At 59.0% G+C, this 115,343-nt stretch carries 96 protein-coding genes and 3 pseudogenes (2 of these 99 cut by a window edge); 61 read left to right on the top strand and 38 right to left on the bottom strand.

The features are described from left to right. The 10 genes from NLM32_RS13350 to NLM32_RS13395 form a co-directional block, all read left to right on the top strand. Positions 1–783, top strand: partial view of a DUF3320 domain-containing protein gene (locus tag NLM32_RS13350; protein ID WP_254129428.1) — the end only. Its footprint begins 1,785 nt before the window's first position; only the last 783 of its 2,568 coding nucleotides appear in the window; its start codon lies beyond the left edge, outside the window; the stop codon is at positions 781–783. Positions 784–945: 162 nt separating this feature from the next. Continuing rightward, positions 946–2,697, top strand: a complete 1,752-nt coding sequence (locus NLM32_RS13355; protein ID WP_254129429.1) for a DUF262 domain-containing protein — start codon at positions 946–948, stop codon at positions 2,695–2,697. A 674-nt stretch (positions 2,698–3,371) separates the two neighbouring features. Continuing rightward, positions 3,372–4,415 carry a hypothetical protein gene (locus NLM32_RS13360; RefSeq protein ID WP_254129430.1) on the top strand — a complete coding sequence of 348 codons (1,044 nt, stop codon included), beginning with the start codon at positions 3,372–3,374 and terminating at the stop codon, positions 4,413–4,415. Between the two features lie 15 nt (positions 4,416–4,430). After that, the gene (locus NLM32_RS13365; RefSeq protein ID WP_254129431.1) at positions 4,431–5,243 is read left to right on the top strand and encodes a trypsin-like serine protease; all 813 of its coding nucleotides are present in this window, start codon (positions 4,431–4,433) and stop codon (positions 5,241–5,243) included. Positions 5,244–5,870: 627 nt separating this feature from the next. Continuing rightward, positions 5,871–7,670, top strand: coding sequence for a hypothetical protein (locus NLM32_RS13370; protein WP_254129432.1), 1,800 nt, complete (start codon positions 5,871–5,873; stop codon positions 7,668–7,670). 1,126 nt (positions 7,671–8,796) lie between these two features. Continuing rightward, the gene (locus tag NLM32_RS13375) at positions 8,797–10,188 is read left to right on the top strand and encodes a tetratricopeptide repeat protein (protein ID WP_254129433.1); all 1,392 of its coding nucleotides are present in this window, start codon (positions 8,797–8,799) and stop codon (positions 10,186–10,188) included. Positions 10,189–10,501: 313 nt separating this feature from the next. Further along, positions 10,502–11,221 carry a hypothetical protein gene (locus tag NLM32_RS13380; RefSeq protein WP_254129434.1) on the top strand — a complete coding sequence of 240 codons (720 nt, stop codon included), beginning with the start codon at positions 10,502–10,504 and terminating at the stop codon, positions 11,219–11,221. A gap of 542 nt (positions 11,222–11,763) precedes the next feature. Further along, positions 11,764–12,945, top strand: a complete 1,182-nt coding sequence (locus NLM32_RS13385; RefSeq protein ID WP_254129435.1) for a hypothetical protein — start codon at positions 11,764–11,766, stop codon at positions 12,943–12,945. 1,102 nt (positions 12,946–14,047) lie between these two features. Then, a complete protein-coding gene (locus tag NLM32_RS13390) occupies positions 14,048–14,248 on the top strand; it encodes a hypothetical protein (RefSeq protein WP_254129436.1) in 201 nt (66 codons plus the stop codon). A gap of 16 nt (positions 14,249–14,264) precedes the next feature. Beyond that, entirely contained in the window at positions 14,265–14,684 is a 420-nt protein-coding gene (locus NLM32_RS13395; RefSeq protein WP_254129437.1) for a hypothetical protein, read from the top strand. 644 nt (positions 14,685–15,328) lie between these two features. On the opposite strand, the gene NLM32_RS13400 is transcribed toward NLM32_RS13395, so the two are convergent. Beyond that, positions 15,329–15,583, bottom strand: a complete 255-nt coding sequence (locus NLM32_RS13400) for a hypothetical protein (protein WP_254129438.1) — start codon at positions 15,581–15,583, stop codon at positions 15,329–15,331. A gap of 551 nt (positions 15,584–16,134) precedes the next feature. On the opposite strand from NLM32_RS13400, the gene NLM32_RS13405 reads away from it, so the two are divergent. Then, positions 16,135–16,407, top strand: coding sequence for a hypothetical protein (locus NLM32_RS13405; protein WP_254129439.1), 273 nt, complete (start codon positions 16,135–16,137; stop codon positions 16,405–16,407). Positions 16,408–16,434: 27 nt separating this feature from the next. Here the strand turns inward: NLM32_RS13405 and NLM32_RS13410 are convergent, their stop codons facing one another. The 3 genes from NLM32_RS13410 to NLM32_RS13420 form a co-directional block, all read right to left on the bottom strand. Next, complete coding sequence (locus tag NLM32_RS13410) at positions 16,435–17,937, bottom strand: glycosyl transferase family protein (protein WP_254129440.1); 1,503 nt, start codon at positions 17,935–17,937, stop codon at positions 16,435–16,437. Between the two features lie 3 nt (positions 17,938–17,940). Continuing rightward, positions 17,941–19,128 carry a non-hydrolyzing UDP-N-acetylglucosamine 2-epimerase gene (gene wecB / locus NLM32_RS13415; RefSeq protein WP_254129441.1) on the bottom strand — a complete coding sequence of 396 codons (1,188 nt, stop codon included), beginning with the start codon at positions 19,126–19,128 and terminating at the stop codon, positions 17,941–17,943. Positions 19,129–19,379: 251 nt separating this feature from the next. Then, a complete protein-coding gene (locus NLM32_RS13420) occupies positions 19,380–20,399 on the bottom strand; it encodes an adenylate/guanylate cyclase domain-containing protein (protein ID WP_254129442.1) in 1,020 nt (339 codons plus the stop codon). Positions 20,400–20,990: 591 nt separating this feature from the next. Here NLM32_RS13420 and NLM32_RS13425 point away from each other — a divergent pair. From NLM32_RS13425 to NLM32_RS13440, 4 genes are all read left to right on the top strand, one after another. Then, positions 20,991–22,451 carry an undecaprenyl-phosphate glucose phosphotransferase gene (locus NLM32_RS13425; RefSeq protein ID WP_254129443.1) on the top strand — a complete coding sequence of 487 codons (1,461 nt, stop codon included), beginning with the start codon at positions 20,991–20,993 and terminating at the stop codon, positions 22,449–22,451. Positions 22,452–22,692: 241 nt separating this feature from the next. Continuing rightward, complete coding sequence (locus tag NLM32_RS13430) at positions 22,693–23,022, top strand: H-NS family nucleoid-associated regulatory protein (RefSeq protein ID WP_254129444.1); 330 nt, start codon at positions 22,693–22,695, stop codon at positions 23,020–23,022. A gap of 635 nt (positions 23,023–23,657) precedes the next feature. Beyond that, a complete protein-coding gene (gspD, locus tag NLM32_RS13435) occupies positions 23,658–25,859 on the top strand; it encodes a type II secretion system secretin GspD (RefSeq protein ID WP_254129445.1) in 2,202 nt (733 codons plus the stop codon). Continuing rightward, positions 25,856–26,287 carry a hypothetical protein gene (locus tag NLM32_RS13440; protein WP_254129446.1) on the top strand — a complete coding sequence of 144 codons (432 nt, stop codon included), beginning with the start codon at positions 25,856–25,858 and terminating at the stop codon, positions 26,285–26,287. The genes gspD and NLM32_RS13440 overlap by 4 nt, the downstream gene beginning before the upstream one ends. A gap of 19 nt (positions 26,288–26,306) precedes the next feature. Here NLM32_RS13440 and NLM32_RS13445 read toward each other — a convergent pair whose 3' ends face one another. Then, a complete protein-coding gene (locus NLM32_RS13445; RefSeq protein WP_254129447.1) occupies positions 26,307–27,005 on the bottom strand; it encodes a type II secretion system protein GspK in 699 nt (232 codons plus the stop codon). Between the two features lie 374 nt (positions 27,006–27,379). Here NLM32_RS13445 and NLM32_RS13450 point away from each other — a divergent pair, with 374 nt between their 5' ends. From NLM32_RS13450 to NLM32_RS13490, 9 genes are all read left to right on the top strand, one after another. Beyond that, entirely contained in the window at positions 27,380–29,161 is a 1,782-nt protein-coding gene (locus tag NLM32_RS13450; RefSeq protein WP_254129448.1) for a GspE/PulE family protein, read from the top strand. Positions 29,162–29,172: 11 nt separating this feature from the next. Continuing rightward, positions 29,173–30,420 carry a type II secretion system F family protein gene (locus NLM32_RS13455; protein ID WP_254129449.1) on the top strand — a complete coding sequence of 416 codons (1,248 nt, stop codon included), beginning with the start codon at positions 29,173–29,175 and terminating at the stop codon, positions 30,418–30,420. Next, a complete protein-coding gene (locus tag NLM32_RS13460) occupies positions 30,417–30,854 on the top strand; it encodes a GspH/FimT family pseudopilin (protein ID WP_254129450.1) in 438 nt (145 codons plus the stop codon). The genes NLM32_RS13455 and NLM32_RS13460 overlap by 4 nt, the downstream gene beginning before the upstream one ends. Beyond that, positions 30,854–31,300, top strand: a complete 447-nt coding sequence (locus tag NLM32_RS13465; RefSeq protein WP_254129451.1) for a prepilin-type N-terminal cleavage/methylation domain-containing protein — start codon at positions 30,854–30,856, stop codon at positions 31,298–31,300. Before NLM32_RS13460 ends, NLM32_RS13465 begins: the two co-directional genes overlap by 1 nt. Beyond that, a complete protein-coding gene (locus tag NLM32_RS13470) occupies positions 31,297–31,944 on the top strand; it encodes a prepilin-type N-terminal cleavage/methylation domain-containing protein (RefSeq protein ID WP_256568246.1) in 648 nt (215 codons plus the stop codon). The genes NLM32_RS13465 and NLM32_RS13470 overlap by 4 nt, the downstream gene beginning before the upstream one ends. Before the next feature lie 82 nt (positions 31,945–32,026). Then, positions 32,027–33,142 (top strand): PilN domain-containing protein, encoded by a 1,116-nt coding sequence (locus NLM32_RS13475; RefSeq protein WP_254129453.1) that lies wholly within the window; start codon positions 32,027–32,029, stop codon positions 33,140–33,142. Then, on the top strand, positions 33,139–33,738 hold the full coding sequence (gene gspM / locus NLM32_RS13480; RefSeq protein WP_254129454.1) for a type II secretion system protein GspM: 600 nt from the start codon (positions 33,139–33,141) through the stop codon (positions 33,736–33,738). Before NLM32_RS13475 ends, gspM begins: the two co-directional genes overlap by 4 nt. Then, positions 33,735–34,355, top strand: coding sequence for a hypothetical protein (locus NLM32_RS13485; RefSeq protein ID WP_254129455.1), 621 nt, complete (start codon positions 33,735–33,737; stop codon positions 34,353–34,355). The genes gspM and NLM32_RS13485 overlap by 4 nt, the downstream gene beginning before the upstream one ends. Then, positions 34,352–34,981, top strand: a complete 630-nt coding sequence (locus NLM32_RS13490) for an A24 family peptidase (protein WP_254129456.1) — start codon at positions 34,352–34,354, stop codon at positions 34,979–34,981. Before NLM32_RS13485 ends, NLM32_RS13490 begins: the two co-directional genes overlap by 4 nt. Positions 34,982–35,011: 30 nt before the next feature. Here the strand turns inward: NLM32_RS13490 and NLM32_RS13495 are convergent, their stop codons facing one another. Continuing rightward, positions 35,012–35,449 (bottom strand): VanZ family protein, encoded by a 438-nt coding sequence (locus NLM32_RS13495; protein WP_254129457.1) that lies wholly within the window; start codon positions 35,447–35,449, stop codon positions 35,012–35,014. Between the two features lie 179 nt (positions 35,450–35,628). Between NLM32_RS13495 and NLM32_RS13500 the strand changes: the two genes are divergently transcribed. The 3 genes from NLM32_RS13500 to NLM32_RS13510 all read left to right on the top strand — a co-directional run bounded on the left by NLM32_RS13500 (position 35,629) and on the right by NLM32_RS13510 (position 38,395). Beyond that, complete coding sequence (locus NLM32_RS13500; RefSeq protein WP_254129458.1) at positions 35,629–35,997, top strand: hypothetical protein; 369 nt, start codon at positions 35,629–35,631, stop codon at positions 35,995–35,997. Between the two features lie 660 nt (positions 35,998–36,657). Then, complete coding sequence (gspG, locus tag NLM32_RS13505) at positions 36,658–37,074, top strand: type II secretion system major pseudopilin GspG (protein ID WP_254129459.1); 417 nt, start codon at positions 36,658–36,660, stop codon at positions 37,072–37,074. 1,069 nt (positions 37,075–38,143) lie between these two features. Further along, on the top strand, positions 38,144–38,395 hold the full coding sequence (locus NLM32_RS13510; protein ID WP_254129460.1) for a hypothetical protein: 252 nt from the start codon (positions 38,144–38,146) through the stop codon (positions 38,393–38,395). 15 nt (positions 38,396–38,410) lie between these two features. Here the strand turns inward: NLM32_RS13510 and NLM32_RS13515 are convergent, their stop codons facing one another. The 3 genes and pseudogenes from NLM32_RS13515 to NLM32_RS13525 all read right to left on the bottom strand — a co-directional run bounded on the left by NLM32_RS13515 (position 38,411) and on the right by NLM32_RS13525 (position 43,230). Continuing rightward, entirely contained in the window at positions 38,411–41,515 is a 3,105-nt protein-coding gene (locus NLM32_RS13515) for an efflux RND transporter permease subunit (RefSeq protein ID WP_254129461.1), read from the bottom strand. Between the two features lie 79 nt (positions 41,516–41,594). After that, positions 41,595–42,008: pseudogene (locus tag NLM32_RS13520) on the bottom strand (PEPxxWA-CTERM sorting domain-containing protein); the annotation flags it as partial. 244 nt (positions 42,009–42,252) lie between these two features. Further along, positions 42,253–43,230: a glycosyltransferase family 2 protein gene (locus NLM32_RS13525; RefSeq protein ID WP_254129463.1), complete on the bottom strand. Its 978-nt coding sequence runs from the start codon at positions 43,228–43,230 to the stop codon at positions 42,253–42,255. Between the two features lie 361 nt (positions 43,231–43,591). Here NLM32_RS13525 and NLM32_RS13530 point away from each other — a divergent pair, with 361 nt between their 5' ends. Both NLM32_RS13530 and NLM32_RS13535 read left to right on the top strand, forming a co-directional pair. After that, positions 43,592–44,980: an oligosaccharide flippase family protein gene (locus NLM32_RS13530; RefSeq protein ID WP_254129464.1), complete on the top strand. Its 1,389-nt coding sequence runs from the start codon at positions 43,592–43,594 to the stop codon at positions 44,978–44,980. 46 nt (positions 44,981–45,026) lie between these two features. Then, the gene (locus NLM32_RS13535) at positions 45,027–46,388 is read left to right on the top strand and encodes a glycosyltransferase (protein WP_254129465.1); all 1,362 of its coding nucleotides are present in this window, start codon (positions 45,027–45,029) and stop codon (positions 46,386–46,388) included. 40 nt (positions 46,389–46,428) lie between these two features. Here the strand turns inward: NLM32_RS13535 and NLM32_RS13540 are convergent, their stop codons facing one another. Beyond that, positions 46,429–47,109 (bottom strand): glycosyltransferase family 25 protein, encoded by a 681-nt coding sequence (locus NLM32_RS13540; protein ID WP_254129466.1) that lies wholly within the window; start codon positions 47,107–47,109, stop codon positions 46,429–46,431. Between the two features lie 254 nt (positions 47,110–47,363). Here NLM32_RS13540 and NLM32_RS13545 point away from each other — a divergent pair, with 254 nt between their 5' ends. Then, positions 47,364–48,668, top strand: a complete 1,305-nt coding sequence (locus tag NLM32_RS13545) for a hypothetical protein (protein ID WP_254129467.1) — start codon at positions 47,364–47,366, stop codon at positions 48,666–48,668. 285 nt (positions 48,669–48,953) lie between these two features. After that, on the top strand, positions 48,954–50,924 hold the full coding sequence (locus NLM32_RS13550; protein WP_254129468.1) for a hypothetical protein: 1,971 nt from the start codon (positions 48,954–48,956) through the stop codon (positions 50,922–50,924). A gap of 127 nt (positions 50,925–51,051) precedes the next feature. Here the strand turns inward: NLM32_RS13550 and NLM32_RS13555 are convergent, their stop codons facing one another. From NLM32_RS13555 to NLM32_RS13570, 4 genes are all read right to left on the bottom strand, one after another. Continuing rightward, positions 51,052–51,954 (bottom strand): hypothetical protein, encoded by a 903-nt coding sequence (locus NLM32_RS13555; protein ID WP_254129469.1) that lies wholly within the window; start codon positions 51,952–51,954, stop codon positions 51,052–51,054. Between the two features lie 62 nt (positions 51,955–52,016). Then, positions 52,017–53,225 (bottom strand): glycosyltransferase family 4 protein, encoded by a 1,209-nt coding sequence (locus NLM32_RS13560; RefSeq protein WP_254129470.1) that lies wholly within the window; start codon positions 53,223–53,225, stop codon positions 52,017–52,019. A 103-nt stretch (positions 53,226–53,328) separates the two neighbouring features. Then, a complete protein-coding gene (locus NLM32_RS13565; protein ID WP_254129471.1) occupies positions 53,329–54,324 on the bottom strand; it encodes a glycosyltransferase family 2 protein in 996 nt (331 codons plus the stop codon). Beyond that, complete coding sequence (locus NLM32_RS13570) at positions 54,321–54,848, bottom strand: serine O-acetyltransferase (RefSeq protein WP_254129472.1); 528 nt, start codon at positions 54,846–54,848, stop codon at positions 54,321–54,323. The genes NLM32_RS13565 and NLM32_RS13570 overlap by 4 nt, the downstream gene beginning before the upstream one ends. A 22-nt stretch (positions 54,849–54,870) precedes the next feature. On the opposite strand from NLM32_RS13570, the gene NLM32_RS13575 reads away from it, so the two are divergent. Both NLM32_RS13575 and NLM32_RS13580 read left to right on the top strand, forming a co-directional pair. Further along, the gene (locus tag NLM32_RS13575) at positions 54,871–56,319 is read left to right on the top strand and encodes a WecB/TagA/CpsF family glycosyltransferase (RefSeq protein ID WP_254129473.1); all 1,449 of its coding nucleotides are present in this window, start codon (positions 54,871–54,873) and stop codon (positions 56,317–56,319) included. 62 nt (positions 56,320–56,381) lie between these two features. Then, positions 56,382–58,805, top strand: a complete 2,424-nt coding sequence (locus tag NLM32_RS13580) for a tetratricopeptide repeat protein (RefSeq protein ID WP_254129474.1) — start codon at positions 56,382–56,384, stop codon at positions 58,803–58,805. Between the two features lie 331 nt (positions 58,806–59,136). Here the strand turns inward: NLM32_RS13580 and NLM32_RS13585 are convergent, their stop codons facing one another. The 4 genes from NLM32_RS13585 to NLM32_RS13600 form a co-directional block, all read right to left on the bottom strand. After that, positions 59,137–59,919, bottom strand: a complete 783-nt coding sequence (locus NLM32_RS13585) for a PEP-CTERM sorting domain-containing protein (RefSeq protein WP_254129475.1) — start codon at positions 59,917–59,919, stop codon at positions 59,137–59,139. Positions 59,920–60,134: 215 nt separating this feature from the next. Continuing rightward, positions 60,135–61,373, bottom strand: coding sequence for a hypothetical protein (locus NLM32_RS13590; protein WP_254129476.1), 1,239 nt, complete (start codon positions 61,371–61,373; stop codon positions 60,135–60,137). A 36-nt stretch (positions 61,374–61,409) separates the two neighbouring features. Then, positions 61,410–61,994 carry a polysaccharide biosynthesis/export family protein gene (locus NLM32_RS13595; RefSeq protein ID WP_254129477.1) on the bottom strand — a complete coding sequence of 195 codons (585 nt, stop codon included), beginning with the start codon at positions 61,992–61,994 and terminating at the stop codon, positions 61,410–61,412. A gap of 134 nt (positions 61,995–62,128) precedes the next feature. After that, the gene (locus NLM32_RS13600) at positions 62,129–62,965 is read right to left on the bottom strand and encodes an ExeA family protein (protein ID WP_254129478.1); all 837 of its coding nucleotides are present in this window, start codon (positions 62,963–62,965) and stop codon (positions 62,129–62,131) included. Positions 62,966–63,235: 270 nt separating this feature from the next. Between NLM32_RS13600 and NLM32_RS13605 the strand changes: the two genes are divergently transcribed. Continuing rightward, positions 63,236–64,597: a sugar transporter gene (locus NLM32_RS13605; protein ID WP_254129479.1), complete on the top strand. Its 1,362-nt coding sequence runs from the start codon at positions 63,236–63,238 to the stop codon at positions 64,595–64,597. A 14-nt stretch (positions 64,598–64,611) separates the two neighbouring features. Continuing rightward, a complete protein-coding gene (locus NLM32_RS13610; RefSeq protein WP_254129480.1) occupies positions 64,612–65,421 on the top strand; it encodes a CpsD/CapB family tyrosine-protein kinase in 810 nt (269 codons plus the stop codon). A gap of 41 nt (positions 65,422–65,462) precedes the next feature. Here NLM32_RS13610 and NLM32_RS13615 read toward each other — a convergent pair whose 3' ends face one another. Continuing rightward, on the bottom strand, positions 65,463–66,224 hold the full coding sequence (locus tag NLM32_RS13615; protein WP_254129481.1) for a trypsin-like peptidase domain-containing protein: 762 nt from the start codon (positions 66,222–66,224) through the stop codon (positions 65,463–65,465). Positions 66,225–66,235: 11 nt separating this feature from the next. Further along, entirely contained in the window at positions 66,236–66,934 is a 699-nt protein-coding gene (gene epsI, locus NLM32_RS13620; RefSeq protein ID WP_254129482.1) for an exosortase-associated protein EpsI, V-type, read from the bottom strand. 273 nt (positions 66,935–67,207) lie between these two features. On the opposite strand from epsI, the gene NLM32_RS13625 reads away from it, so the two are divergent. The 4 genes from NLM32_RS13625 to NLM32_RS13640 all read left to right on the top strand — a co-directional run bounded on the left by NLM32_RS13625 (position 67,208) and on the right by NLM32_RS13640 (position 70,121). Continuing rightward, the gene (locus tag NLM32_RS13625; RefSeq protein ID WP_254129483.1) at positions 67,208–68,086 is read left to right on the top strand and encodes a SurA N-terminal domain-containing protein; all 879 of its coding nucleotides are present in this window, start codon (positions 67,208–67,210) and stop codon (positions 68,084–68,086) included. 54 nt (positions 68,087–68,140) lie between these two features. After that, entirely contained in the window at positions 68,141–68,362 is a 222-nt protein-coding gene (locus tag NLM32_RS13630; RefSeq protein ID WP_254129484.1) for an XrtV sorting system accessory protein, read from the top strand. Between the two features lie 71 nt (positions 68,363–68,433). Beyond that, positions 68,434–69,336, top strand: coding sequence for an exosortase (xrt, locus tag NLM32_RS13635; protein ID WP_254129485.1), 903 nt, complete (start codon positions 68,434–68,436; stop codon positions 69,334–69,336). Between the two features lie 89 nt (positions 69,337–69,425). Continuing rightward, positions 69,426–70,121: a metallophosphoesterase family protein gene (locus NLM32_RS13640; protein ID WP_254129486.1), complete on the top strand. Its 696-nt coding sequence runs from the start codon at positions 69,426–69,428 to the stop codon at positions 70,119–70,121. Between the two features lie 70 nt (positions 70,122–70,191). Here the strand turns inward: NLM32_RS13640 and NLM32_RS13645 are convergent, their stop codons facing one another. After that, positions 70,192–71,418: a glycosyltransferase family 4 protein gene (locus tag NLM32_RS13645; protein WP_254129487.1), complete on the bottom strand. Its 1,227-nt coding sequence runs from the start codon at positions 71,416–71,418 to the stop codon at positions 70,192–70,194. A gap of 175 nt (positions 71,419–71,593) precedes the next feature. Here NLM32_RS13645 and NLM32_RS13650 point away from each other — a divergent pair, with 175 nt between their 5' ends. The 5 genes and pseudogenes from NLM32_RS13650 to NLM32_RS13670 all read left to right on the top strand — a co-directional run bounded on the left by NLM32_RS13650 (position 71,594) and on the right by NLM32_RS13670 (position 76,533). Beyond that, a complete protein-coding gene (locus NLM32_RS13650) occupies positions 71,594–72,772 on the top strand; it encodes a glycosyltransferase family 2 protein (RefSeq protein WP_254129488.1) in 1,179 nt (392 codons plus the stop codon). A gap of 402 nt (positions 72,773–73,174) precedes the next feature. Continuing rightward, positions 73,175–73,717: a PEP-CTERM sorting domain-containing protein gene (locus NLM32_RS13655; RefSeq protein WP_254129489.1), complete on the top strand. Its 543-nt coding sequence runs from the start codon at positions 73,175–73,177 to the stop codon at positions 73,715–73,717. 1,250 nt (positions 73,718–74,967) lie between these two features. Continuing rightward, positions 74,968–75,072, top strand: a pseudogene (locus NLM32_RS46350) (PEPxxWA-CTERM sorting domain-containing protein); the annotation flags it as partial. 324 nt (positions 75,073–75,396) lie between these two features. Next, positions 75,397–75,627 (top strand): hypothetical protein, encoded by a 231-nt coding sequence (locus NLM32_RS13665; protein WP_254129491.1) that lies wholly within the window; start codon positions 75,397–75,399, stop codon positions 75,625–75,627. A 210-nt stretch (positions 75,628–75,837) separates the two neighbouring features. Then, a complete protein-coding gene (locus NLM32_RS13670) occupies positions 75,838–76,533 on the top strand; it encodes a hypothetical protein (RefSeq protein ID WP_254129492.1) in 696 nt (231 codons plus the stop codon). Positions 76,534–77,631: 1,098 nt separating this feature from the next. Here the strand turns inward: NLM32_RS13670 and NLM32_RS46355 are convergent. Beyond that, positions 77,632–77,748, bottom strand: a pseudogene (locus NLM32_RS46355) (PEPxxWA-CTERM sorting domain-containing protein); the annotation flags it as partial. Between the two features lie 1,427 nt (positions 77,749–79,175). On the opposite strand from NLM32_RS46355, the gene NLM32_RS13680 reads away from it, so the two are divergent. After that, positions 79,176–79,343: a hypothetical protein gene (locus tag NLM32_RS13680; protein ID WP_254129494.1), complete on the top strand. Its 168-nt coding sequence runs from the start codon at positions 79,176–79,178 to the stop codon at positions 79,341–79,343. Positions 79,344–79,622: 279 nt separating this feature from the next. Here NLM32_RS13680 and NLM32_RS13685 read toward each other — a convergent pair whose 3' ends face one another. Further along, positions 79,623–81,968 (bottom strand): tetratricopeptide repeat protein, encoded by a 2,346-nt coding sequence (locus NLM32_RS13685; RefSeq protein WP_254129495.1) that lies wholly within the window; start codon positions 81,966–81,968, stop codon positions 79,623–79,625. Between the two features lie 424 nt (positions 81,969–82,392). Then, positions 82,393–83,439, bottom strand: a complete 1,047-nt coding sequence (locus tag NLM32_RS13690) for a twin-arginine translocation pathway signal (protein ID WP_254129496.1) — start codon at positions 83,437–83,439, stop codon at positions 82,393–82,395. A 211-nt stretch (positions 83,440–83,650) separates the two neighbouring features. Here NLM32_RS13690 and NLM32_RS46090 point away from each other — a divergent pair, with 211 nt between their 5' ends. Then, complete coding sequence (locus NLM32_RS46090; protein ID WP_254129497.1) at positions 83,651–84,301, top strand: PEPxxWA-CTERM sorting domain-containing protein; 651 nt, start codon at positions 83,651–83,653, stop codon at positions 84,299–84,301. Between the two features lie 103 nt (positions 84,302–84,404). On the opposite strand, the gene NLM32_RS13700 is transcribed toward NLM32_RS46090, so the two are convergent. Genes NLM32_RS13700 through NLM32_RS13710 form a run of 3 tightly spaced genes read right to left on the bottom strand, consistent with a single transcriptional unit; the run spans position 84,405 to position 87,652 of the window. Beyond that, entirely contained in the window at positions 84,405–85,475 is a 1,071-nt protein-coding gene (locus NLM32_RS13700) for a hypothetical protein (protein ID WP_254129498.1), read from the bottom strand. 9 nt (positions 85,476–85,484) lie between these two features. Then, on the bottom strand, positions 85,485–86,864 hold the full coding sequence (locus NLM32_RS13705; RefSeq protein ID WP_254129499.1) for an MBOAT family protein: 1,380 nt from the start codon (positions 86,862–86,864) through the stop codon (positions 85,485–85,487). Positions 86,865–86,875: 11 nt separating this feature from the next. After that, positions 86,876–87,652: an alginate O-acetyltransferase AlgF gene (locus NLM32_RS13710; protein WP_254129500.1), complete on the bottom strand. Its 777-nt coding sequence runs from the start codon at positions 87,650–87,652 to the stop codon at positions 86,876–86,878. A 284-nt stretch (positions 87,653–87,936) separates the two neighbouring features. On the opposite strand from NLM32_RS13710, the gene NLM32_RS13715 reads away from it, so the two are divergent. The 3 genes from NLM32_RS13715 to NLM32_RS13725 all read left to right on the top strand — a co-directional run bounded on the left by NLM32_RS13715 (position 87,937) and on the right by NLM32_RS13725 (position 89,313). Then, on the top strand, positions 87,937–88,221 hold the full coding sequence (locus NLM32_RS13715; protein WP_254129501.1) for a hypothetical protein: 285 nt from the start codon (positions 87,937–87,939) through the stop codon (positions 88,219–88,221). A gap of 82 nt (positions 88,222–88,303) precedes the next feature. After that, positions 88,304–88,987 carry a hypothetical protein gene (locus NLM32_RS13720; RefSeq protein WP_254129502.1) on the top strand — a complete coding sequence of 228 codons (684 nt, stop codon included), beginning with the start codon at positions 88,304–88,306 and terminating at the stop codon, positions 88,985–88,987. 23 nt (positions 88,988–89,010) lie between these two features. Further along, the gene (locus tag NLM32_RS13725; RefSeq protein WP_254129503.1) at positions 89,011–89,313 is read left to right on the top strand and encodes a hypothetical protein; all 303 of its coding nucleotides are present in this window, start codon (positions 89,011–89,013) and stop codon (positions 89,311–89,313) included. A 701-nt stretch (positions 89,314–90,014) separates the two neighbouring features. Here NLM32_RS13725 and NLM32_RS13730 read toward each other — a convergent pair. Then, positions 90,015–90,230 (bottom strand): hypothetical protein, encoded by a 216-nt coding sequence (locus NLM32_RS13730; RefSeq protein ID WP_254129504.1) that lies wholly within the window; start codon positions 90,228–90,230, stop codon positions 90,015–90,017. 178 nt (positions 90,231–90,408) lie between these two features. Here NLM32_RS13730 and NLM32_RS13735 point away from each other — a divergent pair, with 178 nt between their 5' ends. Then, positions 90,409–91,938, top strand: coding sequence for an undecaprenyl-phosphate glucose phosphotransferase (locus NLM32_RS13735; RefSeq protein ID WP_254129505.1), 1,530 nt, complete (start codon positions 90,409–90,411; stop codon positions 91,936–91,938). Between the two features lie 40 nt (positions 91,939–91,978). On the opposite strand, the gene NLM32_RS13740 is transcribed toward NLM32_RS13735, so the two are convergent. The 4 genes from NLM32_RS13740 to NLM32_RS13755 all read right to left on the bottom strand — a co-directional run bounded on the left by NLM32_RS13740 (position 91,979) and on the right by NLM32_RS13755 (position 96,312). Next, on the bottom strand, positions 91,979–92,272 hold the full coding sequence (locus tag NLM32_RS13740) for a hypothetical protein (RefSeq protein ID WP_254129506.1): 294 nt from the start codon (positions 92,270–92,272) through the stop codon (positions 91,979–91,981). A 756-nt stretch (positions 92,273–93,028) separates the two neighbouring features. After that, a complete protein-coding gene (locus tag NLM32_RS13745) occupies positions 93,029–93,685 on the bottom strand; it encodes a hypothetical protein (RefSeq protein ID WP_254129507.1) in 657 nt (218 codons plus the stop codon). Between the two features lie 1,544 nt (positions 93,686–95,229). Further along, positions 95,230–95,472: a PilZ domain-containing protein gene (locus NLM32_RS13750; protein ID WP_254129508.1), complete on the bottom strand. Its 243-nt coding sequence runs from the start codon at positions 95,470–95,472 to the stop codon at positions 95,230–95,232. A 516-nt stretch (positions 95,473–95,988) separates the two neighbouring features. Then, positions 95,989–96,312 carry a hypothetical protein gene (locus NLM32_RS13755; protein ID WP_254129509.1) on the bottom strand — a complete coding sequence of 108 codons (324 nt, stop codon included), beginning with the start codon at positions 96,310–96,312 and terminating at the stop codon, positions 95,989–95,991. A 1,185-nt stretch (positions 96,313–97,497) separates the two neighbouring features. Here NLM32_RS13755 and NLM32_RS13760 point away from each other — a divergent pair. After that, positions 97,498–97,797: a hypothetical protein gene (locus NLM32_RS13760; protein WP_254129510.1), complete on the top strand. Its 300-nt coding sequence runs from the start codon at positions 97,498–97,500 to the stop codon at positions 97,795–97,797. Positions 97,798–98,310: 513 nt separating this feature from the next. On the opposite strand, the gene NLM32_RS13765 is transcribed toward NLM32_RS13760, so the two are convergent. From NLM32_RS13765 to NLM32_RS13780, 4 genes are all read right to left on the bottom strand, one after another. Continuing rightward, positions 98,311–98,637, bottom strand: a complete 327-nt coding sequence (locus NLM32_RS13765) for a hypothetical protein (protein ID WP_254129511.1) — start codon at positions 98,635–98,637, stop codon at positions 98,311–98,313. 256 nt (positions 98,638–98,893) lie between these two features. Continuing rightward, positions 98,894–99,541 carry a helix-turn-helix transcriptional regulator gene (locus tag NLM32_RS13770; protein WP_254129512.1) on the bottom strand — a complete coding sequence of 216 codons (648 nt, stop codon included), beginning with the start codon at positions 99,539–99,541 and terminating at the stop codon, positions 98,894–98,896. 144 nt (positions 99,542–99,685) lie between these two features. Continuing rightward, positions 99,686–100,690, bottom strand: coding sequence for a GlxA family transcriptional regulator (locus NLM32_RS13775; RefSeq protein WP_254129513.1), 1,005 nt, complete (start codon positions 100,688–100,690; stop codon positions 99,686–99,688). Positions 100,691–100,871: 181 nt separating this feature from the next. Beyond that, the gene (locus NLM32_RS13780; protein ID WP_254129514.1) at positions 100,872–101,096 is read right to left on the bottom strand and encodes a hypothetical protein; all 225 of its coding nucleotides are present in this window, start codon (positions 101,094–101,096) and stop codon (positions 100,872–100,874) included. A 251-nt stretch (positions 101,097–101,347) separates the two neighbouring features. On the opposite strand from NLM32_RS13780, the gene NLM32_RS13785 reads away from it, so the two are divergent. The 5 genes from NLM32_RS13785 to NLM32_RS13805 all read left to right on the top strand — a co-directional run bounded on the left by NLM32_RS13785 (position 101,348) and on the right by NLM32_RS13805 (position 105,290). Next, a complete protein-coding gene (locus NLM32_RS13785) occupies positions 101,348–102,334 on the top strand; it encodes an N-carbamoyl-D-amino-acid hydrolase (protein ID WP_254129515.1) in 987 nt (328 codons plus the stop codon). A gap of 181 nt (positions 102,335–102,515) precedes the next feature. Continuing rightward, a complete protein-coding gene (locus tag NLM32_RS13790; RefSeq protein ID WP_254129516.1) occupies positions 102,516–103,136 on the top strand; it encodes a TetR/AcrR family transcriptional regulator in 621 nt (206 codons plus the stop codon). Between the two features lie 67 nt (positions 103,137–103,203). After that, entirely contained in the window at positions 103,204–104,397 is a 1,194-nt protein-coding gene (locus NLM32_RS13795; protein ID WP_254129517.1) for an MFS transporter, read from the top strand. Between the two features lie 138 nt (positions 104,398–104,535). After that, the gene (locus NLM32_RS13800) at positions 104,536–104,955 is read left to right on the top strand and encodes a DUF4118 domain-containing protein (protein ID WP_254129518.1); all 420 of its coding nucleotides are present in this window, start codon (positions 104,536–104,538) and stop codon (positions 104,953–104,955) included. Between the two features lie 137 nt (positions 104,956–105,092). Then, positions 105,093–105,290, top strand: a complete 198-nt coding sequence (locus tag NLM32_RS13805) for a hypothetical protein (RefSeq protein WP_254129519.1) — start codon at positions 105,093–105,095, stop codon at positions 105,288–105,290. A 59-nt stretch (positions 105,291–105,349) separates the two neighbouring features. On the opposite strand, the gene NLM32_RS13810 is transcribed toward NLM32_RS13805, so the two are convergent. Both NLM32_RS13810 and NLM32_RS13815 read right to left on the bottom strand, forming a co-directional pair. Continuing rightward, positions 105,350–107,722 carry a TonB-dependent siderophore receptor gene (locus NLM32_RS13810; protein WP_254129520.1) on the bottom strand — a complete coding sequence of 791 codons (2,373 nt, stop codon included), beginning with the start codon at positions 107,720–107,722 and terminating at the stop codon, positions 105,350–105,352. A 373-nt stretch (positions 107,723–108,095) separates the two neighbouring features. Further along, positions 108,096–109,073 (bottom strand): LysR family transcriptional regulator, encoded by a 978-nt coding sequence (locus NLM32_RS13815; RefSeq protein ID WP_254129521.1) that lies wholly within the window; start codon positions 109,071–109,073, stop codon positions 108,096–108,098. Positions 109,074–109,193: 120 nt separating this feature from the next. Here NLM32_RS13815 and NLM32_RS13820 point away from each other — a divergent pair, with 120 nt between their 5' ends. The 5 genes in view from NLM32_RS13820 to NLM32_RS13840 are tightly spaced (at most 31 nt apart) and all read left to right on the top strand, a layout consistent with a single transcriptional unit that may run on beyond the window. Next, the gene (locus tag NLM32_RS13820; RefSeq protein ID WP_254129522.1) at positions 109,194–110,231 is read left to right on the top strand and encodes a class 1 fructose-bisphosphatase; all 1,038 of its coding nucleotides are present in this window, start codon (positions 109,194–109,196) and stop codon (positions 110,229–110,231) included. Positions 110,232–110,243: 12 nt separating this feature from the next. Next, a complete protein-coding gene (locus NLM32_RS13825) occupies positions 110,244–111,119 on the top strand; it encodes a phosphoribulokinase (RefSeq protein WP_254129523.1) in 876 nt (291 codons plus the stop codon). Positions 111,120–111,132: 13 nt separating this feature from the next. After that, positions 111,133–113,154 carry a transketolase gene (gene tkt / locus NLM32_RS13830; RefSeq protein ID WP_254129524.1) on the top strand — a complete coding sequence of 674 codons (2,022 nt, stop codon included), beginning with the start codon at positions 111,133–111,135 and terminating at the stop codon, positions 113,152–113,154. A gap of 14 nt (positions 113,155–113,168) precedes the next feature. Beyond that, entirely contained in the window at positions 113,169–114,254 is a 1,086-nt protein-coding gene (gene fba / locus NLM32_RS13835; RefSeq protein ID WP_254129525.1) for a class II fructose-bisphosphate aldolase, read from the top strand. Positions 114,255–114,285: 31 nt separating this feature from the next. Then, a protein-coding gene (locus tag NLM32_RS13840; RefSeq protein ID WP_254129526.1) for a form I ribulose bisphosphate carboxylase large subunit crosses the window boundary here: on the top strand, positions 114,286–115,343 show its 5' portion. It continues 403 nt past the right edge of the window; 1,058 of the gene's 1,461 nt are visible here — the first part of the coding sequence; its start codon is at positions 114,286–114,288; the stop codon falls past the right edge of the window.

The raw sequence follows: 115,343 nt of genomic DNA on the forward strand, positions 1-115,343 counted from the left end.
GCCGTCGAGTGTGATGGTGCGACGTATCACAGCGCTCTTTGGGCCAGGGAACGGGACCGTCTACGTCAGGATGTGCTTGAGCACCTCGGTTGGCGGTTTCATCGAATTTGGAGTACCGACTGGTTCTATAATCGCCACTTTGAGATAGAACGACTGCGCACGGCGCTTTCGGACGCGCGAGATAGGTCTGATCAGGGACTGCAAGTTGACGGAGCGAATCAGGCGCGCTCGACAGAACCAATCGAAGTGGAAGCTGAGCCGATTTTAGTTCCCGAGGTCGTTGTTCGACAGATGCCTCCATATCGGCGGGCGGTGTTTCGGGTCAGCAGTTCGCACGAGCCGCATGAGGCACCCGTTTCCACGTTGGCGAATTTGGCTCGAAGGATCGTGGACGCCGAAGGACCGATCCATGTGGAAGAAATCGCTAGGCGCGTGGCCTCTTGCTTCGGCAAGGAAAAGGCGGGATCGCGAATATTGACTGCGACTGAAACAGCTTTGTCGGTCGCCCGAACGGGCAGCGCCGATCTACTTACCGATGGTATATTTTGGTACACGCGAAGTCAGTCGGATGCGCCTCCAGTTCGCGACCGCTCTGCGGAAAGCGGTGCAACTCTTAAGGCTGCATGCATCTCGATTCTTGAAATACAAGCCGCCTGCAAGATAGCCCGTGAAGATAACGGCGGCGGTGAAGACGAAGAGCTTATCAGAACGGTGGCTCGGCTACTTGGTTTCAAGCGGGTGGGGGCGGATTTGCAAGCGCGACTAGCCGAAGGTCTCACTTGAGCGGCGTCACCCCGCTAATAGAGCCGTAATGGCTGTCGTGGGGGGCATAGCAGTGCCCTTGTACTAGCCGAATGCTCCATGTGAGAAGAATCGGATAGATGGTGATTGCATGCAACAAGGATTTCGGGCCAACCCGCACGGGTAAGGCTAGGGGCAAGGTCAATGGCAAAAACACTTGAAGCGCACGACAAGTTAATTCGTGAGATTTTTGAAGGTAGTTATCAATTCGAGATTCCGGACTACCAGCGGCCTTATGCCTGGACAACCGAGCAGACCGAAGAGCTATTCAACGATCTTGTTTTGGCAATGCAGGAAGCCAGAGCCTCTCCTGCCACGAGCCAATATTTCCTAGGCAGCATAGTTCTCATCAAGAGCGACCGCGAACCGAAATCATCGGTTGTTGATGGACAGCAACGTCTCAGTACACTCACCATGTTGTTCGCCGCCTTGCGATCGGCAATGCCTGAAGCGGCTGATGACATCACCGATTTTCTTTACAAGAAGGGGAAAGTGAGTCTCGGGGAAAGGAATGAGTATCGCCTGCTTGCCCGTGAAGAAGACGCTGCATTTTTTCGGATGTTCATACAGGAGCCAGGCGGGATCGAGCAATTGATCGGAAGCACCGAAAAACTCGAGGACAGCCGGCTGCGCTACCGTGAGAACGCGACGTTTCTTATGGAGAAGATCGCGAAGCTGACACTGACAGATCGCGATGGGCTCTGGAGGTTTTTGGCCAACGACTGCTCGTTGGTCGTTATCTCTACTCCCGATCTTGAAGCGGCGTATCGGATCTTTTCAGTTCTGAACAATCGCGGGCTTGACCTTGCTCCTATTGATATCCTCAAGGCGAACATCCTTGGAAATATCAGGAGAATCGCTGGCGAGCCCAAGAGCCGTGCTTATGCAAAAATCTGGAGTCATCTCGAAAGTAAGTTAGGCAGAGATGCCTTCGGCGATTTGTTCGGGTACATTCGAACTGTCTATACAAAGCAGAAGCAGCGGGCGACGCTCGTCAAAGAGTTTCAGGACAGCGTAACAGAATACAAGTCTCCGATCGAACTGATCGACAGCATCATCACTCCGTTTGCCGAAGTGTGGGACTTCATCCGAGAAGCGGATTTTGAGGCCACCGAGCTGGCCGAGCAGATAAACGACTCCTTGTCATGGTTGAACCGAGTTGACTTCAAGGATTGGGTGCCTCCAGCAATTCTATATTTTAAGAAGTTCCGCAACAAGCCGGCGCTGTTGAACGAATTCTTCAAAGCGCTTGAACGACTCACTTACTTTCTTCTCATTACGCGCGTTGGCATTAACGAACGCATCGAGACTTTCGCAACACTTACCCGCGAAATCGAGTCCGTGTCCTTCAAAGGCGATGCTGCTTCGCTTAATACATTGCTTCTAACGCCGACCCAGCAGCAGGAATTTATCGATGCGCTGGATGGCGACATCTATCGGCGCCTGCCGAAGGCGCGAATGGCTTTGGTGCTGCGGCTTGAAGCCCTGTCCAGCGACGGCAGCAAAAAGCAGACTTTCGAACATCTGTCCTTGGAACATGTGCTACCGCAGACGCCGCCGAGCGAGTCAGAATGGATGAAGTGGTTTCCCGACGAGAAGGAGCGTGAATCCTGGACCCACCGACTGGCTAATCTCGTGCCGCTGCACATCCGCAAGAATCCATCAGCCAGCAACTACAATTTCGGGACCAAGAAGGATGTGTATTTTACGGGCAAAGGAAAGGCCTCACCGTTTATCTTAACCAATGAGGCGCGCGCCCAAAACGAGTGGAAACCTGATTTTCTGGTTGAGCGGCAGAAGCGCTTGGTGGGGGTGCTTTGCAAGCACTGGCAACTTTATCTTGGTCCTGCCCAGGCAGAACTCAGTACTGTGCGGGCGGCAAGTACGGAGCGTTAGGCGACCGGTATGCATCCGGAGCAGCATCCGCAGGGGTATTACTTTGCGCTTCCGGTGAATTGGTCGCAAACGGATTGGTAAGGAGATTACACAAACGGAGTCACCACGGTAACTGATAAGGTTTGGTCGCAAACGGAGTCAGTTGAATCACTGATAAGGTTTCTAACAAAACCTTATCAGTGCGGTGCTGGATTCAGCCCAAAGTGGAAAGTGCGCATCATGCATGACTGTTGGATCTACATTCTCCATCATCGGTTCGAATGAGTGACGAATTTGGCGTCCGCGCATCGCAAAGCGTACCAAGCTGCGGCCAGGCGCCGAATAACTGAAATTGTCGCGGTTGCCATCACGTCAATCGACGAAATATGCTCTCACCGTTGTCCTGAATACTTTGTCGCGTGAGCTGCATTGGTACACAAGAATTGTAGAAGTTGGTCTGACGTTGTCTCTTAGATGGACGGATAGCTCTTCAGCTGCCTTGACCGACCTGGCGTCAATGCGCGGCGATTTATCTTGTTAGGCCGGCCGACGACAACGCGGTCCGCTTCCCGGTAGCGCTAGCGGCTTGCTAGAGCTGGGGGTCCTTCTGAAATAGAAATCAAATCGCTTTACATTCGGGACGTTATTTTGTTTGCTATTCGAGGTTGTATTGCTAGTATTATTAGGATGTTGTCGTGGCACGAGTTCTCGTTCGGCCGCTGGTGGTCGTCTTTTGTCTTTGTCTGATTGGGTGTGCGAGCACTCAGCTGAATTTAAACGCATTGGACTTAGCATCGACCGTCAACAGCCTCGTCTCCAAGCAGATAGTCTCCAATCTCGGCAGAACGATCGACAATCAATACGCCATACCATCTCAGGTCGATTTCGCCGCGGGCACGGTTACTACCCAGAACTCTGTTACTCCATCGTTCACGGATCCTTTCAACGCCGCATCGACGACCACGACAGCCGTTGCGAGAACGGTTGCGGCTGCGACATCGACTGTAAGTACCGGTACCTTTGCCGCTACGAGGGCGAGCCAAAGTGCAACGATCTCTGCTTCCGATCAATGGAATCAGAGTTGGACACTTGATCCTATAACTGATGGCGACAAGCTTCGCCGCCTTCGCGCGCTGTACCGCTTTGCCGTTCGTGGCGATCTTCAGGCGCTTCTCTGCGAGTACAATGTTGTCGAAAAAGCGCCGGGTTCAGGCGGCGGCTCTGGAAATCAGGTTGGTAGTGGAAGCGTAACGACGGCTGACGGAACGACATTCAACGTCGTAATAGGAGGCGGGAACGCCGGCCAAGAAGGTGCCGGAGCAAAGAAGTACGTCAAAAAGGGATGTGATGCGCGTGGTCACAAATCGTCGGGAAACAAACAATACGTCAACGCTGATCCTGCGTTTCTGACGAGGCCCAGCTGCGTGATATGTGCTCCGCCGTCCAATCCTAGTGTAAAAGGCAAGGAGCCCTCCGAGGTTCAACTTGAGGTCAATGAACGCTTGGTACCCGGGTGGTTGGGATACGATCATAACATTCCCGACGGTGCACTTTACCTCGGGAGCCCAAATGGGCACACACTTTATACGATGGACGCCGAAGCTTTCTCGGACTTCACTTTATTCGTCTTGGAAGCAACGACTGAGAGTGCCGCGAGTTCGTCTGGCCAATCCGGGGGAAAAACCTCTGGAAAGAAGGCTTTGGTGATCACCGGAAATAGTCTCCTCGCTCCACCCTAAATCGGGAAGAATTTCGTGAGGCAGCGCGCGGCAGTCTTTCTCGGGCTACTCCTCTGTCTCCTGCCCATGCGTGCGATTAGCGAAAGTATTAAGTCGTTCGGCGGCTTTATAGTCGGAGGCACTCCAACTGACGTCGCCCATCACCCCTGGCAAGCCGCGCTCAACGTAAGCCTGGCGAATGGAGACTCAGTGCTGTGTGGCGGCGCGATTATCGACAAGCGGTGGGTTCTCACCGCTGCCCATTGTTTTGGCCGAGATGGCGGGCATGCGCGCGCCCAGGTTAAAACGGGGGTTACGAACTTCAAGACTGAAGGCGCCTGGGTGAACGTGGTTCGGATCGTGCCGCACCCACGTTATAACGATGACGCTGCCGGTTATGCCGTCAAAGATGATATCGCGCTTGTGATGATCGAGACGGACGCAAAGGGAGCGCCTATCGCTCGGCAGAACGGCAATCTGCCCTTTCGGTCAGGCCAGCTCCTCGAGGTCACAGGCTGGGGAACTTTGAGCGATGGCAGCTTGGAGCCATCGATGATTCTCAGGCAAACGCAGGTGCGGTATGTCGATAATGCGACGTGTCAGCAGTCGTACCCCGGAGAGACTATCACAGGCGGAATGGCATGCGCTGGTCTACAAGACGGAGGACGGGGCCCATGTCAGGGTGATAGTGGAGGCCCTTTGGTTTTTAAAACAGGCGAAGCCGTTGGTACGCTGATAGGAATCGTTTCAGCAGGCAAAGGATGTGCGCTGCCAAGATTTTACGGCATCTACACGCGCGTCAGTGAATACAATGATTGGATCGCTCAAACCACCAACCCTTCCCACTAGTCGCGCAATATTCGAGCAGTTGTTGAGCTCCCTATTGGAGCGACGCGTCCGCGTTGGCTTGTCGAGGCCGTTCGGGCTCATTCGTGCTGCAACGAGCTAGGTAATGGTAGCGATCGGCGCCTGATGGCCTGATGGTGAAGGTCGTTGGTGATCGGGCGCCAAACTCAGTCTCGGATGATTGACAATAATCTCCCGTTGTGATTGCATCGCTAGTGTCATCTAACGGTCCGGGGGTACCATGGGTGGCGTTCGGTATGCTGCATTTTCGCTTTTTCTGGAACTATCCGCTGCTACCGCAGTAGTTGCATCAGCGCGGCACAAACTAGCCAAGCCCACCGAACTCAGTTTGTACATCGGCCCAATGGCGGTGCTAGTTGCAGCTATCGCCTCGGCGGTTTCGTTCTCACCTTTGAGGGTAGCGCCGGCTTGGAAGTCGTCGCGCGACCTCTAGCCTTCTTGAAATCGGCTTTGGTATTAACCCAGCCCATCTAAATTCGCCCGGTAATCAAAGGAAAGAGTCCTTTGATTGAACGGCGAAGCTGAAATGGTCACAACCATCCTTTGAAAAGGATAAGAGACGATAGCGGAGACGCGCACATTTAATCGATACGATTAGGTGAGGGGAAAATGACGGAAAGACGCGACTTTCTAGGGATTGCAGCACTTGCGTCAGTAGCGATGCTGGAGGGATCAGAGGCAGCCTCTGCGGCAAACCCACCCGGAACCAAGGACGCAAAAGCTGAGGCGCCGATTAAGAAGGCTCCCGACAAGAACTCCTCTCCTGAGAAAGTCCAAGAACATGGTCCGATCCACGAAGAGTCTTTTGGGGATTACCATCTTTTAGGGAAACCGGACCCGACTGCAAATCTATTCGGCGAGGTTCGTCCAAAAGACTGGAAGTCGACAAAGCAATTACTTGAGACGTCATTACGAGCTACAGCCCCTGGTGGTGACCCTATTCATGATTGGCTGAAAACATTCGACACCGGTTTTGATGGTCGAACGACAGACGTTGTCGTGAAAGCGGCTGGCCAACCCAACGTCTCCAAATACGAACCGCAGTTGTACGAAATCTTGCTTCGGAGCGCGGGAGTATTACTCGATCGATGTTTACGTTATAGAAACGACATGGAGCGCTATGAGATATCCGGTGTGAGTGCCGGCATCGGATATCTCACCTTTCTGAAGCTCAAGCCTCTCCAGCGCAACTTCTTGGCAAAGTCCAATTTGGCAGACCTTGCGCAAATAGCGAAGACTACAAATGCCAGGGCGAGCCAAAAGTACGCTGAGGTGTGGTTCCAGGACTATGAAGTCCAGGCAAAGCAAATCGAGGCAGCTGGCGATGCGACAGAAGCTGGAGCAGCCGAAGTAAAAGATAATTTCTTGACGAGCTTGCTAGAGAAGCAATTCAACATCCAAACTGACGCCCAGCTCGCTCAGTTTACTCGGCTGTTACAGCCTGGGTCGTCATCCAACTTTGCTGAGCGTTACCTTCGATTGCTTTCGATGCTAACGGAGGATCTGGCAGACGTATATTACAAGCTGTACAGCGCGTCTAAGGGCATCCAGCAAGTGTTGGGCTTAAACCAAGTAACCGTGGGGCTGGATACACCGATAGCGGTGGACATTCCGCTCTTCCAAACAGCGGCGGCGGTCAAGACCTGGGTCGATCAAATCGTGCCTTCCCAGGGAAATCAGCGTACTCCTGATATCGTTGATGCACTGGTTCTTTGGAATCGAGCGGTGATCCGAACGCTCGAGACCGCCGCGCAGTATGAAAGTGAGTTCACAGTATCGATCCCCTTGAACCAGCCGTGGCATCCTGGGAACGCGACCATGTTATCCGCTGCGGATATGAACGCGGCCTTCGCTACGGCCACTCCCACAGGCAGTGTGAGCTTTACATTACCCAATACCTGCTTGCCGATTGCGGTCGGACAATCGAATATTCGGGTTGTGGGTCTCGGGCTGTCGGTTGAGCACTCGCAAGACGATGCCTCGCCACTTCAATATACAACGAACTTCCCTCATACACCCTCCAATCCAGCCGTAGCGGTCGGGCAAACCCCCGCTCCGAGCCAGGAGCCGACCCCTCAGCAGATTGGCGCTGCGCAACAGTATGAGTCGATACGGCTCGCTCGGCTTAACGCAACCATAACGACGCCCGCTCAAACCAAGCAGGGTGGGGGAAGCTACTCTCGCCCCAAGGTCTTCTTATCGAACGTTCGGATACAGGGTGGCGGCGGTGGCGATTTAGAGCCCATTCTTTCCTACGACCCAGCGTGCCGCGGTCTCAATCCGTTTGGTGCATGGACCATAGCCTTTGATCCGACTGCGGTAGCATTTTTTCAGGCGAATGCGCCTATCCCGATAAACTGGGTTACGGGCTTGATTTTGCATTTGCGCCTTCGCGGCACATTAAACTGATATTCAGATTCCGGCGGTGAGAGAATAACCAATGTCTGCGGAAACGGAACATCATAGAGCGGTCACCAACTGGGGATTGGCCGCTCTAGGAGATGCTTTCGGCATTGGTAGCGGGTATTTTGCATACGCGGGTTACGCTGCTGCCGGCTTCGAAGTATCGGCACTAACGGCTGAATCGACTCTCATGGTGGCTGGTCTTGTCGCCGGCGGTTTGGCAGCTTCCGCCGCGCTGCCAATAGTGATCATGGCTGGCATTGCAATTGCGACTTACAAAGAAGAAGACTCGCGTCAACTGGCAGACGCCGCGGGACTGATGGGAATTGTTACGTCTCCGTCAACGCAACTATTGATCGCGTTAAGCGCACCTTTCGTGGACTCGACGAATGGACAAAAGGATCCCTTTGTTGTGCAGGAAGTGTTGGGATCTATCTTAGATTTCGGGATGGGCGCTGGGGGTGCGTTCCAGGATTTCTTTAAGGTGGGGGCGCGCACAGCAATTAGCGAGGGGGCCCTCGCTGCAGGCTCTTTTGCAACAACGCTACCGGGAAGCATCGCAGCCTACCGAGAGGCCTTTCCGCAAGCGCCAACAGGAGGTGGATTGAGCCCTTCAGCACCTTCGCCTTTACTGCCGGCAAATTCACTGGGCTCTGGTCCTCTGGGAAGCGGCTGGGACTTGCTCCCGTTTTCTCCGGGTATGGGTGACTTAGGAACTGACTACGGCGGAGGCGCCGGTGGAGAGTTTTCGGGCGGTTATTCGCTGAGCATTACTCCGTATGTCCCTGGTAGCTCGGGAGACGGATACAACTCCGGCACCGGGGGGTGGACGCCTGGAACTGGTACCGGAAGCGCGACCGGGGATCAGACCGGAACGGACGATTCCACGGGAACGGATACTGGCACAGATCCGACGGGGACTGGGACTGGGACCGGGACGGGCACTGGCACTGGCACCGGCACCGGCACGGGCACTGGCACCGGTACTTGGACAGGCACCGGAACAGGCACCGACGACACAGACGATGACGACGACTTCAGAATATCTAGTACGAGGTTTTCGCTCCGCGGACCGGGCTTAGGAACGCGCACTTCCAAACTGGGCTGAGCAGTCTTTCGGCATGGTGGGGTCATGGACGCAGATTTGGCGGGATTGATTGAGCAGGGGCACTCGTTCTTGTTGAACAAAGACTTTGTGTCGGCTGAGGCTTGCTTCAACCGCGCTGTTGCCCTCAACGGCATGTGTTCGATGGCGCACAACAATCTTGGCTGGACATATGAGCATTTGGGCAACAGCCAGAGCGCCATGAATAGCTATCAAAGGGCTTTGGAGCTTGACCCAAACTTGACGCTGGCAAAAGTCAACCTGGCATCTTTGATGACCAAGAGCGGGCAAGAACAAGGCGCATTGCCGCTATGGCATGACTTAGTCGAAGAAGGTCTGTTTGATCGCCAATCTCTGAACGAGGCAATAGATGCAGCCTTGAACGTGGGTGCTATTCACCAAGCCGCGCGATGGGCGCAAATATGTGGAGCAGTCACTCGAGGGGCGCCACTATATGCGCCGGAGGTCAAGCCAATTTGCCGAGATGAGCTTGCGCCAGCAATGCTCAAGCTGGAGACGCTAACGCATGACATCGAGCAAATAGAATACCTCCGTCGGAGCAGCGGCAAGCCGAATATTGATTTTGAATCGATGCTGATCAATTACAAGCTCGTCCGCGATGCCCTTTTGATCTCGGGAGATCGCGGCCGGCGAGCACTTGACGATAAGGAGCAGCGGCTGATCGGCGATACCTATGGCAGAATTTGGCATATCAGGAAAAGCTCCGAGACGATATCCGCGCCGCTCTGGGGCGACTGGAATCCATCCGACGTTGAGAGAGCCTACTCGAATAGCCCGCTGGGGTTATGCGTGGTTGACAACTTCTTGTCTGATGAGGTCCTAACCGAACTGCAAAATTTCTGCCTGGAGTCGACTGTTTGGCTGGCCAATCATTATTCCCACGGACGTCTTGGCGCCTTCTTCAGGGAAGGATTCGTCTCTCCGCTTCTCTTGAAGCTGGCGGACCAGTTCCCCCGTCTTTTCCCGAATTTGATTGGCGATAGACATCGGCTGCTGCAAATATGGGGTTTCAAGTATTCAGCATTTCAACCTAATACAAATCCGCATGCGGATTTCGCTGCGGTAAATCTAAACTTCTGGATTACTCCTGATGACGCCAACCTCGACAGAAAGTCAGGTGGTCTTGTTGTGTACGATCTCGAAGCGCCGCTCAGTTGGAGCCATAACAGCTACAATAAGAACGGACCGGAGATAGCAGCGTTTTTACGACAGAATGGAGCCAGGGCGATCTACATTCCTTATCGGGCCAATCGCGCCGTCTTTTTTAACTCCGATCTGTTTCACGCAACTGCGCCGCTGTCGTTTAGAAACGAATATCGGAGCCGAAGAATCAATATCACTATGCTCTACGGTCGAAGGGCGAACGACACCAAACGGCCTCCTCGCTCCCCGAATTGAAGCCAAGTGGTGGACTTGAGACGATCAAACGTTGTGCGATCCCCGCCCAAGCAATTGAAGGCGGATCTTGCTAGCAAGTGCAGGAATACAGAGTTAGGGGCGCCAACGTATCGACCATGGCCCAATCTACGGTTTCGCAGGTTTCGTGCGTCTCTTTTCGAATAAATCTAAGATCGCTGGCTTCAGCGGGCCAGCGACGGACAATGCCGGCCGACACCAGCTTAGTTTTTGCAACATACTCTTAGTTCGGTTAGCCGGTTAGCCGTCTGCCTTGTAAGTGGAAAACTGAGCGCGCTGCAATTGGAGAACATAGATGGCTAGTATCGATGATTATCCTCAGATCAAGGCGCTTCTTGATCTCGATGGCACGGTTAGCAACGTGGAGACAGTTGAAGTCAATGGCGAGAGTTATGTCCGCGTAACCAAGCACTTTGTTGATCAGGAGGGAGGTCAATTCCTTTTCAAAATTGTTGGAGGAGATGCGCAACAAATTGCGGCAGACAACGTCGTCGACTTCCCGTCGGAACTGATAACGACTCAGGCCGCAAATCACTACGATGGTACGCTAAGCGATAGCGACCATGCGCAGGTCGCCGCGGAGGCGATCAGCCAGGTCGACAAGTATAAGACGGGAGACGGGCCAGATCACGGAAACTTGGCGTGCATGTGGGCTTGTCGCCACGTCGTATATTTTGCGCTCAATGCTTGGATTACAAAGAAGGACGGCACCTCACAATTCTACGACGAGCTTAGAGCCGGGGGCATGAAGCCGGACAAAGCCGATAATCTTCCGGCCGGAGCCATAATAATCTCGCCGACGGCGGGCAAGAGTATTGGTCATGTAGGCATTCTCGGCGCGGGCAAAGGTGACAATCGGCTCGTTTACTCAAATCATAGTCCGTCGAAAAAGGATCCTGTTGCACGATGGAAGCAGAATTACACTGTCAAGAGCTTCACTGACGCTCACAAAGCCATCCATCTTGACACTTACTTTTACCGATTGCCAAGGGTCAGTGCCGCCGTTGAATCTTGAGGGGTTGGCCGCTGCCGATGACGGCGTTTGTTACTCGATCTGTTTCCCGTCAGTGGCGCGAGTTTTCGTGCCGAGCGATAATTAATATAGCGCTTTGTACTCAACGACGCGTGCTCAATGAGATTTCATGAGGATTCGGCGAGCGAACCAACGATGCTAAGCGCGAAACCGATCTGAGGCTTTCGGCCGGGGCGCACTGCAGGATACTTATTTGAGGAGGATGATGGGGTTCGCAAGGGATACGGACTTGGACTAGAATGCCGCGCTCCTCATGGTCTCGTAGTAACCTGATCTCTGGACGAGGATGTTGTTGCCGAGGAGATGCCCAATGCCTCGCTGCGAGCTAGCCCCCCCATCTCGGATGGAGCCAGCGTTTGCAAGCAAGATTGGCGCCATGTCCAATTCGCGTCAGCCTTGTTGTTGCAGATGATGGTGTTGGTAATGTCCGCCGAGTTATGTCTGATTTGAGTTAAATTCGAAGTGACCGATTGGTCGGCGTCCTCGCTGCGAGGCCGAATTCCAAGCATATTTTTGAGGCGTCAATGTCTGTGGCAGAGTCGCATGTCCAGGGTATCGCACGATTTATCGTGGGGTATGGTACCGAAGAGGATGAGAATTGGCGGACTTACCATTTCGATTTTTGCGGCAACATTTCTTACTATGATGATGGCAAGCCGAAAGTCATAAAGCCTGCGGACAATAGCGGCTATTCGCTGGGCATGCTCCAACTCGATTTTGGCCAGACGACGTCCGCCGCGAAGCCGTTCTTAGATGCATTCGACAACTGGCATGCGACGACCCCAGGCAGCCCCGCGCTCATCAGTACGCGTGACCACGCGCTGACTGCCCTGACAAGCATCGGGCCGGTCCTGGCAGACGATCCCTCCAAGGCTCTTTGGCGTCAGGACGTCGAGGCGCTCTCGGCTTTCGTCATTACAGCCGCAGGCAGCGATTGGACAAATAAAAACGTAGACTGTGCGCTGATTGGGAGCGATGCACACCATACATCTCCCTATGGCGAGCCCACGCTCATGGCGTCAGCCCGCCGAGTGGAATCCACCAGAGCGTTCCAGCTCGCGCAACACGCAGGCAATGCGCATTTCATTGACCTTCTCTACGCGCTGTCGATGAAAGGCTACAACCAGGGACCAAAGAGGTGGCGTGAAAGCCTTCTGGTCTTTCTAGAAACGGGACCGTCGGAGGACGACGTTGCAGCCTGGACGGAGTCTGACAGGAGCGACAAATGGCTCGGCGGTCAGGCCCATACTGTCGCCAATGCTAAAGCATGGTCGAGCCTAACCTCGTCGAACGGTGGCACAAAGCCCCAGGCGTGGCTAACGGGGCTTAAGGTCGTTATGGACACTCAGGCCATGGCCAATCCGATTACGACATCAAAGATATCAGCGGAGTATGTTGCGCTTCGGCAGGTGTTCGAGAGCGCGAGCTATTTCCAAGCATTCGCGCAGGCAGTGGCCGCCGGAAAGGACTATATCCCCAGCAGGCTGTTTGATCCGAAGACAGGCGCGATCGCGATAAATTCGACCACAAAACGCATCGTGCCGGGCGTCATGACGAAGGGCCGAGTGGCTTATGTGTGGGATATCATGGGAAACGCCTACCAGATGATCAATGAAGCTTGGTCGCCGGTCGATATTGGTAGGATTACTAGCAAACGAAGCTGGAGTGAGATCATTCGCGCGACATTTAACGATCTCGTGTCATAAGCCAACGCTGTCTAAGTTAGTTAAAGGACTCCGAGTCCTGAGCAGCTGGCGACGTGGTGCTTGGAAGGTGTCAATCCAAGTTTCGAGTCTTCGGCCGGTTGAAACATGCGTTCATAGCGAACTGGAGTCCGTTTGATCACTGATAAGGCTCAGTCCGCAGACTGATAAGCTTTCAAGCAAAATGGAGTCAGATGGCGCACTGATAAGGAAAATGCTGAAACCTTATCAGTCGACAAATTGATAAGGAAAGGATCAGCAAAGCCTCGTCGGTGCGAGCCTAACCTAATGGCCGTTTGCTCTGCTTAGGCTCGCGTTGCAGACCTTGCTAAATCTCCTCGCAGAGGCGGACGAAGAGGGCGCAAACGAGCGCGACGAGGCGAACAAGAACCAGTTGCCGTCCATCGGCACAATGCTTGGAAGCCGATGCCGCTTTGCATTCAAAAGCCGAAATGGAGTTGATCCGGCGAATAGCGATGGTTTGGGGGCGGCGACATGCCGCGAAGGTAACCCCTTACGGTCTCCCGCTTCCCGTCCACCCAACGCCGATACGCCGGTACAAACACGATCTTCGGACCCTTGCCATGGGTTCTAGCCATGGTGGTCTCCTTCTGTGAGCGGGTCGCACAGCCCGCTGGCCACCCCTCCTATACGCGGGGTGCGCGCTGCTTCGCCTTCAGCCGTTTCAGACTTAATACAGAAGGATTGCCGATGGACGGCATACGCTAGGCAACAGCCCCTTAAGGGGATTTCCAAAAGGGGGAAACAAAACTGATTGAGTCGTAATATACGGGTAAGGCTCCGGTTTGTGAAATCCACCATTGCCGACTGAGACGCTAGCAAAAATTGGTAACGGGAAGCCAGTCCATTGTGGGTCACCACCGGCCGTTAGCTACGGCCGGCGCCATGGCTACAATTGGTCTGGAAGCCGACGTGGTCACGCGAGTTCTGCCTGCGTGCGCGGCGATCGCCTCGCATCTCCGTGCTCTGTCGGCGCCCCTGCTTCTTTAGGTTCCGAACCTCCTTCGCAGAATTTAACGTTCTTGAATCGCCAGGCCAACAGAACCAAGCTAGGATGTTGCTTTCCCTTTTGGGGGGCAAATTTATGTTCGACACGACAACTACTGCGCTTTTGCGCGCGGTCCTCGATGAAGTGTGCGAAGGCGTCTCGTACTGCGAGATCGGACGACGCACTCACGTCGCATCGAAGATTCTGGAAGCCGCAACGAAAGGCGAGGTCTCGCCCGATGGTCTCAGGCAGGTCGGCCGCGACGCCCTTTCGCACGCGCCAACGATGTGGCGTTGAACCCGCGGGGCCCGACGTGAATTTCCAGGTGACCGTTCTGAAAATCTTGGTGAGCTATCCGGATGGCTTCGCCGTCATGGAGGACCTCAAACGGGACATGGCCATCCTGGCAACTAGCGGCCGCGATTGGGCGGAACGGACGAAGCGGCTGGCTGCCCGCGTGCCGGATCTCGACATCTTTTCTCAAGGACTGGTCGAGCGCACTAGCGGGGGCTGGAAGGTCACGGCGAAGGGCGCGGCGGTGCTCGAATTCATGGAAGCTCGTCCGGTGGCCCAGTCAATTCGAGCGTCCTTGGTCAACGAAGTCATTGAGGCGGTATCCGAGCCGGCTCCGGTGCCGCCACTGCGGCAGCCCGCTGATCGTGCGAAGCGGCGGCGCGAACGCCGAGAACGTCGTCGGGAGGCGCGCGAACGAGCTCGCGCAACCGCGTCCTGAGTTCAGAGGCTTCCGAAGTCGAGTCCGAAGCTCATGGCCGCGACGAGAGAGATTAGTAGCCCCAGCCCGCAGAAGATCGCAATCGTCTTGAATTCTTCGACTGCTGCACCTGATCTGACTTCGACAAGCGTTCTTGCCCTCTGCGTTCATCGATACAATTCCTTTCGGATCGAGAAGCCGTGACAGCCGTCGCATCCTAATGGATCCGCACATGTTGGAGTGTGAACTGGCTCTCAGAGTCTTCGGACACTTGCTCCGCGGCATCCCTTTCAGCGCACCAAGGATAGTCGCCAAGGTCCGTTGCGCCAAATTGGTCGCGGCCTGAGCCAGCTTCTTGACCGATCCGGAAAACCGACAATCGGCGCCGGTCTATAACTTATAAGGTTTGCCTACAAACCTTATAAGTTCGGTGACAGGCCCAGGATTAAAGTACACGGCTCCTCGCCGAGCTCGCCCTGGCTCTTTTTTTTCGTTCGGTGAGAACTATCCTGAGCGACAGCAGCCTGGCTCGACATCTCACATCTCAAGTTCATCAAAGTCGCAATGCAAAGCCGCTCACCCGATTGTAGATTAGGCGAGGACGACCACGGGCAGGCATGGCATTCCTGGCCAGCAACGCTTCTTCCTCGATGCCTGCAGGCAGCTCAATGCATGTTAGAGCCGGAAACCGCATCCACTGGTTGAGCGATGGTTGTTCTGGTAGGACCCCTGAGAGCCGTCCCTGTCAAATAGCTCATCTGCAGCAGGACGGCGAAGATCAGGGCCGACGACCACGGTTGCGATGAGATCGCAGCGACGACGAGCCAGCCAACGAGAATGACTGGCGGCAGAACGAATACGCGATACCGAAGTCCGAGCGTGAGCCCTATCAATATGGTGTAGGCAGCGAGCATCGTCACGTGGAGACTCCAAACGTCCCCGTGAAGCTACCCTCCGGCTCGTCTATCGCTGGTTTAAGTCAAAGGGCAAAATTTATCTTGTTGGTTGGATTGGCGTGCTTTTTCCCCGTGACGCCCGTTGAGTAGGCCACCCACCAGGCCCGGGTTTCGTTCGGCCTGGGCGCTTAGGCGCCCAGGCGCTGAAGCGCTCGCCTCGAAAGGCCCTCGCGAGCTCTCGTGGAACGCCGCGTTCGTGTGGATGGAGGCTGCGGCCGGCGCATTCAAACGTGGCAATAGCTCTCTGGCTTCGGAACGAAGTCGCGCTTCCCGCGTTCAGAACTGCATCAATGCTACCTTCTCGTAGCAGGAAGTCGGCTTTTGAAGGGAATCCGTTAAGCGGGAGTTATCCATCTCCGATCAAGCGCTGCTTTCGCGGTCGAAAACGCGGGAGTGCGTAAAACTGTAGCAATGGATTTGAGCCGGACGAAATAGGCTCCGAAGTCAAATGCCCTAGTGGAGCCCGCAAAAGGCTTGCGACGGGGGCGTTAATGTCTACTAGCAACTACCGCATTTTGAACGATTTCGCCGTGCCTCCGGGCAGGGATGCCGTGGACGGCCTTGCAGCGATCGCTGCGGCGCTCGACCGGGGCCTGGATGCCGCGCCTCATTCGCGCCGACAGAAATCGCTCGATATCCTCGCCGTTGTCTGCGGCTGGGCCGTGCTTGTTTCGGTCGTGCTGCACCCGGAGTTGCAGCTCGCCGCCGTCGGACTCTGCGCCGGCTTCATGGTCGCGCGCACAGCATTTCGCAGTGCATTCGGCGCGCGAGAGCCGTCTTACCTTTAGGCCAGTTCGAAGAACGTCCCGGCGCAATTAGGAAGCGCCGGTCGTATTCGCAGCCGCATTGGGTGGGATGGGCAGTTGAAGCTCGCCCATCTGGATCGGATAAGAGTGAGACGTCTTGTCCCAGACCAACGGTTTCCCAGACAGGCGATGACTGGTGTAGATGCGAACCGCGCGCCACGTCGCAAAGAAATTGACGAAGTTGCCGACGATGAGCCGCGGCGCCGACATCAGCGCGTGGCGCAAATTGTAGATCATGCCCGTAAAGATCATGCGATTTAACAGGCGCCAGACCAGGAATGAGAAGGTCACCCAAAACAGCGTCCTGGCCCACTCGGACGACAACAGGGTATACGTCAATTCGAGGTTCGGGTCGAAAAACCATCGAAACATTTCGAAAGCAATCAGATTGGCCATCGCAAAATAGGCGAGCATCACCGCGGGGCTCGTGATCACGCCCTTTCGATCCCGCGCCAGGAAGTACTTCGTTCCGAACGCGCCCTTCCAGCCGATTTCCTCGGAGCCTTGAAAGACGATCCCCAACAACCACCGCGCGCGCTGCCGATAGGCGGCCTCCAGCCCGGTGGGAAAGAACTCGCGAGTCGCAATCGGGAGACTCCGATGCAGGATACCGGGGGCGCCGGCATCGATGTCGATGTCGATGGCGTAGCTCGCGGGATAGGCGACGAAAGCCGACTTGAAGCCAAGCTCGGACACGCGGAAAGCGATGTCGTAGTCTTCAGTGAAGGATGCGACGCGGAACGCTTCGCCCTGGTTTTTGTCGACGAGGTGGAGGATAGCCTCTCGGCTGAAGCAGGCGGAAACGCCGGCGCAGGGAATAACGCCTGAAATCCGTTGCCGGACTTCGAGATCCTTGGTGTGCATTTCCGCAAACTCGTCCATGTAGATTCCGCCGATCAGGGACAGAATGGGACGGGAGAACGAATAGACCGGAAGCTGGACGAAGTCGTAGATGTCGACGAGCTTGTTGAAGAGCTTCAGTTCCAGGGGATGGATGAGATCCTCAGAGTCATGCATGACCATGCCGGCAAATTGAACGCCGTGCTCGGCCTCGAACATGAAGATGTCCGACGTGATCTGATTCAGGCAATCCGCCTTGCTAGTTGGACCATCGCGAGGCACCAGAACCATGTGGATGTTCGGATAGAGGCTTTGTGCCTTGCGGATCTCGTCCTGGGTCAGGGGATCGTTGAGATAGACGCCGACGAAGTAGTGGGCCTGGCGATAACGAAGAAGCCGCGAATTGGACGATAGCATCGAGAAGATCACGTCGTGCTCCTTCCAGCACGGGATCATGATCGCAAGCGGCCGCTCCGGCAGCTGCTCGAGGAGCTCGACGTCGGGCAATTCTCTCGACTTGGTCTTTGCCGTACCGAGCAGTCTGCCGCTCCAGTACAGCAGATCCACCACAAGATCGTCGAAGCTGGAAATGGCGATGATGATGCCCGCTGTGAGCATCATGATTTCGATCACATAGAGGTATTGGGCCAAGAAGCCGGTCAGATTTGCCATGGGCTACGATGCATATTGGAAAGGAACGATCATCTCATCCTGCCGTTCTTGAGCGGTTGAGAAATATCGATAGAGAGAGTCGACAATTCTTCGGCTGGCATGTCCGTCGCCGTAGGGAAACACCGGACGAGCCATTTGGTTGTATTTTGCCGGAGATTTGTGGAGGGCGTAGAGCGATTTGAAGACTCCCTCGCGGGAGGTGCCAACGAGCTGGACGACACCCGAGGCGACAGCCTCGGGGCGTTCCGTGAGATCGCGAAGCACGAGGACGGGCTTGGCAAGGGCCGGGGCCTCTTCTTGCAGGCCTCCACTGTCGGTGACGACGCACCATGCATTCTGGATCGCAGCAACCATCTCGCGATATCCGAGCGGTTCGACGAGATGGATCCTCGGATTACCAGAGAGGATCTCGAGGGCGGCGTCGCGTGCATTCGGGTTGGGGTGAACCGGGAAATACACGCCCACGTCCGGCGTGAGGTCGACGAAAGCGCGAACCCCTGTGAGCGCATCCCGCAATTTCGAACCGAAGTTCTCCCTGCGATGCGCCGTCAGCAAGATCATCCGGCGAGAACCGAACTCGGCCGGAGGTGGCGGCTTGGTTGCTGCCACCTCCAGCAGCGAATCGATCACCGTGTTGCCCGACACAACCACCCTGTCCTTCGGCACGTTCTCGTCGATCAGATTCCGGGCCGCAGCCGAGGTCGGAGCGAAGTGCAGGGTGGCAGACACCGCGATGGAGCGTCGATGAAACTCTTCCGGAAACGGCGCATCGAGTTCGGAAGTCCGCAATCCGGCCTCGATGTGGGCGAAGGCTATCTTCCGATAGAAGGCGGCGACCGAGGCTGCATAGGCCGTCGTGGTGTCTCCCTGGGCGAGGACGCAGTCCGGTTTCTCCTCGCCGAAGATGCGGTCAAGCCGATGGATCAGACGGCTGGCGACCTGCGCCGGGCCGGATGAGGCATCGCGATGACCGATCGTGATATCGGGCCTCAGGCCGAACTCGGCCAGGGTCTGGTCAAGCAGGTCACTCTGCTGGCCGCTGGCGACGATCTTCACGCTGGCCCAGCTCGCGCTGCGCAAGCGACGAACCACGGGAGCGACCTTAATGACTTCTGGACGGGTGCCAATGACGATTAAAAAGGTCCGAAACGGAATAGAACGCGAAAATTGAACCTGAGGCGGGTGATGCATGCAAAGACCCCAAAAATCGACGTGCTAGCGCCGCCGAATTTATGCCGCGCAAGGCCGGGTTCGACGTCTCAAGGTTTAATCCAAATAACAGTTTAAACTGAGTGTCTCTGCCAGACAATTGATGATTCGGTATTTTCGTCCCGAGTTCAAAGGATTGACCGGAGAGGGTAAATATTGTCGGTCCGGTCGGGCGAAGAAATGGGACCGGAAGGTCGGCCGGATACACCGGTTAAATGTCTGGTATTTACGAGCTAGCCCTCCGGCCGCTCGCGCCACACGCTCGCCTCGTAACCATCAATGATCTGGTTCGTGTGTGTGAATTCCTGCAACTGTCGCAACGGCTCGATCACCTTCCTCGCGATCAGCACGGTGTTGGGCTCGGCGTGCTTTTGCATGTGGCCGGCGATGTCGATGACTCGGTCAGAGATGGTCTCCAATTGGGTCGAGTCGTCAAAATAGACCAGACCGGCATTGACCCCGCAGCGCACCGAAAAATCGGCTTTCGAAATCTTCACGTCGCTATTGAACGCTTTTAGGCTTTTGACCACGTCCTTTCCCGCTTGGCAGGCATCCTCCACGTGGGCAAAGCAAGCCATCACTCCGTCTGGCGTCCAGGCAGTCTTCAGGACTCCCCGAGCGCGGAATATACGCTCCACCAGTTTTCGATATTCCGCGAAGTCGTACTGAACGGACGCCGGATCTTCGCCCGCCTTCATTGCGGCTGATCCGACGACGTCGATCGCCAGAAAAGCAACTTCGCGGCCGAAGGAATCGAGCTTCTTTTTGGTCTCGGCGAAAACACGCAGAAGCTCTTGCCGGTTGACAACGTTTCCGGACTCGGCGGCCCTCAAGGTGCTTTCCAGCTCATTGTCCAGAGGCGATCCCGGTTTGACACCTTCCACCTTGCGCCAAGCCTGCGCCGACATTCGGAGCGACCGTCGATTGAGCGATTGCTGGCTTTTTTGCGCGAGCGAACCGGCGATGAACGTGATGATCATGGCGAGGCCGATCAAAATCCAGTCCGAGCGGTCAGCGCCCGCGATGTTGGTGGGGACGTAATGGTGCAGGAGCGGAGCCGATTTCTTCAGAACAATGTCGCGCGCGTCGAGCAAGGTCGCCGAAAAGCTCGCGCTTTTGGGATTGTCAAAGAGCAGGAAGACTTTTGGGATGAGCAAGACGAGAACAAGGACGAAAGTCGCAATTCCGAACAATCGCCTCAACGTGAAAAGAAAGCTCACAAGGAACGATTTCGGAGCTTGGCTATGAACCACTTAATCATCTCCAAGGCCATTGAGGGCACAGCGGACGGGGAAAACTCCGAAACTTATAGTCCGCCAGCGACGCGGCACGCAATTCTTGCGAACGACAAACTCGCAAGACCCAGGTGAGGATAATGCTGGTTGTCCTCGGTGTGGCTTGTGAAGTCGATGGCGAAAGGCGGTGCTCGGGCGAGGTGAGATCTTATCTCGGGCCGCAGCCTGAGCCTTTCCACGAAGCCAAGCAAGGGCAACGCAGCGCGGGTCCCAGCAGATAGGAGGGCCTGGATAGCCATCTCGGCTATGCACCCAGACGTCATTCCAGCCACAACGCGATGTTACCTGATGACGCTCCCCCAACAGCGGCGCCGTGACGGGGTCTTTGAATCTTGGATGAATCGGGAGCCGAAGAGAGCTTCCCATTATTCAGGCCGCGAAAGAAAATGACCCCATTTAACGAAAAGATCGTGTCGAAGGGACCTGCCCCGTTGCCTTCGCTCCCTATTAAGGCTATTTTAAACTATATTAACAAAGAGTTATCCCCAAAATATAAGTTCTATGGGGCAATTTCCTGATTATTGGGTCTTGAGGATTGGGTGACGTTCGATGTCGATCGGATCGGATTTCCGAGAAGAGTCGCATAAGGTCGACCAGGCGCATGGCAAGCGGACCCTGTGGTCCCTAGACCTCGTTCCCTATGTGCTTTCCACCTTGGATGCATTGGTGATCATCCTGGCGTGCGTCGGCGGAGGGATAGGGTATCACGTTGTCACCGGCTCCCCGATTCCGAACCTTCTTCCGTGCTGTGCAGTCGGTCTCATGGCCAGCTTCATCTACATTTTGAGGATGAGCGGGATCGGTTACTATGATCTTCCCGACAGCGCCAAGCCGGGGGTCGAGATTACGCAGATCCTGGTCTGCTGGTTCAGTACCGGCATCTTGCTGGCGTTCTTCGCATTCCTGCTCAAAGTCGGCGGCAATTATTCCCGAGGCGCGTTCGTCACGTTCTATTTCATTGCCCCCGTGGGTCTGTTGGCGGCGCGCAGGTTCATGAAAGCGAAGCTGGCTTCAGCGGTGACCAGAGGGGGCATCAGGCGTTTGGACGCAGTCCTCATCGGCGACCAGCGGGAGTTGGCTTCTCTTGGCCCTCGTGATCGTCTCGCCCTCTTCGGCGCGACGGACGTCAAGGAGTTCCGCCTGAGCGGAGATCCTGATCCCGGAGAGCGGCTGGTCGCGGATAAGAATATGTTTGGGGCGGTTGGAGATTTCATTCGCCGCAACAATTGCCGTGAAGTGCTGTTGGTGCTGCCGTGGAGCGACGACGTGCGGATCGACTTCGTGCGGGAAAACCTCAAGAGTCTCCCGGTCTCGGCGCGATTGCTGCCGGACTTGCACATCCGATCGCTGTCAAACTTCGTGTCCTCCGCCCGCCAACGCGTGGTTGCGGTCGAGGTGCAGCGCGCTCCACTCAGCGGGGCGGAGCGCTTTGTCAAGCGGGCCATGGATGTTCTGGTCGCCGGCGTCGCCTTGAGCCTCCTGTTTCCGATCCTGATTCTCACCGGGATCGCCATCAAGCTGGACAGCGAAGGGCCGGTCATTTTCCGCCAGCGTCGAAAGGGCTTCAACGGCAAGGAATTTGTAATGCTGAAATTCCGCACCATGAAGGTGCAGGAGGATGGCCCTGTCGTGGTCCAGGCGGTGCGCCAGGATCCGCGCGTTACGTCAATCGGGCGCTTCCTGCGCGCCGCCAGCATCGATGAGCTGCCGCAGCTCTTCAATGTCCTGAAGGGGGAGATGTCCTTGATCGGCCCCCGACCGCATGCCCTGGCTCACGACAGCTATTTCGAAAAAATCCTGGAAGACTACGCGTTTCGGCACCATGTGAAGCCCGGCCTTACGGGGTGGGCCCAGTGCAATGGTTCGCGGGGTGCGACGCCCACGGTTGAACATGTTGCAGAACGTGTGAGGCTCGATCTCTGGTATGTCAACAATTGGAGCCTGTGGCTCGATATTCAGATTTTGATCAAGACCTTTTTTGAGGTCGCGCGGAAGCGAAACGCCTATTAGGCGAACTCCTTTTTGTCGTTTTCCCGTAGTTCGGCTTACTACCAAATTTCCGCGCTCATGCAGCCTGACAAGTTGCAGAGTTTATATATATTTGACCTGTTCTGACCGTTTCTCCGCCTCCGCCACGCTATCACCAAAATAATTGGCGATTGGAAAAATCGAGAAAGCTGCAACATTGTTGGTAGATCGAATCAGAGGTCTGGGATTGGGCAGCCGGAAACACCTACGTTATGACGAACTGATGAAGAAACCGAACCTCGACGGCCTCTCGTTAGATGAGCTCTGGCAGCTTCATGAGGAGCTCAACCGATTGTTGTCGGTTCGGCTAACTGCCGAAAAACGCGCCCTTGAGACGCGCCTGGCGCAACTTCGCCGGGAGAATGAAGCGGCGAATGCGCCTTCAGAACAGTCGCCGCGCCCGAAGCGTCCATATCCGCGAGTTCGTCCGAAATATCGCAATCCCAATATCCCGCATGAGACTTGGTCTGGTCGCGGCAAACAGCCGAAATGGCTTGCAGCCGCTCTGCGAACCGGCCACTCGATCGAGGATTTCCTCATCTCGAACAGATAGCTTTGTCCAGGCCGCCATGAGGTGCGCCGGCGCATTGAGGCGGAGCGCTGCAACCAAAGCGGGAGTTCCTATGAGATTCGCCCTTAGCCTTTTTGTCTGCATCGCTTGTTCTCCGCTCGGGAGCGCCTGGGCTGGAAACTTCAGCCCGGCAAAGCTGCGGCTGGCTGACGCCGCCGCGGACGCTTGCATGTCCAGTTGCGACAATCAAAACGCGGCATGTAAGCGGGTTTGCCCGACCACCCTCGGCGCGCCCTGCATCGCCTCTTGCGACAGCCAAGCTCAGGTCTGTCGCCAGGGGTGCCAACCCAGGTAATTGCTACCGGCCGTCGAGTTCGGCTGAACCGATTGGATCTCTGCGGACAGGGTCTGTGCGGAGGTGGGCGTCCTCGCGATATCGCTTGTCTGTAACAAGCGCCGCGGAGCACTGCGTCGTATCCGGTGGCTCGGGGGGACGGATGGACGCCCTTGGTAGCTTGCTACCGTCCTGGCGATCCCGGGCTCAGGGAACTTTTACGTTGAGTTAACCATGATGATTTACCCATTTTTTACGCTCGAATTCCCGCGCGTGCGTCTCTCCATTTTCGGAGTCCGTTTTGCCGATGTCTCGTGGCCCTCTCACGGGTTCTGTGGTTTGCTTGCTCGCCAGCCTCGTCGCTGGCTGTGGCGCCCCGGGAATCGTCAGTCCGACCCTGAACGCTCAGGCGAGGCTATCCGGCCAGCCGGTATCCTTCGAGGCGAACGCTCAGGATCTCATGCCGACGGGCGCTATTGCGCTTCCAACCCCCTCGTCCAAGGCGGTCGCCAGCGTCGAGGGGGGCGACGGCCGAATGATCGGCTCGACCGCCGCCAAGTCGAGCTCCGCGGCAGCCAACGGCAATGTAGTCCTCAATCTCGCCAACGTTCCCCTGCAGCAGGCTGCCAAGACGGTCTTGGGCGATCTGATCGGCGTCAACTACGTGGTCGATCCTCGCGTCGATGGGGTTGTTTCGGTCCAGACCAGTAGCCCGGTCTCCAAGGCGGACGCTCTCGAACTCTTCCAGACGGCCATCGCACCTATCGGCGCGGTATTGGTCCAGAACCGCGGCATCTACCGGATCGCTCCGGCCGACCAGGCCGCGACCGGGACTGTAAGCACCGTCCGCGATGCCACCAACAGTGCAGTCACGGGCAGTGGCGTCCGCATCGTACAGCTGAAATACGTCGCCGCCACGGAGGTGGCGCGTGTGCTTGAGCCGATGGTGCCGAAAGGTGCGATCGTTCAGGCCGACGACGCACGCAACATCATCGCGTTGAAGGGCTCACAAGCCGAAATAGACAGCATGCTCGACTCGGTTTCGATATTTGATGTCGATGTGATGAAGGGCATGTCTTTCGCAGTCGTGCCCGTCAAGGCCGCTCAGCCTGAAAAGATGGTCGACGAGCTGAAAGCGGTATTTGCCTCGGACAAGGAAGGCCCCCTAAAGGGGAGGGTGCGGTTCATTGCCAATACGAGGCTTGGTGCGATCCTAGTCGTGACCTCCAATCCGAGCTACCTGCCGCGCGCGCAATCCTGGATCAAGCGGCTTGATGCCCGCGCAAGCGGCACGGAGCCGCAACTGCACGTCTATCAGGTCCAGAACCGGACAGCAGCCGAACTCGCCGGAATCCTTCAGTCCATGTTCTCGCAAGAGATGAAGGTCGTGCGCCCGACGAGCCGAAACGTCTCGCCGAAATCCAAGCAGGTCTCCTTCGCAAGCGACACGACGAAATCTTCAACAGCTGGCTCGGGGGCTTCGGAACCCATGATGCAAGCCGGGTTGGGAAAGACGGCGGATCCGCTGGGAACGTCGCGTTCTGCCAACACCGACTTCGACGGCCAGGCCACCGACATCGCCGACAATGGCTCTGCATCGAACGGCGCTCCCGAGCCGATCATGAAGATCGTTGCCGATGAAACCAAGAACTCGCTGCTGATCATGGCGAATGACCGCGACTACCAGCGTGTATTGCGTGTCGTGCAGGGGCTCGACGTGGTGGCCAGCCAGGTTTTGATCGAGGCCGTCATCGCGGAGGTGTCTCTCAACGACGACCTCCAGTTCGGGCTGCAGTGGCAGTTTGCCAAGAACGGCACCCCGACTGCGACATTCTCCAATGCCCTCAATGGTGCCGTAGCGGCCTCTTTCCCCGGCTTTAACTATGCCGTCAACACGGCAAACATAGCTGCGACCCTTAGCGCGCTGAACGCGCTGACTCACGTCAACATCATCTCGACGCCGTCGCTGATGGTGCTCGACAACAAGACGGCGCGCCTCCAAATCGGCGACCAGGTTCCGATCACGACCCAGACCGCGACGAGCACGGTCACCGCCCAGACGGCGATCGTGAACTCCATCACGATGCAGGATACCGGCGTGATTCTCTCGGTGACGCCGCGGATCAACGAGAGCGGGCGTGTGCAGCTCGACATCGAGCAGGAAGTCAGCAGTGTCGTGAAGACCACGACGTCGAACATCGATTCCCCGACCATTCAGCAGCGACGCGTCAAGACGACAGTTGTCGTGAGTGACGGCGAGGTCCTGGCGCTCGGCGGCATGATCCAGGACAGCGCGAACAAAAGCAGCAACCAGTTGCCGATCCTCGGAGACATCCCCGGCATCGGTGCGGTGTTCGCAAATCGAAAGGACTCGGTTCAAAAGACCGAGCTCGTCATCCTGATCACTCCGAAAGTGGTTCGCGATGGCACGGAAAGCCGGCTGGTCACCGAGGAATACCGGCGCAAAATGAACGTCTATATGCCGCACGCTACGACGCGCCAGCGGGCACCCTTCAATACGGCGCAACGCCTGGTGACGCCGTGACACGTTCCGCTCCCACGGTCTCCTGGTTGGGCATGGTTTGCGCGCTGCCGCTTCTGTTGGCCGGTTGCGTGACCGACCAGCCTTCGGTGATCGATCCACCACCGCCCTACATGCTGCTGCCTGTCGACGAGTCGATGTCCTGCAACGCGATCGCCGGTTCGTTCCGCTTTTCGGTCAAGCGCGCTGCGCGCCTTGAATATTGGCTCGCTGCCGGATCACTGGCGGGCTACGATTCCGACAGATTTCCGCTCGATGCACCCAAGCAGCTGGTGGACGAACGCCGCCGGTTGGATGCGTTGACCGATCTCCAGCGCACAAAGGGATGCACGGTGATCGAGCCTGGTCCGGCCGTCGCAGAGGAGAGAGAGCGGTTGGAAGAGTCGGCGAGAAATTCCAGGCCTCAGGCCGTTCTTCGGTCAAAGGGCTGACCGCCCCCGCCCTTCGGCGCTAGAGCTTGATGCAAGCCTGTGCCGGCTCGCTGGACGGCGGCGGGCTCGCGGAGCCGTCCATGATATCGCCACGGCGCCATTCGCGAATGGCATATGGCCGGGCGGAGGATGCTCCGAATGATACGAGAGCTTCCCGTATGAACCTGGACCCATCGCTGGCGCGAACGTCCGCTCGAATCGTGAAATGTCCGGGCAGCGTCGGGCGCCTGGGCTCCGTCCGGCCCTGATCGAGACCCATCAGCAAACGCAAGGCCGGCGTCATTGCTTCCGGTGCGGGCTCGCCCCGGCCTGAGAGCGTCGTTGTGTAGCGCATGGCCGAACGGAGCAATGCGGGCGACATGCCGTCGACCTGATCCAGCTCGAGGATGGTCGAAAAGCCGGAGCTCCTGACCTCGTTCGCAGCGTTCGTCGGTGCGGTCTGATTGCTGGAGGATACCGCCTGGTTGGCAGTCTCTCTGCGCTGAAGCGGCTTCCGGAAATTGATGACGTTCTGTGCGATCCTGCTTCCGAGCGCCTTGTCTTGCGTGGCTGCTGCGAAAAAACGCTCGAGCGTTGTGAGGCTGGCGGCATTGATGTCAATCTTGCCGACCTCCTCTTCGACCATGATTTCGGCCTGCTCGCCTCCCGGCATCCGGCATTTCTTCGGAAAGCGCGTGTTTGGCGTCGGCGAGAGAATGCTCGCGATGGCAAAATTCACAGCGCTTTCTGCGGCCACCGCCGACGAAAGCACGGAGCTGTCGGCCAAAGCGGCTCGGGCTCGATAGCGAGCGCCGACGATCACGGCTGCGCCGAGCAACGTGAGGAAGCCCAGACCCCAGATCACCGTAATCAAAGCGAAACCGCGGTGCCTGCGGAAGCCCGGTGGAGGCCTATTCGGGACGCCGGGACGATGCCGCATGCGGGGACGTGCAGGCGCAACCGACGTGGATTGTGCTCGCAAGGGTTGGCCTCGTTCGCCGCATCGATTGCGAGTTCGTAAATGAAAATGGCAAATAAAGTATGAAAAGCCTTAATTAACAAAATCGTTCTAGCGTGAAGTCCATATTTTAATGTCAGGACTTCCGAGAGCCGATGCCCGCCGATCTACAGACATTGACACGCGAGGGGCTGCCGGCGGCGGGCGTGGTCAAGGTCCTGACGCCGAAGGAGGACGGATACGCCGACGCGTTCGCCGGGCTCCTGGTGCGCGAGGGCCTCGTCGACCCCGGAGCGGTTGCCAGGGCCAGGCGCGCTTCGGAAGCCGCGTCCGAACGCCTGGACATCGTCATGGTGAAGCTCGGTCTGCTCTCGGAGGCGGATCTCTGCGGCGCGTATGCCGCGTATTGCGGGCTCAAGGTCGTACGATCGTCCGACGTTCCGCCGCAACCGGTGCTGGCTGAGCGGCTGAAGCTGCCTTTCCTCAAAGCCAGCCGCACCTTGCCGATATCGGCGTCCGACGGAGTGCTGCTGCTCGCGACAGTTGATCCGTTCGACGAAGAGGCACACAGGGCGATCGGCTACATGCTTGGCTGGAAGGTCGAGCTCGCGGTGATCGCCCCCGCAGACATCGAACGTGCATTTCGCAAGCTCTATCAAGATACGGGCGTCCCGTCGACCGGCGACGACCAGGGAATGATCGCGGTCGGCGCGACCGACGGCAACGAGATGGACGTCGAGCGCCTGCGCGACATCGCCAACGAAGCGCCGATCATACGCTTGGTGAATCAGATTATCGCAGGTGCGGTCGAGCGCGGAGCGTCCGATATTCACATCGAGCCGGGGCGCGACACGGTTCTGGTCCGGTTCAGGCTTGACGGATTTCTTCAGCAGGAACGCGTCGTGCCCTCAACGCTCAAGGCCGCCCTGACGACACGCGTCAAGATCATGGCCAAGCTGGACATCGCCGAGCGTCGTCTGCCGCAGGACGGGCGAATCAAGACCGCCGTCCGCGGCACGGAGATAGACGTGCGCGTGTCGACTTTACCGACGGCCTTCGGCGAGAGCCTTGTCTTGCGAATTCTCGACCGCACCAGGGTTGAACTCGACTTCTCCAAGCTCGGCCTCGATCAGGACATTCAGGCCGGGCTGCACCGGCTCATGTCGTTGCCGAGCGGCATCATCCTGGTTACGGGCCCGACGGGAAGTGGCAAGACGACGACGCTATATACCGCGCTGAAGGAACTGAATCGTCCGGAATTGAAGCTCTTCACCGTCGAGGATCCGATCGAATATCAGCTCGCTGGCATCAACCAGATCCAGGTTCAGCCCCAGATTGGTCTGGACTTCCCGGCGGCGCTCCGCTCGATCCTGCGTCAAGATCCGGATATTATCATGGTTGGCGAAATTCGTGACCTTGAGACGGCGCGGATCGCCGTCCAGGCGTCGCTGACCGGTCACTTGGTCTTCTCGACGCTTCACACCAACAGCGCCATCGCTGCCATCACACGCCTGATGGACATCGGCATCGAACGCTACCTGCTTGCGTCGACGCTCACCGGTGTGATGGCTCAGCGTCTCGTGCGCAGACTATGTCCGCACTGCGCGCGCCCGGCCGTCTATTGCGCCGAGGCTACCTCGCGGCTGAAATGGCCCGTTCCGGAAGGTCTTGCAATCGATTGGGCGGGGGCGCGTGAGGCCGTTGGCTGTGACGCTTGTTATGGCACCGGCTATCTCGGGCGAACTAGCGTTGCCGAGCTCCTTGTCATCGATGACGACATGCGGGAGGCAGTCGGCAGGCGGAATGATGATCGACGGACGATGGTCGCTCTCGCGCGTCATGCAGGCTTCCACACTCTCTATGAGGCCGGCCTCGTCAAAGTCTCACGGGGTGAGACAACGATTGAGGAAGTGCTCAGGGTTTCGCGATCGAGTTAGGAGAGCATCGCGTGTCCACGTTCCAGTATCGCGCTTATACCAGGCAAGGTGTCGTTACTTCGGGCACGATCGTCGCCGAAGAACTCGACGCGGCCGTCGAGGCGCTCTATGGCTCTGGCCTGACGCCGGTGGAGACGGTGCTTTGCGCCGATCATGATCCGCCGCCGGCCACTCGCCCGATCGAACGAAGTGCTCTTGGCCTGCGCGGGCAGGGGGCCGGCCGCGTCGGACTGAAGGATTTGTCTGCATTCACGACCGAACTTGCGTCACTCGTGAGTTCTGGCGTTCCCGTCGATGCGTCGTTTCGAGTGCTCGCTGGCGCCGGTGCATCACCTAAGCGGATCGCGCTCGCGAACGGATTGCTCAAGGATATTCTGGCCGGTCTGCAACTGTCCGAGGCCATGGGGCGAAGGCCTGAGGTTTTTCCCCCTGACTACGTTGCGATCCTGGCCGGCGGCGAAGCCGGTGGCCAGACTGCGCAGGCGCTCACTTTGCTGGGAGAGATGCTGGCCCGGCGGGTCGAGATCAGAAACAAGATTCGCGGATCTCTGGTCTATCCGGCGATTTTGCTGATGATGTCGTTGATGTCGATCGCCGTGATCGTCTTCGTGCTGATCCCGAATCTCACGCCAGTCTTTTCTGATGCCGGCCTGCCTTTGCCGGGCATCCTGGCAGTGATTGCCGACCTGCCAGACAATTGGCCCAAGCTTCTGCTTTGCAGCGCGCTCGGTACTGTCGTGGGTTGGATTGCCTATCGCAGAGTTTCCAGCGACGAAATGATGATGAGGAAGCTCGACCGCCTCAAATGTCGCCTGCCCATCATCGGGCCTCTTGTTCAGCGACGTGAGGCAAGCCAGTTTGCGCGCTCGGCCGGCAGCCTTCTCGAGGCCCGGGTGCCGCTCATGACCGCGTTACAGACGGCCCGCTCGTTGGTGAGCAATCGATATTTGAGTGCTCGCTACAGCGAGGCGATCGGCCGGGTGCCCGAGGGCCGGGCGCTGAATCAAGTGCTCGAAGGGCTGGGGTTGATTCCTCCTGCGATGATACGCCTCATCGCGGTAGGCGAGGAGACTGGACAGCTCGCAAAGATGCTCGTCCGCGTCGCTTCCAACCTGGAAAGCGAGGTTCAGAGCAAGATTGAGCAACTCGTTGGGCTCCTTACCCCGTTGCTGACCGTCGGGATCGGCGGGCTTGTTGGCGCCTTGATCCTTCAGGTGATGAGCGCCGTCTTGTCCATCAACAATCTGGCCTATCAATGAGCCGGATCGTTTCAACGTCCGGGGGCTTCTCGCTGATCGAAACACTCGTCGTTCTTTCGATCATGGCGCTGGTCTCGGCCGCGGTCCTGGCGGCCAAGCCAAGAACGGCGGCCGCGCGGATCAATGCCGAAGCGCGCTCGATGGCTGCGAGCCTTCAACTCGCTCGCAGCCGGGCCCGAGCCCGCAACGCTGAAATTGTCGTTGGCGTCGATACCCAGAATGGGCGCTTTGGAACCGCCGACGCGATGCGTCGGTTGCCTGTCGGCATGGACGTGTCCTTGACTGTCGCAGCAACTGAGCGGCATGGCGCAGTCGGCGGCGTGCGGTTCTATCCGGATGGTCGTTCGAGTGGCGGAGAAATCCTGCTCACCTATCGGGGACGCACGGAGCGTGTCGTCGTCAACTGGTTTACTGGCGACGCGAGGATCGAGTGATGCCGGCTCGCGCGTCGACATGCAGGTCGTCCGCTTGTAGCAGCCGTCTCACGGCCCAACGCGGCTTCACCCTGATCGAAGTGCTGATCGCCTTCGTCGTGCTTGCCGTCGGTCTCGGCACCCTGGCGGTTGGAATTACGACGGCTTTGCGGACCGATGCCAGGGTGCATAACAAGCATATTCTCGACCAGATTGCTGAATCCAGGCTCGAGGCGGCTGGCCGGTCCGGTCCGCTGAAGAGCGGTCGTCGCGAGGGGCGCACCGGGCGGTATCGCTGGCGGGAGGTCGTGACCGCTGTCCAGTTCGGAAAAACCGCGACGCAGGATGGAGCCACTGCTCCGGGCAACATGGTCGTACCGTCGTGGGTCGAAATCGTCGTGCAGGACGAGGCCGGGGCGGAGACGAAGCTGGCTGCCCTCAAGCTAGCCCCGGGAGCTGTACAATGAGGGGATACGGACGGCCTCGGCGGTTTCGCGGGACCCGTCGTCGCAATTCCGAACGCGGGCTCACCTTGATCGAGCTTCTGGTGTCTCTCGCAATCCTCATGATTCTGACGAGCTTTATCGTCGGCGGATTGTCCACCGCTATCCGCGCATTTGGTGCAGACCGCCGCAACAGCGTCGAAGTGGCGACCAACGCCGCAGGGGAGAGCCTCCGCAGCTTGATCGCCTCGGCCATACCCGCGGCCAATGCGCTGCAAGCCGGCAGCCTGCTGTTTGACGGGCAACGTGAAGAATTGCGGTTCGTGGCTCTGAGTGAGGGGCGCGCATTGCGAGGGGGGCCGCAGGAGATCCGTATTCGTCGGCGCGACGATGAGTTGATTATCGAGGTGTTCGGATCGTTGCGAGAAAGCGATGCTCGCAAGTCGCCGGTTTCCTCAACCACCATTGTGATGGGCCTGCGCGACATACGCTTCCGCTATTTCGGGGTGACCGGCGCGAAGGGCGAGGCGGTCTGGCGCGATGACTGGATCAAAGCTGGGCGATTGCCTGCGCTGGTCGAGATTGGTTTCAATTTCAAGGAGGCGGCGCGCAATGGTCCCGCGGTCGTCGTGGCGCTTCGCAACGAAGGAGCGCCCGGCGGCTCCTAGCCGCGGCTGGGGTTACGCCTCGTCAACAATTGGTAAATATATTGGCCAGATCGATGTTCGGATTTGCAGGGAAAATGGACCGATGACCGGCGTCTCGGTGACAAGACTGCAGGCCCCGCGTGCGCTTGCGGAGGGGTGGCAGAAGTTCGCGCGCTGGTGGGTGAATGAACTGCGTGAGTGTTCGCCAAAGACCTGGCATCGCGTCTTGCAGGCTCGGGTCGAAACGCGGCTATTCATCTGGGCGGACAACGATGCCGTGGTCTGTCATTTGGTTGCTCCGTCGGGCGTTCAGGAACGCCGCTTTCAAGCGGGACGTCTGAACCGCTCGCAGGTCGATGATTGGCTTGTGGAATGTGGATGCGAACGCGATGCCGTGCAGGTCGGCGTTGCATTGGAATCCGATCTCTTCTTTCAGCGCGAGTTCAGGCTGCCGCGATCGGAGCTCGACGCACTGAAGCGGATTCTCGCGCAAGAGGTCGTTCATCGCACGCCATTCCAGCTCGCCGACATCTGGCATGGTGTAACGCCGGACGCGCCGTCGAATGACGGTGTGGCGGCCTTTCGGCACTGGATCATTCCCAAGGATCGGGTCGAGACCGCGATCGCCCGGTTGGGCTTACAAGTGTCGGAGATCGATTTCATCGCGGTCACGCCGGCGACTGGTGCGCCCATCGCTGTTGTGATCCTGGGAGAAAGTCGGCAGGATGATCCGCCCTGGGTGTTGCGGGCAACCCGCATCCTTGCGGTCGTTCTGTTGGTTGCCACAATGGCTTCATTGCTCGGATTCGAGTGGTGGCAGTCAAGTCGGGCGGCGGGGCTCGAGGACGAACTCTACGAAGCAAAGCAGGGCGTTCAACTTGGACAACAGGGCGCGGGATCGCCTGTTCGCCTCGTGGCGCTCAAGGCCGTGCCGGGCAGCCTCGCGGCCTGGGACGAGCTGTCTCGTGTTATTCCGGACCATACATTCCTGACGGAGGTCCGAATTGCCGCCGGAACTATCACGTTGTCGGGTGTGTCGTCCGATGCCGCCCGACTCGTGCGAACCCTGGATGGCTCTCGCCTTTTCACCGGTGCAACTCTGGTGGGGCCAATCACGCCCGACGCCACCGAGCGGCGGGATCGGTTTCGCATGAGCCTGAAACTCCGCAAGGTTGGCGCAGGCCGGGTTTCCAAGCCGGTGGAAAGGCCTGAATCGTGACTCGCGCGCTTCTCCGGCGGCGGCTGATTTTCTTCGGGCTGAACGGCGCGATCGCGCTGGCCGTCTGCCTTGCGATCCTGGCGCCAATCGCCTCTCACTTCGCTGAGCGCAATGACGACATATTGGATAGCGCAGCGCAGCTGGCGCAGATCCGGCGCGTCGCGGAAGAGGCGGCCAAGCTCGCCAAGACCTCGACATCGGATATTGACCCGTATCTGCCGGGAGCCGAGGAGCGCGTGGCGAGCGCCGACCTTCAAGCCAACCTCCAAGCCCTGGCTGGCGCCAAGGGATTGGCGGTCCAGGCCGTCCGCGGTCTACCGGGCCGTCAGGCGGGACAATGGCGGGCAATCCCGGTCGGACTGGAGGTCGAGGGCGCGGCCGCTGCTGTGCGAGAGCTGGTTGCCGCGATCGAGACCCAGACGCCGTTCCTGTTCATCACAGACTTGTCGCTGCGAACACTCGCCGACGGTGACGATAGTCGTATGCGTGCGAGCCTGACGGTCGAAGGAGCGCTGCGCAGCTCGCCTGCTTCATCTGCCGGACCGTTGTTGAGCGAGAACCGACCCGGCGGCGATGTGAGGGCAACCAACCGATGACGGAGTTGGCATCCCAAAACGATCGGTGGCGGCTTTGGCAGGCCATCCAAAGGTCACGTATCGAGCTTGCGGCCGCGCGCTTTCACCAGCTCGTGCGTATCCAAATCCCCAGCGAGCGAGAGCTGAAGTCTGTGGCGCCTCTCAGGCGGGGTTTGTTGCTTGGTCTTGCCGCGCTGACGGCGCTCGCGGTCATTGCTCCCATCGTGGCCATCGTGTCACTGGAGTTCGCGATCGCCAGCCAGTCTGCGTCGGGAAGTGGCGGCCGAGCCCCAGTGGGCCGAGAGAGCCGGGGCGCCGGGAGCTACGAGAATATCTTGCAGCGTCCGCTCTTTTCCCGGAACCGCCAGCTCCTGGCTGTTGCTGCGCCTCCCGTCGTGGTCGATGCGCCAGCGTCATCGGCGCGAGTGATGCTCGACCCCAGCGTCGCGCTCAGAGGCGTGTTCATGAATGGTGACCAAGCCAAGGCGTTCCTGACCTCATCGGACCATCCGGTGGGGACATGGATCGCGTTGAATGAGCAATGGTCGGGTTGGCGGCTCTCCGAGGTCAAGCCGAACGAGATTGTGCTCGAGGCCGACGGTGAACGGCAGACTCTAGCGTTGACCGTCCTGAAATGATCACCGAGCTGCGTAAAACGGCGACGCGTACCGGCCACTACCTGACGCGCTCTCTGGTTTGCCGCGAGCCCTACCGGGACCAGGTGCTTGTCGTCTGGCTCCTGGTTTTTGGATTGTTCTGGATCCTCCTCAGCGGCCAAGTCGACCAGACGTGGGTCGCCTATTCCGCGCTAAGCGGTGTGCTCGCCATCCTCCTGGCGGCCATCTGCGCAATTGATGCCCGTTTTGGCATTATCCCCGACAAGCTCGTCGGCGCGACGGCGGCAAGCGGCCTGGTCGCGGTCTGGCTTCTCAATCCGGACGAGATCATGTACCGCCTCGCGGAAGTGGTCATCGTGGCGATAGCGATTGCCGCCTTTCATGCGATCTATCGCTGGGTTCGCGGCTATGATGGACTGGGCTTCGGTGACGTGAAGTTTCTTGCTGCCGCTACATTTTGGATCGGCCTTCGCTCGCTTCCAGCATTGCTTCTGATCGCAGTCGTCTCGGCGCTCGTCAGTGCATTTCTGCTCAAGTCGGCGCGCTATGAGGTCGACGGCCGGCATGCCATTCCGTTTGGCCCTCATCTCGCAGTTGGGCTTTGGTTGGCCTGGGTGTTCGATCCGATGAGCTTGGTGTCGGGATAGGCAAGCAATCGTTGAATGCGCGCTTGAGTCTCACGCTTCCTTCCTGGCCGCCAAAAAGAACTGAACGAGCCGGACCGCGGCAATGCCCGCGCAGCCTGCGACGATCTTCTCAGACGCGTCGAACACGGTGCCGTGGCGATCGGGGGTGAGCGTCTGAAGCAACTCGAAAATGATGGCGCTTCCGATCACGATCGCGCAAACCATGCGTGTGCGCCGAGGGTAGGCCAATGCGAACAGGCTACCGAGTGTCAGGAAGGCGATGGCGTGCTCCAAATGCGCCCACGTCGGGATATCCACCCCGAAAAGGAGCGGTTTGACCCTGCTGTAGACGAAATAGATGAACTGCACCTTGGTCAGCGTGCCGTAACCGATCAGGGACACTGCGGCCCAGGCGGCGATGGCAAGCGCGGTTGTGGCAGTCGATCTATTCATTCCTCGCTTATGCAGGGCAAAGCGCGAACCGTCCATAGTTTTCGCGGTGAGATCCTCTCCGAGGGGATAGGCTCCTTGCGTTAACCGGTCTTTGTCGGTCTCGTCGCGCTCGAAAGCTTAACCACGTCTCGGGCGAGCAGTACTCGCCTCGGCCGAGAGTAGGATAGATTGGCCATCGTCGCGCAAAGGGGAGGGCGAACGGAGCCAGGAGATCGATGAAAGCCACGACGTTTACTATAGCCACTATCGCGATTATGGCGGCACTCGCTCCTTCCATTGTCGAAGCGGGCGACGGGGCGAGACTTTATCGCAGGCCTCATTGGCGCAGCGCTTACGGATATGATGCACGCCTCGTGCGGATTGCACCCCCTGTGGTGAGCGTCGTGACGCCAGACCTCTCCTATCCCGTCGCACGTTACGTCTACAGCAGGCTGGATGACGGTTACGACTATCCATTCGGCTACGGCGAATACGCGATCTATGGGAGGTGGGCGCGCGATGGTTATGGTCGCCCGGACGTGACGCGATGTCGTCTGGTTTGGTTCGACGGTCCGCGATTGCGCAGCCTTAATCGCTGCAATTGATACCAGTCTCTGCGCGGAAGGATCGGGGCCGGTCTGCGCTTTGGCCGATGATCACAGGGAGACGCGTCTCCAGTGTCGGTCAGAGCCGTGCGTGAACACCAATCTCACTTGCCGTTTATACGCGTCCGCTTGTTGCTGCTCCGCTTGGGCCTCTTCATTGTCGAGGTCAAACTCTCCTTCCGCACGGCCTTGCGAAGCGAGAGAACCTCTGCATAGCGCAAGTACAACGATTTCTCGATCGGATCGCGTGCAATGCTCTTGGACACGTTGATGCGCTGCACGTCGGGTTTCTCCTGCAAACATTCAGCGGAATTCTGTTTTTTCGATCTGGTGCAGACCTATAGGAGCGGCCGGATTTCGATACAATCGAACTCGCCGGTTAAGCTTGACGGTCGATTCGTTTGATCCAGGAGCGCATTAACTTGCCGAAAAGCTTAACGCCTGGCTGTCGCGTGGCTGTGCATTCTCGCCGTCTTGCTACGCCCGTATTCAGACTGGCTCCAAGTCTCCGGTTCCATTAACTCGGTGAACACGAGGCGTGATGAGGATACCCCGAAATACAAAGGGTACTTGTCTGGGGGCATCATGACCGTCGACACGAAAAGATCTTCGGCGCCGCAGCGCGTCAGAAAGCTTCGTCATGGCAGGCGTCGGCCAGGCATGGCCGGGTATACGTTGCTTGAGCTGCTGGTCGTGATGGGCATCCTCGCTGCGCTTACCGCCATGGCGACGCCGCAAGTGATGGGCTATTTCGGGAAGGCGAAGACGCAGTCCGCTCAGCTTCAGATCGAGAATATCAACACGGCTCTCGAGATGTACTATGTGGAGAATGGCTCCTATCCGAGCTCGAGCGCTGGACTGAGGGCTTTGGTTGAAGCGACGCCGGAAGCGCCTCGCTGGAATGGCCCCTACTTGAAGAACGCCAGGACTTTGCTCGATCCGTGGGGACGGCCCTATCAGTACTCCGTGTCGGAGCAGGGCGAATACAATGTCTACTCGCTCGGGCCGACGGGTAAGGGCACCAGGAAGCCTGCCTCCGCAGCGAGCGCGAACCGCGCTTGGGCGGACAATGGGTGAAACGATGGAGCTGGACCTGCGCCCTTTGTTCGCTGAAGCCGGAGGCGGTGCGGTAACTTTCAAATAGCTGGCCCTCAACGCGCCGATGCAATTCGCGAGATTCGGGGACCTGGCTGGTTGGGAAGCGTGGTTGATTGGGAGAATTCCGAAACGCGGTGCAGGTGAATTGGAGTCGGGCTAGCGGTACCCTGCCTGGTTCGTCAGCCCCGATAGTCTTTCTTCCTACGCCCGGCTGAATTGACGGCCGCGGCGCAGCCGTTAAAGTCGGCTTTTTTAAATGAGATAACCCCCATGTCCTTATTTCGTTCTGGTGGTGTGCGCCTCAAGCCAAAGCTGACCCTCAGGTCTCTTTCCGAACTTTCGGGACTGCGAGCGCGAGCAAGCGACGGGAATGTGGCTGACCGGGGCGGGGCCGATCGTGCGGGCTTGGCCCAGAGAGTTGTCTGTGCGATGCGAAGGGGCGACGACGAAAAGCCTCGCGGCGGACAGGACTAATCTGCACTCATGCCGGTGTCAGGCGTCCGAATTTGCAGTCGCTGACAGTTGGACCAGACGTGTCGACTGCCCGAGCCCGGCGATCGCTACGTAAAAGCTGATGTTGGCTTTGGCTCGCCATCGCGGAAGACGGCTTCGTGGGCTATTTGGCGTATTTCAGATGATCGTGTTGCTGCGCCGCGATGGCATCGGCTCGCGCTTGTTCTAGTTCGACCTCACGCCTCAGCCTGAGCACTTCGTCGCGCATGCGACTGAGCACCGACTTTGGCGACCGACTTGCTGAAGGCTTGGATTGCTTCTTGCCCATACGGGAAGCAATATTGAGGCCCGCAGAACGAACAACAGGACTCGGAATTTAACCTAACCGATCAACCTTACTGGGTAGATCTGATCAACCCGGTGACCACCCTGTCTGGCGGGACGGGAGACCGTATGCGGCGTGGAGAACCCCGATTTGGCTCGACCGTCGCGGCGCCGCTGCTTTCTCGCTGACGTCCTCTGATCGTTCCGCTAGGCTCAGATGGTGTATTGGGCTCTCGCACTCGTAACGCTCGCTTGCAATCCCGGGGATCGGTTGATTGATCTCAGCGGCAAGATACCTCGTGCTATCAAGACGATCGATTTGCTGATTTCGGTCGAACCGTTCTACACCCGGCTTTACGTCTACCAGCCCGGGTTTCCCGACAGCACCCAGAGCTGCTGCCGCAACCTGCGCAGCTCCATCCTCAAGCTCCCCGTCATCGATGGACGGTTCTGCGTCAGGCAGAGCCAGCCTCAGATGAAATGCAAGTTGCAGTTCATCGGTCGGCCCGATGACGCAGTCTAGGCCTGCCGGGCCTGGTTATTCCGCTGCCGCAACGTTTGGCACCGGCGCTCGCGACCGGCGCAGGCGGTCGATTAGGAGGTAGATCACTGGCGTCGTGTAGAGCGTCAGGACCTGCGACACGAGCAGGCCACCGATGATGGTGATGCCGAGCGGGCGTCGTAGCTCCGTGCCCGGCCCGGTCGCGACGACCAGCGGAATGCCGGCGAACAGCGCCGCCATGGTCGTCATCAGGATCGGGCGGAAGCGCGCCTGGCAGGCCTCGAAGATCGCTTCGGCAGACGACAGCCCACGCTGGCGTTCGGCATCGAGCGCGAAGTCGACCATCATGATGCCGTTCTTCTTGACGATGCCGATCAACAGGATGATGCCGACGAAGGCGATCACCGTCAGCGGTGTATTGGTGATCTGGAGCGCGAGCAGCGCGCCAAGGCCGGCCGAGGGCAGCGTCGAGATGATCGTGAGTGGATGGGCCAAGCTCTCGTAGAGCACGCCGAGCACGATATACATCGCCACCAGCGCCCCGAGGATGAGCAGCGGCTGCCGGCCGCTGGTCTTGGCGAAATCGCCGGCATTGCCGTCAAAGCTGCCGCGGATGCCTTCGGGCATGTGCAGTTCGTCGACCGTGCGCTGGATGTTTTGCGTGGCGGTCTGAAGCTGGACGTCGGGCAACAGATTGAACGACACGGTGGTCGAGGGAAACGACTGCGAGTGATAGACCGCGAGCGCGGCGAGCCCTCGGCTCGCGTGCACCACGGCCGACAGCGGCACCTGCGTATCGTTCGCCCCGCGGACAAAGACGCGATCGAGGTTGGACGGATCGACCTGGAATTTCGGATCGATCTCCAGCACGATCATGTACTGGTTGCGCTGAGTGTAGATGATCGAGATCTGGCGCTGCGAAAACGCGTTGTTCAACGCGTTGTCGATGTCCTGGACACGGACACCGAGGATCGAGGCCTTCTGGCGGTCGATGGAGAGCGTAAGCTGCAACCCGTTCGGGTCGCGGTCGCTGGAGACGTCGGTGATGCCGTCGACGCTTTCCATGCGCTTGGCTACGATCGGCGCCCAGTTCTGCAACAGGCCGAGATCGGTGCTGGTGAGCGTATATTGGTAGTTGGAGTCGCTTTGCCGTCCACCGGCGCGGACGTCCTGGGCGGCAAACATGAACAGGCGAATACCTGCGACCGGATAGAGCGCGCGGCGCAACCGGTCGATCACGATTTCGGTCGAGACGTATCCGCGCTGGTCCGGCGGTTTCAGGTTGATGAACATGGTGCCGCGGTTGGCGCCTTGTCCTCCGGGACCTCCGCCGCTTCCGACGACCGAGCCGAGGCCGGCCACCGCCGGATCGGCGAGAACGATGTCGGCGAGCTGTTGCTGCAGGCCCAGCATCGATTGGAAGGAGGTGTCGGCGGAGGCGCGCGTCGCCCCGATGACGAAGCCGGAATCATCCGTCGGGAAATAGCCCTTGGGGACGTTGATGTAGAGCGTGACTGTGAGGGCGATGGTCGCGAAGAACACCAGCAGCGTCAGCAGCGGGAATTCCAGCGCAGCGCGCAGGCTGGAGGTATAGAACGCGACGATCCGCGACAGCGCGCCTTCGACCAGGCGATCGAACAGCGTCGCGGAGCCCGACGTGGTCTGCCGGATGTAGTGGGCGCAGATCATCGGTGTGACCGTCAGCGACACCAGCGTCGAGACCACGATTGCGAAGGTCAGCGTCAGCGAGAACTCGCGCAGCAAGCGGCCGACAATGCCGTCCATGAAGATCAGCGGCGTGAAGGCGGCGATCAGCGACAGGCTGATCGAGACCACGGTAAATCCGATCTGCCGGGCGCCCTCCTGCGCCGCCTGGAATGGCGGCATGCCGCGCTCGAGATTGCGGTACATGTTCTCGATCATGACGATGGCATCGTCGACCACGAATCCGACCGAGATGGCGAGCGCCATCAGCGACAGATTGTCGATCGAGAAGCCTGCGACCCACATACCGGCGCAGGTTCCGGCGAGCGCCAGCGGCACCGAGATGCCGGCGGCGATCGTCGGCGTGAGCCGGCGGAGGAAGACGAACACGACGATCATGACGAGGAACGCCGTTGCCAGCAGCGTCCACTGCATGTCGGTCACGCTGGCGCGGATCGTGCCGGTGCGGTCGACCAGCGTGGAGATGTCGACCCCGGCGGGGATCCACTGCTTCAGTGCGGGGATTAGCACTTTCACGCCGTCGACCGTGTCGATGACGTTGGCATCGCCTTGTTTTCTGATCTCGATCAGCACTGCGGGCTGCTTGTTGAACCAGGCGACCGAACGTACGTTCTTCACGGAATCTTCGATGTCGGCGACGTCGGAGAGCCGCACGAAATTGCCGTTGGAGCTCTTGACGAGAATGTCGCGGAACTCCTTCGCCGAGCGCATCTGCCGGTTGAGCGACAAAGTCTCGCTCTGCCGCTCGCCGTTGAAGATGCCGACGGGACCGAGCGGATTGGCGTTGATGATCGCGGTCCGCACGTCCTCGGTCGAGATACCCGCATTCGACAGCGCGACCGGGTTGAGCTGAATCCGCACCGCCGGCTGATCGGCGCCCGAGACCGTGACATTGCCGACCCCCGGCACCTGCGCGATGCGTTGCAGCAGCACGGTGTCGGCGACGTCGTAGAGCGCGGCGGTCGAGAGCGTCCTCGATGTGAGGGCGAGTACGTAAACGGGGGCGCCGGACGTATTGGCCTTTCCGAAGCGCGGCAGCGAGGGCAGGTCGCCCGGCAGGTCGGGCAGCGCGGCGTTGATGGCGGCCTGGACGTCCCTGGCGGCGCGATCGAGGCTGCGACTGATGTCGAATTGCAGCAGGACGCTGCTCAGGCCGAGTGTGCTGGTCGAGGTGATCTGGTTGACACCGGCGATTTCGCCGAGTCGGCGCTCGAGCGGCGCAGCCACGGTGCTGGCCATGATCGAGGGATCTGCGCCCGGGCGAAACGCGTAGACGAAGATCGTCGGGAAGTCGACGTTCGGAACGGAGGCGACCGGCAAGAACCGGTATGAGACGATGCCGAGGAGCAGCAGCCCGATCGAGAGCAGCGTCGTGCCGACCGGCCTGCGGATGAAGGGCTGTGAGATCGACGGCATGGTCTTTCAGCTTGTCGCGTCACAGCCGAAAATCAACCAGCCGGGATCAGCCGCAGCCCTTGGAACAGAGGCTCCAGAATCAAACCAGGGACAGCTGGCGCTTCCTGCGCTGGATCAAATAGCCGACACCAAGGAAGCCGAGGATCATCATGGCCCAGGTGGACGGCTCGGGAATCGACGCGGTCAGCTGGATGATGCCCGCGCCGTTGCCGCCATTGGGCGCAGCTGGCGAAGCCGTCCCGAAATAGTACTCGATATACCGGGCATCGACGAAGCCGTTGACGGTCGCCGTGAACAGGCTGGGCGACGAATTAAATAGGGGAGTCGTCGATCCCAGGGCCGTGAAATTCGTGCCGTCGTTGGACGTCAGGATTTCAAAGAAACCGGGAGCGCGGTCGGCACCATACAGGATCGAGAACGAATTCAGAGCGGTGGGGGTGTGGAGATCGACCAGAAGAGACTGGCTGTTGTCGCCATTGGCGAAAACCCAGCGCGAGTCGGTATTGAAATAGGCCTGCTGGTACGGAGGGCCTTCGATCAGATTGTGCGCCGCCGCGTTTGCGTCGAACCCGGGATAAAGCGAAGACCCCGTTACCGTTGCTCCGGATCCCGGAAGGACATTGGACGCCTGCGCAGCAGAAACCATGCATGCAAGACCAAGGGCAAAAATAATGCGATTAAACATTTCCGCCTCTCAATTAATCAAAAACAAAGTTAATCCATTTCCGGTCGCCCTGTCAAAGCCCCAACGGCCGCACATTGGGAACGTGGACCCCCCGGACATAGACGCTGTGCCGGAAATAATCGCCGAGCGCGTGGGGGATGGCCTGGTGCTTGCCGCCGCTGGCGAGGTTGCGCAGGCCGAACAAGGCAAGCCCGGCCAGGGCGCCGGCATCGGCCAGGGCCGCGTAGAGCGCGCCGTGGTTCTTCAGGAAATAGCGCCGCCGGGCCTCGAGCATGTAGGCCGGCAGGCGCCGCGGAATGCGGTTCACGCCGGTCGATTGCCCGACCAGGTGGACGACGCGGCTGGCAGGCACATACCAGGTGGGCCAGCCCTTCTTGCACGCGTTGAAGCAGAAGTCGATGTCGTCGAAATAGGTGAAGTAGCCCTCATCCAGTAGGCCGATGTCGGCGAATACCTCTCGCCGCACGATCATGCTCGCGCCGGCGACCCAATCGGTCGCGGTCGGCTCGTCCACCACGGGCGGCGCGACGACAAAGCGGCTCAAGAGCCGGCTGACGAGGCCGAGCCGCACCGCGCCCTCGAATTCGCTCAAGGCCGACTGGAAGCGGAAGGCCGAGCGCTGCGGCGTGCCGTCGGGATCTTCCAGGCGGCTGCCCGCGATGCCGACATTCGGGTTCTGCGCCATGAAGTCGACCAGCGCCTTGATCGCGCCGGGCCGGACGACGGTATCGGGGTTGAGCAGCAGCACATAATCCGGTGGTTCGGCCGTGGCCAGCGCCGGCCGGATCAGCACGTTGTTACCGCCGCAAAACCCGAGATTGGTCTCGCTCGCCAGCAGCGAGCACCATGCGCCCCAGCCGTTCGCCTCGATCGCCTGGCCGATGCGCAGCGCCGAGCCGTCGCCGCTCCCGTTCTCGCAGACCGCCACGCGCGTGCCGGGCACGCCCGCGATCTCGTCCTGAAGGGACCGCAGGCAGTCGATGGTCAGCTCGGCGACGCGGTAGTTAACGATGACGATCAATAAGCGCATGAACGAGGTGCTTTTTCGAAAAGTCCAATCGGGGGCGTTGCAGGCGGAGGCGCCTGCCCGGAAAACCCGGCATCCCCGTTTCAGGACTATCTCATGCCGGCATTTGCAGCAATGGCGGGCGGAATGCCTCCTAGGAGATCGCGCTGCCTCTTATCGCGGCGACCGCGAAGAGGCCGGTTAACTACCAATTGCTTGGTCGAGCAATTAAACGATCTGCCACGTCCCAACCATTGCACCAACAATGAAGTATGTGCGAAAGACTCGGCGCGTTGCGCCTTCTTACGGGCGTCGGGTGAAAAGGTTACGAAGACCCCGTGATCGATCTGTTCTTGCGGGCGTTGTCTCCTACAAACGATTGCGAATGATTACTTTGTTGAACCGCTTGCGGCAGGGAAAGTCAGAATCTGATCGTGCATCCCTCCGTTCACGAGCCTTCCGGGCCGGAAGTTGGACGCTTGTTGTACATTTCCTAAGCTTGGCACTGCGATTTGTCGGGACGATCATATTAACGAGGATATTTGCGCCGGAGGCTTTTGGCGTCCTCGCGGTGGTCACATCGGTGCAGCTAGTGATTGTATTGCTGACCGATATCGGTCTGCGGCAAGCAGTTATTCAAAGTCCCAACGGAGCAGTACCGAGTTTCCTACATACCGCTTTCACATTGCAAATTGCACGAGGCATTTTTATTTGGGCGCTCTCAGGCGTCTTCGCTGCGGGATTATCTCTGGCGCAAACTCATAATTGGGTGCCTTCGGGTTCGGCTTATACCGATCCCGATCTGCCATGGTATATTTTTGTAGCATCGTTCTTGTCGGTGATCTGGGGTTTCCAGTCCATGAAGGCTGTGTCAGCTTCACGCAACCTGAATGTCAAACCTGTCTACCTAACGGAACTTTTTGCTCAGTTCGTTAGTCAGGCATTTGTAATATTGTTCGGATGGCTGACGCACTCACTGTGGTCTTACATTGCTGGCCAGCTCATTTCAGGACTGGTCATTGCAAGCTTGAGCTATTTCGTTTTTGCGGGACATCGAGATAGGATTGGCTGGAATCGTGAGGCCGCTAGAGAGCTCCTTCGGTTTGGCAGATGGACCTTTCTATCTTCAACATTGAGTGCTTTGGCGCTCAATGGAGATCGGCTCTTGCTCGGTGCCTGGTTAAATCCCCAGTCGCTCGGATTCTATTCCGTTGCCTACAATCTGGCGTCCGTTCCGGATGGCGTGGTGGGGAAGATATTTGGGGCTGTTTCCTTCCCTGTCTTGAGCGAAGCCGCACGTAATCAGCCTGAGCGTGTAGCCGAAATTCTGCGCAGAATGCGATGGATTACCGATGGTTCACTATTGGCAATTTCCGGGTTTCTCTTCGCGGCCTCTCCATCAATCGTTCACCTGCTGTATGATGCGCGGTACGCTCCAGCAGGCTGGATGCTCCAATACTTGTCGTTGGGGCTCATTTTTTCTCGCTACACGATTTCGCAACAAGCTTATCTCGCTCTTGGGCGGCCAGAGTATCTGACGGCACTCAGTGTCGCCAAACTCATTTCTCTTTTTTCGTCTATCAGCCTGTTCAACTTTCTTTTTGGTATCCAAGGCGCTGTTCTCGGAGTTGCCGTGCACATGCTACCCAGCTGTCTCTTGATGTTTTACTTCAACGGCAGACATAACCTCAACAGTGCTCGGTTAGAATTTGTTGTGTTGAGCGCCTGGCTCGTGGGTTGGTTGATCGGAGAGGGTGTCTCCTTCGTTTTTTGATAGCCCACGAGGCGCTTCTGCTCACCGAAGATAGACGGAAATGGATATGAACACTCCGGCGGGCGCCGAGGCCGCACGAAAAATTCGGGTTCTGGTGATTGCAGAAGCTGCAAATCCGGAATGGACGAGCGTGCCGCTGGTTGGGTGGAGCTTATACAACGCGCTGGCAAAAATCGCAGATGTGCATCTCGTGACGCAGGTCCGAAACGCACCTGCTTTGCTAAGGAAGGGATTGGTCGAAGGGCGCGATTTCACCGCTCTCGACAACGAGACGTTTGCAGCGCCTCTCTATTCATTTGCTGGTCGCCTGTTGGGTAGGGAATCCTGGACCGCGCTGACGGCCTTTTCCTCGGTTGCTTACTATTCATTCGAATGGAAGCTCTGGCAAACTTTCGGAAAGCGCTTGGCGGCTCGCGAGTTTGATGTAGTGCATCGAATTACACCGCTCAGCCCTACCGCTCAGAGTTTGATTGCCGGAAAGCTCGGAAAGCTCGGCATTCCCTTCGTGCTAGGTCCGCTGAACGGAGGCATTCCGTGGCCCAAGCAATTCCGGCAGCGACAGTATGCGGAGAAAGAATACCTTTCACACGTCAGGTCGCTCTATCGCCTAATGCCTTTCTACCGATCAACGCTCAAGCACAGCGCCGCCATTATTTCAGGGTCGACGTTCACGCAACGTCAACTCCCTGCTTGGACGCGCTCGAAATCTATATTCATTCCAGAGAATGGGGTCGACCTAGGCGTTCTTGGTGCTGAACGGTCGTCACGTGCTACCCTGCCGCTACATGGTGCATTTGTAGGGCGCCTAGTGCCCTACAAGGGGGCAGACTTGTTGTTGGAAGCTGCGAGGCCGTTTCTTGATAGCGGAAATCTCAAGCTCCATATCATGGGAGATGGACCGCAAAGGCCTTCGTTGCTGGCCAAAGTGAATGCATGGGGCGTTGATCACTCCGTTCAGTTCCACGGTTGGGTTCCACATGCTGAAGTCGGAAAAAAGCTTCGGGAATGCGATTTCTTAGCTCTGCCGAGTGTCCGCGAATTTGGAGGGGGAGTGGTCGTCGAGGCCATGGCACTTGGAGTCACTCCTATCGTCGCCGACTACGGAGGGCCTGCTGATCTCGTTGATGATAGTGACGGCGTTCGCGTAGCCTTCAGCGATGAGGCGAGCCTGGTGGCGGGCTTTCGAGCCACAATCGCTGAAATGTTAAACTTGCCCGACCAACTGGATGTTCTGGGAAAAGCGGCTCGCGCGAAAGTAGGACAATCTCTTACGTGGGATGCGAAAGCCGCCCAGATACTGCGGATATATCGGGCCGTGCTGAACGACGTAGCCGACCTGAGTCGCTTTGGTCTTGATGCAGTTGGAGGCGGATCACCTGACCAGCGAATTCAGAAAGCCGGACCTTAAAGATCTGTCTTGCCCGTCTTTCGAGGTGCCGCGTGTTTATTCAGCGCTGCCCCATCAATCGGCGCTTGAGCTGTACCAGTCTATCGAAACGCCGAAGCCCGGCGCGCAGCGGACGAAGAAAATGGCGCTCCTTTTGCGGAGGCGTAATATCCGAGGTCGAAGATCTTTGATACCCGAGCGACGGAAAATAGGCATATGTCTTCAACTCGGGATGAAGGCGGCGGATTGTCGAGTATGCTCCATCGACATGCATTGGGCCGCCACGTGGGTCACCTGGCTCACGAGAAAGCATTGCGCGTAATTCGTCAGCGATCAGTCCAACCGCTCTGGAATTGATCGCGAGGAAGTGTGCGCAAAGAACGGCGGTGTCCGGCGCCAGCGCTTGAACGCCTGAGCCAGCACCATCGAGATAATGAGCCGGATAGAAGATCGACCAATCCGAAGGCAAGTCTCGCATAGCGCGATCCCAGTTCTCGGGGAAATCATCTGCGAAATTTAGGTCGTCCTCAAGGATAAGGACCGCTTGCTCCTTAGCCTCCTCTATTACGCGGAGGTGGCTGTTGAAGCAGCCCCTCGCACCGATGGATACGAAACCTCCGTTGTCTTCGGGCCGTATGGCAGGAAAAAATTGAACATCAGTCCAGCCAACGCGGCCGAGTTGCCTCTCCGTCTCATCTCGCCGGTCTCGCCGCGATTCCAAGTTTATCACGAATTTCTTCATATTGAAAAACGCCTTATCGGGGAGCTTCAACTGGCTGAGTTCGGTGTATATGGTGATTATATCGTTTTTCTATCTGAAACCAGCGCATCTATCTCTCGTCACTTGCTTCATCCTGGAAGGTAAGCAACTCAGGGCTGTCTATGGGGAGTTTAACCGCAACCACTGCATTGGCAATTTGGCCGGTAGTCGCAATCTGGCTCATCGTAACTCGTCCCCTGATTCAAGCCACTCTGTGGATAGTCGTAGGGGCACAGTTGCTCCTCCCGATCAGCGACGGAATCAAGTTGCCGATTATTCCCGCTCTGGACAAGACAACCCTTCCGGGCCTTTGCATTTTTTTGGCTTATCTCTTCCTTCAGCGCCCCATCTGGCGACCGCGCATTGGTTTGGTTGAGATATTGCTTGGCCTGTATCTGCTTGGACCGATTGTGACGTCCTTGCTCAACAACGATCCGGTGGTTGCTGGGGACCGGATTATTCCGGGCGTGGGATTGTATGACGCCGGGTCGGCCGTTGCGTTTACGTTGTTCACTCTGATGCCCTTCTTTGTAGGGAGGGGCTTGCTCAATACCGAAAGTGCTCATAAGCAGACTCTTCATGTGCTGGCCGTAGCCGGCGCGATATATTCCATTCCGTTGTTGTTTGAGATTCGATTCAGTCCACAGTTGCATGCCTGGGTCTATGGCTATTATCCATCCGACTTCATTCAGCAGATGCGCGATGGCGGTTTCCGTCCCATGGTTTTCATGGGACACGGTCTCATCGCGGCAACGTTTCTATTTTTGACGATCGGCGCGGCTACCGCGCTTTGGCGGGCAAAGATTCGGCTCGGGCCGCTGTCGTCAGGAGCGGTGTCCGTCTATTTGGGCTTGGTTTTGATTTTGTGTAAAAGTCTTGGCGCGACTATATTTATGGTGCTTTTCGCGCCGCTTATAGGATTTGCGAGGCCGCGCCTAAATGCGCTAGTCGCCGTTTGTGTGGTGATAATCGCGTTGAGCTATCCGCTTTTACGATTTTCGGGAATGATACCAACTGGACAAATTCTGGAGTTGGCCAAAGAGATCAATCCACAACGATCGGCTTCGCTCCGCGTACGCTTCGACAATGAAGAAGCTCTTCTTAACCGCGCATTGGAGCGGCCAATATTCGGTTGGGGACGTTACGGAAGGAGCAGAATATACGCCGAGTGGGGGCAGGATGTCAGCATTACTGATGGCCTGTGGGTTATTACCATCGGGCAATTCGGAATAGTTGGATTTGTTGCGGAGTTTGGGCTGTTAGCGCTGGCGGTTATTCGTGGCGCCGCTGCGTACAGACATATCCCTGGATACCGCGATAAGATATTCCTAACGTCGCTCGCGCTTCTTGTCGCTGCAAACATCATTGATTTGATTCCAAATTCGAGTCTGCTCCCAATGACATGGCTGTTCGCTGGTTCTCTTCTTGGGAGGGCTGAGCGATTGGGAGTGCGAGGAAAATCCGAGAAGAGCAGCAACCAGAGTAGGTCCGTCAAACTCGGCCAGACGCCGTTAGGGAGACCATTAACCAAAGTTGTATGAATGAAACGATTTTGGAGACGTTACAACTGGGAAACCTAGAAAAGGGTCATCTTAGATATTTTCATCTAGGAGAAAGATCAGGAGCTAATCGGATAGGAGCACATTGTGAGCATTTCGCGTCGACACTTCCTGACGGCTGCCTCGGCAGCTGCCGTAGTGGTAGGTTGTCCGCAGTTGTTGGATGCGGCCCCCGCGCCTTTAGCTGCTGGGAGTTCGGCGTCAACTACGACCACGACGGGCACCAAAGTCAGACCAACGGTGATCGGAACATCTCTTGAACGTGGCATGTTCAAGAACCTGGCACGCTCTTTGTTAAGTGTTCAATCAGCATCAGGCTATGCCTATCCGGCCATTCTCGACGCTAATGGCTATCCGACGTCCTCTCCGCAGAATACTATTTTTGGCGTTATCCAGTTACCCTCCAATTTGACTACATCGACCCAGCTAGTTTTGAAATGGTCCGGAACGGCAACTATCCAGCTGGCACGTGGAGCGCCCGGGTTCACGGTTGCTTCGGGATCCAGCCTTTTGGCCGGCTCCGCGGACTACAATCTCAGTGTAACAGGTACCAACGCGCGGGTTGTTTTCACCTTTCGCACTTCGGTCCCCGCGTCTGTGACGCTCAATTTTCCAGCCGGAGCGAAATTTTCGGGTCTCTCCAACCTGGTGCTGTGCCGATTGTCCGACGAGGCCGCGATCGACCAGGCAACAACGCCTGAGGAAATGTTCGACGATGGCTATGTGAGTGTCTATAAGACGCTAAATCCCGGCATCTTTAGGCCGATGGGCTGGGTCAATCCGAACTCCGGAAACGTCTCGCAGGCTCGATATATTGCTCCTTGGCAGACAGCTATCAATCTCATTGATCAGCGGTGGGTGCCCACTGCCTGGGCCGGGGTGACCTCCGGGACGGATGCCTATGTTTGCGTGGCACAGAAGGACGCAGGCCGGACTTATGTAGATGGCGAACTCATTCAGCTGCAGTTCGCTAACGCAAATACATCAAGCTCGGTGAGTATCAACTCAGGCGGACGAGGGGCTGTGCCTGTTTTGACTGGATCCGGGCAGGTGCCCGGCGTTGGAGCTATTAAAGCTGGCAGCCTCGCGTCCTTAACCTACGATGCCGTCTTGGGCGCGTTTCTGTGGCAGAAGAACGGCCAGACCGCGTGCCTTCCCTACGAGCTGCAGATCGCGTTCGCAAATCGCATCAATTCGGATTATTGGTGCGTATTGCCATCGTACATCGACGACATTTCCGTCACCTCAATTGCTCAGCTCGTCAGGAGCAAATTGAGTAGCGGATTGAATGCGTACTTCGAGTACGGAAACGAGGTCTGGAATTGGGGATTCCCTGTTACACCCTGGGCTGATGCCAAGGGACTTGCATTGGGCTTCCCCGCTGACAATGCTCGTCGGTCGTTCGGCTGGTTCGCTCTTCGCTTTCGTCAAGTCATGGGGTTGGTGACGGCGGCCTGGAGTCCGCGAACTTCCGCGCAGCTGAAGCGCGTGATGGCATTTCAAGCTTTCGGTCCGACTGCTGCTACGAGCACGTACAAGCTTCTTGGGGCGGATTTGAATGGTTCCTATGCTGGATACGCGGCTAGAAAATATCCGAACTATAATGTGTCTTCAAATCGACCAGTCGACTATTGCGATGTTCTTTCGTACGCCACCTATTATTCTGGCGCGCAATGTACGAACTTTGACGCCAACTACGTAAACAACGGAGCCGCCGCAATCTCCGGCCTATTGGCTGCCGCTGACGACTATGTATCAGCTGTACCGACCAAAATGACCGCCGCATTGGCTTTTCTCGACGCCGATATTCGAGCGGGTAAACTCGCAACTGGTAAGGCAGGAGGGCAAACCCTGCTGGCTTTGAATAGCGGTGCGAATGGCGTGGGCATTTACCCAGCTTGGGAGGCTGTGGCCAAGACGTTCAACAAACCCGTAGTTTGTTATGAGGGCGGTCACGAGAGTTGGTACCCGTCCGCCGCGGCTTGCACAAAAATCGGGATAGCGACCTCGTACGGGGATGCGACTGGAAAAATCGCGACCCTGATTGATGGTTACAAGAAATCGGCTCTTTTTGCTGCGCTCGTGACAGACCAGATGTCTCAGTTCTTGGCTCAGCCGCACTCGAAGGCTACGGCTTGGCTCTTGATACCTGGACTTAATCAGTGGTCGCTGAGTTCAGGAGATAGCTATGCGCTAAAATACCAATCTTGGAACAGTGTTTGCACGTTGAATTTGTGATCGAGGAATTAGGGCGGGCGTACCAACAGCAGCTTGCTTTGCGCAGGAAGCAAGCTGCTGCACAGTTTCGCTTGCCCTTCTATCGATGTCTCTGCGGGGCACCCCGACAGATTATCAGTTTCCGCGCTTAGGGCACGAACGCCGTTTCTATGCCCCGCTTGAATTTGTCGTTCCGATCATACATGTGGACTACGGGGGCAACAGTCCCGTCGAGTGCACGACAAATCGATTGTTCTACCAATGTAAACTTGTCGATGATGTCGTCGTCGCAAAGGGTTATGATTGGTCCTGTAACATTTGGAAGGACGTTGTAGGGCGTATCGAAGGCTCGCTCGAAAAGCATGTGGTTGAATACCGCTTGTTCAATGCGATGAAACGGTCGCTTGCCGAACTCAATTCTTAGTTCTCGCACGATGCCAAGGACAGCGGCATGGGGACCCATCATCGTACCGATGCAGAGGGGAGAGCGGCCCAGGATCTTTTGCAGTGCTTCTTCGCCAAAGGCGTCGCGATACCATTTTGTATCCCAGTACGTTTTACCGTACTGGAGGCCCTGGTCGCAGAGGCAGACCTCATTTGTGGAGGATGCATCGAAGAAGGGCGCCTGGAAAACGACATCCTTGACGTCGGCAAGCATCACATTCTCGTACTGCTGATTGAGTTCGAGAAAGCGCTCGTATGCGAACCATCGAACGAAGTGCGGATGATGCCATGTTTCAATGAGAACGCGATAAGCGTCGGCAATTTCCGGGGCTTGGCGTCGAAGCAGGGGCTCGATCGCACGCAGCGTCAGCAGTGTAGCCCGGTTCAGCGATTTCGACAGTTTTCCAGTAAGCTTGCTGTAATTGTTCGGCGTTGGAACGAACCTGACGCCAAGCCGGCCCAGATCAACGAAATACGGTTCGAAAGTGTTAGTTATGATGACAATGTCGCATTCATCCGGTCGATATACTTTACGCAACGACCGTGCAAAGATTTGAAGCGAGTTCTCTGCTGCGTTGGTGCTAAATCCCATCACCAAGTTTGTCATGTCATACCTTTTTGATGCCCTTCATGTCCTCGATCTTGGCGACGAAGGTCGATCTCGATTTCTCAATATTCTCCAGCGGGTTTAAGCGAAACGTCGTCTGCAATCACTCGTTTGAGTGTCGACAAGAAGCCGTTCCGACCATCGTAAAGAATCTCTTGGACACTGCCGCAGGCCAGAACCAGCCGCCTGTAGCGCTGCTGATCATTCGCCAGTTCGATGACGGTCTCTACAAACTTGTCGACATCGTTTGCCTCTACGGCTATCGCCGCAGCCCCTATGATTTCGAGTGCCGGTATCACCGAGCTGATCAATACAGGCCTGCCGGCAAGCACCGCTTCCAACGCCGTCTTTGCGATGCCTTCCGCGAAGTCGCTTCTGGTGGGCACGATTGACAAATGGCTGTCGCCCTGAAGGCGGCGAAGGTCCGTTGGGGCGGTCCAGCCGTGGATGGTCACGACGTCCGCCAATCGCAGCTCTTGATGGCTTTGCTTCAACCCCTCGAGGTCGGTGCCGTTGCCGCAGATGTCCCACCGGATCAGGCCGGGATGCGCATCCTCGATCCGGCGCGCCATCTCCAGAATATCGAAGACGCCTTTGTTGCGTTCGACGCGGCCCGCAAAGATGATCTTGAAGGGGCGATCCGCAGGGCTCGGGGCGGGCGGAATGCCTGCAAAGTTCTGCCGGCGAAACTGCGGATACATCACATGCAGGGCACTCGTCCGGCCTTTCGCCAGCTCGGACACCTGCCGCGTGCATTCGGGCGATATGCCGATCACCCCGTTGTCCGCGGAGCGGAAGAACAATCCGTCGAGCTTCATGACAATGCGTTGCCCCAGCCGCGTCGGCGGATGTCCCTTCGGCCAGAGCGTGTTGTGGAGCACGGTGACCACGCGGATGCCGAACAAGCGGAACAGCGCGAGGACGAAATAGTGGGTGGTTCCCGAGGATATGACGGCAACGTCCGCCTTGAAGCGCACCGCGGTGACGAGCAGGCTCAGTCCGTACATGATCTCGGAGAGATGAAAGAGCGCTCCGCCACCCAGCACCCGTTTCGGGCGGTGCTCCAGCGTGAATTGGCCGTCACGCAGCACGTCCCGTCGTTCGTTGTAAGAGATCATATAGGCGGTCGCATCCAGGTCGCGGCAGGCGTCCGCGAACTGTCCGGAATAGGTGAGCGACATCTGGGTCGGATCGTCGGCACCTTGGCGCCAGTGCTTGTGCGCCGCGATGATGTCGCCGGGGCCGGCAGCATAGAAGATTTTGAGAGTCATGGGATTTTTGGAAATGTGAGAAATATCGCCGTCCGCCCGGTTCTACTGTGCATGGGGTTGTTTTTCACTTTCATGATCAGGGGCCCCACAAGACCCCTCCGCCTCACTTGTATTCAATGATCTGGCTCCGCCCCTTGAACAGCCGGTCGGCCGCGAAGCGGAGCTGGCCGGTGCCTTCGGCGAACCGGCCGAGCAGCTCCAGGGCGGCAAAGCCGATCCGGTCGCGCAGGTCCCCCTTCTGCCGCGGGATCCGGCGCACGAGCTGGAGGGGGTAGAGCAGCAGCAAGGCGAGGCCGGGTGCGCCGAATGCGATCACGGCCAGGGCACAGGCTAGCGGCAGCCATATGCCCCAGAGCCAGGCTCTTCGGCTCTCCCACACCCAGAGCTGCTCGGGCGGGGCGCCGTGCTCGGACCGGCCGAGCGCAAAGGCGTAGCCGCTGCGCACGTTGCGGCGCCACCATTGGCCAAACCGCGTCATCGCCGCGTCATGCCGCGTCATCTCGGCCTCGATCCGCCAGATCGTCCAGTCGGCCGCGCGTAGGCGGACACACAGCTCCGGCTCCTCGCCGGCAATGAAGTCGTCGCGATAGCCGCCGACCTGGTCCAGCGCCGCAACCCGCATCATGACGTCGCCGCCACAGGCCCGCGCCTTGCCGACCGGTACGTCCCACTCGGCATCGCAGATCCGGTTGTAGATCGACCGCTCCGGATGTCGCTCGCGGCGCCGGCCGAACACCGCAGCCGCGTCCGTCTGCCGCTGGAGAAAGGCGGTTGCCGCCCCGAGCCAGCCCTCGGCGAGCTCGCAATCGCCGTCGACGAATTGCACGAATTGCACATCGGGGAATAGTTGCATCAGCCGCCGAAACCCGGCGTTGCGGGCACGTGCGGCCGTGAAGCCAGCGGTGGTGTCGAGTTCGACGACGTCGAAACCCTCGCCCCGCGCCCAGACGAGCGACCCGTCGCTCGAGCCGGAATCGACATAGACGACCGCCGCGGTCTGACGGGCAGAGGAAAGGCAGCGCTTCAGGCGGTCGCCCTCGTTGCGGCCGATCGCCACCACGCCGCAGGCATGCAAGACGGGTCCTTCGCTCCCGGTCACAGAGCGACGCCCCTCAGCGCTTCCGGCCGGCGGGGCTTGATGATGGCGGGCACGCCGATGGCGATCGAGTTCGCCGGCACGTCCGACAGCACCACCGCGTTCGCCCCGACCACGACGTTGTCGCCAACCTTGATCGGACCCAGCAATTTGGCCCCGGCGCCGATGTCGACGTTGTCGCCGATCTCGGGTGCGCACGGCTCGTCGACCCGGCGCAATCCGACCACCACTCCGTTCCGGATCCTGCAATTGTCTCCAAAGCGGGCATAACCGCTGACGATAATGCCGCCGAAATGGTCGATCACGAAGTTGCGCCCGACGATGGCCTCGCACGGGAGCTCGATCCCGGTCAGGATCTGAACGAGCTTGTAGAGGAACTTGTAGACAAGCGAGAACGGCTTTCGCAGCGGCGCCGACCGGATGCCATAGCGCCAGCGCCCGAACCGATAGACCAGCATCACCCAGAAGCCCTGGGCCCCCCAGTCGCGGCCATGCGCCGCGTAATCGGCCCTGACGTTTTCGAACATGATTTAAGCCAGCCAGAAATAAATGGCCGAGACCACGCGTCCGGCCCATGCCAGCTTTGCAGCCTATCGCGCCGGGCTGCTTACGCGCAAGATTAACCCGCGGGACGAACCGCCAAGGGCTGCCCGACGCTCTGGCATGGTAAATCTGCCCCGGTTAACCTACTTAGATACCGTATTAATCGCCGCCATTAAATCGGCTTTCGGACGTCGCCTGACGTATGTTATTCAGGTGCGCACTTTAAAAAATACGGGATTTAAGGCGACTCGCTCGCCCGATCACAATAATTCGCGAGATCCGATTTTGAGCACGACCCAGACTGCCGTTCTCGGCCAGCCAGCCCCTCCTGTTGCGCGCCCGGCGCCCCTAACCGTCGATATGGGTGATAATGCCGAGATCACGCGAGATCTGTACGGACTGCTCGGGCTTCCCGTCGATGCCGTCGATTTCCGCACGCTAATCCAAGCCATGGATGCCGCCGCAGCGAAGCGCGAGCCGTTCCTCATCTCGACGCCAAACGTCAACTTCCTCATTAAAAGTCATCAGGATGTGGCATTCCGCGATAGCATGCTGCTGAGCGACGTCTGTCTGGCAGACGGTATGCCCCTGATCTGGCTTGCGAAGCTTCTCCGAGTTCCGATCCAGGAAAGGGTGGCAGGCTCCGATCTGTTCGGCCGGTTGAAGTCCAGGACCGACAACCGGTTGCGCGTATTTCTATTCGGCGGGACGGGGGACCTCGCCGAGCAGGTCGGTACTAAACTGAATGCAGAAAAATGCGGACTTGAATGCGTCGGCGTACTGAACCCTGGCTTCGGCTCCGTCGAGGAGCTCAGTTCGCCCGAAATCATCGCGCGGATCAATGCCAGTGGGGCGGATCTTCTGGCCGTCTTCCTAAATGCCGAAAAGGCGCAATCCTGGCTTTTGCGCAACCATCATCGCCTGACGATTCCGATCCGCGCCCAGTTCGGCGCGACCATCAATTTCGAAGCAGGCACAATTCGACGAGCGCCGCCGCTGATGCGGAGCACGGGGTTCGAGTGGCTTTGGAGAATCAAGGAGGAGCCTCATCTGTGGCGGCGCTACTGGGCTGACGGCAAAGCGCTGTTCCAGGTCCTCTGCACCTGTGTCCTGCCGCTTGCGATCGCTGCCAGGATAACCCGGCAACCGGTTGAATTTGCGATCCGCTCCAGCCAACATGACGAGGGTATGACGATCAGCCTCATAGGCGCGGCTACGGCCGATAAAGCCAATTCGTTGCTCCCCTTCGTGACGCAGGCGGTGAGGGACCACAAATCGATCGAGATTAATCTTGCCGGTGTCGATTATATGGATGGTCGGTTTTTCGGTGTGTTAATCGGCGTGAAGAGGCGGCTTGCGCGACAAAGCCTGTCGTTGACCATCGTTGGTCTTTCTCCGCGTCTGCGGCGAATTTTCCGGCTGAACAGGTTTGAATTTCTCTTGTCCGATGGGTAATCCTGCGTCGGTGTAAAGACGGCCTCCGTGCGATTGCGAGCACGCAAGTTTGGATACCTAGAATGAAGACCAGGCTCGATTTTGAACCTCGCCTTGCCCGCCAGGTGGTCGCGAAGACGTTCGGCTTTGCCCTGACAGCCGCGTTGCTAGGCGGTTGCGGCTCGCCCGAGCAGCGTTCCCAACAATACTACGAAAGCGGAATGGCACTGATCGCCAAGAATGATGATCTCGGCGCGCGGCTCGAGCTTCTCAAGGCTGTCAAATACAAAAGCGACAAGGTCGAAGTTTGGAAAGCTTTGGCTGGTATTGATGAGCGCACCAAAGCCAATTCCCTGTTTCTCGACCTGCGACGAATCGTCGAGCTCGATCCGAAAGACATCGATGCGAGGGTGCAACTCGCCAGGATCATGGTCGCTGGCGGGGCGGCGGAACCGGCAATCAAGATTCTCGATGCCGCGAATGAAGGTGACAAGCCGAACGCCATGCTTCATGCCGTTCGAGCTCTGGCTCTCATCAGAACAAACGATCCAGCCGCTGCAGTTCGAGAGGCGCAGCGGGCCTACGAGATCGATCCCGCCAACATCGAAGCCGTGAACCTGCTGGTGTCGAAGAAGCTTGCTGACAGAGACATCGACGGCGCGCTGCGGATGCTGGATGCGCTGCCGACGCCGTCTCGTGCGACAGACCGTGCGAGCACCGCGCAATTGCGGATCGAAGTTCTCAGGCGAAAGGGTGACTTGGCTGCCGCGGAAGAATTGACCCGGCAATTGGTGACCGACTTTCCGCAGGAAGCCTCCTATCGTCTCGCGCTGATCCAGCTTCTCACGACTGAGCGCAAATACGACGAGGCGGAGCAGGAGTTGCGGACGCGAGCCGCCGCCAGTCCCGCCGACAGCAAAGTCGGCCTCGACGTCGTTCGGTTTCTCAATACCTTCAAGGGCCCGGAGGCCGCGCGCGCCGAACTCGACTCACGGATCAAGGCCGGCGGGGATACGTTCGACTACAAATTCGCGCTCGCAGAGCTAGATTTTGTGAGTAACCATCAGAGCGAAGCTATCTCGTCGCTCCAGAAGCTGGTCTCGGAGTCGGACAACGCCGATCGCAAGTTAAAGTCTCAGGTCAGGCTCGCCGAGATGCTGGTCGCCAAGGGCGACAAGGCGACGGCAGAGCCGCTGATCTCTGAAGTCTTAGCGAAGGACCGTAGAAACTCCGGGGGGCTTCGTCTTCGCGCAGCGCTCAGTCTGGATAAGGGACAGACGGATAGTGCGATCGCGGACCTACGCGAGGCGCTCAACGACCAACCAAAATCGCCGGAACTGTTGCTCGCGCTCGCGCTCGCATATGAGCAGGGTGGTAAGCCCGAACTCGCGGATCGCCAATACGCGGACGCTTTGAAGAACTCCAATCTCAATCCGGAGGTGGCGCTGAGGTACGTTGCGTTTCTACAGCGCAGCAACGATGCGGGGCGTGCCGATGACGTGCTGACGGAGGTTGCAGGTCGCAATCCTGGCAATTTGCAGGTTCTTTCGTCGCTCGCGCAGATCAAGCTCAGCCGTCAGAACTGGCCCGGAGCCCTTGCGGTTGCGGACACCATCGCGACCGTTAAGGACGGTCGCGTTGTTGCAGATCAGATCAAAGCCGCAGCCTATGCAGGCCAGCAGCGCTTTACGGAGAGCATCGTGGCGCTGGAAGATGCACACAAGGCACTCCCGGAAGCGATCCAGCCGTCCGTTGCGTTGGCGTCCGCCTACATTCGGGCCGAACGCAGCGACGACGCCGTGAGCCTTTTGCAGGATATGAACAAGCGCTATCCTGGCAATGCGGAACTCCTGGTCGTCCTCGGGCAGACGAAACTGGCGCAGAAGAAGGATGCTGAAGCGCTCGCCAACTTTGAGGAGGCGATCAAGCAGCAGCCAAAAGACCCGTCCGGATATGGCGCGCTCGCTGACTTCTACATTCGTGGCAAGAACTATGATGCTGCCGAGCGTGTCTTGCAGGGCGCCCTGAAAGAAAATCCGCAGAACGTGAATTTGAGGATGTCTTCGGCGAGCTTACAAATTCTGAGGAACAACAGCGCGGGGGCCATTGCTCAGTACGAGGCGATCCTGAAGGACCAGCCACGGGCTCAGTCCCTCGTCGCTATCAACAATCTGGCAAGTCTTCTGCTCGACACGCGCTCCGACAAGGAGAGCCTGGATCGCGCTGCGACACTGGCTGAGAGCCTAAAGGCTTCCAACGTACCACAATTCCAGGACACGGTGGGCTGGGCACGCTTCAAGCAGGGTGACACCAAATCTGCGATTGCGGTCCTGGAGACTGCCGCGGCCAAGTCGCCTAATTTTGCGGCCGTTCACTATCATCTTGGTCTTGCCTACGCCGCAGACGGTCAGGTGCAAAAGGCGAAAGAAGAGTTGGCGACAGCCGCGAAGGCCGAGCCCGAGGGCACCGAACTCAAAAAGAGCATTCAGGACGCGATCAAGCAATAGCCTTGCTCCAAAAGCATTATCCGCAATGTGCGAGGCAGCATTTCGCGAGGTCATGCCCAACTTAAAAGCGCAATGATGATCGATCATCATCGCGCTTTAAGAGGCTTCACCTAACCGAGCGCCTTTGTTCCCTGCCTGATTAGGACGTGTACTCATCAAGAAGAACGGTGAGACCATCGGGGGCTAGTCCGCTACGATCTCGACAGCGGCCAAATTCTGCGTCGCCGGGGACGCGATGGGCCAACATCTGACTCTGCGGCATACTGGACTGCCGTTTGCAACCGAAAAGACCGCCGGAGGCGGTCTCTGCATTCCTCGAAGCGAGTTGTGCTCAGGCAGCGTGGAGAGCCGCCTGTTTGTCACGCCGATAAGCGAAGAAGCCAAGGCCGCAGAAGCCGAGGATCATCATGGCCCACGTGGAGGATTCGGGGACGGCCGAAATCGTGTTGCCAATGCCATCACTGAATTGAAGACTGTATTGGCTCGCTACAGAAGGATCGATAGTGAAAGTTGGATCGACCCAAGCGCTGAAGGAACCTCCGTTCCACGACGTAATCCCCGCAGCGAGCATATACACTCGATAGACTTCGTTGGCTTGCAGATCGTAGGCCTGATTTATGCTGAAGGTCTGGTTTCCCGGACCACTCACCATCCCGGCTACATGTGGCGATACGTAGTCGCTTACGTTTGTTGAGTCGACCTGGAAAACTGCTTCCCAATTCGAATTGGAAATCCCGCCGGCAGCTTGAATGTTCACAGGCACAGCGCCCGAGGCGCCCTTAATCGTGAAATAGTACGTAAGCTCCAGAAGGCCGTATACGCCCGAGATGCCCGGATCTGAATGACCCGTGACCGAGATAGAAGGCGAAGGCGTAAGTCCCACGCTGGCTACAATTGAGCCATTCACAAAATTAAGCGAAGTTGTTCCGATCGATGGTGTCTCTCTGACATAGTTCCATCCATCAAGCGAATATCCAATGCTTGAAGGATTTGGAAGCGCCGTTAGCGAATACGGAGAAAGGGAAATGGCTTCTGCATTTGCAGTTACAATCGACGCCAACAGTGAAGCGGCGGCGAGGCCGCTCGAAAATATAAGTTTCAATTTAACCCCCATGAGTACGCTCATAATTAAATGAGCCGCCATTTTCTAAGTCAACCTAAAGTTCAAGAAAGTTTTTTAACAGGCTGTGCATAGCCAATGAGCACGCCGGCCATTCGGTTAGGCAGGACGCGGGGGTTGCTCCAAGCGCACGGGCGGTCTCGTTTAAGAACGTGCTCCCCACCGGGGCGCCCGGTGCTTGGCATTTCTTGTACTGGAAGGTTCGATAACTAGTTGCCGTGAGGAAGCACGAGGAAATTGTGGGTAGCAACGAACATCACGCTGTGTGAGTCTGCGGGACCGGTGCCAGAAACGGTCGGCGTACCGGTTAGAGGGTCGAAGATAGTCGTCCCCGTGCTCGCAAAGCGGTGCTGATAGCGATAGGTGAACTGCAAAGATATGTCGCGGATCGGGCTGTACCCGTAGGTTGCGGCAATCGAAGCGTAATCGGTCGTGGTCGTAGTGATCTGCCGATTGCCGCTCGCCGAGATAGTCAGGTTCTCGCGGCTGTTGATGAGATAGTTCACACTGGCGCTGACGGTGTCTCGCTTGATCAGCGAACCTACGATGCTCGGCCCAACAGACTGGCTGGCAATGACCGACAGCGTCGCTGTCTTCATGAACTTGTAGGTGAGGACAGCGTCGCCGATCCAATCCAGCGCGGTGCTCCCAATCGGGACGTTCGAGGTCGCGCCGCCGATCGCCGACGTCGAAACGCCGCGGTCCGTCACTAGATACGCAGCGCCAATATTGCCCCTAAAGGACAGCACGGACGATAGCGCAGTGTCTATACCGACTTGATTGCGATAGATGTCGACCTGCGTGCTGAATGCATTGTCGTAGGCGAGCAGTTCGGCTTCGGATGATAGGCTAACGCCGGTGGTGGAACTGACGCCGTGTCGCCAGGATCCGCGGGCCAGCGTATCAGTAAAGGCGGTCCCGCCACTCGATGGCTCATAGTAGGTTCGAGTCGATGTCGCAAAGAGGCTGACGGTATCGCGAGCGTTCAAAGCACGATCAATTCCGCCAGTCGCCGTGACCCGATCTATGAAGCCCCTGGCTGGGGAGATGACGCCAAGGTCATTCAACAGCGCCAGCGCCGTACTCTGTTGTCTCCATGCGGCTTCGACGAATTCGCGGTCGAACTTGTTCTTTCCGTACTGCTCGTAATGCGCTTTCGCGCCGTAGGAAAGCGACTCGGTCGAGGCTCCCTCGACACCAGGACCCCAATATTTCCTGTAGGTGCCATCACCGTCCAAGGTGAGCTTGGACGTCGGCGTAAGAGCCTCGGCCGTCCCGGTGATCGTCGAATAAGAACCGACCGATCCCGCTTGGGACGACCTCAAGAATTGGTTGCTGTTGAGTTCGACCGTTTCGCTCTCGGAAGTCTTGAGCGACCAGTCCCACGCGAACGCGGCCGCCGGTGCAAGCCCGAGCGACATCGAGACCGCAATCGCAATCCTCTTCACAGTTGGTCCCGCCCCGGGTGCACTTAAGCTTGCGTCTTAGTCGAAGAATCCTCGTTCCGGGACCATGATCACGTCTCCCGCTCTCAGGACGATGTTGCCTTCGAGATCAGCGCCGGCCTCATAAGCCCTGTAATTGAACACATAGATCGTTTCGTCGCCGCCGGGGGCCCGTCGACGCACCTGGATCCGCTTCTTCGCAGCGTAGGGACCAAGGCCGCCAGCAAGCGATATCGCTTGCATCAGGGTGGTCGGTTGCCGGACGACGTAAGGCCCAGGCCTCAAAACCTCGCCTGTGATGAAAACCTTCGGCTTCAAGTCTTCTTCCGGAAGATCCTTCGGCGCATTGGCGAGTGCAACTGTCACATCCAGTGCGTCGTCCTTGTAATTCGGCTTCAGCTTCGATCTGAGGACGTTTTCAAGCGCGAGGGGGGTCAGCCCGCGAGCCCGGATATGCCCAGCAAGCGGAAAGGCAATCTCGCCCAACGGGTCAACCACCACAGTTCGGTCGAGCTTTGGATCCTGCAACACGGTAATTGACAGGGTATCGCCAGGCTTGAGCGTCTGTGAAAAGGCAGAGGTGGCGAAAATAGCCATCAACACTGCCAGCAAAACCGTCCGCATGCTTGTTTCCTCTTCGCGAAGGGCGCAGATGCGCGAAGTAAAGTTTTAATCCTAATCTTTGCTGATTAACTCAAGCCAAGACATGCCCGATGCAAGCAGCGGGCAACGCTCGGAAATTAATTGGTTTGAGGTAATTAAGGAACCCGGGAGAGCTGCTTCACGGGAAAAATGCTGTACTGTTGCTTGTCTGCAATAACGTCCCGGACCAATTGATCGCCAACGACTCTTTGGTTATTGGCAAATCCGTACACCAGCGCGGTGTCGCAGAGGACGTTGATCATTCGGGGGATGCCGCCACTGGCGGCTCCGATCAGTGCGCACGCCTCCTGCGTAAATAGCGGGCGAGGGGCGCCAACAGCCTGAAGGCGAAAGGCGATATAGTTGGCAACTTCGCGGGTATCCAGCGGCCGCAGATGAAAATCCGACGAAATTCGCTGGGCAAACTGGTGTAGCTTGGGCAGCAAGAGCAGGTCTCGCAATTGCGGCTGCCCTACAAGGATAAGTTGCAATACCTGGAACTTGTCAGCATTGATGTTGGATAGCATTCGCAGGTGCTCGAGTGCTTCCGGTTCAAGATTTTGCGCTTCATCGATAATCAGAACTGTCCGCCGGCCAGTCGCGTATTGGCCGTGGAGAAAATCCTGTAAATTCTTGAAAAGATGTGGATAATTTCCATCGAATGGCTGTCCCAGAGCCATCAATATCCACTGAAGTAGCTCCTCGCGCCCCTGCGGCGAGCTTGAGATCAGACCCAGCGTCAATGTCGGGCTGAGCTTCTTGAGAAGGTGCCGTACGAGGGTTGTCTTGCCTGAGCCGATTTCCCCCGTAATGACCGTAAACCCGGCGTTGTTCATGATGCCAAACTCCAGCATCGTGAACGCCATCGAGTGCATCTTTCCCCAATAGATCAGGTCTGGGTCGGGCAGAATCGAGAATGGCTTCTCGCGCAGCTGATAATATGACTCGTACATTCTGCCGTTCTCTAGCCTACCTTCTCCGCCTTATAGCGCAAAACCAGCTATCCAGGCCGCCGTGAGTATTGAACGAAATTGCCTAAAGAACGACTCACGATCGTCATTAAGGCTTACAATTCAAATCCTTCTCGCGGCGCAATAATTAACGAGCCTCTATGCAATTTCGATGCTAAAATCCATTGAAAGATCGATTGCAAGGCTGACTGAACCAAAAAAGATTACGTTTTTCGCGCTGTGCAGGTCGCACCAACCGGTTTCTGAAAACGCATGCTGCAAAAGATTGATTTTGAAGATAATTTTGACGGTCAGGTCGAGCAGGATCGGTCTCATCTGCTGCGGCCTTCCTATTATCTAGATATTATCAAGCGGCGCTGGCCTTTCTTTGCCCTGCCTTTCATTTTGATTGTGCTTGCGGGAACCGCCGCGGTGCTGATCTGGCCTCCGACCTATCTTTCCGAAGGCAAGATTCTCGTCCAATCGCAGCAGATTCCAACCGAACTTGTGCGACCGACCGTCACCAGCGCGGCGCAGGAGCGAATCCAAGTCATTCAACAGCGCACGATGACGCGGGACAACCTCATCGCGATCGCCGACAAGTTCCAGCTTTTTCCTGAAAAGCGTACGCTCATGTCGGTGACCGAGTTGGTCGAGTTGATGAAGAAATCGACCAAGATCACACCGGTCGATCCCATCCTCGATTTCAAGCAGCGGACGAGGGCCGCTCTGGAGAATCCAACGATCGTCTTTTCGGTTGGCTTTGAGTACGGTGATCCCGCCGTTGCAGCTCGTGTTGCCAACGAACTGATGACACGAATTCTGAACGAGGACCTTCGCGATCGCACGAGCCGCGCGACAGACACGTCTCGGTTCTTGTCCCGCGAGGTTCAGCGACTGCAGACCGAGAATGCGGCACTCGATGCAAAGATCGCCCAACTTCGCATTGCCCAAGGTAAACCGGCGACGGCGCCGGGCCAGGACCAGCCTACGAGCACGCTTGCTCAATTGAAGGCTGAATTGATTCAGAAGAGCGCGCTTTATTCCGACAAGCATCCGACGATTCAGTCGCTGAAGCGCCAGATTCAGGCAATGGAGAACGTAGCTCAGGGGCCGTCCCAGACTTCCACTGGAAATGACGCCGCGGCAGCGGCGAGCCTCGATGCTCTTGTCGCTCAGCAGGAGAGCTTGCAGAAAAACCTCGAAACAGCCACCGCCAAGCTGATGGCCGCACGATTGGGCGAAAACCTTGAAAAGGATCAGCAGTCCGAAAAGCTCGAGGTTATCGAACAACCGACCGTGCCTCAGGAGCCAATCAAGCCGCATCGTCCAAAGCTTTTGGCTCTTACGCTGGCTCTCGCGTTTGCAACTGGTGTGGGCCTGACGTTTGTTCTCGAACTGACCGACAAGGCGATTCGGCGAAGCAGCGACTTGGCTGCGATCGTCGATAACCGTCTCATCGTTCCGGTGCCTTATATTGCAACGAAGGCTGAGCTGCGCCGGCGGAGGCATCGCGGCATCGCTGCCGTCGTGGTGGTGGTCCTGGTCGTCGTCGCGCTCCTTGGCGGCGCCTACTTCTTCATGCCACCGCTCGATCTCATGCTCGCGAAGGCGCGGGCAGGCCTGTTCCGCTAATCCGAGAGGTTCCGATGGACTCGATCAAGCAGGCCGTGGAGCTAGCACGCTCCAGTGACAGTCTAGTACAGCAGGAGCTCGTCGGCGGATCGAAGCCGATCGCTGGGGGGCAGCACGAGCCGGTCTCGGTACGAGAAGTCCGTCTCGATGCGGATCATCTCGAGGCCAATCGCATCGTGGCTTTCGCGACCGCTGGCGAAAGCGGCCGCTACTACGACATGTTGCGCACCCAGGTGCTGCAGGAGATGGACAAGAAGAACTGGCAATTTCTGGCTGTCACCTCGCCCACTGCCGGATGCGGAAAGACCGTGACTGCGTGCAATCTCGCGATGAGTATTGCAAGGCTTCCCGAGCGATCGGCACTCATCGTGGATCTCGATCTGCGCAAGCCGATGGTTGCGAACTATCTTGGGTTGCCACGTAGCGGCGGTGTTCTCAGTGTACTCGATGGACAGGTGCCGGTTTCGTCGGCCGCCATCAAGGCAGGGGCCGGACCGAACAGCTTGTTTGTGTTGCCAGGCTCGGCACCATCGCACGGTACGTCCGAGTGGATGGCATCACAGACTATGACGGCGTTGCTTCAGGCGATCAAACGGGAGTTTCGTTCTCATACCGTGATATTCGATCTGCCGCCCATGCTGCTCGGGGATGATGTAATCTCGATCCTTCCGCGCATGGATGCGGTCCTGCTGGTGACCGGCGTGGGAAGCTCATCGGTGGCCGACATCAAGGAATGTCAGAAGCATCTCGAACGTGTCCCCGTCGTGCGTGTCGTCGTCAACAAGGTGTCTGAAAAGATCGATACCTACTACGGGTATTACTAGGGGCGCGAGCGCTCGGTTTGGTCGATGGTCAAATCGGGATCCTATCGTGCATCAAACGTTCCAGCAGGTACGAAAGCCGCGATCTCGGCCGCAGGCACGAAGTACTTGGCGATGTCGTACGTCTCCTCTTTTCGCGTCACCAGGTTGGTCCGTTTCTGACTGATCTTCCGGCTCATGATGCCGAGCAGGCATTTCTGCTTCACGTCGAAGACACCTGATCCGGAATTGCCGGTTTTCGCTACGTCGACAATCGCGGTCTTGAATCGTCTGACTGCCGCAGGAATGCGCTCGGGAGCGATAATGCGGGAACGGACAACGCCTTCAGGCACGACCGTGACGACCTCCTGGCCCGGTCGCGGTGGAGTGTCGCAAAGACGCATGCGCCTGAGCCTCAGCCGCATCGGCAAGAGGTTTTCTTCGACGGCGAGCAGGGTCAAGTCGGTTGCCTCGAGCTGGCCTTCCTTGATGGCTCGCGTCGGAAACTCTTGGCCTGATATCGCGACCTTTGGTCGTGTGAACCATGTCCGGCCGGCGACGTGCGCAGCGGTCAGAAAATAGCCCTGTCCGAGATAGATTCCGTAGCCGGGCCCCCATGTCTGCATGGGAGTTTGATGTATATTCACAGCGTACGCGAGTAGGGTCTCTTCGGACGTTTGGGCTGCGGCAACGTTGACGGTTGCCATCAGAAGCAACGCCATCCATGCGATGACGCGGGTGGAATGCTTGGCGTTGTCTGTACGACGATCGATATATCGTTGGGTGCCTTTGCGATCGTCAGCCGAGGCAATCACGCTTGCGGCCATTCGAAATCTGATCAGGACTTATCCAGGAAAAATTCCCGCTCCTGAGATGGCAATGCGGCGAGCAGCTCGCGGATAAACTGGTCCTGCAGTTTGAAGGAGGCCTCCTTGTTGAGGCCGATTGTCGATACCCTGATCAAGGAGCCGTCCGGAATGATGCCCCGCAGCCCGTATTTCAAGCGGCTGATCTGGTTGTCGACGACACCGTTGGAGATTTCGTTGCCGACCTTCATCCAATAAGTGATCGGCTCGTAACGAGATTCCCGTTCCGCGATCAGTCTCGTGATCTTCAACGCGCCGTCGGAAACGGCGAGTGTCGAGGCGTTTTTCTCGGACACGCGAAAGCCGTTCGCAGTATAGCAGATTTCGGGCCGATGAGCCTTTAGCTTGTAGTTCTGAACTGGGCCGTAGGCGACCAGCAGCATCACGATATGGCCTTCGCCGTCGGTGTAGCCCCGCGCTACTTCCTGGCTGTAGACCTTGGCTAAAAGGGGGTCTGGCGGCTGGACATATGCTTCCGGATCGACCGGCTTGACGGGGCTGATTTCGGGCACCAGTTTCCAGTTCCCGAATTGCTTTGGAATGACGGTTTCGAGGCTCTGGGATGCCGTCGTGCGCGCCATCAATTGACGCGGCGCGAAGACCTCTCCCGCTATGGCCGTGCCAGCGATCGCGATTGACGCGAGAACAACTCCAATCCGGCTGGACTTCATCGTGCGGCTCCTATTGCGACAGTTTGATTGGTAGCCGTTCTCGGGTGTCGGATAAAGGGCCGATGCTGCTGACTTGCCTCACAAAAGTGTCACGGACGGGCCGCAATCACAAATTCCCGGGTTAAGCTAAATACTGAATTCTTGATCGGGCGCCCTCGGCCGTCTCGACGGCTGCGCATTGGGCCATTACTGATGCCTCCATGCTCAAGGCCGGGGCCGACTTTGCTTGCTCTAGGACCTTTAACTATTTTGAATTGAAGAACGGAGCGCCGGGTGAAAAGGCTTCGCAACTTGTACATTGCTCGTGTGGTGTTGTTCCTGTCGGCTTCCGGCCTGGTTCTCGGTGCCTGCGGACAGAAGAGCGGAGACCAGCCGGCTGCGGCCAAAGGCCAGGTCGTTGCCCACGTCGGAAACGAAGTCATTACCACGCAGGAGCTCGAAAACGAGGTCAGGTTCGCCAACGCCCCTCCGGACAAGCAGAAGGATCCCGAGGTGCTGAAACGGGTGCTCGGCGAGATCGTCGTTCGAAAATACCTGATGCAGCAGGCCATGACGGCGAAATTGGATCGCGAACCCGGAGTCCTTTTGGATCTGTTGCGGGCTCGCGAACAAGTTCTGGGTAATGCGACGCTCAATCGCGCCGCGAACGCCAAAGCGGCCAACAGAACCGACCTCGATCGTTACATCGCAAAGAACGCATGGAAATTCGGCGATCGAAAGTTGTTTGGTGTCGAAGAGGTCATCATACCGATGACTCCCGCCACCCAGGCTTTCGTGAGTGCGAACAAGGACGCGAAGACGCTCGACGAAGTGCAGCAGCAACTGGCGGCAAGTGGAATCCCCCACGCCCGCCAACCCGGCGTGCTCTCAAGCAGCGATTTTTCGGAGGAACTCGTGGGGCTGGTCCAGAGGCGAAAGGATGACGACATCTTCTTCACCCGCGTCGGTTCGAATGGGATGTTTTTCAAGGTGAAGAGCGAAGAGGCGCGCCCTCTGGAAGGGGAAGCTGCGCTGAACATGGCACGACAGGCCATGCGGGCGGACACGATCGCTGCGGAGCTTGGTTTGGCCGCTTATTCGGCAAAGCTCGAGGCGAAATATGAGGGCGAGTATGCCGATCTCATGAAGCGGGGTGACGCCAAATCACAATAGGCTGCCCACGAGGCGCCCGTCCAAGCCACCCCTCTTTTGTTCAGTGTATAGAACATGGCAACCGTATTTGACGTCGTTACTGTCACGAGTTTTGTCGGATTGGTGATCGCTTTCTTTCAATTCTCAGATCGCGAGATTCGGACGCTCATGTACCTGACGTTGGCGGGCATCGTTTTTGCCGTCGCCAATCAGGTGGGAAATGCCGGATATTATATTCTTGCGTCGATTCTGGTCCTGGCAGGAATAGGGTTCGCTGCGCTGGTCATTAAAAGATAGTCGATTGTTGGAGCGGGCGATGGTAGTTTCCGTCGTTAAATGAGAATTGATATTTTGTCACAGAGCTCAAATTGACTGATATTCATATCCGTAAATCGTTCGGAGCGGGACTGTCAGCATCCCTTTTGGGGCCCGTGCTGATTGGCGTTGCCATACTTGGTGCCTATACGCCGACGATCCGCGGCCTAATCAATGGCCCATGGCAGACCGAGCAGGAGGGGCATGGACCTCTCATTATTGCGGCGACGCTTTGGCTGATTTGGCAATCGCGGGACCGCCTAAAGCGTGTGGAGCTCGCGCCGGCGCCGATTGCCGGATGGGCGATCCTGTTACTTGGGCTGGTGTTAATGTACCTCTCGCGGTTGCAGCAAGGATTGCTGACTGTCGAGATGGGGTCGGTACTTCCCGTAATCGTCGGCTCGATCTTGATCTGTGCCGGATGGCCTATGCTTCGGAGCTTGGCCTTTCCGATCGGCTTCCTGGTCTTCGCGGTGCCGATGCCCGACTGGCTCGTCGATTCGATGACAGTCCCGCTGAAAGTGTTCATTTCCGACACGGTGACCAAGGTTCTCTACGCAGCTGGTTTCCCCGTCGCTCAGAACGGCGTAATGATCATGATCGGAACCTATCAGTTGCTGGTCAAAGACGCTTGTTCCGGAATGAATTCGATCTTCGCTTTATCCGCTATTGGCGTGTTCTACGTTTACGCCTTTCGATGGAAGGAGAAGCTGCGGGGGATCCTACTCCTGTTGTCGATCGTTCCGATCACGATTCTTTCCAACTTCATTCGCGTCTTTGCGTTGGTCCTGATGGCCTATTACGGTGGGCCTGATCTGATCGAGGGCGTTGTTCACGATCTCACCGGCATCAGCCTGTTCGTCGTGGCACTTCTTCTGCTGTTCATCTTCGACGGGATCCTGGGGATGATCATCGGGCTGGTCGCCAAACTGCGACGCGGCGCTGCCGTGGCCTGATGCGGGCTCGGTGCCGAGATCGCGTCGCTGCTTCGATCTGCAAGGGAGATGTCCGGAGTCAGGGGGCGGCATGGCGCTGGCCGTTCTAGATGAGCATGATCCTGACCTACGCCATTCCGGACCTTCATGGTCGCTTCGATCTGCTTGACCAGGCGTTGTCGCTGATCCTGGAGCACGCCGGCGGCCAAGATGCGCGCGTCGTAACCCTCGGAGACTACGTCGATCGCGGACCTAATAGCCGCGAGGTGATCGAATTTCTGATGGATTGGCCGTTTCCGAGTCTACACCTTGTGGCTCTCAAGGGTAACCACGAGGCGATGATGTGGGAGGCGTGCAACAATCTCGTTGAGACCGAGTACTGGCTCGCGAACGGCGGCGCCGCGACGCTGGCATCGTATGGCGAATTTCGCGCCGGCGATTCGATTCGAAGCCTCATTCCCGAGCAACATTTGCAATGGATCAGTGAGCTGCCGAGCATCCACGCCGACACGCACCGGGTATTTGTCCATGCTGGCGTGGACCCGCGAGTCCCGCTCAATCAGCAGCGCGAGCAAACCTTGCTTTGGAAGAGATATCCAAGAGGGTTCAGTTCGGGCCATGGCAGGCGTCATGTGGTTCATGGACATCATGCCGATGAACGTGGTCCGGTCGTATCCAAAGGCAAGACCAATTTGGACACCATGGCGTGGCGGACGGGGCGTCTTGTCGTTGGGATATTTCGTGACGATGCGCTCGGAGGCGGTGTCGAGTTTCTGGAAGTTCGCGGAACGCCTCACGCGGAATAAGCGCGGAGCCGGACCAGCGAACCTCCTCGACGGCGAACGCTAACGAGATCCCGTCGCGGGAGGTTTCGACCTACGCAACAATCGAGGGTGCCTTCCCGGCAGATTGGAAGAGTTTGGCCAACCGGGCAGCCTCGTGGTCGATATCGTGGAGGCCAAGCACCTTCATTCGAGCCTTTGCGCCCATCGCCTGAATTTGTTCACCAGGGCCCTCCAGGCAGGCGCGCATCGCGGCGGCGAGGCTATCGACGTCTCCAGCGGATACGAGCCATCCGTGCTCATCGGGCTCAACCAGCTCCGGTATGCCGGCAACGAACGTGCTGATGACCGGGCGTTGCAGCGCCATCGCCTCCATGATGACGACGGGAAGTCCTTCGGCAAAGCTGGGTAAGACCAGTGCCCGGGAAGCGAGGATTTGTTCTCGTACCTCGGCGCTCTCGATCCAGCCGGTAATCTTCACAACGGATCGCAATTGGTAGGCGTCGACCAGCCTTTCGAGCTCGCCACGCATCTCGCCATCGCCGGCAAGCACGAGCTCGAATTTGAGTCCGGCGTCCATGAGCTTTTTGGTCGCCTCGAGCAGCAATGTTTGCCCCTTCTGCTCGCAAAGCCTGCCGACGCAAATGAGCCGCGAAGCCGTGAGGTAGGAGGAGCCGTCACTACGTTCATAGAACGAAGGCTCGAGGCCGCACCTGACGATCCTGATCTTGTGCCATTGATCGTGGGCGACCTGGCGAAAAAGCTGGCTGCGTCCGAAGGAGCTGATCGCAACGACGAAATTCGCCCGCTTGATCTTCTCCGGTAAGGCAATGAATTGAGCCTTGTCGAATTCCTCGGGGCCATGAACTGTGAAACTCCAGGGCGGACCGTCCAGCGCATGAACTAGCATGGCGACTTCTGCCGAGTTCGTTCCAAAGTGGGCATGGAGATGCTCAGCCTTTTCAGCGATGATCCACTGGGAGATGAGGCACGCTTCGAGGAGATAGACGAAGTGCACAGGTAGCGGCCGTTCTGCGCGGCGGCCCAGCTTCCAAACCAGGGCCATCGCCTTCAACATGGCTGCCGGTCGCGTCGCCAGCGTTTTGAAGAAGGCTAGAAGAAGGACCTTGGGGCCGCGTTGGAGTACGAAGCGTGTCTTCTGTGCTTCCGACTGGTCTTCGGGGCCGAGGTGATCCGCGCCGTCTCCCCGAATTGATATCCGCAGGATTTCGTGGCCTTGGCGTTCGAGCGCGAGAATTTCCCTTCGAATGAAGCTATGGCTGACGGCAGGATACCGATTAACCAGATATGCAATTTTCATCGGTTCGATCTCGGGCTGCTTTCGCTGCTCAGCCGACCGGTTTGACTGGGTGGCGAGGCTGCTTGTAGTTTTGCCGAGCTGAAGGCTCTCAAACGGCCTTCCATCGAAATTCCTCGGCTCTAGGGTAGATGAGCGCCAATGACTATCCCGCAGTCGGCTGAATGATCAACGGCAGATGGTGTTTCTGACCCTCATAATCGGTTTGGCGTTAATTCCGACGCTCACGCTTTTCGTCGAGGTCTTGGCGGCGATTGTGCCACGCCACGAGCCAGCCTCCGACGGCGGCGTAGCCCCCGGCACCGTCGCGGTGGTGATCCCGGCCCACAACGAGAGTGCCGGCATCATTCCGACGCTGAGAGACATCGTGCCTCAGTTGCGAGAGCACGACCGGCTCATCGTGGTGGCCGATAATTGCAATGACGACACCGCCGCCGTGGCGGCGGCTCAGGGGGCGCAGGTCCTCGTTCGCAGCGAACCCGACAAGCGCGGCAAGGGCTACGCTATGGCGTGGGCGGTGGGCCATATGGCGGACAATCCGCCGGATTTCGTTCTCTTCGTGGATGCGGACTGCCGCTTGCAGTCCGATTTCGTGACAGGAGCGCTCAACCACAGCAGTCAACATGCGAGGCCAGTTCAGGCGCTCTATCTCATGACGGGGCCGGAGCCTCCCCGTGACAACCAGCGCGTCGCCGAATTCGCCTGGCGTCTGAAGAACTGGGTTCGGCCGCTCGGCCTCACCTTTCTGAGACGTCCTGTTCAACTCATGGGCACCGGCATGATGTTTCCCTGGAGCGTGATCAAGTCCGCGCCACTTGCGAGCGGCAACATCGTCGAGGACCTGAAACTCGGATTGGATCTTGCCATCTCGGGCAGCCCGGCCTATTTTCTGCCTTCTGTTCGCGTCACCAGCGAATTTGCAGCGACGGAGAGCGGCGCTGAAACTCAGCGGCAGCGCTGGGTTCAGGGGCATCTGGCCATGATCGCCAGTTACGTCCCGCGTCTGCTCGCCGCCGCCCTCGTCAATGGAAATGTCGATCTGCTGGCGCTGGCGCTGGATCTGCTGGTGCCTCCGCTGTCGCTGCTGGTGATGATCGCCGGGGGCGCTCTGCTGGTCGCTGCCGCATTCGCTTTGCTCACGGGAGAGCTGCTTCCGGCGGCGTTGGCTTTTCTCAACCTCGTCTTGCTTGCCGTGTCGATCGTGCTCGCCTGGAGCAGATTTGGCCGGGACGTCCTTCCGGGCAGGCAAATCCTCTCGGCCATCGGTCAGGTCCCGCAGCGGCTGCGCCTGCTTCGACGCCTTGCGCGGGGCGGGGCATCAGAATGGGTCCGGACCGACCGTCAAAAGCCGGAATGAGCGACCCCGCCGAAGTCGGAGCAGTTGATCGGGGCTGGCTTGCTCGATCTCAATCGAAATTGACCGATTCGGCGTCTGGAGTGCGCTCGACGCCCTTCTGTAGGACCATTATCGCCCGCATTTTGCGGGTGCGAATGCAGTGCAACAAACACCGTCATATTTAATTCTTGATTTGCTTAATTGAACCGCGGGCGGGCGATGTCGTCTCCGAACGCTGAAAACTCCCGGGAATTTTGCGCAAATGCTTTCTCGCAATCGGGATTGATTAAATAACGAGTTTTATTCCGCTAAAAGAATAGGCGGATTTATTTGAAGATTGATATTGCGTTGCGTCCAGTCAGCCGCTAACAATCGATTTACCAGACATTTGTGGACCAGTTCAGGTCGGAGGAGTTGTCGAAAATGACACGATTTAAGTCTTTGTTTATTGCCGCTGCGAGCTTGATTTGTTTGTCGGCTAGCCAGGCAAGCGCATCGGTTGTTGTTGACTCGTTCACGGTCACGCCGACCTCTGTTGCCGCTGGCGGCAGCCCCACCTACGACCTGAAGTTGATCTTCAGCTACGACGCCGGTGCGCCCGGCAAGGCCGAGAAGTACACAGGAGGCGTGAGCTTCTTCGATAGCTTTGGTAACCTACAGCAGGTGGCGCTCGTTCCGTTCACCATTGCCAGCGGGACGGTTGTGAAGGATTTCTTCTTCGACGGCACCGGCTTCAGCCTCCCGCCGGGCACTTACTCGACCGGTTACACCTATTCGTTCACGGCTTCGTTCCTTTCGTCGCCCGGTCACCAGCCCGCTCCGAACACCTTCTCAGGTAGCGGAGATGGTCCGGTCGTGACCGCCGTTCCGGAGCCCGCCACGTGGGCGATGATGGCTCTTGGTTTCCTCGGCGTCGGTTTTGTTTCGTATCGCCGTCGCGCCGGATCCTCGCTTCGTCTGGCCTAACAGCAAGCGACCTATCTGATTTGGAAAAGCCGCTGCGAAGCGGCTTTTCTTTTGTCTGCTATCTACTGAGCTAGATTTCTGCGTCGCCGCGAGGCGACTTTTTTCGCGCGGTCAGCTCGTGCCGCAATCAATTCGAACAGCTTGGGCTTTGCACCGTGCGCGGCGCAGGTTCGGTTAAACCCAAACAGCTCGAAAACGACTAAGCTCGCACGGCTTCCGCGGTGCGGCAGATCCGCGGAGGTTAACCGTACCACGCACAGTTGAGTGATTTTGCTCTTACTGCCACTATTGGTGACGACAAACGGTCAAATCTGAGATAATAGCAGGTTAAATGGTCCTCACTTAATTGTCGGGCCAGCCGGAGAATTGGAATGTCGCTTAGGTCATTTTCATCCATCGCTTTCTTCGCCGCCTGCCTCGCCTCGTCGTCGGCCTTGGCCTCCGAGGTGACGGTGACGAGCTACGACATGAACAATGGCAATGGGGCCAACCAGTTCACGGGTTCGACAGGCGGACAGAACTACTTCGATTTTACCTACACGCAGACCGGACAGTCGACCCCGTATGTGAATGCGAACAAGAACGGTTCGGGGACCAACATGATCCCGACGGCCGCAAACTCGAATGCGGCGCCGCTCACGGGCGGCACAGGGTTGCTCACGGACGGTGTGATTCCGTTGGCCAATTATTCATCTGTGACGGGAGCGACTTCAGGCCAGTATGTTGGTTGGAAATATCAGGATCCGACCATTGTCTTCCATCTGACATCCGGCCAAAGCATCGGACAGATTAAACTCTACGTGGCCGCTGATAATTCAGGGGGACTGGTTGGCTCACCCAGCAACGTGACGTTGACGACCATTAACTCCCTGGGCCAGAGCACACTGATTTCGGCGGCCTCCTACACGGAGACAAAGACCGCTTATATGGGATCCCCCAGCACGGACGTGATTACGATCACGCTGAACAGTGCCCTTTCGTCCGACCTGTTGTTCAGTCTGCAACTGTTTCGTGGAGCCTTGGAAGCGGACGGAATCGACTACTATAACAAGCATGTAAAGGGTTATAATCCCGCAGATCCGTACGGGAAAAACACTTGCGATGGTTGGTGCGATCCGGATTTGATGGCGGACAAATCCAACGCGCTATATGCAAGCGGGTTTCGGCAATATGCGGCCGACGGGCAGACAGGCGATCTGATTCCGGGTTCGGGTAAGGAGCCCTGGATCTTGGTGAGCGAGGCGCAGTTCTTGTCCGCCGTGCCCGAGCCCTCGACCTGGATCATGATGATCGCCGGTTTCTTCGGGATCGGTGCGCTCGCTTATCGTCGCCGGCGCGAGCTGGCGTCCGCCTGATCATTTGGCGTTGCTTCAGTGCCAGGCATGCGCGCTGAAGGCATGTTTGGCTTTTTCCACAGCTGTCACAGAGTCCGTAGCGTCGAGGTATCTGCGTCGGCCGGTTCAAGCTGCATTGCTTTGCAGATAAGCGAGCAGATTTTCCCATTCCCACTGGGACGGTCTCATGGCGCGGCCAACGACTGCTACTTGTTGTCGCTCCCCTGACGCAGAGATGTCACGCCATCGAGAAATCCCTCTGTCGCGCGAGAGTCAATCTGTCGACTCGCTGGCCGAGATGATAAGGGAGGTTCCGCGCGCGCAACTTTTTGGCGGAGACATGTGATGTTGCCTGACTCGATCACGAGCGTGCTGCTCGCCGCGCTCAACGCGGCAGACGAGGCAGTCGAGCGTGATTCGACGCTGGCCGAACCGATCAATGCGGAAGTCGCGCCAGCCGCGCAGGCCCTGGCCAATTTTGCCAAGCTGTCGACGCCGGATTTTGCAGAAGACCGTTCGAACCGATTCGCGGCCACGATCTGTTTGAGCATGGAAAAATTCAAATCGGCGTCCTGATCGGGCTGCTACCTCCAAGGTCTCATCGCGCCGGCGTATGAGTCAGCTTGTCCCGTCGGCAGGATCATTTCTCGCGCGCGTCCGGCCGCCGATTCGGCTATATTTTAGCACGAATCAGTAGGCGTTCGATTCAGTATCCCGCAATCCCAGCAAGACAGATCCAGCGACGCGAGAGTGCTCTTTCGCGGCTGGCGTTTGCGATTCGCTCAGGTGGATCACGACGTTCAGCGAGGACTCGATGGCAAGGCTGTTTTCATTCCCGATTCAATTGACGAGGACAGGTTCGTGAACATTTTGAAGATTGCGTCGGCTTGCCTGCTTGGCGGCATGCTCGCGGTAACATCCGCCAACGCCGCGGGCGTGACCGAACAGTTCAAGTTCAAGAGCGACTCCTACACTATTCAAGGGCAATTCAAGTACGACGACACCAGCTTCGTCGTCCAAAGCATCTCGGGAATGGTTCTCGCGACCGGCCTCGCCGCGGGGTATGGCGGTACAATCCATAGCATCGTTGCTTCTCCGGTGGATTCCGACGATCTGCCCTTCTTCGTGGTGGACAATAAGTTCGATCCTGCCGCCGGAGGCTTCTCCTTCTCCGGAATCCTGTTTTCGTTCGGGACCGGGAATTACGGCAATCTGTATTTCTACGATCCGGTGCTTTCCAGTTTTCCTCCTCCTTTTCCCAATGCGAGCCCAGGCTTCTCTGCCTTCCTGCCGAATCCCCCAACCTCGACAACAAGCGGCGATTCCGGGCCGCTTTATTCTCCTGGCGAGCTTGGCACCCTTGAATTGAGCACCGTCAGCGCGGTGCCTGAGTTGCCCATCTGGGCCATGCTCATTTTCGGTTTTCTCGGAGTTGCAACGGTGGCCCGCCGAGGAAGTCGATTGAGATCTCTTGCGAGCTGAACGCGGGCCAGCTCCTCTCCGAACGCAGGCATTTGCCTGCGTCCGACTACCCAAATTCCTCTCGGCAATCACCTTCGCTTGGACAGGATCTCGCGACAGCGTATGCTGCTCGCGGCTTGGGAGTTCGTCCATGCAGATCATCGGAACCTGTCTGAATTGCCTGCCGGAATACGGAGCTCTTTGCGTGAATGGGCTCGCGGCCGCGACCTTCTTGAGCATTTGTTTCGTTTGGGATTACTTGCGCCGGGCCGATGTTCGGCGTGATTGACGCGCGCGCGTGAGGTGTTGCAGTTCGGCTGCATAACTTGAACCTCTCAATGCCTTTACCCTCGTGTGCGAAAAGCGGTGGCGAGACGTCTCAAGCCATAGCGATGCGCACGACATTCCCTGGCAATGCGTGTTGCGCTCAGTCGCCGGCCGTCTTTAGATTCTTGTTTACCCGAAAATTTCATCGAGCTGCGTGGTAACCACAATCCCCTGTTTAAGCGGTGTGTCATGTGGCGAGCCTATAATCATTGATGCCTGGACAGATCGCTGTGGGAAGGCGTGTCACGGAACCTTGATCGAACTCGTTTGTGTCAGTCTCTGACCAACGCATGGACACAAGCGGACAATCGATCTGCTCGGATCCAATCTGCTTGTTTTTTGGGGCGGGGGATTTTCATGAAAGAGGTACTGCCGAAGGCACCGAAGCTGCGTGAGGCAAGGAAGTCGAAGCGGATTCGCAAGAAAGCTCCGACTCCCGAAAGTATCGCGGAGCAGTATCTTGAAGTCTTGCGGCTAAGGCAGCGGTTGCTTGAGGCTCATACTTCGCGGGCCACCCGCCAGTAAGAATGAAGAACAAGTTTCTAGGCTGAGCTAAGGCGCGCTACCCGGGCCGGCTCCGTGCTCCGTCATGAAGCTCGAACGAAAATGGGCCCTGCCAGGAAGCCAATTCCCGCAACCAACATGGTCCGGCACAAACACAAACCCCAGCTCCGAGTTCGGATCGGAGCTGGGGCGCTGGCTAGCTGGGCTCATCAAGGAGCCTGTCGACTTCGTGCCCGACCGGGCAGATCTCGCGCGATGAAGTCAGGCTGGCATGCCTCCCGAGAGCCCTCAGATTGCAGCGGTCGCCATCGCCCGCTTGCGACGATAGGTCATGAAACCGAGACCGCTGAAGCCCAGAACCATCATGGCCCAGGTGGAAGGCTCAGGCACCGCGCCGGCGATCGGCGTCACGTGGCCGGTGATCGGATCCTTGGCATCGAGCGAATACAGAAAAATGTCGTCGATCGCCAGTTTGAACGAGCCGCCATCGTATTTAATTGTCTGGGCCTTGCCAAAATCGATTTCGACGTAGCCGAGACCGAGGAAAATCAAGCCGACGAGGTCCGCGGTAAACATGCTCGAGCCGGCGCCATTCGGCGACGTGAACGAGACCTTCAGGTCGAACGTAGTCGCGGATGGGTCGTCGAACAGGATGTTCTGAAGCGACATGCTGCCGAGGTTGAGATTCGGCCCCGACTTGTTGGTAGCCGTCGTCCCCTTGAAGTTGAGCCCGCCTTCGCCGCGCACGGCTCCGCCAGTCGAGGCAGTCGGGGCGGCCGTGCAGCTCGGTCCGCTCGTGAAGCATCCGCTCGTTGAATAACTATAAACAAGCGCAGCCCGGCTTGGCGCGCTCCAGAGGAGGGGCGTCGCAGCCAAACCAGCCAAGACAATGCTCTTGATTTTCATTTTCTGCCCCGTTCATACTTTTTGGTTTAATTCTGTTTAAGTCGCGTTTTCCGCGTAGGCCGATTTCGTAACCCGGTCAACGTGTAAGGATAAAATAGGATTAAAATCGCCGAGATGACCTTGTTCTTATGTACGGCGTGTGAACCTTTGGTCATAACTGCTCTGCAGGTTCCCGGTCTTGGGTGCTCCTCGTCGGCCCCACAGGAGAGAAGTCGAGAAGGCCGGGCTGCGTGCACCACGGGGTTCTGCCAGAGCAGCGTGGTTGGCTTGGAGCCGTCCCACAAATACATGGCGCCATAAAGCGAAGGGATGGTCGAGCCATTCAGCGTGAACCGAAAATCGGTAAGCGCGCCCGTGGTCGAAGCGGTGAACGTCTGTCCTCTTTGAATGAGGGAAACGTCGGCACGACGGATCCGATGCCTTGATGACATTGAGGCAACGGACGTCCGGGCCATTTGCCGCATCCTCATTCGGAGATTGGTGCGCCAGGCGTGGTTGGTTACGCGCATATCGCGGGACGAAACTTCCGTAGCCGTCGGGCTTCACGACCGTGCATTCTTTGCAGCCCTCGCGCGCGATCAGCGTTAGCTAGACCTGTTCATCTTTATAAACGGCCATTCATGTCCAATGCGCATTTCACGCCGTTGGCCAGAATCAAATTGACGAAAACTCCGCCATGGCGTTAGGCTTCGCGACAATACCGCACCAATAACCTCATCACGCATGCCCGAATTTTCACGCGCTGCGTTCACCACGTGGAGTGGTGTTGCTGTGGTCAATTGCTTGGCTTGGATTTTTACATGCTGAACGGACCCGCGGGACTTTGATCGAACTACGCTGCAGTCGCGTGACCGGCGTCGCTTCGCTCAATCTTGGTTCAATGCGTTGGTACGCGTTTTGCTTCTTGTTAGACCTTGGAGATTTTCATGAAAGGCGCATTTCCGAAGGTACGGAAATCCCGTGAATTGAAGAAGGCCAAGCGGATGCCAAAGCGGCCTCCGGTCGGCGAAACCATTGCTGAGCGCTACCTTGAAGTCTTGCGGCTAAGGCAGCGGGTCCTCGAGGCCGATACCTGGCGCCTCGACCGTCACTAAGGATTTGAAAAATGCGTTCGCTTTACGTCACGTCTCTCGTGGTCGGGATGGTTGCCTGGCTCTGGGCGATCACCACGGGAATCGTGTGGATCTTTGGCGCCTAAGACCAACGTCGAGAAAAGGACCACCCGAGGGCGGTCCTTCGAAGTTGAACGTTGCCGGGTTGATCAGATCGCGCTGACGGCCGGTTGGTTCGGACAGGCGAACAAGCCGATTCCGCAAAGTGACACGCGTGATGACCTCGCTGCAGTCGCGTGAACACTTTCACACACCGGCTGCTCAATAATTGATGGACGTCTGCGCGAAAATGCCCTCGGCGCGCTTGTCGCCGGCAAGCCTGAATCGGTACTGCAACGTCAGCTCCCAATATGAGGGAGGCGCAATATACTTTGTCTCGCCAAACCAGTAGCGGATCGAGCCACCGACGCCCGCGGAGTAGGCGTCGCGAACCGCGAACGAATCGTCATAGCTGGCCGCAATGACAGCGTGCGGGAAGAACACCAGGTTTCTGCTGATCGGATCCAGCCGGAAGCTGTGACCAAAGCGTCCCTCGAACAGCCCGACCAGCTGTGTCTTCTCGAAGAAGCGGTCGACCTCCGTGTAAATGTACCATGTCGGCCAATGAGTATCGATCGCCCGCAAGTCAGTTCCGACCGTGTAGGAATAGGCAGCTCTGAGCAGCGTGTCATCGCGAGCCGCGTCGCCGAGCCTGAACAGTTTGTCGACCTCAAGAACGAGGTTGTGGTCGGAGAACGGTTTCCACCGCGCGCCTGCCATGCCCTGGGTCGTACGCAGCCCGGTGGGTCCGCCAGCCTGATCATACAGCGTCTCGAACAGCCGGCCGAAAACCTCGAACAGTGCGCCGTTGCGGTTTCCGAACTCCTCGGGTCGGTAATAGAACTCGGATCCCAGCTGCGACGTGTAGGTGCTTGTGGGCGAGTTGATCGTCAGGAAGGGATTGGGAGCTGATCCAACCTTGCCGTAGGAAATCGAGCTGTTGACCCCCCAGACGCGGGTCAGATCGGCGACCGTCCGCCGTGTCTCGAACAGCTTCTGGTCGTCAATATTGATGCGTCCGTCCGCCTTCGCATCGACGCCTTCCTTCAGGTAGGCAATGGCCTTCGGATTCTGAAATTGCCGCATCGCCGTGTAGCCGGCATCGATGGTCGCCCGGGGAGGAAGCGCACCATTGGCTTTGGCACGATCGAACAGCTCCAGCGCCACCTTATCGTTGCCGACCGCAACGCCGATATAGGCCACGTCTGCGTCCCTGATTGACCGGAGTTGGCCGCGCGCGATTGCCGCGTCGAAGATCGCCCGTGCTTCGGGCTTGCGATCCAGCTCGAGCAGCGTGTTGATCTGCGCCTGGATGGCACCATCCCGCTGAACGTTGGTCACCGACAGGTGCTCAGCGGACCTGAAGTCTCGCAAGGCCTCTTCCTTCCGGCCTAGGCCTTGATAAGCGAAGGCGCGCCGGATGGTGAATTCATAGTCAAGGCCTGCGCGCGGAATGGAGCGCAGTGCCCGTTGCAGATCCTTGGTCTTCAGCGCGGTGTCGACCAGCGCGAGACGGACATTCCGAACTTGCTCGGCCGGAATTCCTCGCGCAAGCGCAGTCTCCCAATCTGCCATCGCGCCCTTGTCATTGCCGATACGGCCCCGCGCAAATCCCCGCTGGGCGTAGATATCGGCGGTGGCCACGCCGTCCGCGATCGCGCGGCTCGCTGTGGCTTCGGCCTCGGCCGGCCGGCCCGCCGTGAGCTGCAGATTAATCAGCAGCAGTCGGGTGCTGGCGATCTCGGGCGCGTCGGCGATCGCCTTCTTGGCTTCCTCGATCGCAACGCCATAGTTCTTGGCCCGACTGGCCTCGTAGGCCTTTCCAGCGGCTTCGATGCCCTCGGCCTTCTTGTCGATTGGCGTAGCAATGCTTTGAACGAGCGGTGCCTGCAGATTGCACACCGAGCCATATGGCGTATCGCGGCAATCCTGCACCGGCATTGGCATGAGCTTGCCATCGCCCTTCAGCGTCGCCTTGCCTTCGGCAGCCGCATCAGCGTCACCGATCCGTGTGACAACCAGCGGGTCCGTTCTGGGATATGGTTGAAGCAGGTTCTGGACCGCTCGGGCGTCGCCTGACGCTAGGGCCGCGTCGGCCGCAATCAATCGGATCTGCTTTTTCTCTGCGTCGGTGAGATCGGGAAGACCGAGTGCTGCATTGAAGTCGGCCGCAGCGAGGGTCCTGTTGCCGAGCTTCTGGTAGATATAACCCCGCCAGACCACCGGCACGTAATTGCCGGGATCGAGCTTGATCGCCTCCGATGCGGTCTCGGCGGCCCCTGCAAAACTATTGTCGGCGAGTTGGGCAGCGAGCAGAAGCAGGCGGTAGGACATCACGTCCGGCCCGTACTCCACGGCCTTGCGAGCAGCACGTATGGCCGCCTTGGTGTCACCCCGTTCAAGCGCCTTATAGCCCTCGCCAGCCGGCTGCTGGGCAAGGCGCTGGCGAATGCTGGCTTGCCGGGACTCGAGCTCCAGGTTCGAGGCAAAGGTCGCTAGCGCCGCCGCAGTCGCCTGTTCAGCCGATGCGAGATTTCCTGCGGCAACCAGCGAGTCAATCAGCAGCAATCGCAAGCGGAGGATATCCGGCCGCAGCGCGACCGATGAAGCAGCCTGGCTTGCGGCCGCTTGATAGTTGCCTTGTCCAAACGCTTTATACGCCTCTTCGGCAGAGGTGTAGGCTTCGCCTTCGAGCGGACGATCCGGATCAGCGGGTTGGGCGCCTGCCGGGCAGACCACGACAAGCGAAAGCAGAAGACCGCCTATGGCAGCCCGCAGCTTACGTCGTCCTGGACGTTCAGCACCCCAATTAAACATGGCCCCCATCAGGCGGATAAAAAATTACGTCGCGGAGATTACCTGAGAGGTCGATCCGGCGGAACCGGAATTTGATGCACGGCCGCGACAAGACATTCAAAAATCATGATTTTTCGCGGTGTGTTGCGCAAATGCTTCGATGTTTTCCCAGTACTTTCAGGCGGCAAACCACCTGTTATGGAAAATTAAGCTTTTCATCGATTTTTAAAAGCCCCGCGAGCTTGGCGCGCCATGCGGCTGGACTGGAAATACTCTGTGGAGCCCATTCGCCAACGGCGTCGGGTCCGTTCTGGATTTGCGCCTCGTTGAACTGCCAAACCAGATATCTGACGGAGGGCGTCATGAATTCGGTCGATTGAAGACATTGCAGCAGCGTGGCCCAAGGGCCGATATCCCCGGCATTCCATTTCAAGGCGATCGGCCTGTCGATCTTGTTGGACAGGCGCTGCGGAAACCCGAAATAGGGCTGCACGAAGCTGTTGCCGACCACCGCGACCGGGGAAGGATCTGCGTCGAGCAGTCCGGCCGCCGGTTTGATGGCGGCCCGGATGAAGTAGGCTTCGGGCCCGATGGCCCGCTTTCGCTCCGGAGACAGGAAGTTGGCGGCGAGGTCGCCCAGGTGCCGGTCGCTCATCCATTCGCCGAGCGGAGCTCCGCTGCCCGGCTTTCCCGGCAGTGGTCCTTCGGCCGTGATCGAATCGGCGACTAAATCCGCGGTCGCTTCCGAAGCAAAAGTCGTCCAGTGGAAATCCGTACGGTAAAAGACCTCCTTTTTCCCCGCCAGGACGGTCCTTAGCGCGTCCCGAACGTCGGGGGCCTTGATGCCCGCGATGCGGAGGTCGGTGAGCAGCCGGTCGTAGCGCCCCCGCACGAGATCGGACATGGCTGCGCCATCGGGGAGCTGGGCCTCGTAATAGCGCGGCTTCAGGGGGACGACGACGACGATCAGTTTAATGTTCTTCTCGGCAAACAGGGTTGCTGTCTCCGAGATCAACCGGAGCGAGGCCTTTTCGGCCTCCGGTTTTGCCGTCGTCAGGCTCTCCCAGCCGGCGAAGAGCCAATTGGACTTGCCTTCCACGACGGCGTCATTCGCCTGAACAGGCATCGCCGCAAGGCACAGAAGGAGTCCTGCCGCCGCCGCGAACATTTTTTTGAATTTAATCAGATGGCTGCTGACGGGACAAAAGCTCGGTGGTTCCGGCGCAGGCTGGGCAAAAGTCATGCAAGTTAGGACTGGTTTGTTTGACGGTTCTGGGGTGACGATAGCTGAAACTGACCTGGCACCAAGAGGGCATCGGCTCACAAGTTAATACTTCGTATGATTAGTTTCTGGTCAATTGACAGGGGGGGCATCAGCCGCTAAAGATTTAGCAATCGGTTAAAATTTAAATAATTTAGGGAGTTGGGTAATGAATATTAAATATGCGACTGCTGTGGCCTTCGCCGTGGCGTTTTCCGGACTTAGCGCAACGGCATCTCAGGCCGCGACGGTGACGGGTAACCTCACGGCCGACAACCAGTTCTCAGTCTACATCAGCACGAGCGACTCGACTCTCGGTACGCTCCTCGCTTCGGGCAACAACTGGCCGACGACTTATTCGTTCTCGACCCCCCTCACGTCCGGCACCTACTATCTTCATGTCGTCGGTGACAATTTCGGCGGTCCAGCCAACATGGCTGGCGGCAATCCGGATGCGTTCATTGGTCAGTTCTCGTTGACCGGCAACTATGTTTTCGCAAACGGCACTCAATCCCTCCTGACCAATACAACCGACTGGCGCGCGACCGATGCCACCGGCGGAGCGGCGAACTGGAATAGCGCGCCGTCCGGAACCCCGATCAGCTATGGTACGAACGGTGGTTCGAACATTTGGACCAACAACAACGGCGGTCATCCCCTGAACAATATTTCCACGAACGCACAGTGGATCTGGTCGAGCCCTGATGCGACCGGCGAGGCTTTCTTCTCCACCACGATCTCCGCCGTTCCGGAGCCCTCGACCTGGGCGATGATGATCTTCGGCTTCCTCGGTGTCGGCTTCCTGGCCTATCGCCGCTCTGCTGGAAGCGTGCGGCTTGCCTGAGCGACGCGATGTAGTCTCAAACGCGAAGGCCGCCGAGAGGCGGCCTTCTTGCTTTCTGGCGTTGACGGCAATCGTTCGGCGATATTTGCGCAGCTAAACGGTCTTATGGTGCAGCTTGTCTGCGCGACCGATCGAGAAAGCGCCGCTCCGCATCGTTGAGCGGCGCGGTTAACGATCGCATCGGCCACTCCCATATGATGACCTTGGCCTTTGCCAACCCGCCGGGATTTCTTTCGAGCAGTCCCAGCAAAGCTCCGGCAAAGCCGCCTCCTGGCTCGCTGATCTGCGTGACTTCACGCGACAGGGCCGCCTGCAAATAGTCTGCGAACGCCGAATTCAGCGAGAAGGACGAGCCGGCAAGGATGACGGACGCATCCTCGGCATCGTCAAGCAAGCCGCCGCTGCGCTCAATTTCAGCCTTCACGTCGCGCTCCTGCTCGGGCGCAGGTGCCAGCCGGATCGGCGCCTCGATCAGGCCTGCAAGCCGGGCGAGATCACCTGTCCGGTTGCGCAACGCGCCTTCGGACAATCGGATCTTGTCGTGACCGGGGCCGACGGTCTCCATGATCGCTTTTGCGATCCGGTTTGCTGCAAATCGGGCGCCGGATTGATCCCAATGTGTATCCAGGTGCCAATATCCCGGTCGCGGCCAATTGGCCCTCACGTCAACAAGGATCGCGCCGTCAACTCTCGCAAGCTCCGCCCGAAAGCGGTCACGGCTTCGGGACTGGAGCGCCGCAAGGCCACACAATTGGTCTTCGACCTGTTGAGCTTTGTCCGGGACCGGTACGATCACCAGGGCAGCGCCGAGCCGTGACACCGAGCGCGCAAGATAGGGCAGCAATTCTGCTCGCGCCTTCATGTTGTCGGCATCAGATCGATCAGCCCGCAGCTCCTCCATCGAATAGAGCCAATCACCGCATCCCGCGTGAACCTGACGACCCGCATCATGCAGCAGACGATACTGTAGGCCGACCACCAATCCGTCGGGTGCGGAGCTCCGCGGCACTGCATGGAAGATCGCCTTGTCGACGTGCTGGGCAAAACGGCCATCGGTGAGATCACTCACAGTCGTCGTTCTCAGCACCTCGCCGAGCGCTTCGTGGCCTCTGGTCAGCACCGCGGCCAGCCCTGAGAAGATCACTGCGAGTACGAGGAGAGCCCTGATCGTCATGCGCGCCCCCTAGAACTGGAAGTACAGGAACGGAATGACGGTGCGGCTTTGCATCGTCCATAAGGCGCAGAGCCACAAGAGCAGCGCCAATTCGAACGGTGGGCGCGCGATATAGCGCCGCAGCGGGGAGTTGGGGAGCGCCGGCGCGTAGACCACGAGCAGACCCAGCCAGAGCGTCAGCAGTTCGGTTGGCCTCGCCGCCGCAGTCATCGATGACGAAAAGGACAGGCCGTTAAAACCCAGCAGCCCCGACATCATCGTTTGGGCAACCTGCCAGTCCTGAGCACGAAACAGCAGCCAGCCGATCATGACGAAAATCATTGTTAGGAGATGTGAGATGAGTGCCGGGATCGTAGGCGCGCCGGCCGCGCTCCAGAGTCGTGCTGCGATCAACCCCAGCCCATGCCAAACGCCCCAGACCAGAAAGGTCCAGCTCGCGCCGTGCCAGAGGCCGCCGAGGGCCATCGTCACCAGCAAGTTGAAATAGGAGCGAACCTTGCCCACGCGGTTTCCGCCAAGTGGTATATACAGGTAGTCGCGGAGCCAGCTTGACAGGCTGATGTGCCAGCGACGCCAGAAATCGGTGATCGATTTGCTCAGATAGGGATTGTCGAAGTTCTCCGGAAACTTCAGGCCAACCATCAGGCCTAGCCCGATGGCCATGCTGCTATAGCCAGCAAAATCGAAGTAGAGGTGCAGAGTGTAAGCGGTGACCGTCAAAGCGACGTCGGCGGCGCTGGGGTTCGGTAGCGAATAGCCGGCGTCGACGAGCGGCGCGAGCGTATCTCCGAGCAGCACCTTCTGCCCAAAACCAAGCATGAAGCGACGCCATCCCTCGGTGAACTCCGCAAGATCGAAGGAACGTGACGTGAGCCGTTCCGCCACCGACTGATAGCGAACCACGGGACCTGCGACGAGGTGGCCAAACATGGCCTGATAGGTCGCGTAATTCACGAGACTTGGTTCTGCCGCGACGGTCTTTCTGAAGACGTCCACCGAGTAGGAAATCGCGCCGAACACGAAGAATGAAAGGCCGATGGGCAGGGGAATCGCTGTCCAACGCCCGATCGGTGCGCCAAGGGCCAGTGCGCTTGCAGCGAGCAGGTTGGCGTATTTGAACCAGATCAGGCTCGCGAGAGGCGCAAGGATCGCGGCGAGCAGGGCGATCCGACGCTCGCGGCCTGCGCTTCGAACGATCCAGAGGCCTGTCGCCCAGGACCAGCAGGCGATGGCCATGAGGAGCGGGAGAAAATCGAACCGCCACCAGCCATAAAAGATCAGGCTGAACAGCAGGATCGTGGCATTGCGGAAGCGGGCAGGGACAATCGCATAAGCGAACAGAAATATAGGCAGAAAAAGAAAAACGAAGGAATCGCTGACGAATACCATCCGCGTGCGGCCTAGCGCTCTCGATAGGGCTCGGTCTCATCCAATTGACCGGTAAGACGAAGCCGCTCGGAATCCGTGCGAAGGAATATGCTGTAGTAATCTCCGGCGCGCAGTTGAGGGAGCGTCAGGGGGGCGTTGGCTTCGTTGCAGGAGGCTTCGAGCTTTGCGGTTACGGGATTGATGGTTCGGGATTGAACGGAGGCAAACGGGGCTTGCTGAAAGATGGTCGGACCATCTGCAATTTTGAGCGTGGCCGTGCATCCAGGTACGAGATTGAAGAAGCGCAGCTTGGCTTTCAAGCCGTCGCTCGAGCTCTGGCCCTCGTCAATGGATTGAACGTTCCAGGTCGAGTTCGTTCTCGAGATCACCAGGGTGAGATACGTCTCGGCGCCTGGCACGACGTCTTTCGAGATCGTGGAGCCGTTGACCGCCAGGTTCAACGGCTGGTTTCCCGGAACGGCGCGGTAGGCGCTCAGTCCCGTGGCCTCGTTGATCGGCAGATCCGCCGAATTGACCTCAATGTGAGGGAAATCTCCGTTGGAGAGTGTCGCAACCCTGATGAAGGCATATCCCGGCGGTGGTCTGGTCGCATACAGGCGGCCGATCTCCTGTCCCTGGCTTCGAGGCGCCATGGCGATCGAGAGGGACATGAGCAGTGCGGCAAGGCTGAATAGCCGTAGGCAAAGCCGACCGCGGGAGGGGGAGAAATTGGCCATGCTGGAATTGGGCGTGGTTGAACGAACCCAGACATACCATTCAATCAATCGAGCGGAAATCAGTGCAGACATGAGCGCTCGTCGCATGGCAAACGGAATTGGTTAGCAATGTCCTGGGGCGGAGGAGCCCCGTCGGACGAGGTGGTTCGTCGCCCCTCTGGTCGTCCCGGCCAGCTTGATCCAGGCCTCTCGCGCCGCGGTATTTGTGGCCGATGTGGCAGATGGATCGCACCGGAGGTTTGGCGAAAGCCAGACGGCCGCAAGCCTGTCCGTGTGGCCTTGTCCTGCGGATAAGAGACCATTAATATTGTTAATCTCTGTGGAGTTTGAATCGGGCTGATCCGAGGGGCAAGACAATGCTGAAACTGGCTGGAGCAATCGCCGGTGTTTCGATGATGCTGGCAGGTGGGGCGTCTGCGGCGCCGCTTCTGGCTCAGGCCACTACGTCTCATTCCAACCTTGCGCTCGAGCAAGTCAAAGTGGTTTGCGACGAGGGCGGGCGCTGCTACCGCCCCCAGGTCCGCAAGCCGGTCGCGCGCTGGGTCTATGGGGACGGCAATTTCTACGGTCCGTATGAGGGCCCCGGTTACTATGGCAATCCGCGGCTGAAGTATCGGGTTTTTCCCTATTTTTGGTGGTAATGTGCCGCGATTGGCGAGCATGATCAGCCTTCGCCGGGCAAGTCGGCCGACATAGTCCTACCAGTAGTCCTGGAGGTTTGCGATGACCAATCTGTTCACCCCCAGACAGCGGAGCTTGTCCCTGGGCGGGGCCGTCTGCGCTGCTATGCTTTGCGCCGCCATGGTTGCGACAAACCCGGCTGGCGCCGCAGAGAGCGGATCCACGGCCGCGGCGTCCGCAACCACGCCATCGACGCCGCTCAACGATTTTCGCAGCCAGCTTGGCGATGTTCGCAAGAGCCTCGAAGGCGTCAATGCAAGGATCGAGGAGAAGGCAAAGACAATCGAATCCCTGTCCAAGCCTGACGCCGCGAAGCAGCAGGTCGACGAGCTGCAGGCCCTGATCTCCCAGACCCTGGGCCTGGTCGCGGACAATGGCGAGATTGCCAGGCTCGGCGCCCGGGCGCTTGAATATGCTCGCTCCAAGCAGGAGCAGATGCGCAACGACACCAAATTCACGCCGGCAGAGCGGTCGTCTCTCCAGAAGCGCTGGGATCAGAACGTTGCCGAAATGGTGAAAGCGACGGACGACCTGGCCAAGGCCAGCAGCGAATTTGCGCAGCTCCTGAAGACCGTTCAGACCCGGGGCGACTATGCTTCCGAGGTGCTTGAGGTCGAGAACGCTGACGAGATGGTCAGGGTCGTGCGGAATCTCGCCGGTGACGTGCGGGGAGCCTCGGAAGAATTGAAGCTCTTCATCCGGAGCCTCACTCCGCCGGAGTCATGAGGCTGAGGCTAACGCCGACCGTCTTGGTTGCGGTCGCGGTGGGATTGGCCGGGTGCGACTGGCGCGAGGAAACGGGCTTCGTCGAGGTGAAGAAGAACTTTGCCAACCCGGGCGCCGGCGACACTCTGGTCCTCAATGCAACCACGCTCGATTTCGGCGCTCGCAACAGTCTCGTCGTCCAGCAGCCGACCGGCACCGCAAGTCTGCAGGTGAGACGCGGTGAAACAAGCCGAAAACTCTGCGAATTCGCGATCAGGAAGAACCGGGTGGTGACCGTGACATTGGCAGCGGCAAATGGTGGTCTTCGCTGCTCAGTGCAACTGTGAGACTAGCCGCCAAAGGTCCTGTATTCTTAAGACTCCACGGCCCGTTTGCTCGTCAATCGTACGATTGCAGGCGCCGGTCCGTGGAAGGGCAGGTCATTCGATCCGCAATCAATCTGCCACTGGCCGGTTGAATGAACCTCGTATTAAACGGCTATTGATTCCGATTTAAAAATCGCGAACAATATATATTTTATTTAAACTGACTTTTATTCCGCCGCTGCGCGGTCTCGGTTCCGTCGAATGTCGAGCGCCTCCGGACATATCGAGACCGGTTCCTCGCCGCGTCCTTGTGCAGGGGCAAGCTATGGGCGAAACAGAACTCCACCTTTTCCATCTACGGCGCCTTCAGCAGGCGCTCGAAAGAATCGCGTTTGATCTCGATGAAATGGAAGGACGCTCCCATACGCGTCTTCGCGACCTGGCCAAAGAACTATATGAATGCCCCGGTCGGAGCCTCGAAACGTGTATGTCCAACTTCGAAATCGCTGTGCGGGGTCGCTTGGCGAATTAGCACGGTTTAATTTGGGGGCTGGTCGACCTCGTCACTGGCGGCTTGCAGCGCATGAAGGGCATGGGCATGTCCGACACGAGATTTGCCATGAGGACCCGTGCAGTTTTGGACGATGATCCCATCAATTGGGATAGCCTCTCGTCAGACCTGACTTGGATGCGGCGCGAGCACTTCAACGAGGGTAACACGATCAGAGGATCGTGAGTGTCAAGCAACACCTCCGCAAAGTGCTGATGTCGAGAGAGACCTCGTCCGAGTAATAGGCCGCGACGAAAAAATGCATGCCTCTGCCAGTTGCTGTGCATACATCTTTAGATGGCAATCCATTGAAGTTCTCGTAATTGACGGACGAGCCTGCACAAAGAGCTGCCGCTGCAACAAGCGCATCAAAGATGACCTGTTGCATGTTCGCGCAACTCCCACGGCGCGAATTTTGGAAGCAGAACCTGATTCAAAATGCGGCAGTGGGCGCATTGGTGTGTCAGCGTCGTGACGATATTTTTTGCGCCGGGTGAATTCTCGAAGAGCAACTTCCACGAGATCTGTTTGATTGCATCGCGAAAAGTTTTGCGTGCGACGCCACAATGTCGCTGCGATCATTTAACACCTTCTATCGCGGGGAAGAGGCGAATCTTCAGCATCACGATGAGCGCCAGATACTCTCTCGATACGCAAAGGTTCGAATGGCTGTTGCAACTTATGGTTCTGGAGGCGTGCATGCGTTGTTGTCCACGCGCGGTAACTCTCTCCAGAGACCGTTTCAGATCGTGATCATAGCTGCTGACTTTCTGCTGATCTTGCTGAGTTATGTGGTTGCGGCTTCCCTCTATGGTGCGGTGATTGCTTCACCTGCCGACGGCGCGTCAGTAGGAGCCGGGTTGTTCGTCGGGGTCGTATTCGTCATGGTTGCCTATTTTCGGGACATCTATGCGGCGCACCGTTTGCTCGACCTCGCCTGGCAGCTCCGAAAGGCGCTCTTCATTTGGGTGATGTCGCTGATCATTCTGGCTGTCGCGGCTTTCTTGCTGAAGTCGACGGACAATCTGTCGCGTGGCACCGTCATCGTCTTCGCTGCGATCGGTGGCATCGGTCTGGTTTGTCTCCGCTTCGTTTGGCTGGCCGTGTTCGGTACAAGCTATGCGAGGAGTCGGCTGGTCGATCGCAAGGTGATCTTGCTGAGTCTGAAGCCGCTTGATTTCACCTCGAGCCGCTTCAAGGACTTGCGGCGGAATGGTTTCGACGTCATTCGCCATTTCGTCCTCGGGATCGATCGCGACGATGGCCACTGGGACCGGCAGATTCGAGACGTCATCCGCCAATCGCGCTCCGCTGATGTCGATGAATATCTGCTCGCGGTCGACTCGAACGAGCTGCCGATGCTTCGCAAGCTCGGGCCATATCTGCGCGCTGTGCCGCAGCCGATACGCCTGCTGCTGGACGATCCGATCGCAGATCTCGTCGCCCGTCCCTTTCTTCCGGTAAGTGGCACCGTCGCGGTCGAGATTCAGCGGCCGCCCCTTAGCATCATCGAACGGCTGCAGAAACGATGCCTCGACGTCGGGGTAGCCCTGTTTGCACTGGTGCTCCTGACGCCGTTGGTGCTCACCGTAGCCATTCTGATCAAGCTGGATTCACCCGGAACCATCATTTTCCGGCAGTCGCGCCGCGGGTTTAATGGCAAGCCGTTCGAAATCTTGAAGTTTCGCACGATGACGGTGTGTGAAAATGGCGAGACGATCACGCAGGCAACCAAGAGGGATGCGCGGATCACCAGGATCGGGCGCTTCCTTCGCATGACGAGCATCGACGAACTGCCGCAGCTCTGGAACGTGTTGCGGGGGCATATGTCACTGGTGGGACCGCGTCCGCACGCGCTCGCTCATGACAACTACTATGATGAGCTCATCAGCAAATATGTCTATCGTCATCACATGAAGCCGGGCCTGACGGGCTGGGCTCAGGTGAACGGATTCCGTGGCGAAACGCCGACGATCGACCTGATGGAGAAGCGAGTTGAGTATGACGTCTGGTACGTTGACAATTGGAGCATCTGGCTGGATCTGAAGATCATGGGGCGCACAGCGTCGGCTGTCATGTTCCAGGAAGCCTATTGATCCATCATCCCTGCGCGAATTAGCAGGGCTGTAACCGACGTCAGTTTCCGTCAGGTGGCGGCGGCGGCTTTCGAAAGAAGCGGATGATCGCGTCGTACATCGCTAGCAGCGGTGGCGCGAGGACGAAAAAAAAGCCCATCGCGACCGAAACGACGACGTGGCGAAGCAACAAGGGCTCGTCCCGTTCTATTTCGTTCTGGTTCCGCTTGATGGCAGCCGGCGAGAGCGTTTTCGCCAAGGGCGTCGGCTGCGGCTTGTGCGGACGAATAACGAGCAACACAAACAAGATGTTGAGCAGAACCCAAATAGTTAAAATCGTAAAGACGATCCGCATCCAAGACCCACCGGAAAAGAAGAAAAAAGAATAAGTTTAAATTAGCCCTTGGGAACCCTGATGACAATATGCCTAAAGTTTCGGCAGCGGAGGCGACGTAAGGACTGAACGCGCCCGGCAATGTGCCGCACACCGTGAAGCTGCGCCGGTGATTGAATGATGAAGTAATCGGAGAGGTTCTCGAATGGCATCGGCGTTTCATCCCAAGAGGCGGGGCCGCCAGATCTGGGGGCGGTATTGCTGGCGGCCCCGTACCGGACGATTGAAATCGTGGTCTTTGGTTTCGATTTGGGGAAAGACGAGTCCCACCCGGTCCGTGCAATAATGCCATCGGCACTCGGCGCATCAAGCCGAGATTCGGATTAACCTCACTTCTAAAGGTTAAGCGGCACATGTGCTAGATCGGCAGCAGACGGCTCAAAGCGCGGGCGCAGATCGCTGGCACGGGAGTCGGGCAGACATCGACGCGCGCACGCCGTAGCGGCAGAGGGCAGCCAGAAGAAACGCTGCGAATGCGATGCCGACGTCAAGACTAAAGTCGTCATTAAGGGGCCTGGTTTGTCATTGAGCAATTTCAACGCGCTGCCGTTCGGAGCTGTTCCTTTGCGAAAGGGATCGTGCCCCTATAACTCTCCAGGGTGAGCGAACGACATTTCGTATCGGTCGGAGAGGGCGATTTCTCGATAGAGCTGAACAATCGGCCCGAACAAAAAAGACCGCCCGAAGGCGGTCTTTGTTTCTTGATGAATGTCCATTTTAGGCCGCAGTGGGCGCAGACGTTTGGTTTCGACGACGATACGCGATGAAGCCCACGCCGCAGAAGCCGAGGATCATCATTGCCCAGGTGGAGGTCTCGGGGACGGCACCAACGTTCACCTGAATGTTCACAGACGCGAGCGTAGCACCCGTGCTGTTGCTCGTTGTCGCTAGGTCGATCAAATAAATCGCTGCTACGGTTGGATCGAACAAGCCGAGAGAAAAGGGAAGGAAGCCGATGTTCTCGCTATTCTGCGACGCTGTTCCGACATGGGTATTGTCGGAAAAGAGATCGAGCGGGATATCCGCGAGCGAATGACCAAGACTGTCTTTGATAGTAATCGTGGTCGACGTATTTGAGTTAGTCCCCGGGTCGTAGGAATATTCGAAATTCCACAGGGCAAGTGTTGATCCGGGCGTGCTCACCGGTGCAACGTAGATGTTGCCGGAGGGCGTGATCGGTCCGATGAAGCGAATTCCCGCGCGTAGTCCCAGCTCGACGCCATTCTCTTGGTCGACCGTGAAATGGCCGTCGACTGTACCTGTGCCGTTATGCCATCCCGCCGTGAGGGTCGTATCGTTCACGACAGTTGCCGATGCGCAGCTCAACCCAGTAATCAGTATGGCGGCGGCGGCCGCCAGCGTTTTGCAGTTCATTTCCGATGCCCCAGATTCATTTTGTTTTGAACTTTTCTACGCAGCAACAACTTACGCGAGTGATTAACTATTAAGCAATAGTTTATTTTGATATCCCGGCACCTTTTTCCCGCAGCGGCAATTCTCGACCGCCGCGTATTGGCGCGGCAGTAGGCGATCCTTTGGGCTAACCCGGCGGTCTTCGCGGTTCCCATTCCGAAAAGGGGCTGCGAACGCCACGAAGTGACAGATTGATGACAGGGGTTGGCGACCGCCTTTGGGCCGCCGGCCCGAGGCCACCTCTCACCGGAGTAAGTCACGGTCGCGCTACCCATCGTGCCCGCAGCTGACCCAGCGGTTGGGCTAGCGCTGATCGACCCGAGCAGCGCCTAGGCCGCTCCAAGAAGGAGTTTTTTCATTCCAGCCCCTTCAAATTATAATTCAAATAAATGGGTGAAAAACTAAGCACATAATTTCAAGGAGGGCTCAGAATAATTACACCATGCCGCAAAATCCGACGATTAGGGACACCTCGGGCCGCCAGCCCTTAAGGCTGCCTTTTGGGGTGTTGCGCCGGGGCTGTGGGGCGCGAGGCAGAGGTAGCCGAGGGAGTGCAAAAAACCAATGACTCAACCTAACTGATCAACCTTACCCGAGGACCGCCGGCTCCTGCGGCGAACTTTGGGGTTCGCTGTGGGGCCGGCGACTATCACCGTCCGTCCTCCTGCCAACGCTTCCCAACGCGTTGCAGCTTGGAGCCGTTCCTGTACGCAGGTGCCCTCGCGGTGAGCGACACGCAAAAAAGAAGGCCGCGCGGAGGCTGTCCAGTATCGATGCTAGGCGGCGGTGAATCTGCAGCGATGGCGAAAGGCGAGGAAGCTTACGCCGGGAAGCCCATGATTCTAGCGCTGCTCAGGTGGACGGCTCCGAGACGGCGGCGGTAACGTCCGATTGTCGAGAGCTAGGATCGCTCCTGAGGCGCAAAGAAGACCTCGTGCGAAGTGCCGGCGTCGCCGAAGGGCCAGCAGCAGCGATACTTCCGATTGAAAAATAACCTTGTCAAGGTATAGACATCTTCGAAGCGATGCTCGCGCAATAGAAGCGTGCAACAATCAGTTCGATCTATGTTGGCTCTGGGTACTGGCCTGTTTCCGAGCGCAGTCGCCTGTTTTTGCAAACAAGAGTGGCCTGCGTTCGCAATCTCCGCTTATCCCAGAAACTCAGGAATGGGTGCTAGGTGAGATGTGCCGGGGATCATTGATGGAAATATTCAGAGCTGAGAAAATTGGGGAGACTGAAGACAGTTCAAACCGGGAATGCCGCGCTTGTGGCGCGACGTTGAAGTTAGTCGGAGTGGTGCATTTCCCAGATCGGCACGCACTCGTTCGGGCATTCGAATGCGATTGCGGCGATCGTGTTTGGGACGAATAATCGCCGCCTCAGTTGGCGGCCTCTTTCATTTTTGTTGGGTCAAGATACATCGTCGCGCTTAGCGCGTATCATCGTGGGGAGCGCTCTAGCAACGCCGTATCAGAGTATTTCAGGCGAACAGGTCTTGTCGGATGCTAGTCGTGAAACGACACTCCGATACGGTCTCCGGATCGCCAGATCAATCGGCACTCCCTAATGATACGGTCTGTTTCAAGCATGAGTTTGAATCGAAGTCTCAATCGGGACGGATTGGGTACCTCAATGGCCGCCCCGCCCGGTGAGATGTTCACGACCCGGCAGCAAATGCTCGATCCGTCGCCTGCAATATAAGCGACTTCGTCGATCTCTTTGCGTTCTGTTGCGCGGCGCTCATACATGATGAAACCTAGGCTGCGTCTAACAGCGGCTTGGTCATATCTTCAACGATCGGAAGTCTCGACAACCCATCATGGTCTACCCGCCCAAACGAGGGACAAGATTTCGCAGCCCGGGAGGTAGGTCGTCTTGGTCCGATCGAAGAATGCACCTCAGCCTCGTGCCGATCTCGTCACAGATGGCGCGAGCGTGAACTGACGTAAGGTCAGGCTGATCAACCATGGTCGCGCATCGCGAGGGAGGGAACGGACGCTTTCAACTGTATCTCTGCGACTGCCGAGCCGGCATATGCGCAGGCCAACAGAAGCAGGATCCTGATTACATCAAACACCGCGGCACTCTCTTATCTTTTGCCTGTTCAGTAGCTGGCTGGGATTGCCGGACGGTTAGGAAAGCTGGTTCTTGGAATCTTTAGAGGATTGGTAAAGTGACCATTTAAGCGAGAACAGCCGCATCAGAGCGCCGCCAATTGCACGTGAGCTGCGGCCTCGCTTAAGGAGTATCGAAGGGTGCGATCATTAATCCGTATGCTGGTGGCTCGCGACGATCGTTGCTAGGGCGCTCCCCGATTTCGCGAGAATTCTCTGTCTTGCTTCTGCGATCTGTTCGAGAGGCGGCGGTATCTCGCGCAATCCCATCTCTACGCCAACGTCGTTGAGGGCCCTCTGGTCGAACAAGATCGAGTCATTGGCCCAGCGGTTCATCTGCTCCGCCCAGAGCTTGCAGAGATCGTTCGCCGATAGCTGCTTAAGCCTGCGACCGCGCACGAGATAAGATTGCCGATTGTCCGACTGGCGGTTCTTTAGCAGAAGCTCGATGGCCTCTCTCGCCTGGTCGGTCATAGGCGTTTCCCCTTTCCCGAAGGCTATTGCTCCAGCCGATTCGGGCCCATCGCGGAGAATAAGCACAACTTTTGGATAGCGGAAGGGACCGGCGCTGTCACGGCAGGCCAATCTTCGCGAAGAGTGTCTCTGCGTGCCCCAAGGCCTCAGCCTGGGCTTGATATTGCTCGGCAAGCGACCTCAATGTACGAGTTGTCGCGAGATCGCCGATAGCTAGGGAATGCGTTCAGCTGAATGGCCGAGCACGCAGGCGTAGTGGCAATTCGCAGACGAATACGAAGCTCCGACCAATCCAACTGAGCCTCGCTGGTAGACCTTCGTTCCTGTCTCTTTCGGAAAATGGAAAAGCCCCAGCTTGTGCAGAGCTAGGCTTTGTTTCCGGGAAGGGTCCAGCGAGACGGGACCGCGCCGAACGCAACAAAAAATACCGCCGTTCTCTCCCGGCGAGTGCGATTTCCGATACCAGGTCTTTAAAGCAAACCGTTCTCTGGATGAGAACAGTTTTATCATACCGCGTTCTTCAGGTGTTCGAGTGCTGTTCTCAAACACAACTTGGAAAGGCGATCCGCGGTTGTGTGGCGACGTCTAGGTGTATCCATCCATGGAACACCCAAGGGCTCCGAGAGTTGGAGACTCGTTGAGTAAGGTAGGTAGACTGCGGCCTTCTCGAGCGCATGCGATCCAACCCGAACGGAAGTGTCGCCGTTCTACAATTGGCGTCGATTTTGACTGAACCGAAGCATCATTTCTTCGGGTTTTCATCAATTCGAATAGACCGGAAGCTGGCCACCGATTGACCACCGAAACCCCGTGAACAAACGGCGATAAAGGTGGCCAACCGAGAGCAAACTTCATTGTTTTTGTTGATCTTTTCGCTTGCTATTTACGTTCGGGACGCAGGGGTCGCAGGTTCGAATCCTGCCACTCCGACCATTCTTCCAAAAGTTGACGTTTTCCAGAGGCTTGGCGGACCGGCCGCCAGCGCCTCGGGGTTCCTTTTTGCAACGATTTTGAGGGCGGGTCCACGGCCGATTTGGCCCTCGCAGGGCGGCTTGAGCGCGTGGCATGGCTTGTCGCTCGCCGGTATTGACGGTCCGGCCTCGCGGGCTAGGCCAGAGGCCTAGTGGCTTCGCTCGACTGTCTCGCGGACATGGGCTGATCGGAAATGCACCGGAGTACACGGTGATGCAGCCAGCGATTCAGCGCCTTGTTCAGCTCGGTCCATTCCCGAGTTCAAGTTTGGCCAAGGCGCCAGTGCTGCGGGAGCAGGAAGCTTTGCTTGCCGGTGTGCAAACGCCCGTTACCAAGGATGAGGCAAGGGCTTTGGTCCGGCTCTTTGGCCCTGATGACTGTTTTGGGCTCGCTTGGTCACTGCTTTATCTGGTTGAGACGTCACCCGACTGGCCGATCGACGATGTCCTCGATGGTCTCAGCGGTGAATGGATCGAGAGACTGAGAGAGCGCGGTAGCTGTCGTCGCGCGTAGCATCTCCAACGCAAACGGCGCGGTCGAGATCGACCGCGCCATTGTGGTTTTCGGTGGTGGCCTCAGTACTCGTGGGGTGCGTAAGCCGGAGCGCGCCAGCCGGGCTGGTCATATCCGTAACCGGGCCCCCAATAGCCGTAGGTGTTGGCTTGATGCCAACTACCGATGGGTCGGCATTGACCGACGCCGGCCATCAACTGACCGCCGCTCATGGCCGGACCGGCGGCGCCGACAGCGTCGCCGCTCGCGGGGGTGCACCCGCCGGGACCGCGTCCGGCTGCGAGGCTGGGGCTTGCAGTAGCGAGCGGCAAAATCATCAGTGCGGCCGCGCTCAGTAGTTTCATGCGTGTCATGGTTGTCTCCATGTCAGGTTTCGACAGCGAGCCAATCCCTGCTGCGTTCGGGCGTTCCCTGCAGGAAGATCGCGATTTCGCGAGCAACAACGGCCGCATCTGGTTTTCGCGGCAAACATGCGCTGCAGTCACGCGAGTGTGTCGCAGCGAGCGCGCGTGATCACCTGCGCGTCACCAGCACGCCCAGCAAAAACGCCACCATCAGCGACGGCAGCGGGGCCTCTCGCACCATGCCGCGCACGATGTCGGACCAGCGCGGGTCGGGGACGAGCCTTGGCGATCTGATCTCGGCCGCGGGCGCGATGCCCCATTCCGACGCCAGCTCGGCGATCTCGCTCGCGGCCAGACGCACGCCGTCACGCACGCGGAAGATCGCGGCCTCGGCGCGTTCGCGCGGCGCAAGCAGCATCACCGTCGCGATCGCCGTGCGCAACGTCATCTCGCCAAAACCTTGCAGTCTCACCGACTCCTCGGGGGCGGACATCATGCGAATTTCCTCACAGCGCCAAATTCTTCACAACGCCAAATTCTTACAACGCGAAGTGGTGCGCGATGGTGAAGGCCATCGTCGCGCACAGGACCAGCGTGGAAACCGCGCCGGCCACACCGCGCGCGAGATCGGCTCGCGTCAGGTGCCTGGTCATGATTTTTGCTCCATGCTCTCCATGGAGAATGGCGGGGCTGCGCGTTGGTTCCTTGGATGCCGGCCGAATCGTCCGCGTCGATCGGATCGATGCGGCCTCTCAAGCCCCGCTCTCGTCCCCGCGCACCGACCGCAGCGCCGAGAGCAGGCCCACCAGCTCCGCCTGGCCGCGGACGCCGGTCTTGGCGAACACCCGCCGCAGATGGGTCTTGACCGTGTTCGGCGAGATCTCGAGCCGGATGCCGATGGTCGACACGGAGTGGCCAAGCGAGGCCTGCAGCGCGACCTGCGCCTCCGCCTTGGTCAGCCTGTAGGCGTCCATGATCCATTGCGGCGGCAACGCTGGTGGCCGGGCGGGATCGAGCATAAAGATGATCGCCGCGCTGTCGTGATCGCCGAGACCCGCAAGGCCATCGCGCGCGCGGCTCTGCGCCGGCGCCACGAGAATGGTGATGAGCCGCCCGTCACCTGGATGGGGAATGGCCATCGTGCCGCCGGGCGCGCCCGATAGCGCCGAGCGGGTCATGCGATCGAACTGCCGTGCCGAGGCCGGCCATGCGCTCGACAGCGTCCGGCCGCGCAACGCCAGCGCGCCGTCATTGGTCATGGCACGGAAGGCCTTGTTGGCGAACTGAACGTGGAGCCTGCGATCGAGCAGGGCCACGCCGGCCGCAAGATGGTCCAGAACCGCCGGTACGGCGTGAAAATCGGTATCCGGAAAAAGATTTACAATTTCACTGGTGCGCATCTCGCATGCGCTCCTTTCGACGCCGCGACGTGCGGCGGGGCAATGTCGCGATTAAACAACGAAACGCCGGCGCCGGCCACCGCACCGCGTGTGCAGTCCTGGCCAAAGATGGAGTAAATCCGGCCAAAAAGTGCAACCTGAAGTTCAGGTGCCGTCGCGCGCCGCTTCGTTCTTCTGAAACTGTGCGCGATACCATTGCGGGGTCACGCCAAGCTGACGGACGAAGGCGCGCCGCAGGCTGTGCACGGTGCCGAATCCGCACCGTTTTGCGACAGTCTGGGCGGGAAGATCGGTGTCCTCGATCTGACGCCGCGCTTCGTCGAGCCGGATCCGTTCGACATATTCGCGCGGGGTCTCGCGAAGCTCGTCGACGAACAACCGGCGAAAATTCCGCTCGCTCATCCCGACATGAGCTGCGAGCGCTTCTGCGCTGAGGTCCTCGGCAAGGTGCGCGAGTGCCCATTCCTGCGCCTTGCGGAGGGCGGGAACCGCGCTGAATTGTGCCTGGAGATGTGTCGAGAACTGCGATTGTCCCCCTGGGCGCTTCAGGAACACCACAAGGCTGCGGGCCACGCGCAGGGCAAAGGTGCGCCCGTGATCTTCCTCGATCAAGGCAAGCGCGAGATCGATCCCGGCCGTGATGCCCGCGGACGTGTAGGTCTGGCCATCGCGCACGAAGATGCGGTCGATCTCGAGCGTCGTCGCCGGAAAATTCTGCGCGAAAGACGGTGCAAGGGCCCAGTGCGTGGTCGCGCGCTTGCCGTCGAGAAGGCCGGATGCCGCGAGCGGAAACGCACCGGTGCAGATTGAGCCGTGTCGTCGCGCTTTGGGAGCTGCTTCGCGCAGCCAGCCGACCAGGGCGGGGTCGCTGAGCGCCGCGACGTGGCCATATCCGCCTGCGACCAGAAGCGTGTCGATCGGGCCGTCGAGATCGGCGAGCGCGGAGTTGGGAACGATGGAGAATCCCACTGATGTCGAGATCGGATCGGTGCTTACGGCGGTGACCGACAGACGGTACAGGCCGCGCCCGGCCAGCGCATTCGCCATGCCGAAGGCTTCCATCGGGCCGCAGACGTCCATGGCCATGATGTTCGGATAGACGAGAACGACGATGTGGCGTTCCGGGCTGGCCGAAGCGGGCGTGCTCATGGCGTGGTCAATTTCTGCGATGTGCGGTCACGATCTTGAGGCCGGTGTCCCGCCATCGCGAGGACGAGCGCGCGCTCGCTCCCGAGACGTGCAGGCCCGTAATGAACGTCCAAGATGTGGCTGGATTGTGCACAAAGCCGGGCGCGCGGCGGATCACGAATCCGTTGCGCCGCCTGCTATCTTATTTTCGCAGCAGTTCCCGCAAGGCCGCGGTGGCCTCGGCGCAGCGGATGTCGTCGATCTCCCGCGACAGGCTGAGCGCGCTCGATTTCAGCTCTTCGACCCTCCAGCTCTCGGGATGCTGGTTTTCGAGCTGGTTCAGCCGCTTGTTCAAATCGTCCAATCTGGACTGAAGCTGCCCGATGCTGGCGGCTCCATTCACGTTCCAAACGCGTTGTGCACGCATCGTCGTTCCCCTGAATTGTCTCACGGCGTTGTGAGCAGGGTTCGTGGCCGCATTGGGCGTTTCTTTTGTCCGGTGTTAGATCGTGGGGAACCGTTGCAGATTGGCAACGAAAGTTCCTGGAATACCTGAGCGCACCGGCTCATCCTTAGGCAACCGCTCCAACAGGCGTGGAATCTGCATGGGCGCGACCGTCGTTGGCGCGGGCACGATGATGGACCCGGTCGATCCGGAAAACGAACGAGGGACGATTCGTGGCGAGATGTGTGACTGTGGCGGCCGGCCAATTGGGCCCGATCGCGAGGAGCGAGACGAGGCGTGAGGTGGTGGCGCGCCTGATGGCGTTGATGCGCCAGGCCAAGGCCAATGGCTGCGATCTGATCGTCTATCCTGAGCTCGCGCTCACCACCTTCTTTCCGCGCTGGTACTTCGAGGACCAGGCCGCGATCGACAATTTTTTCGAGCGCGAGATGCCGGGAGCGGAGACGCAAGCCCTGTTCGATCTCGCGCGCGCGAGCGGCATCGGATTTTGCCTCGGCTATGCCGAGTTGACGGTCGAGGCTGGACTCGTTCACCGCTACAACACGTCGATCCTCGTCGACAAAAGCGGCGCGATCGTCGCGAAATACCGCAAGGTCCATCTGCCCGGCCACGCCGAGCACGAGCCTTGGCGCAAGTTTCAGCATCTGGAGAAGCGCTATTTCGAGCCGGGAAGCGGCTTCGGCGTGGTCGACGCATTCGGCGGCGTGATGGGGATGGCGATCTGCAACGACCGCCGCTGGAGCGAGACCTATCGGGTCATGGGCCTGCAGGGCGTCGAGATGGTGATGATCGGCTACAACACGCCGGTGCACAATCCGCCCGCGCCCGAGCATGACGATCTCTCGCTGTTCCACAATCATCTGGTGATGCAGTCGGGCGCCTACCAGAACGGCACCTTCGTGGTCGGTGTCGCCAAGGCCGGCGTGGAAGAGGGCGTCGACCATATCGGCGGCAGCTGCATCATCGCGCCGTCCGGCGAGATCGTCGCGCGATGCACGACCAAGGGCGACGAGCTCGCGATCGCCCGCTGCGATCTCGATCTCTGCAATTCCTACAAGCGCACGATCTTCAATTTCGATGTTCATCGCCAGCCGCAGGCATATGGGATGATCGTTGAACGGAAGGGCGTGGCGACCATGGCGGATGGGACGGCTGTACACACCCTCAGTCGTCGTCCCAGCGAAGGCCGGGACCCATAACCCCAGGGAGGGGGTTGGCGAAGAGTGGTTGGGCGAGACTGATATCTCCTCAAATCGATAGACCTCGCGGTATGGGTCCTGGCTTTCGCCAGGACGACACCGGGGTTGTGGCCGCTGGTCTCGGCCTCCAATCACAACCCTGTGTCTTTATTCGGAAACAATCATTCCCTAATACGATGCAATGCAAAAGATCGCCCGCAAAGCCGAGCCTGCCCCCAATCCACCCGGCCGTCCCCGCGAGTTCGACATGGACACCGCGCTGGACGGCGCGATCCGGGTGTTTTGCGAGCGTGGCTATCATGCCACCTCGATCGGAGAGCTGACCGCGGCGATGCGGCTTGCCACCGGCAGCGTCTACAAGGCGTTTCGCGACAAGCATGCCGTGTTCGTCGCTGCCTTCGAGCGCTATGTGTCGGTGCGCCGGGAGCAGACCCGGGCCGCAGCGGCGCGGGGTGCAAACGGCCGCGAGCGGGTGCTCAACGTGCTGTCGTCCTATGTCGAGCACTCCCAGGGCAGCGAGGGCCGCCGCGGCTGCATCGTGGTCGGCAGTGCGGTCGAGCTGTCGGCGGTCGATCCGGCGATGCGCGCGCGCGTCTCGGCGCAGCTCAAGACCAACGAGAATTTCATCGCGGGCCTCATTCGCGAAGGGCAGGCCGACGGCTCCATCCCGGACCATGTCGAGGCCGACGACACCGCGCGGCTGATGATCTGCATGACGCAGGGCCTGCGCGTCGTCGGCAAGGTGCGTCTGCCGCTCGACGACGAGCGTCTGCTCGGCGTCGCGATGAAGCTGCTTGCCTGAAGTTTTGTCAAATTAGGAAATGATCGTTTCCTATATCTGGAGACGACGACGTGTCGGAGAGCTTGGAATGACGATGAATGCCACGATCGACGCCGCCCCCGAACCGGATGCGGTGTCGCAGCGACTGACCTTCGTGCTTGCCGCGGCCTGTGGCATGGTCGCCGCCAACATCTATTATGCCCAGCCGCTGATCGCCCCCATCAGCGCCGCGCTCGGCCTGTCGCACGCGGCCGCCGGCCTGATCGTGACCATGACGCAGATCGGCTACGGCACGGGCTTGCTGTTCATCGTGCCGCTCGGCGATCTCGTCGAGAACCGCACGCTGATCTGCACCGTCATCACGCTCGGCGCGGCGGCGCTGCTCGCGGCCGCGTTCGCGACCCATGCGCTGCCGTTCCTGATCGCCGCGCTGTTCATCGGGCTCGGCTCGGTCGCGGTGCAGATCATCATTCCCTATGCCGCGCACCTTGCGCCGGAGGCCATTCGTGGCCGTGTCGTCGGCAACGTCTCGACCGGCTTGATGTTCGGCATCATGCTGGCGCGGCCGGTGTCGAGCTTCGTCGCAGCGGCGCTGTCGTGGCATGCGGTGTTCTTCTGCTCGGCGGCGCTGATGATCGTGCTCGCGATCGTGCTGCGTCTCACGCTGCCGAAACGCAAGCCCGTGGCGCGCATGCATTACGGCGAGCTGCTGCTGTCGATGCCGCATCTGGTGCGCACCACGCCGCTGTTGCGGCGGCGCGCGCTCTACCAGGCCGGCCTGTTCGGCGCCTTCACGCTGTTCTGGACGGTGGTACCGCTCCAGCTCGCGAGCCAATTCGGCTTCACCCAGCGCGGAATCGCGCTGTTCGCGCTCGCCGGCGTGTCCGGCGTGTTCGCGGCACCGATCGCAGGACGGCTCGCCGATCGCGGCCATAGCCGCGTCGCCACGATCGCCGCGATGCTATCCGTTGCACTGGGCTTCCTGGTGACGCATGTCGGCGCAGCCGGATCGATGCTGAACCTCGCCTGTCTGGTCGCGGCCGCGATCGCGATCGATTTCGGCGTGCAGGGCAATGTCGTGCTCGGCTTCCGCGCCATCTTCGTGCTCGGGCACGAGCACCGCAGCCGCCTCAACGGGCTCTATATGGCGACGTTCTTCGCCGCCGGTGCGGCGGGATCGGGGCTCGGCGCTTGGGCGTTCGCGCAAGGCGGCTGGACGCTGGCCTCGGCCATTGGCCTTGCGCTGCCCGTTGCCAGCCTGATCTACGCGGCGGCTGAATAGCGGTACGATTGTGCGGCGCCGCCGTTTACCAAGGTCCGGTTACGGCGGCCCGGCCGATGCAATTTCCACCTCGCGATTTCCCTGCAGCTGTAGTACTTTGGTCGCAAGCGGCCGGGTTAACAGCCGCAGGGAGGCCCTATGAGGCGTGCGGGACTGTATGGCGTACCGCGAGTACGGCCATGGTCGTGGCAGGCATTTCTGCTCGGATTTATCGTCGTCGCAGCGTCGGCTGCGCTCCAAGGTGTCTGCGTCGCGCTCGGCGCAAAGCTCTATTTCGCAGCGTTCCTCCCCAGCCTGTTCGTGCTCGGCCTCGTCGCGGGTGCACCGGCTGCGGTGTTCGCCGCATTGCTCACCGTGCCGCTGGTGTGGTGGGCGTTCATTCCGCCCTTCTTCGAGTTCACGCCGCTGTCCAGCGCGAACGCGGATTCCATTAATCTGTTCTGCCTGCTCGCCGTGCTCCTGATCGGCCTTGCCGATCTCTGCCGCGCGAGCATGACGATCAACGGCCGCGGTGGATTGAAGTCGCCGGGTGAGAGCGCGGCAACGAATTCGCAATAATCAGGTGCTGCACCGAGCGCGTGCGTTGCGCTCGCGCAACAGTCCGGCAACCATCCACACAGCTGGATCGCGCCGCTAACTTTTCGAAAAAGATTTGGCCGCAATTTCCCTCGTGGGAATACGAGGGAGTTTTCGACATGAACGGACACGCCATTTTCGAGAACGTGCGCCGCTACCGTGGCATCGCATCGCTCTATCGCCAGACCGCGGCGTTTCGGCCGGGCCAGCGCTGGTCGCTGTTGGCGCAGGCCAGCGAGTGGGAAGCCCGCGCGCTGTCGGAGCTGGAAGCCTATTTCGCCGCGCGCGCCGATTACGCCACGCCGCTCGCGGCCTAAGCGTTAACCATCCGGCGCGAACGTCAGCGAAGGGATCGCTGACGTCGCCCGAGACGAGTTCAGAACCTGTAGCTCGCCTGAACCCTCACCGTGCGCCCCTGGCCGGGTGAGATGTTGTTGTTGCCGTCGGCCGAGGCCCAATATCCCTTGTTGAAGATGTTCTCGACCGTCAGCTGCGCGCGCCAATTGGCATCGATCGTGGCGTAGACGCCGGCATCGAAGCGCACGAAGCTCGGCAGCCGCACGGTGTCGTCTGACGACGCAAAGGAATCACCGAAATAGATGATGCCGAGTGCCGCCGCCCACACGGGCGTGAACTGGTACTTATTCCACCATGCAAACTGATTGTACGGCACGAGCTGCACGCGATTGCCGGCGACGACGGTTGCCGATGTCGCGCTGGTGATCTTCGCATCCGTATAGGCATAGCCCAGCGAGGACTGCCATTGATCGGTGACGTTGCCGACGAGGCTCGCCTCGAAGCCGCGCGTCAGCGTCGCGCCGGACGGAAAGAAAAAGCCGGGATTGTTGCCGTCGGCGATCGGCTGGTTGGTGCGGTTGAGATTGTAGATCGCGGTCGAGAACAGCAGTTTCGGGTTGATGTTCCACTTCATCCCGACCTCGGTGTTCTCGAATTTCTGCGGCTGCAGGATCAGCGTGCCGTCGGTGAGCGAGGAGAACTGATCGCCGGAAGCGGGCAGGTAGGAGATGCTGTAGGCGGTGTAGATCGACATGCTCTCGATCGGCTTGACGATCAGGGCCGCCTGCGGCGACACCAGATTGTCGGTGCGGGCGCGGTTGATGTTGGTGTTCATGTCCAGCGCCGACATCTCGAACCGGTCGAACCGCGTGCCCACGATGAGCTGGAGTGCGCGCGAAAATTCGATGGTGTCGCGCAAGTAACCGGACTCGATGTTCAAGCCATATTTGCTGTTGGAGTCCGGCGTGGTGACGCCGTCGGTATTGGTGCCGGTGAAGTGGTGGACGAAGTTGACCGGCCCGAAATAGGTCGGCGCGAACGGGTTCTGGACGATGGTGTTGGCGCCGTTCGGGAAGACGCCGGTGTTGCGGATGTCGACGCCGGTCTGGCGGCCGAACTCGGTGCCGAAACCCACGGTGTGCGCGACCGGCCCGGTCCAGCCCTTGTAGATGAAGTCGGTCTGGTTGAAGACATTGTCGCGGTTGGTGGTGTGCTGATAGGCGCCGAGATTGACCGCGGTGTCGGCCGGATTGACGGCGCCCGCCAGCGCCCCGCCGGTCGGATAGATGTTCTGGTAGAATTTCTGGTAATCGGCCGCAATCGTGCCGTTACGCACCGTCAACCCGTTCTGGAAATCGTGCTCGACGATCGCCATGCCGGTCTGCACCGTAGCCTGCGCGGTGTTGAGGCTCGGACTGCCGAAGAAGGTCTGGAAGTTTCCGTTCGGGGCAAACGGCGTGGTCGGATTGAACCGGGTGACGCCGCCGGGAAGGCTCTGCGAGGGATTGCCGCGATCGGCGGTGCGGCCGTCGTGGTAATATTCGTAGGACAGCTTGACCTTGGTGAAGTCGTCCGGCTTCAGCGTGACGGTCGGATTGATGCCGTAGCGCTCGAGATGGTTGAAGTCGCGAAACGCATCGCTGCCCTCGTAAAACACGTTCAGTCGCGCCGCGACGTTCTCGTTGATGGCTTGCCCTGCGTCGAGCGAGACGCGGCGGTCGCCCCATGATCCCGTCTGCGCGGTCGCCTGGTAGACACGGTTGCCGTCGGCCTCCTTGAGCGTCCGGTTGAGAAGCCCGCCGCCGGCCCCGCGGCCGAAGGTGATCGCACTCGGGCCCTTCAGCACCTCGATGCTCTGGGCGTTGTACATGTCGCGGAAATACTGGACGTCGTCGCGAAAGCCGTTGACGAAGAAATTCGCGCTGGAATCGACGCCGCGGATGACGAGCTCGTCGCGATTGCCTTCACCCTGGTGCACGGCGACGCTGGGCACATAGCGCGTCACGTCGGTCAGGCCCTGGTAGTTCTGGTCGCGGATCTGCTCGTGGGTGATGACGGACAGCGATTGCGGGATGTTGACGATCGGCGCGTCGGACTTGGTGGCAACGGAGGTGCTGTTGGTGAAATAGCCGACGGTACCGGTGCGGGCATCCTGCGATGGTGCGAACGGCTTTGGTGCGGGCGTCGTCTCCGGCCGGCGCGCCGTCTGCGTGCGGCGTGAGCGCGTGCCGCTCGAGCGTCGCGACGCCGCGGATGAACTGGAGCGGCGCTGCGCCTCCGGAGCCGTGACGTTGACGGGAGGAAGGGTTGCGCCCGGTGCCGGCGCTGATTGCGCGAGGGCTTGTGGACTGGCGAAGAACGCACCTGACGTCATCAATACGGCAAGCACGCTGCGGGCAACCCCGCGGCCGGCAACAGGCAATAGAATTCCGTCGGCTGCGATGCGGTTCATCGCGCCCTCCCTTGCACTTCAAAGCTCGCCCGATTTCCCCAAGGATGCGGCCGGATGCGGGGCAAGACCCATCCGTGCACGCGAAGTCACTGCGTGCATGAACACGTTGGGCGTTCAGCAATTCCGGGACATCAGATTTGAATCGTTCGAAACATTTCGAGTTCCAACGATCCCCTGTGCGCGCAGAACCCGTGACGACTACGGAGTTACGCCGCGGGCCGTGTGTGCTAGCAACTGGCCCGGATCTCTACGACCGCCGGGGCGAGCGATGACCACCTTCAACCGCATCTTCACGACAGAGCGCCTGCTCCAGATCATCGTCGTTCTGGCGGCGACGGTCGCGATGAAGCTGATGGCCTGAGCGCCGGCGGCGCTACCGCTCGCCGAAATCGGGCACTTCGGGCAGATAGTTCGAGCCTTCCGAGCCGAGGAAATCGAACATCGCCTGCGCCGGCGGCAGCAGCACCTTGTCGCTGCGGCGGATCACGTACCATTGCCGGACGATCGGAAGACCCGCGACATCGAGCACGATCAATCGCCCCTCGGCGAGCTCATGCGCCACCGTGTGCGCCGAGATGAAGGCGATGCCGAGACCCGCGATCACCGCCTGCTTGATGGTCTCGTTGCTGCTCATCTCCATGCCGATGATCGGCTCCAGATCGGATTTCTGGAACATCCCCTCCATCAGCGTGCGTGTGCCCGAGCCGGGCTCGCGGGTGAGGAAAGTCTCGTGCACGAGGTCGGTCAGGCTGAGGCCTGAATCCTTCTCCAGCCAGTGCCCCTTGCGCGCGACGATGATGTGCGGATTGCGCCCGAGCTGACGCACATCGACGCTGACGTCGGCCGGTGGCCGACCCATCACCGCGAAATCGAGGTCGTAGCCGTGCATGGCCTCGCGAATCTCCTCGCGATTGCCGACGGTCAGCTTGATCTCGATCTTCGGTGAGCGCTTGGAGAAGGCCGCGATCGCATGCGGCACGAAATATTTCGCGGTCGAGACCGCACCGAGATGCACCGTGCCGCCGGTCTTGCCCGCGAGCAGATCGAGCGCGCCCTGGCAGTCCGTGATCGCGGCCTCGACGCGCTCGGCGAGCGCCAGCACCTCGCGACCTGCCTCCGTCAGCAGCATGCCGTCGCCGGTCCGCTGCACCAGCGGCAGGCCGGCGAGGTCCTGAAGCTGCCGCAGCTGCTGGGTCACGGCCGGCTGGGTCAGCCCGAGCTGGGTCGAGGCGGCGGTGACGCTGCCCTTGGCCGAAAGCGCCGCGAGCGAGCGCAACTGCCGGATGGTCAGATGCCGGAGCTGGGTCGCCGCATGGCCGGGGCCATTATAAGAAAATTCTTTGGCGCTCATTATGAATAGAAATTTTCCTTATTAAGCCGGCCCTGTCAATCTCCTCGTGCTGGGAACGACCGCGACCTGCCTCCATCGGGGAGGGAACTGGATGCGGCGCCCACAAGGGGATGGACGCAGATGACCGGGCAACTCAGGCTGGACGACCACCTTCAACGCCACTCCGAGACGGCGCCGCATGCGCTCGCCGTGGCGGCTGCAGTCGACGCCATCGCGGCCGCCGCGATCGAGATCGCCGATCTCATCGCTACCGGTGATCTTGCGGACGCCTCGGGCCTGACCACCGGCCGCAACAGCGACGGCGATGTCCAGCGTAACCTCGACGTGCAGGCGGATGCGATCCTGCGCCGCTGCCTCGGCAAGCTGCCGATCGCGGCGCTGGCGTCCGAAGAGATGCGCGAGCCTCAGATTGGCGACCGCGAGGCCAGGATCTGCGTCGCGATCGATCCGCTCGACGGCTCCTCCAACATCGACCTCAATATGACGGTCGGGACGATCTTCTCGATCTTGCCCGCGCCGGACGATCTCGGTCTCGCCTTCCATCAGCGCGGCTCGGCGCAACTCGCCGCGGGCTTCGTCACCTACGGTCCGCAGACCTCGCTGGTGCTGACGCTCGGCGACGGCGTCGACATCTTCACGCTCGACCGCAAGGCCGGCTGCTTCCGTCTCGCGCGCAGCGCCGTGCAGATCTCCGAGGCCTGCGAGGAGTTCGCGATCAACACCTCCAATCGCCGCCATTGGGAGCCGCCGGTGCGCGCCTTCATCGATGAATGCCTCGCCGGCGTCGACGGGCCCGCCAACCACAATTTCAACATGCGCTGGATCGGCTCGCTGGTCGCGGAAACCTATCGCATCCTCACGCGCGGCGGCGTGTTCCTCTATCCCTCCGACGCGCGGCCCGGCTATGGCGACGGCCGCCTGCGCCTCGTCTACGAGGCGCACCCGATGGCGATGATCATCGAGCAGGCCGGCGGTTCGGCCTCCACCGGGCGCGAGCGCATCCTCGATCTGTCAGCGCAAAACCTGCACCAGCGCGTGCCGCTGGTGATGGGCTCCAGCAACGAGGTGCGGCGCGTCGCCGAACTGCACTGCGATCCGCTGCTGGTTGCCAGTGTCTCCGCGCCACTGTTCGCGCGGCGCGGCTTCTTCCGGCTCTGAGCGAGGTGACCCATGTCCAGGAAGCATCCGATCATCTCCATCACCGGTTCCTCCGGCGCGGGCACGACATCGGTCAAGAAGACGTTCGAACAGATCTTCTTCCGCGAGAAGGTCAACGCCGTCTACATCGAAGGCGACGCATTCCATCGTTACGACCGCGCCGAGATGCGCGTGCGCATGGCGCAGGAGGCCGAGCGCGGCAACAAGCACTTTAGCCATTTCAGCCCGGACACCAACCTGTTCGAGGAGCTCGAGCGTGCCTTCCGCGACTATGGCGAGACCGGCACTGCGACGACGCGGCACTACGTCCACGACGCCGAGGAGTCCGCGCTGCACGGTGCGGCGCCCGGCACCTTCACCGAGTGGAAACAGCTCCCGGAGAATTCCGACCTGCTGTTCTACGAAGGCCTGCACGGCGCCGTCGTCACCGACCGGGTCAACGTCGCGCGCTATGCGGACCTGAAGATCGGCGTCGTTCCCGTCATCAATCTCGAATGGATCCAGAAGCTGCACCGCGACCGCAGCGCGCGTGGGTATTCGACCGAAGCCGTCACCGACACCATTTTGCGGCGGATGCCGGACTACATCCACTACATCTGCCCGCAATTCACCGAGACCGACATCAACTTCCAGCGCGTGCCGACGGTGGACACCTCCAATCCGTTCATCGCGCGCTGGATCCCGACGCCGGACGAATCGATGGTCGTGATCCGTTTCAAGAATCCGCGCGGGATCGACTTCCCCTATCTGCTGTCGATGCTGCCGCAGAGCTGGATGTCCCGTGCGAACTCCATCGTGTGTCCGGGCGCAAAGCTCGATCTGGCGATGCAGCTCATCCTGACGCCGCTCATCATGCAGCTGATCGAGCGCAAGCGCAGCTTGAAGTGAAAAGGAGGATCTGATGAACATCTCGGTTCATGCCGACGCCGACCTCACGGCGGTCGCGCACAGCGATCTCGCCAACGCCGTCCGCTTCCTCGCGGTCGACGCCATCGAGACGTCGCAGTCCGGTCACCCCGGCCTGCCCATGGGCATGGCCGACGTCGCGACCGTGCTGTTCTCGCGCTTTCTCAAATTCGACTCGGCACATCCGAACTGGCCGGACCGCGATCGCTTCGTGCTCTCGGCCGGCCATGGCTCGATGCTGCTCTATGCGCTGCTGCATCTGACCGGCGGCGATGTCAGCCTCGACGACATCAAGGCGTTCCGGCAATGGGGCTCGAAGACGCCGGGCCATCCTGAATACGGCCACACGCCCGGCGTCGAGACCACGACCGGACCGCTGGGGCAGGGCATCGCGACGGCCGTGGGCATGGCGCTCGCCGAGCGTATGGCCAACGCGCGGCATGGCGACGGTCTCGTCGATCACTTCACCTATGTGATCGCCGGTGATGGTTGCCTGATGGAGGGCATCAGCCAGGAGGCGATCTCGCTCGCAGGTCACCTCCAGCTCGGCCGCCTGATCGTGCTGTTCGACGACAACGGCATCTCGATCGATGGCCCGACGTCGCTCGCAACTTCGGACGATCAACTGGCGCGCTTCGCCGCCTCCGGCTGGTCCGTCCGCCGCGTCGACGGGCACGATCCCGAGGCCGTTGCGCAGGCGATCGCAGAGGAGCGCGAGAGCGCCAAGCCGTCCCTGATCGCCTGCCGCACGATCATCGGTTACGGCGCGCCGGATCGTCAGGGGACCGAGAAGGCGCATGGCGCGCCGCTCGGCACCGAGCAGGCCGCGGCTGCACGGCGGGCACTCGGCTGGGACTATCAGCCCTTCGTCGTGCCGATCCCGGTGATGAAGGCGTGGCGGATGATCGGGCAGCGCGGGCAGGTGGATCGCCTGGCCTGGCTCGATCGCTACGAAGACGCGACGCCCGAGCAGCGTGAGCTCTTCATCGAGGGCAAGTCGGTTGCCCTGCCGAACGCCTATGCCCAGGCCTCGGCGAAATTGCGCGAACGCTTTGCGACCGAGCGTCCGAAGCTTGCGACGCGGCAGGCCTCGCAGCAGGTGCTCGATGGCATCGCGGGGACGATCCCCGGATTCGTCGGCGGCTCTGCGGACCTGACACATTCGAACCTGACGCATGCCAAGGCGCAGGTTCCGGTCAAGCGTGCCGCATTCGCCGGCGACTACATCCATTACGGCATTCGCGAGCACGGCATGGCGGCCGCGATGAACGGCCTCGCGCTGCATGGCGGCTTCATTCCCTATGGCGGCACGTTCCTCGCGTTCTCCGACTACAGCCGGCCCGCGATCCGTCTTGCGGCCCTGATGCGACTGCGCGTCATCCATGTCATGACCCATGACTCCATCGGTCTCGGCGAGGACGGTCCGACGCATCAACCGGTCGAGCATCTCGCCGCGCTGCGCGTCATTCCGAACCTGCTCGTGTTCCGCCCCGCCGACGCGGTCGAGACGCTGGAAGCTTGGGATTGCGCGCTCGAGGCCGAGAATCGTCCCTCCGTGCTGTGCCTGTCGCGCCAGGCATTGCCGACCTTCCGCAGCGATGTCCGCGGCCGGAACCGGGTCGCGCGCGGCGCCTATGTGATCGTCTCGCCCGATGGCGGACGCGACGTGACGCTGATGGCGACTGGCTCGGAAGTCTCGATCGCGCTGGAAGCCTCTCGCCTGCTTGCAACAGAGCATGTCCGCGCCGCCGTCGTGTCGGCGCCCTGCTTTGCCCTGTTTGAGGAGCAACCCGACGATTATCGCGCCGCAGTTCTCGGCAAGGCACCGCGCGTGGGCATCGAGGCGGCCGTCGTCGGCGATTGGCATCGCTGGATCGGCGCGGAGGGCGAGTTCGTCGGCATGCGTGGCTTCGGTGCCTCGGCCCCGGCTCCGGTGCTCTACCGCGAGTTCGGCATCACGCCGCAAGGCGTCGCGGAAGCTGCCCGGCGGGCGATCGCCCGCGCTCGCAAGCAATAACAGGAGGACTCTTCGTGGCCCGTATCACTCTTCGCCAATTGCTCGATCATGCCGCCAGCCAAGGCTACGCGGTGCCGGCATTCAACATCAACAACATGGAGCAGGGCATCGCGATCATGCAGGCGGCGGCCGAGGTCGATGCGCCCGTCATCATCCAGGCCTCGCGCGGTGCCCGCAGCTATGCCGGCGATCTCATGCTGTCGCACATGATCGACGCGCTGGAGCGAACCTATCCGGATATTCCGCTCTGCATGCACCAGGACCACGGCAATGACGAGGCGACCTGTGCGTCGGCCATCGCCCATGGCTTTACGTCCGTGATGATGGACGGCTCGCTCAAGGCCGATGCCAAGACCGCCGCCGACTACGATTACAACGTCGCGATCACCCGCCGCGTCGTCGATCTCGCACACTGGGTCGGCGCCTCCGTCGAAGGCGAACTCGGTGTGCTCGGCTCGCTCGAGCATGGCGGTGGCGAGCAGGAGGACGGCCATGGCGTCGAGGGCAAGGTCAGCCACGACCAGTTGCTGACCGATCCCGACCAGGCCGTCGACTTCGTTCGCGCCACCAAGGTCGATGCGCTCGCCATTGCAATGGGCACCTCGCACGGCGCCTACAAGTTCAGCCGCAAGCCGGACGGCGACATTCTGGCGATGCGGGTGGTCGAGGAGATCCACCGTCGGCTGCCGAACACACACCTCGTGATGCACGGTTCCTCGTCGGTGCCGCAGCCGCTGCAGGACATGTTCAACCAGTTCGGCGGCGAGATGCCGCAGACCTGGGGCGTGCCGGTCGAAGAAATCGTGCGCGGGATCAAGAGCGGCGTGCGCAAGGTCAATATCGACACCGACTGTCGACTCGCCATGACCGCCGTGTTCCGGAAAGTGGCCGCGCAAACCCGCTCCGAGTTCGATCCGCGCAAATTCCTCAAACCCGCGATGGATGCGATGCGCGAGCTCTGCCGCGATCGTTTCGAGCAGTTCGGTACCGCCGGCCACGCCAGCAAAATCAAAGTCGTTCCCTTGAGCGAGATGGCGCGGCGCTACCGCGCCGGAGAGCTTGATCCGCGCATCGGTGCCCGCGAGCCCGTTGCGGCCTAATCATTCAGAGAGAGAAGAGCAGGAGAGAGCCATGAATGCACACGCAGGAACCGTCCGCGGCAAAGAGCGCTATCGATCGGGCACGATGGAATACGCGCGCATGGGCTATTGGGAGCCCGAATACACGCCGAAGGACACCGATGTCATCGCGCTGTTTCGTGTCACGCCGCAGGAGGGCGTCGACCCGATCGAGGCATCGGCCGCCGTTGCCGGCGAATCCTCCACCGCGACATGGACGGTGGTGTGGACCGACCGCCTGACCGCTGCGGAGAAGTATCGCGCCAAGTGCTATCGCGTCGATCCGGTGCCGGGCACGCCGGGCTCGTATTTCGCCTACATCGCCTATGACCTCGACCTGTTCGAGCCGGGTTCGATCGCCAACCTCTCGGCATCGATCATCGGCAACGTCTTCGGCTTCAAGCCGCTCAAGGCGCTGCGCCTGGAGGACATGCGGTTCCCGGTCGCTTACGTGAAGACATTCCAGGGGCCGGCGACCGGCATCGTGGTCGAGCGCGAACGGCTCGACAAATTCGGCCGGCCGCTGCTGGGCGCAACGGTCAAGCCGAAGCTCGGACTTTCGGGCCGCAATTACGGCCGCGTCGTCTATGAGGCACTGAAGGGCGGGCTCGACTTCACCAAGGACGACGAGAACATCAACTCGCAGCCCTTCATGCACTGGCGCGACCGCTTCCTCTATTGCATGGAGGCGGTGAACCGTGCGCAGGCGGCCTCCGGCGAGGTCAAAGGCACGTATCTGAACGTCACCGCAGGCACGATGGAGGACATGTACGAGCGCGCGGAGTTTGCCAAGGAGCTCGGGTCGTGCATCGTCATGATCGACCTCGTGATCGGCTATACCGCGATCCAGTCCATGGCGAAGTGGGCGCGCCGTAACGACATGATCCTGCATCTGCACCGCGCCGGCCACTCGACCTACACCCGGCAGAAGAGCCATGGCGTGTCGTTCCGCGTCATCGCCAAGTGGATGCGGCTGGCCGGCGTCGACCACATCCATGCCGGCACGGTGGTCGGCAAGCTTGAAGGCGATCCCAACACCACGCGCGGCTACTACGACGTCTGCCGCGAGGA

It is taken from the genome of Bradyrhizobium sp. CCGUVB14 (assembly GCF_024199935.1).
In the GTDB taxonomy this organism is placed as follows: domain Bacteria; phylum Pseudomonadota; class Alphaproteobacteria; order Rhizobiales; family Xanthobacteraceae; genus Bradyrhizobium.

What these genes read in the sequence shown, in the direction of transcription:
- NLM32_RS13355 (WP_254129429.1), top strand. Translation starts at nt 946, where the DNA reads ATGGCAAAAACACTTGAAGCGCACGACAAGTTAATTCGTGAGATTTTT.
- NLM32_RS13370 (WP_254129432.1), top strand. Translation starts at nt 5,871, where the DNA reads ATGACGGAAAGACGCGACTTTCTAGGGATTGCAGCACTTGCGTCAGTA.
- NLM32_RS13375 (WP_254129433.1), top strand. Translation starts at nt 8,797, where the DNA reads ATGGACGCAGATTTGGCGGGATTGATTGAGCAGGGGCACTCGTTCTTG.
- NLM32_RS13380 (WP_254129434.1), top strand. Translation starts at nt 10,502, where the DNA reads ATGGCTAGTATCGATGATTATCCTCAGATCAAGGCGCTTCTTGATCTC.
- NLM32_RS13385 (WP_254129435.1), top strand. Translation starts at nt 11,764, where the DNA reads ATGTCTGTGGCAGAGTCGCATGTCCAGGGTATCGCACGATTTATCGTG.
- NLM32_RS13390 (WP_254129436.1), top strand. Translation starts at nt 14,048, where the DNA reads ATGTTCGACACGACAACTACTGCGCTTTTGCGCGCGGTCCTCGATGAA.
- NLM32_RS13410 (WP_254129440.1), bottom strand. Translation starts at nt 17,937, where the DNA reads ATGGCAAATCTGACCGGCTTCTTGGCCCAATACCTCTATGTGATCGAA.
- wecB (WP_254129441.1), bottom strand. Translation starts at nt 19,128, where the DNA reads ATGCATCACCCGCCTCAGGTTCAATTTTCGCGTTCTATTCCGTTTCGG.
- NLM32_RS13425 (WP_254129443.1), top strand. Translation starts at nt 20,991, where the DNA reads ATGTCGATCGGATCGGATTTCCGAGAAGAGTCGCATAAGGTCGACCAG.
- NLM32_RS13430 (WP_254129444.1), top strand. Translation starts at nt 22,693, where the DNA reads ATGAAGAAACCGAACCTCGACGGCCTCTCGTTAGATGAGCTCTGGCAG.
- NLM32_RS13450 (WP_254129448.1), top strand. Translation starts at nt 27,380, where the DNA reads ATGCCCGCCGATCTACAGACATTGACACGCGAGGGGCTGCCGGCGGCG.
- NLM32_RS13460 (WP_254129450.1), top strand. Translation starts at nt 30,417, where the DNA reads ATGAGCCGGATCGTTTCAACGTCCGGGGGCTTCTCGCTGATCGAAACA.
- NLM32_RS13465 (WP_254129451.1), top strand. Translation starts at nt 30,854, where the DNA reads ATGCCGGCTCGCGCGTCGACATGCAGGTCGTCCGCTTGTAGCAGCCGT.
- NLM32_RS13470 (WP_256568246.1), top strand. Translation starts at nt 31,297, where the DNA reads ATGAGGGGATACGGACGGCCTCGGCGGTTTCGCGGGACCCGTCGTCGC.
- NLM32_RS13475 (WP_254129453.1), top strand. Translation starts at nt 32,027, where the DNA reads ATGACCGGCGTCTCGGTGACAAGACTGCAGGCCCCGCGTGCGCTTGCG.
- NLM32_RS13485 (WP_254129455.1), top strand. Translation starts at nt 33,735, where the DNA reads ATGACGGAGTTGGCATCCCAAAACGATCGGTGGCGGCTTTGGCAGGCC.
- NLM32_RS13490 (WP_254129456.1), top strand. Translation starts at nt 34,352, where the DNA reads ATGATCACCGAGCTGCGTAAAACGGCGACGCGTACCGGCCACTACCTG.
- NLM32_RS13495 (WP_254129457.1), bottom strand. Translation starts at nt 35,449, where the DNA reads ATGGACGGTTCGCGCTTTGCCCTGCATAAGCGAGGAATGAATAGATCG.
- NLM32_RS13500 (WP_254129458.1), top strand. Translation starts at nt 35,629, where the DNA reads ATGAAAGCCACGACGTTTACTATAGCCACTATCGCGATTATGGCGGCA.
- gspG (WP_254129459.1), top strand. Translation starts at nt 36,658, where the DNA reads ATGGCCGGGTATACGTTGCTTGAGCTGCTGGTCGTGATGGGCATCCTC.
- NLM32_RS13515 (WP_254129461.1), bottom strand. Translation starts at nt 41,515, where the DNA reads ATGCCGTCGATCTCACAGCCCTTCATCCGCAGGCCGGTCGGCACGACG.
- NLM32_RS13525 (WP_254129463.1), bottom strand. Translation starts at nt 43,230, where the DNA reads ATGCGCTTATTGATCGTCATCGTTAACTACCGCGTCGCCGAGCTGACC.
- NLM32_RS13530 (WP_254129464.1), top strand. Translation starts at nt 43,592, where the DNA reads ATGATTACTTTGTTGAACCGCTTGCGGCAGGGAAAGTCAGAATCTGAT.
- NLM32_RS13535 (WP_254129465.1), top strand. Translation starts at nt 45,027, where the DNA reads ATGAACACTCCGGCGGGCGCCGAGGCCGCACGAAAAATTCGGGTTCTG.
- NLM32_RS13540 (WP_254129466.1), bottom strand. Translation starts at nt 47,109, where the DNA reads ATGAAGAAATTCGTGATAAACTTGGAATCGCGGCGAGACCGGCGAGAT.
- NLM32_RS13550 (WP_254129468.1), top strand. Translation starts at nt 48,954, where the DNA reads ATGTTCAAGAACCTGGCACGCTCTTTGTTAAGTGTTCAATCAGCATCA.
- NLM32_RS13555 (WP_254129469.1), bottom strand. Translation starts at nt 51,954, where the DNA reads ATGACAAACTTGGTGATGGGATTTAGCACCAACGCAGCAGAGAACTCG.
- NLM32_RS13560 (WP_254129470.1), bottom strand. Translation starts at nt 53,225, where the DNA reads ATGACTCTCAAAATCTTCTATGCTGCCGGCCCCGGCGACATCATCGCG.
- NLM32_RS13570 (WP_254129472.1), bottom strand. Translation starts at nt 54,848, where the DNA reads ATGTTCGAAAACGTCAGGGCCGATTACGCGGCGCATGGCCGCGACTGG.
- NLM32_RS13575 (WP_254129473.1), top strand. Translation starts at nt 54,871, where the DNA reads ATGGCCGAGACCACGCGTCCGGCCCATGCCAGCTTTGCAGCCTATCGC.
- NLM32_RS13580 (WP_254129474.1), top strand. Translation starts at nt 56,382, where the DNA reads ATGAAGACCAGGCTCGATTTTGAACCTCGCCTTGCCCGCCAGGTGGTC.
- NLM32_RS13585 (WP_254129475.1), bottom strand. Translation starts at nt 59,919, where the DNA reads ATGGGGGTTAAATTGAAACTTATATTTTCGAGCGGCCTCGCCGCCGCT.
- NLM32_RS13595 (WP_254129477.1), bottom strand. Translation starts at nt 61,994, where the DNA reads ATGCGGACGGTTTTGCTGGCAGTGTTGATGGCTATTTTCGCCACCTCT.
- NLM32_RS13600 (WP_254129478.1), bottom strand. Translation starts at nt 62,965, where the DNA reads ATGTACGAGTCATATTATCAGCTGCGCGAGAAGCCATTCTCGATTCTG.
- NLM32_RS13605 (WP_254129479.1), top strand. Translation starts at nt 63,236, where the DNA reads ATGCTGCAAAAGATTGATTTTGAAGATAATTTTGACGGTCAGGTCGAG.
- NLM32_RS13610 (WP_254129480.1), top strand. Translation starts at nt 64,612, where the DNA reads ATGGACTCGATCAAGCAGGCCGTGGAGCTAGCACGCTCCAGTGACAGT.
- NLM32_RS13615 (WP_254129481.1), bottom strand. Translation starts at nt 66,224, where the DNA reads ATGGCCGCAAGCGTGATTGCCTCGGCTGACGATCGCAAAGGCACCCAA.
- epsI (WP_254129482.1), bottom strand. Translation starts at nt 66,934, where the DNA reads ATGAAGTCCAGCCGGATTGGAGTTGTTCTCGCGTCAATCGCGATCGCT.
- NLM32_RS13630 (WP_254129484.1), top strand. Translation starts at nt 68,141, where the DNA reads ATGGCAACCGTATTTGACGTCGTTACTGTCACGAGTTTTGTCGGATTG.
- NLM32_RS13640 (WP_254129486.1), top strand. Translation starts at nt 69,426, where the DNA reads ATGAGCATGATCCTGACCTACGCCATTCCGGACCTTCATGGTCGCTTC.
- NLM32_RS13645 (WP_254129487.1), bottom strand. Translation starts at nt 71,418, where the DNA reads ATGAAAATTGCATATCTGGTTAATCGGTATCCTGCCGTCAGCCATAGC.
- NLM32_RS13650 (WP_254129488.1), top strand. Translation starts at nt 71,594, where the DNA reads ATGGTGTTTCTGACCCTCATAATCGGTTTGGCGTTAATTCCGACGCTC.
- NLM32_RS13655 (WP_254129489.1), top strand. Translation starts at nt 73,175, where the DNA reads ATGACACGATTTAAGTCTTTGTTTATTGCCGCTGCGAGCTTGATTTGT.
- NLM32_RS13665 (WP_254129491.1), top strand. Translation starts at nt 75,397, where the DNA reads ATGTTGCCTGACTCGATCACGAGCGTGCTGCTCGCCGCGCTCAACGCG.
- NLM32_RS13680 (WP_254129494.1), top strand. Translation starts at nt 79,176, where the DNA reads ATGAAAGGCGCATTTCCGAAGGTACGGAAATCCCGTGAATTGAAGAAG.
- NLM32_RS13690 (WP_254129496.1), bottom strand. Translation starts at nt 83,439, where the DNA reads ATGACTTTTGCCCAGCCTGCGCCGGAACCACCGAGCTTTTGTCCCGTC.
- NLM32_RS13700 (WP_254129498.1), bottom strand. Translation starts at nt 85,475, where the DNA reads ATGACGATCAGGGCTCTCCTCGTACTCGCAGTGATCTTCTCAGGGCTG.
- NLM32_RS13705 (WP_254129499.1), bottom strand. Translation starts at nt 86,864, where the DNA reads ATGGTATTCGTCAGCGATTCCTTCGTTTTTCTTTTTCTGCCTATATTT.
- NLM32_RS13710 (WP_254129500.1), bottom strand. Translation starts at nt 87,652, where the DNA reads ATGTCTGCACTGATTTCCGCTCGATTGATTGAATGGTATGTCTGGGTT.
- NLM32_RS13715 (WP_254129501.1), top strand. Translation starts at nt 87,937, where the DNA reads ATGCTGAAACTGGCTGGAGCAATCGCCGGTGTTTCGATGATGCTGGCA.
- NLM32_RS13720 (WP_254129502.1), top strand. Translation starts at nt 88,304, where the DNA reads ATGACCAATCTGTTCACCCCCAGACAGCGGAGCTTGTCCCTGGGCGGG.
- NLM32_RS13730 (WP_254129504.1), bottom strand. Translation starts at nt 90,230, where the DNA reads ATGCAACAGGTCATCTTTGATGCGCTTGTTGCAGCGGCAGCTCTTTGT.
- NLM32_RS13735 (WP_254129505.1), top strand. Translation starts at nt 90,409, where the DNA reads ATGTCGCTGCGATCATTTAACACCTTCTATCGCGGGGAAGAGGCGAAT.
- NLM32_RS13740 (WP_254129506.1), bottom strand. Translation starts at nt 92,272, where the DNA reads ATGCGGATCGTCTTTACGATTTTAACTATTTGGGTTCTGCTCAACATC.
- NLM32_RS13745 (WP_254129507.1), bottom strand. Translation starts at nt 93,685, where the DNA reads ATGAACTGCAAAACGCTGGCGGCCGCCGCCGCCATACTGATTACTGGG.
- NLM32_RS13750 (WP_254129508.1), bottom strand. Translation starts at nt 95,472, where the DNA reads ATGTATGAGCGCCGCGCAACAGAACGCAAAGAGATCGACGAAGTCGCT.
- NLM32_RS13755 (WP_254129509.1), bottom strand. Translation starts at nt 96,312, where the DNA reads ATGACCGACCAGGCGAGAGAGGCCATCGAGCTTCTGCTAAAGAACCGC.
- NLM32_RS13760 (WP_254129510.1), top strand. Translation starts at nt 97,498, where the DNA reads ATGCAGCCAGCGATTCAGCGCCTTGTTCAGCTCGGTCCATTCCCGAGT.
- NLM32_RS13765 (WP_254129511.1), bottom strand. Translation starts at nt 98,637, where the DNA reads ATGATGTCCGCCCCCGAGGAGTCGGTGAGACTGCAAGGTTTTGGCGAG.
- NLM32_RS13770 (WP_254129512.1), bottom strand. Translation starts at nt 99,541, where the DNA reads ATGCGCACCAGTGAAATTGTAAATCTTTTTCCGGATACCGATTTTCAC.
- NLM32_RS13775 (WP_254129513.1), bottom strand. Translation starts at nt 100,690, where the DNA reads ATGAGCACGCCCGCTTCGGCCAGCCCGGAACGCCACATCGTCGTTCTC.
- NLM32_RS13780 (WP_254129514.1), bottom strand. Translation starts at nt 101,096, where the DNA reads ATGCGTGCACAACGCGTTTGGAACGTGAATGGAGCCGCCAGCATCGGG.
- NLM32_RS13790 (WP_254129516.1), top strand. Translation starts at nt 102,516, where the DNA reads ATGCAAAAGATCGCCCGCAAAGCCGAGCCTGCCCCCAATCCACCCGGC.
- NLM32_RS13795 (WP_254129517.1), top strand. Translation starts at nt 103,204, where the DNA reads ATGACGATGAATGCCACGATCGACGCCGCCCCCGAACCGGATGCGGTG.
- NLM32_RS13800 (WP_254129518.1), top strand. Translation starts at nt 104,536, where the DNA reads ATGAGGCGTGCGGGACTGTATGGCGTACCGCGAGTACGGCCATGGTCG.
- NLM32_RS13805 (WP_254129519.1), top strand. Translation starts at nt 105,093, where the DNA reads ATGAACGGACACGCCATTTTCGAGAACGTGCGCCGCTACCGTGGCATC.
- NLM32_RS13810 (WP_254129520.1), bottom strand. Translation starts at nt 107,722, where the DNA reads ATGAACCGCATCGCAGCCGACGGAATTCTATTGCCTGTTGCCGGCCGC.
- NLM32_RS13815 (WP_254129521.1), bottom strand. Translation starts at nt 109,073, where the DNA reads ATGAGCGCCAAAGAATTTTCTTATAATGGCCCCGGCCATGCGGCGACC.
- NLM32_RS13820 (WP_254129522.1), top strand. Translation starts at nt 109,194, where the DNA reads ATGACCGGGCAACTCAGGCTGGACGACCACCTTCAACGCCACTCCGAG.
- NLM32_RS13825 (WP_254129523.1), top strand. Translation starts at nt 110,244, where the DNA reads ATGTCCAGGAAGCATCCGATCATCTCCATCACCGGTTCCTCCGGCGCG.
- tkt (WP_254129524.1), top strand. Translation starts at nt 111,133, where the DNA reads ATGAACATCTCGGTTCATGCCGACGCCGACCTCACGGCGGTCGCGCAC.